General features: G+C 67.7%; 99 protein-coding genes, 1 tRNA gene, 1 pseudogene and 4 riboswitches (1 of these 105 only partly in view). Of the genes and pseudogenes, 44 read left to right on the top strand and 57 right to left on the bottom strand.

Translation table 11 applies throughout. The annotated features are described in order from the left end of the window. Positions 1-124: 124 nt before the first annotated feature. The 5 genes from ACFOPO_RS07935 to ACFOPO_RS07915 form a co-directional block, all read right to left on the bottom strand. Complete coding sequence (locus ACFOPO_RS07935) at positions 125-751, bottom strand: 2-hydroxychromene-2-carboxylate isomerase (RefSeq protein ID WP_386702615.1); 627 nt, start codon at positions 749-751, stop codon at positions 125-127. A gap of 19 nt (positions 752-770) precedes the next feature. After that, on the bottom strand, positions 771-1,892 hold the full coding sequence (gene gcvT, locus ACFOPO_RS07930; protein ID WP_386702613.1) for a glycine cleavage system aminomethyltransferase GcvT: 1,122 nt from the start codon (positions 1,890-1,892) through the stop codon (positions 771-773). A 127-nt stretch (positions 1,893-2,019) separates the two neighbouring features. Beyond that, positions 2,020-2,559, bottom strand: coding sequence for a hypothetical protein (locus ACFOPO_RS07925; protein ID WP_386702611.1), 540 nt, complete (start codon positions 2,557-2,559; stop codon positions 2,020-2,022). An 8-nt stretch (positions 2,560-2,567) separates the two neighbouring features. Further along, positions 2,568-3,020, bottom strand: coding sequence for an NfeD family protein (locus ACFOPO_RS07920; protein WP_386702609.1), 453 nt, complete (start codon positions 3,018-3,020; stop codon positions 2,568-2,570). Positions 3,021-3,025: 5 nt separating this feature from the next. Beyond that, positions 3,026-3,982 carry an SPFH domain-containing protein gene (locus ACFOPO_RS07915; RefSeq protein ID WP_241920279.1) on the bottom strand — a complete coding sequence of 319 codons (957 nt, stop codon included), beginning with the start codon at positions 3,980-3,982 and terminating at the stop codon, positions 3,026-3,028. 110 nt (positions 3,983-4,092) lie between these two features. Here ACFOPO_RS07915 and ACFOPO_RS07910 point away from each other — a divergent pair, with 110 nt between their 5' ends. Genes ACFOPO_RS07910 through ACFOPO_RS07900 form a run of 3 tightly spaced genes read left to right on the top strand, consistent with a single transcriptional unit; the run spans position 4,093 to position 6,887 of the window. After that, entirely contained in the window at positions 4,093-4,755 is a 663-nt protein-coding gene (locus ACFOPO_RS07910) for an RNA polymerase sigma factor (protein WP_386702607.1), read from the top strand. Then, positions 4,748-5,620: a hypothetical protein gene (locus ACFOPO_RS07905; protein ID WP_386702605.1), complete on the top strand. Its 873-nt coding sequence runs from the start codon at positions 4,748-4,750 to the stop codon at positions 5,618-5,620. Before ACFOPO_RS07910 ends, ACFOPO_RS07905 begins: the two co-directional genes overlap by 8 nt. Positions 5,621-5,648: 28 nt before the next feature. Continuing rightward, positions 5,649-6,887, top strand: a complete 1,239-nt coding sequence (locus tag ACFOPO_RS07900; RefSeq protein WP_386702603.1) for a PDZ domain-containing protein — start codon at positions 5,649-5,651, stop codon at positions 6,885-6,887. Between the two features lie 61 nt (positions 6,888-6,948). Here ACFOPO_RS07900 and ACFOPO_RS07895 read toward each other — a convergent pair whose 3' ends face one another. From ACFOPO_RS07895 to ACFOPO_RS07880, 4 genes and pseudogenes are all read right to left on the bottom strand, one after another. Next, positions 6,949-7,884, bottom strand: coding sequence for a DUF6607 family protein (locus ACFOPO_RS07895; RefSeq protein ID WP_386702689.1), 936 nt, complete (start codon positions 7,882-7,884; stop codon positions 6,949-6,951). 55 nt (positions 7,885-7,939) lie between these two features. After that, positions 7,940-10,234 carry a TonB-dependent hemoglobin/transferrin/lactoferrin family receptor gene (locus tag ACFOPO_RS07890; protein WP_386702601.1) on the bottom strand — a complete coding sequence of 765 codons (2,295 nt, stop codon included), beginning with the start codon at positions 10,232-10,234 and terminating at the stop codon, positions 7,940-7,942. 192 nt (positions 10,235-10,426) lie between these two features. Continuing rightward, positions 10,427-10,540 (bottom strand): annotated as a pseudogene (hemP, locus tag ACFOPO_RS07885) (hemin uptake protein HemP); the annotation flags it as partial. A gap of 204 nt (positions 10,541-10,744) precedes the next feature. After that, the gene (locus ACFOPO_RS07880; RefSeq protein WP_386702599.1) at positions 10,745-11,716 is read right to left on the bottom strand and encodes an aldo/keto reductase; all 972 of its coding nucleotides are present in this window, start codon (positions 11,714-11,716) and stop codon (positions 10,745-10,747) included. A 123-nt stretch (positions 11,717-11,839) separates the two neighbouring features. After that, a riboswitch (yybP-ykoY riboswitch) is annotated at positions 11,840-11,952 on the top strand. 119 nt (positions 11,953-12,071) lie between these two features. Between ACFOPO_RS07880 and ACFOPO_RS07875 the strand changes: the two genes are divergently transcribed. The 9 genes from ACFOPO_RS07875 to ACFOPO_RS07835 all read left to right on the top strand — a co-directional run bounded on the left by ACFOPO_RS07875 (position 12,072) and on the right by ACFOPO_RS07835 (position 22,155). Further along, complete coding sequence (locus tag ACFOPO_RS07875) at positions 12,072-12,665, top strand: TMEM165/GDT1 family protein (RefSeq protein ID WP_386702597.1); 594 nt, start codon at positions 12,072-12,074, stop codon at positions 12,663-12,665. 55 nt (positions 12,666-12,720) lie between these two features. After that, positions 12,721-13,857 carry a GGDEF domain-containing protein gene (locus tag ACFOPO_RS07870; RefSeq protein WP_386702595.1) on the top strand — a complete coding sequence of 379 codons (1,137 nt, stop codon included), beginning with the start codon at positions 12,721-12,723 and terminating at the stop codon, positions 13,855-13,857. Positions 13,858-14,069: 212 nt separating this feature from the next. Beyond that, entirely contained in the window at positions 14,070-15,365 is a 1,296-nt protein-coding gene (locus tag ACFOPO_RS07865) for a NupC/NupG family nucleoside CNT transporter (protein ID WP_386702593.1), read from the top strand. A gap of 14 nt (positions 15,366-15,379) precedes the next feature. Continuing rightward, complete coding sequence (locus tag ACFOPO_RS07860; protein ID WP_386702591.1) at positions 15,380-16,354, top strand: ribokinase; 975 nt, start codon at positions 15,380-15,382, stop codon at positions 16,352-16,354. A gap of 92 nt (positions 16,355-16,446) precedes the next feature. Then, the gene (locus ACFOPO_RS07855; RefSeq protein ID WP_386702588.1) at positions 16,447-18,597 is read left to right on the top strand and encodes a TonB-dependent receptor; all 2,151 of its coding nucleotides are present in this window, start codon (positions 16,447-16,449) and stop codon (positions 18,595-18,597) included. 13 nt (positions 18,598-18,610) lie between these two features. Next, entirely contained in the window at positions 18,611-19,684 is a 1,074-nt protein-coding gene (locus ACFOPO_RS07850) for a PepSY-associated TM helix domain-containing protein (protein WP_386702586.1), read from the top strand. A gap of 21 nt (positions 19,685-19,705) precedes the next feature. Continuing rightward, complete coding sequence (gene dusB / locus ACFOPO_RS07845) at positions 19,706-20,719, top strand: tRNA dihydrouridine synthase DusB (protein WP_386702584.1); 1,014 nt, start codon at positions 19,706-19,708, stop codon at positions 20,717-20,719. A 39-nt stretch (positions 20,720-20,758) separates the two neighbouring features. Then, positions 20,759-21,592 (top strand): class I SAM-dependent methyltransferase, encoded by an 834-nt coding sequence (locus ACFOPO_RS07840; protein WP_386702582.1) that lies wholly within the window; start codon positions 20,759-20,761, stop codon positions 21,590-21,592. A 245-nt stretch (positions 21,593-21,837) separates the two neighbouring features. Next, complete coding sequence (locus ACFOPO_RS07835) at positions 21,838-22,155, top strand: hypothetical protein (RefSeq protein ID WP_386702580.1); 318 nt, start codon at positions 21,838-21,840, stop codon at positions 22,153-22,155. An 81-nt stretch (positions 22,156-22,236) separates the two neighbouring features. Here the strand turns inward: ACFOPO_RS07835 and ACFOPO_RS07830 are convergent, their stop codons facing one another. The 3 genes from ACFOPO_RS07830 to ACFOPO_RS07820 all read right to left on the bottom strand — a co-directional run bounded on the left by ACFOPO_RS07830 (position 22,237) and on the right by ACFOPO_RS07820 (position 25,959). Further along, on the bottom strand, positions 22,237-23,325 hold the full coding sequence (locus ACFOPO_RS07830) for a metal-dependent hydrolase (RefSeq protein WP_386702578.1): 1,089 nt from the start codon (positions 23,323-23,325) through the stop codon (positions 22,237-22,239). 61 nt (positions 23,326-23,386) lie between these two features. Next, the gene (locus tag ACFOPO_RS07825) at positions 23,387-24,211 is read right to left on the bottom strand and encodes a UDP-2,3-diacylglucosamine diphosphatase (protein WP_386702576.1); all 825 of its coding nucleotides are present in this window, start codon (positions 24,209-24,211) and stop codon (positions 23,387-23,389) included. Then, a complete protein-coding gene (locus ACFOPO_RS07820) occupies positions 24,208-25,959 on the bottom strand; it encodes a lysophospholipid acyltransferase family protein (protein ID WP_386702574.1) in 1,752 nt (583 codons plus the stop codon). Before ACFOPO_RS07820 ends, ACFOPO_RS07825 begins: the two co-directional genes overlap by 4 nt. A 221-nt stretch (positions 25,960-26,180) precedes the next feature. On the opposite strand from ACFOPO_RS07820, the gene metK reads away from it, so the two are divergent. From metK to ACFOPO_RS07790, 6 genes are all read left to right on the top strand, one after another. Continuing rightward, positions 26,181-27,404: a methionine adenosyltransferase gene (metK, locus tag ACFOPO_RS07815; RefSeq protein WP_386702572.1), complete on the top strand. Its 1,224-nt coding sequence runs from the start codon at positions 26,181-26,183 to the stop codon at positions 27,402-27,404. 633 nt (positions 27,405-28,037) lie between these two features. Next, a riboswitch (S-adenosyl-L-homocysteine riboswitch) is annotated at positions 28,038-28,118 on the top strand. A gap of 45 nt (positions 28,119-28,163) precedes the next feature. Then, positions 28,164-29,609 carry an adenosylhomocysteinase gene (ahcY, locus tag ACFOPO_RS07810; RefSeq protein ID WP_386702570.1) on the top strand — a complete coding sequence of 482 codons (1,446 nt, stop codon included), beginning with the start codon at positions 28,164-28,166 and terminating at the stop codon, positions 29,607-29,609. A gap of 202 nt (positions 29,610-29,811) precedes the next feature. Then, positions 29,812-30,633, top strand: coding sequence for a methylenetetrahydrofolate reductase [NAD(P)H] (gene metF / locus ACFOPO_RS07805; RefSeq protein WP_386702568.1), 822 nt, complete (start codon positions 29,812-29,814; stop codon positions 30,631-30,633). A gap of 68 nt (positions 30,634-30,701) precedes the next feature. Beyond that, positions 30,702-31,280 carry a hypothetical protein gene (locus ACFOPO_RS07800; RefSeq protein ID WP_386702566.1) on the top strand — a complete coding sequence of 193 codons (579 nt, stop codon included), beginning with the start codon at positions 30,702-30,704 and terminating at the stop codon, positions 31,278-31,280. Positions 31,281-31,364: 84 nt separating this feature from the next. Beyond that, positions 31,365-31,949, top strand: coding sequence for a hypothetical protein (locus ACFOPO_RS07795; protein WP_386702564.1), 585 nt, complete (start codon positions 31,365-31,367; stop codon positions 31,947-31,949). 88 nt (positions 31,950-32,037) lie between these two features. Then, on the top strand, positions 32,038-32,949 hold the full coding sequence (locus ACFOPO_RS07790) for a branched-chain amino acid transaminase (RefSeq protein ID WP_386702562.1): 912 nt from the start codon (positions 32,038-32,040) through the stop codon (positions 32,947-32,949). 56 nt (positions 32,950-33,005) lie between these two features. On the opposite strand, the gene ACFOPO_RS07785 is transcribed toward ACFOPO_RS07790, so the two are convergent. The 6 genes from ACFOPO_RS07785 to ACFOPO_RS07760 all read right to left on the bottom strand — a co-directional run bounded on the left by ACFOPO_RS07785 (position 33,006) and on the right by ACFOPO_RS07760 (position 38,933). Beyond that, a complete protein-coding gene (locus ACFOPO_RS07785) occupies positions 33,006-34,361 on the bottom strand; it encodes a sensor histidine kinase (protein WP_386702560.1) in 1,356 nt (451 codons plus the stop codon). Positions 34,362-34,365: 4 nt separating this feature from the next. Further along, complete coding sequence (locus ACFOPO_RS07780; RefSeq protein WP_158733826.1) at positions 34,366-35,046, bottom strand: response regulator transcription factor; 681 nt, start codon at positions 35,044-35,046, stop codon at positions 34,366-34,368. A gap of 433 nt (positions 35,047-35,479) precedes the next feature. Continuing rightward, entirely contained in the window at positions 35,480-36,385 is a 906-nt protein-coding gene (rimK, locus tag ACFOPO_RS07775; RefSeq protein ID WP_386702557.1) for a 30S ribosomal protein S6--L-glutamate ligase, read from the bottom strand. Beyond that, positions 36,382-36,849 carry an ATP-dependent zinc protease gene (locus ACFOPO_RS07770; protein ID WP_386702555.1) on the bottom strand — a complete coding sequence of 156 codons (468 nt, stop codon included), beginning with the start codon at positions 36,847-36,849 and terminating at the stop codon, positions 36,382-36,384. Before ACFOPO_RS07770 ends, rimK begins: the two co-directional genes overlap by 4 nt. 84 nt (positions 36,850-36,933) lie before the next feature. Continuing rightward, positions 36,934-37,007: transfer RNA gene (locus ACFOPO_RS07765), tRNA-Gly, on the bottom strand. Between the two features lie 114 nt (positions 37,008-37,121). After that, positions 37,122-38,933, bottom strand: coding sequence for an autotransporter outer membrane beta-barrel domain-containing protein (locus ACFOPO_RS07760; protein WP_386702688.1), 1,812 nt, complete (start codon positions 38,931-38,933; stop codon positions 37,122-37,124). Positions 38,934-39,130: 197 nt separating this feature from the next. Here ACFOPO_RS07760 and thiS point away from each other — a divergent pair, with 197 nt between their 5' ends. From thiS to ACFOPO_RS07740, 4 genes are read left to right on the top strand one after another with little or no spacing between them, the layout of a single operon-like run. Further along, positions 39,131-39,334, top strand: a complete 204-nt coding sequence (gene thiS / locus ACFOPO_RS07755) for a sulfur carrier protein ThiS (protein WP_386702553.1) — start codon at positions 39,131-39,133, stop codon at positions 39,332-39,334. Positions 39,335-39,391: 57 nt separating this feature from the next. Further along, a complete protein-coding gene (locus tag ACFOPO_RS07750; protein ID WP_386702551.1) occupies positions 39,392-40,186 on the top strand; it encodes a thiazole synthase in 795 nt (264 codons plus the stop codon). Then, positions 40,186-40,926, top strand: a complete 741-nt coding sequence (gene trmB / locus ACFOPO_RS07745) for a tRNA (guanosine(46)-N7)-methyltransferase TrmB (RefSeq protein ID WP_386702549.1) — start codon at positions 40,186-40,188, stop codon at positions 40,924-40,926. Before ACFOPO_RS07750 ends, trmB begins: the two co-directional genes overlap by 1 nt. Positions 40,927-40,983: 57 nt before the next feature. After that, positions 40,984-42,822, top strand: a complete 1,839-nt coding sequence (locus ACFOPO_RS07740) for an SLC13 family permease (protein ID WP_386702547.1) — start codon at positions 40,984-40,986, stop codon at positions 42,820-42,822. A gap of 3 nt (positions 42,823-42,825) precedes the next feature. Here the strand turns inward: ACFOPO_RS07740 and ACFOPO_RS07735 are convergent, their stop codons facing one another. Continuing rightward, positions 42,826-43,155, bottom strand: a complete 330-nt coding sequence (locus tag ACFOPO_RS07735) for a Rieske (2Fe-2S) protein (RefSeq protein WP_386702545.1) — start codon at positions 43,153-43,155, stop codon at positions 42,826-42,828. Positions 43,156-43,266: 111 nt separating this feature from the next. Between ACFOPO_RS07735 and ACFOPO_RS07730 the strand changes: the two genes are divergently transcribed. The 4 genes from ACFOPO_RS07730 to ACFOPO_RS07715 all read left to right on the top strand — a co-directional run bounded on the left by ACFOPO_RS07730 (position 43,267) and on the right by ACFOPO_RS07715 (position 46,397). After that, positions 43,267-43,581: a hypothetical protein gene (locus tag ACFOPO_RS07730; RefSeq protein WP_386702543.1), complete on the top strand. Its 315-nt coding sequence runs from the start codon at positions 43,267-43,269 to the stop codon at positions 43,579-43,581. Positions 43,582-43,585: 4 nt separating this feature from the next. Next, the gene (locus tag ACFOPO_RS07725) at positions 43,586-44,320 is read left to right on the top strand and encodes a fumarylacetoacetate hydrolase family protein (protein WP_386702541.1); all 735 of its coding nucleotides are present in this window, start codon (positions 43,586-43,588) and stop codon (positions 44,318-44,320) included. A 57-nt stretch (positions 44,321-44,377) separates the two neighbouring features. Continuing rightward, positions 44,378-44,779 (top strand): large conductance mechanosensitive channel protein MscL, encoded by a 402-nt coding sequence (gene mscL / locus ACFOPO_RS07720; RefSeq protein WP_386702539.1) that lies wholly within the window; start codon positions 44,378-44,380, stop codon positions 44,777-44,779. A 193-nt stretch (positions 44,780-44,972) separates the two neighbouring features. Beyond that, a complete protein-coding gene (locus tag ACFOPO_RS07715; protein ID WP_386702537.1) occupies positions 44,973-46,397 on the top strand; it encodes a M28 family peptidase in 1,425 nt (474 codons plus the stop codon). A 59-nt stretch (positions 46,398-46,456) separates the two neighbouring features. Here ACFOPO_RS07715 and ACFOPO_RS07710 read toward each other — a convergent pair whose 3' ends face one another. The 4 genes from ACFOPO_RS07710 to ACFOPO_RS07695 are packed head-to-tail and all read right to left on the bottom strand — an operon-like array spanning position 46,457 to position 50,420. Further along, entirely contained in the window at positions 46,457-47,854 is a 1,398-nt protein-coding gene (locus ACFOPO_RS07710) for a hypothetical protein (protein WP_386702535.1), read from the bottom strand. A gap of 60 nt (positions 47,855-47,914) precedes the next feature. Then, complete coding sequence (locus tag ACFOPO_RS07705; RefSeq protein ID WP_386702533.1) at positions 47,915-48,487, bottom strand: OprD family outer membrane porin; 573 nt, start codon at positions 48,485-48,487, stop codon at positions 47,915-47,917. Further along, positions 48,487-49,257 carry an OprD family outer membrane porin gene (locus ACFOPO_RS07700; RefSeq protein WP_386702531.1) on the bottom strand — a complete coding sequence of 257 codons (771 nt, stop codon included), beginning with the start codon at positions 49,255-49,257 and terminating at the stop codon, positions 48,487-48,489. The genes ACFOPO_RS07705 and ACFOPO_RS07700 overlap by 1 nt, the downstream gene beginning before the upstream one ends. Further along, positions 49,257-50,420: an amidohydrolase family protein gene (locus ACFOPO_RS07695; RefSeq protein WP_386702529.1), complete on the bottom strand. Its 1,164-nt coding sequence runs from the start codon at positions 50,418-50,420 to the stop codon at positions 49,257-49,259. The genes ACFOPO_RS07700 and ACFOPO_RS07695 overlap by 1 nt, the downstream gene beginning before the upstream one ends. A gap of 322 nt (positions 50,421-50,742) precedes the next feature. Between ACFOPO_RS07695 and ACFOPO_RS07690 the strand changes: the two genes are divergently transcribed. Both ACFOPO_RS07690 and pip read left to right on the top strand, forming a co-directional pair. Continuing rightward, on the top strand, positions 50,743-51,219 hold the full coding sequence (locus ACFOPO_RS07690; protein WP_386702527.1) for a helix-turn-helix domain-containing protein: 477 nt from the start codon (positions 50,743-50,745) through the stop codon (positions 51,217-51,219). 51 nt (positions 51,220-51,270) lie between these two features. Further along, positions 51,271-52,230: a prolyl aminopeptidase gene (gene pip, locus ACFOPO_RS07685; RefSeq protein WP_386702525.1), complete on the top strand. Its 960-nt coding sequence runs from the start codon at positions 51,271-51,273 to the stop codon at positions 52,228-52,230. On the opposite strand, the gene ACFOPO_RS07680 is transcribed toward pip, so the two are convergent. Further along, positions 52,231-53,337 (bottom strand): NAD(P)-dependent alcohol dehydrogenase, encoded by a 1,107-nt coding sequence (locus ACFOPO_RS07680; protein ID WP_386702523.1) that lies wholly within the window; start codon positions 53,335-53,337, stop codon positions 52,231-52,233. A gap of 157 nt (positions 53,338-53,494) precedes the next feature. On the opposite strand from ACFOPO_RS07680, the gene ACFOPO_RS07675 reads away from it, so the two are divergent. Next, on the top strand, positions 53,495-54,706 hold the full coding sequence (locus ACFOPO_RS07675; protein WP_386702521.1) for a serine hydrolase domain-containing protein: 1,212 nt from the start codon (positions 53,495-53,497) through the stop codon (positions 54,704-54,706). Positions 54,707-54,715: 9 nt separating this feature from the next. Here the strand turns inward: ACFOPO_RS07675 and ACFOPO_RS07670 are convergent, their stop codons facing one another. From ACFOPO_RS07670 to ACFOPO_RS07650, 5 genes are all read right to left on the bottom strand, one after another. Further along, positions 54,716-55,831, bottom strand: coding sequence for an alpha/beta fold hydrolase (locus tag ACFOPO_RS07670; RefSeq protein WP_386702519.1), 1,116 nt, complete (start codon positions 55,829-55,831; stop codon positions 54,716-54,718). Positions 55,832-55,922: 91 nt separating this feature from the next. Further along, positions 55,923-56,855, bottom strand: a complete 933-nt coding sequence (locus ACFOPO_RS07665) for a TrmH family RNA methyltransferase (RefSeq protein ID WP_386702517.1) — start codon at positions 56,853-56,855, stop codon at positions 55,923-55,925. After that, positions 56,845-57,426 (bottom strand): GNAT family N-acetyltransferase, encoded by a 582-nt coding sequence (locus ACFOPO_RS07660; protein ID WP_386702515.1) that lies wholly within the window; start codon positions 57,424-57,426, stop codon positions 56,845-56,847. The genes ACFOPO_RS07665 and ACFOPO_RS07660 overlap by 11 nt, the downstream gene beginning before the upstream one ends. Before the next feature lie 45 nt (positions 57,427-57,471). Next, the gene (locus tag ACFOPO_RS07655) at positions 57,472-60,597 is read right to left on the bottom strand and encodes an efflux RND transporter permease subunit (RefSeq protein WP_386702513.1); all 3,126 of its coding nucleotides are present in this window, start codon (positions 60,595-60,597) and stop codon (positions 57,472-57,474) included. Between the two features lie 3 nt (positions 60,598-60,600). Beyond that, a complete protein-coding gene (locus ACFOPO_RS07650) occupies positions 60,601-61,698 on the bottom strand; it encodes an efflux RND transporter periplasmic adaptor subunit (protein ID WP_386702511.1) in 1,098 nt (365 codons plus the stop codon). 276 nt (positions 61,699-61,974) lie between these two features. On the opposite strand from ACFOPO_RS07650, the gene cysK reads away from it, so the two are divergent. Both cysK and ACFOPO_RS07640 read left to right on the top strand, forming a co-directional pair. Then, positions 61,975-62,928: a cysteine synthase A gene (gene cysK / locus ACFOPO_RS07645; protein ID WP_386702509.1), complete on the top strand. Its 954-nt coding sequence runs from the start codon at positions 61,975-61,977 to the stop codon at positions 62,926-62,928. A 15-nt stretch (positions 62,929-62,943) separates the two neighbouring features. Continuing rightward, complete coding sequence (locus ACFOPO_RS07640) at positions 62,944-63,468, top strand: O-acetyl-ADP-ribose deacetylase (protein ID WP_386702507.1); 525 nt, start codon at positions 62,944-62,946, stop codon at positions 63,466-63,468. A gap of 87 nt (positions 63,469-63,555) precedes the next feature. Here the strand turns inward: ACFOPO_RS07640 and ACFOPO_RS07635 are convergent, their stop codons facing one another. The 6 genes from ACFOPO_RS07635 to napE are packed head-to-tail and all read right to left on the bottom strand — an operon-like array spanning position 63,556 to position 68,200. After that, entirely contained in the window at positions 63,556-64,155 is a 600-nt protein-coding gene (locus ACFOPO_RS07635) for a NapC/NirT family cytochrome c (RefSeq protein WP_386702505.1), read from the bottom strand. Continuing rightward, a complete protein-coding gene (locus ACFOPO_RS07630) occupies positions 64,155-64,733 on the bottom strand; it encodes a nitrate reductase cytochrome c-type subunit (protein WP_386702503.1) in 579 nt (192 codons plus the stop codon). Before ACFOPO_RS07630 ends, ACFOPO_RS07635 begins: the two co-directional genes overlap by 1 nt. Before the next feature lie 12 nt (positions 64,734-64,745). Further along, positions 64,746-67,238, bottom strand: a complete 2,493-nt coding sequence (napA, locus tag ACFOPO_RS07625) for a periplasmic nitrate reductase subunit alpha (protein WP_386702501.1) — start codon at positions 67,236-67,238, stop codon at positions 64,746-64,748. After that, on the bottom strand, positions 67,235-67,543 hold the full coding sequence (locus ACFOPO_RS07620) for a chaperone NapD (protein WP_386702499.1): 309 nt from the start codon (positions 67,541-67,543) through the stop codon (positions 67,235-67,237). The genes napA and ACFOPO_RS07620 overlap by 4 nt, the downstream gene beginning before the upstream one ends. After that, positions 67,540-68,037, bottom strand: coding sequence for a ferredoxin-type protein NapF (gene napF, locus ACFOPO_RS07615; RefSeq protein WP_386702497.1), 498 nt, complete (start codon positions 68,035-68,037; stop codon positions 67,540-67,542). The genes ACFOPO_RS07620 and napF overlap by 4 nt, the downstream gene beginning before the upstream one ends. A gap of 1 nt (position 68,038) precedes the next feature. Continuing rightward, a complete protein-coding gene (napE, locus tag ACFOPO_RS07610) occupies positions 68,039-68,200 on the bottom strand; it encodes a periplasmic nitrate reductase, NapE protein (protein ID WP_386702495.1) in 162 nt (53 codons plus the stop codon). Positions 68,201-68,369: 169 nt separating this feature from the next. On the opposite strand from napE, the gene ACFOPO_RS07605 reads away from it, so the two are divergent. Next, a complete protein-coding gene (locus ACFOPO_RS07605) occupies positions 68,370-70,055 on the top strand; it encodes a M14 family zinc carboxypeptidase (RefSeq protein WP_386702493.1) in 1,686 nt (561 codons plus the stop codon). Between the two features lie 541 nt (positions 70,056-70,596). Here the strand turns inward: ACFOPO_RS07605 and ACFOPO_RS07600 are convergent. The 7 genes from ACFOPO_RS07600 to ACFOPO_RS07570 all read right to left on the bottom strand — a co-directional run bounded on the left by ACFOPO_RS07600 (position 70,597) and on the right by ACFOPO_RS07570 (position 80,508). After that, positions 70,597-71,607: a class I fructose-bisphosphate aldolase gene (locus ACFOPO_RS07600; protein WP_386702491.1), complete on the bottom strand. Its 1,011-nt coding sequence runs from the start codon at positions 71,605-71,607 to the stop codon at positions 70,597-70,599. Between the two features lie 141 nt (positions 71,608-71,748). After that, positions 71,749-72,456, bottom strand: coding sequence for a hypothetical protein (locus tag ACFOPO_RS07595; RefSeq protein WP_386702489.1), 708 nt, complete (start codon positions 72,454-72,456; stop codon positions 71,749-71,751). A gap of 140 nt (positions 72,457-72,596) precedes the next feature. Beyond that, a complete protein-coding gene (gene pyk / locus ACFOPO_RS07590) occupies positions 72,597-74,063 on the bottom strand; it encodes a pyruvate kinase (RefSeq protein ID WP_386702487.1) in 1,467 nt (488 codons plus the stop codon). Between the two features lie 175 nt (positions 74,064-74,238). Then, a complete protein-coding gene (locus tag ACFOPO_RS07585; RefSeq protein WP_386702485.1) occupies positions 74,239-74,895 on the bottom strand; it encodes an HAD hydrolase-like protein in 657 nt (218 codons plus the stop codon). Positions 74,896-74,977: 82 nt separating this feature from the next. Further along, complete coding sequence (locus tag ACFOPO_RS07580) at positions 74,978-77,239, bottom strand: tetratricopeptide repeat protein (RefSeq protein ID WP_386702483.1); 2,262 nt, start codon at positions 77,237-77,239, stop codon at positions 74,978-74,980. Beyond that, positions 77,236-79,272 (bottom strand): DUF3857 domain-containing transglutaminase family protein, encoded by a 2,037-nt coding sequence (locus ACFOPO_RS07575; RefSeq protein WP_386702481.1) that lies wholly within the window; start codon positions 79,270-79,272, stop codon positions 77,236-77,238. Before ACFOPO_RS07575 ends, ACFOPO_RS07580 begins: the two co-directional genes overlap by 4 nt. 63 nt (positions 79,273-79,335) lie before the next feature. Then, positions 79,336-80,508, bottom strand: coding sequence for a phosphoglycerate kinase (locus tag ACFOPO_RS07570; protein ID WP_386702479.1), 1,173 nt, complete (start codon positions 80,506-80,508; stop codon positions 79,336-79,338). A 163-nt stretch (positions 80,509-80,671) separates the two neighbouring features. Further along, positions 80,672-80,910, top strand: a riboswitch (cobalamin riboswitch). Positions 80,911-81,261: 351 nt separating this feature from the next. Here ACFOPO_RS07570 and ACFOPO_RS07565 point away from each other — a divergent pair. From ACFOPO_RS07565 to ACFOPO_RS07545, 5 genes are all read left to right on the top strand, one after another. Then, positions 81,262-83,622, top strand: coding sequence for a ribonucleoside-diphosphate reductase subunit alpha (locus tag ACFOPO_RS07565; protein WP_386702687.1), 2,361 nt, complete (start codon positions 81,262-81,264; stop codon positions 83,620-83,622). Positions 83,623-83,788: 166 nt separating this feature from the next. Continuing rightward, positions 83,789-84,802, top strand: coding sequence for a ribonucleotide-diphosphate reductase subunit beta (locus ACFOPO_RS07560; protein ID WP_386702477.1), 1,014 nt, complete (start codon positions 83,789-83,791; stop codon positions 84,800-84,802). After that, a complete protein-coding gene (locus ACFOPO_RS07555) occupies positions 84,789-85,196 on the top strand; it encodes an acyl-CoA thioesterase (RefSeq protein WP_386702475.1) in 408 nt (135 codons plus the stop codon). The genes ACFOPO_RS07560 and ACFOPO_RS07555 overlap by 14 nt, the downstream gene beginning before the upstream one ends. Before the next feature lie 66 nt (positions 85,197-85,262). Next, positions 85,263-85,470: riboswitch (cobalamin riboswitch) on the top strand. Between the two features lie 168 nt (positions 85,471-85,638). Beyond that, positions 85,639-87,915 carry a 5-methyltetrahydropteroyltriglutamate--homocysteine S-methyltransferase gene (gene metE / locus ACFOPO_RS07550; RefSeq protein ID WP_386702473.1) on the top strand — a complete coding sequence of 759 codons (2,277 nt, stop codon included), beginning with the start codon at positions 85,639-85,641 and terminating at the stop codon, positions 87,913-87,915. A 123-nt stretch (positions 87,916-88,038) separates the two neighbouring features. Then, positions 88,039-89,550: a glycosyltransferase family 39 protein gene (locus tag ACFOPO_RS07545; protein WP_386702471.1), complete on the top strand. Its 1,512-nt coding sequence runs from the start codon at positions 88,039-88,041 to the stop codon at positions 89,548-89,550. Between the two features lie 10 nt (positions 89,551-89,560). On the opposite strand, the gene ACFOPO_RS07540 is transcribed toward ACFOPO_RS07545, so the two are convergent. Together ACFOPO_RS07540 and gap are read right to left on the bottom strand one after the other, a co-directional pair. Continuing rightward, positions 89,561-89,971, bottom strand: a complete 411-nt coding sequence (locus ACFOPO_RS07540; RefSeq protein WP_386702469.1) for a group III truncated hemoglobin — start codon at positions 89,969-89,971, stop codon at positions 89,561-89,563. A gap of 309 nt (positions 89,972-90,280) precedes the next feature. Then, positions 90,281-91,285, bottom strand: coding sequence for a type I glyceraldehyde-3-phosphate dehydrogenase (gap, locus tag ACFOPO_RS07535; RefSeq protein WP_200604127.1), 1,005 nt, complete (start codon positions 91,283-91,285; stop codon positions 90,281-90,283). 209 nt (positions 91,286-91,494) lie between these two features. Between gap and ACFOPO_RS07530 the strand changes: the two genes are divergently transcribed. The 6 genes from ACFOPO_RS07530 to ACFOPO_RS07505 all read left to right on the top strand — a co-directional run bounded on the left by ACFOPO_RS07530 (position 91,495) and on the right by ACFOPO_RS07505 (position 96,756). Then, positions 91,495-92,118 (top strand): OmpW family protein, encoded by a 624-nt coding sequence (locus ACFOPO_RS07530; protein ID WP_386702467.1) that lies wholly within the window; start codon positions 91,495-91,497, stop codon positions 92,116-92,118. A gap of 75 nt (positions 92,119-92,193) precedes the next feature. Then, the gene (locus ACFOPO_RS07525; protein WP_386702465.1) at positions 92,194-92,997 is read left to right on the top strand and encodes a S1/P1 nuclease; all 804 of its coding nucleotides are present in this window, start codon (positions 92,194-92,196) and stop codon (positions 92,995-92,997) included. Positions 92,998-93,046: 49 nt separating this feature from the next. Beyond that, positions 93,047-93,913, top strand: a complete 867-nt coding sequence (locus tag ACFOPO_RS07520; RefSeq protein ID WP_386702463.1) for an MBL fold metallo-hydrolase — start codon at positions 93,047-93,049, stop codon at positions 93,911-93,913. A 13-nt stretch (positions 93,914-93,926) separates the two neighbouring features. After that, a complete protein-coding gene (locus ACFOPO_RS07515) occupies positions 93,927-94,352 on the top strand; it encodes a YeeE/YedE family protein (RefSeq protein ID WP_386702461.1) in 426 nt (141 codons plus the stop codon). Next, positions 94,349-94,762 (top strand): DUF6691 family protein, encoded by a 414-nt coding sequence (locus tag ACFOPO_RS07510; RefSeq protein ID WP_386702459.1) that lies wholly within the window; start codon positions 94,349-94,351, stop codon positions 94,760-94,762. The genes ACFOPO_RS07515 and ACFOPO_RS07510 overlap by 4 nt, the downstream gene beginning before the upstream one ends. A 47-nt stretch (positions 94,763-94,809) precedes the next feature. Next, positions 94,810-96,756, top strand: coding sequence for an acetyl-CoA hydrolase/transferase C-terminal domain-containing protein (locus ACFOPO_RS07505; protein WP_386702457.1), 1,947 nt, complete (start codon positions 94,810-94,812; stop codon positions 96,754-96,756). A 143-nt stretch (positions 96,757-96,899) separates the two neighbouring features. Here the strand turns inward: ACFOPO_RS07505 and tkt are convergent, their stop codons facing one another. The 13 genes from tkt to ACFOPO_RS07440 all read right to left on the bottom strand — a co-directional run bounded on the left by tkt (position 96,900) and on the right by ACFOPO_RS07440 (position 112,593). Then, a complete protein-coding gene (gene tkt, locus ACFOPO_RS07500; RefSeq protein WP_386702455.1) occupies positions 96,900-98,891 on the bottom strand; it encodes a transketolase in 1,992 nt (663 codons plus the stop codon). Positions 98,892-99,062: 171 nt separating this feature from the next. Further along, entirely contained in the window at positions 99,063-100,379 is a 1,317-nt protein-coding gene (locus tag ACFOPO_RS07495) for a dicarboxylate/amino acid:cation symporter (RefSeq protein ID WP_386702453.1), read from the bottom strand. 118 nt (positions 100,380-100,497) lie between these two features. Then, a complete protein-coding gene (locus ACFOPO_RS07490) occupies positions 100,498-102,228 on the bottom strand; it encodes a BatD family protein (protein WP_386702451.1) in 1,731 nt (576 codons plus the stop codon). 26 nt (positions 102,229-102,254) lie between these two features. After that, the gene (locus ACFOPO_RS07485) at positions 102,255-103,964 is read right to left on the bottom strand and encodes a tetratricopeptide repeat protein (protein ID WP_386702449.1); all 1,710 of its coding nucleotides are present in this window, start codon (positions 103,962-103,964) and stop codon (positions 102,255-102,257) included. Continuing rightward, the gene (locus ACFOPO_RS07480; RefSeq protein WP_386702447.1) at positions 103,961-104,980 is read right to left on the bottom strand and encodes a vWA domain-containing protein; all 1,020 of its coding nucleotides are present in this window, start codon (positions 104,978-104,980) and stop codon (positions 103,961-103,963) included. The genes ACFOPO_RS07485 and ACFOPO_RS07480 overlap by 4 nt, the downstream gene beginning before the upstream one ends. Further along, the gene (locus ACFOPO_RS07475) at positions 104,977-105,453 is read right to left on the bottom strand and encodes a DUF4381 family protein (RefSeq protein ID WP_386702445.1); all 477 of its coding nucleotides are present in this window, start codon (positions 105,451-105,453) and stop codon (positions 104,977-104,979) included. Before ACFOPO_RS07475 ends, ACFOPO_RS07480 begins: the two co-directional genes overlap by 4 nt. Next, a complete protein-coding gene (locus tag ACFOPO_RS07470) occupies positions 105,453-106,385 on the bottom strand; it encodes a DUF58 domain-containing protein (protein WP_386702443.1) in 933 nt (310 codons plus the stop codon). Before ACFOPO_RS07470 ends, ACFOPO_RS07475 begins: the two co-directional genes overlap by 1 nt. Positions 106,386-106,408: 23 nt before the next feature. Then, positions 106,409-107,401 carry an AAA family ATPase gene (locus tag ACFOPO_RS07465; protein WP_386702441.1) on the bottom strand — a complete coding sequence of 331 codons (993 nt, stop codon included), beginning with the start codon at positions 107,399-107,401 and terminating at the stop codon, positions 106,409-106,411. A 176-nt stretch (positions 107,402-107,577) separates the two neighbouring features. Continuing rightward, entirely contained in the window at positions 107,578-109,515 is a 1,938-nt protein-coding gene (locus ACFOPO_RS07460) for a type IV pilus secretin PilQ (RefSeq protein ID WP_386702439.1), read from the bottom strand. 19 nt (positions 109,516-109,534) lie between these two features. Continuing rightward, a complete protein-coding gene (locus ACFOPO_RS07455) occupies positions 109,535-110,083 on the bottom strand; it encodes a pilus assembly protein PilP (RefSeq protein ID WP_386702437.1) in 549 nt (182 codons plus the stop codon). Position 110,084: 1 nt separating this feature from the next. Further along, complete coding sequence (locus tag ACFOPO_RS07450; protein WP_386702435.1) at positions 110,085-110,759, bottom strand: type 4a pilus biogenesis protein PilO; 675 nt, start codon at positions 110,757-110,759, stop codon at positions 110,085-110,087. Continuing rightward, complete coding sequence (locus ACFOPO_RS07445) at positions 110,756-111,535, bottom strand: PilN domain-containing protein (RefSeq protein ID WP_386702433.1); 780 nt, start codon at positions 111,533-111,535, stop codon at positions 110,756-110,758. Before ACFOPO_RS07445 ends, ACFOPO_RS07450 begins: the two co-directional genes overlap by 4 nt. Beyond that, the gene (locus ACFOPO_RS07440; RefSeq protein ID WP_386702431.1) at positions 111,535-112,593 is read right to left on the bottom strand and encodes a pilus assembly protein PilM; all 1,059 of its coding nucleotides are present in this window, start codon (positions 112,591-112,593) and stop codon (positions 111,535-111,537) included. Before ACFOPO_RS07440 ends, ACFOPO_RS07445 begins: the two co-directional genes overlap by 1 nt. Before the next feature lie 245 nt (positions 112,594-112,838). Between ACFOPO_RS07440 and ACFOPO_RS07435 the strand changes: the two genes are divergently transcribed. Further along, positions 112,839-113,472 carry the 5' end (the start) of a penicillin-binding protein 1A gene (locus ACFOPO_RS07435; RefSeq protein WP_386702429.1) on the top strand. It continues 1,886 nt past the right edge of the window, so the window shows 634 of its 2,520 coding nt (coding positions 1-634); it begins with the start codon at positions 112,839-112,841; its stop codon lies beyond the right edge, outside the window.

Raw genomic sequence — 113,472 nt, 5'->3', positions numbered from 1 at the left:
GAACTCTACGGGGGCTACTGGGGACGGCGCCTAGTTTACCGACGCGGAAGGAACATGCGAGAGGTGGGAGACAAACGGATCGGCCCGGCCAGAATCGTGCCCGAACCAATCGTGCCCGGGACGGTCATGCTTGATCGACCCGGTAAGGCGGCCGCCCGCTGAGCAGCGCATCACGCAGCTCGTCGATGCGGTCCTGACCCCAGAACGGCTCGCCATCGAGCACGTACCCGGGCAGGCCCGGCAGGTCGGCGGCAATCGCATCGGCGGTGTTGCGCGCGTAGATCGCCTCGACGGCGTCTTCCGCCGCCTGCGCCATCACCTGCTGCGCATCGACGCCCTGCGCGGCGAGCAGCCCGGCGATCACGTCGGGATCGGCCAGGTCCTGGTCGTGCGCCCACAACGCGCGGAAGGCGGCGTCGGCGTAGTCGGAAGGATCGAGGCCCGCCTCGACCATCGCGATCAGGCAGCGGTCTGCCAGGGCGATGTCGACCGGCCAGAACTTCGGCTTGAGGTTCAGCGGCAAGCCGCGACGCGCACGCCAGCGCTGCAGCTCCACCAGGCGGTAGCGCTGCCGCGCCGGTGCGCGCTTGCCCAGCGGCAGGCCGCCGTTGGCGTCGAACAACTCGAAGATGCGGACCGGCCGGTGCACCAGCGTGGCGCCGCATTCGCGCGCCACCTGGCGAAGCGCCGCATGCCCGAGCCAGGCATACGGCGAGATCAGGCTGTAATAACAGGTGACGGTCGCGGTCATCACAGCCCCCTTCGTCGACTCAGCCGAGCACGCCGTCCTGCGCCTTGCCATCGCGCACGAACGGGAACTTGACCACGCGCACCGGCACTTCCTTGCCGCGGATGTCGACGCGGACGTTGCCGGCGGTGCCCAGCGGGATCTCGCCGGCCGGCACGCGCGCGAATGCGATCGCCTTGCCCAGGGTCGGCGAGAACGTGCCCGAGAGGATCTCGCCTTCGCCGTGCGCGGTCAGCACCTTCTGGCCGTGGCGCAGCACGCCCTTCTCGTCCATCACCAGGCCGATCATCTGGCGCGGTGCGCCGGCGGCCTTCTGTGCTTCGAGCACGTTGCGGCCGATGAAGTCGCGACCCTCGTCGAGGGCGACGGTCCAGGCCAGCGCGGCTTCATACGGCGAAACGCCGTCGTCCATGTCCTGGCCGTACAGGTTCATGCCCGCTTCCAGGCGCAGCGTGTCGCGCGCGCCCAGGCCAGCCGGCTTCACGCCTGCGGCGAGCAGTTCGTTCCAGAAGGCGACGGTCTGGTCTTCCGGCACGATGACTTCGAAGCCGTCTTCGCCGGTGTAGCCGGTGCGGGCGACGAACACGTCGGTGCCACCCACCGTGCTCGCCTGCGCCGCGGCGAACTTGCCCAGCTTGGCCACGGCGGCGCGGTCTTCCTCGCGCAGCAGGCCGAGCACCTTCTCGCGCGCGGTCGGGCCCTGCACCGCGATCATGCCGAACTCGGGACGCTCGCTGACCGTCACGTCGAACGCCCTGGCCTGCTCGCTGATCCACGCCAGGTCCTTGTCGCGCGTGGCGGCGTTGACCACCAGGCGGAAGAAGTCTTCGCTTCGGTAATAGATGATGAGGTCGTCGATGACGCCGCCGTCCGGGTTGAGCATGCAGGTGTACAGCGCCTTGCCCGGCACCTTGAGCTTGTCGACCGAGTTGGCGACCAGGCGGCGCAGGAACTCGCGCACGCGCGCACCGTTGAGGTCGACCACGGTCATGTGGCTGACGTCGAACATGCCGGCGTCGCTGCGCACCAGGTGGTGTTCCTCGATCTGCGACCCGTAATGGATCGGCATGTCCCAGCCGCCGAAGTCGACCATCTTGGCGCCGAGGGCGCGGTGGGTGTCGTTGAGGATCGTCTTCTGGGTCATGGCTCGGGGGATCTGTCAGGGGCGAGCCGACAATTATCTCACCTGCGGCCGTGACACTGCAGACCATGCTGTGGAGCATGGTCGCGCGGGCCTGCGGGCGGGCCGTGGAGGGGCTGGAGCAGGAACCCTATTCGTTCGCGCCTTCGTTGTAGCAGCGCACGTGGCCCGGGGCGACGCGGATGAACTTGCCGCTGGCCCGGTCCAGGCGCATGGCCCAGCGCGTGGCCGGAAGCATCTCCAGCTCCGCCGCGTGCGCGGTGCCGGTGTCGATGATCGCGATCAGGCCGGCATCGTCGATGCCGTCGCGCTGGCAGGTGGCGATCACCACCAGCTCGTCACGGCGCAAGAGGGGATACGGCACGGCGTCGGTGATCCGCCAGCGCGGCTCGTCGCCGAGCCGGTCGACGAACTCGGCGGCCAGCAGCTTCAGCGTGCGGTCTTCGGCATCGTCCAGGGTGGCGATGCTGCGCGCGCAGACCTGGCCGGGTTCGCTGCCGGAACCGACGCAGCTGCCGGTGTTGGACTTCAGTCCGTCCGGATACGGCGGCACGATCATGCCGATCAGCCCGGGCTCGGCCGCCGACGCCGATGCCGATGCCGCGACCACTGCCGCGGCAACGGCGACTGCAATGAAACGCGACATCGCGAGCAGGTGCGATCGGCGCATGTCGGTGCTCAGCCTGCGGGCTCGACCTGCAGGCTCATGCCGCGGCTGGCGACGATGCGGACGGCAGCGCCTGCCGGCAGGTCCGGGCCGGTCACTTCCCAATAGGCATCGGCGATCTGCACGCGGCCACGACCGTTGACGATGCCCTGCTCGAGCGGCACCACGCGACCGACCAGCGTCTCGGCACGGCGGTTGAGGTTGGGCTGGTCACTGCCGCGCTCGCGACCGCGGAACCAGGCACGGTAGACCTGGATGGAGGCGAAGCTGAGCACGACGAACGCCGCGACCTGCGCCAGCACCGGCATCTCCGGCACGACCAGCACGACCGCGAACACGACCGCGGCGGCCAGGCCCAGCCACAGCATGAATGCTCCCGGCGCCAGCGCTTCGGCGGCGAACAGCAGCAATGCCACGACGGCCCAGGTGAACACATGCCAGTTCAAGGACAGTCCCCACTGCATGGTGCTCAGCCTCCCACGCGCGGCGGCAGCGGCGCGGCAGGCGCACGCACCTGCTGGCGATCGAGCGCCTCCTTGGCCAGTTCGGCGATGCCGGCCAGCGAGCCGATCACGCCGGCCGACTCCATCGGCATCATCACGAACTTCTGGTTCGGCGCTTCGGCCAGCGCCTTGAACGCCTCGATGTACTTCTGCGCGACGAAGTAGTTGATCGCCTGCACGTTGCCCTGTGCGATCGCGGTGGAGACCATCTCGGTCGCCTTGGCTTCGGCCTGGGCCAGGCGCTCGCGCGCCTCGGCTTCGCGGAAGGCCGCTTCCTTGTTGCCCTCGGCCTCCAGGATCACCGACTGCTTCTCGCCCTCGGCCTTGAGGATCGCGGCCTGGCGGAAACCTTCCGCCTCGAGGATGTTGGCGCGCTTCTCGCGCTCGGCCTTCATCTGCCGCGCCATCGAATCGACCAGGTCGCGCGGCGGCTGGATGTCCTTGAGCTCGATGCGGTTGACCTTCAGGCCCCACGGATGGGTTGCCGCGTCGACGGCGACCAGCACCTTGGTGTTGATCTCGTCGCGCTTGGACAGCGACTCGTCGAGGTCCATCGAACCGATCGCGGTGCGGATGTTGGTCATCACCAGGTTGAGGATGGCGATCTCCAGGGTCGCCACTTCATACGCGGCCTTGGCGGCATCGAGCACCTGGAAATAGACCACGCCGTCGACCTTCACCACGGCGTTGTCCTTGGTGATCACGTCCTGGCTGGGGACGTCCATCACCTGTTCCATCATGTTTATCTTGCGGCCGACGCCGTAGACGATCGGGATGAGGAAGTGCAGCCCGGGGTCCATGGTGTGGGTGTACTTGCCGAACCGTTCGACGGTCCATTCATACCCCTGCGGCACCATGCGCACGGTCTTGAACAGCACCACCACGCCTGCCAGCAACAGAACCACGGCCAGAATCGAGCCCATGCTTTCCCCTCCCTGTCGATGGGCCGAGTATAGGCCCACAGCCCCGGGCCAAGCGGCCGTCGCCAGCCGGCTGCGACGGTTTGGCCGGTAGCCGCATCCAGACCAGTGACATGCCACTGAACCCAGTTCCCACCAGCGCTGCCGCCACCGCCCCTGCGCCCCCGGCGACGGCTGGCCCGCGCAGCAGTTTCGCCATCGAAGTGCCCGACGCGCTGCTGGCGCGGGCGCGGGCCGGCGACCGCCCGGCGTTCGAGCAGATCTACCGCTGGTTCGAGCGCCCGGTGTTCAACCTGGCGCTGCGGATCCTCGGCGGCGGGCACGCGGGCGATCGCGACGAGGCGTCGGAAGTGCTGCAGGAAACCATGCTCAAGGTCTACGGCAAGCTCGGTGAGTTCCGCGGCAATGGCAGCCCGTTCTGGGGCTGGCTGCGGCAGATCGCGGTCAACGAGGCACTGATGCGGCTGCGCAGCCAGCGCCGGCACCTGCATGACGTGCCGCTGGAAGGCGATGACCTGGTGATGGATCCCGGCCCCCTGCCGAGCGCGGCCGCCGATGCGGCGGCACTGGGCCGTGCCCTCGCCCGCTTGCCCACCACCACCCGCAGCGTGCTCTGGCTTTACCACGCCGAGGGCTACACACACGAGGAGATCGCAGCGTTGATGCAACGCACGCCGAGCTTCTCCAAATCGCAGCTTGCGCGCGGCGGACGCCGCCTGCGTGAACTGCTCGAACCCGATCAAAGTGGAATGAACCAGGAGAAGGCACATGCCTGACCGCCCCCGGATTCCGGAGCCTCGCGATTGGGGCGAAGCCTTTGCCGCGCTGCCGCTGGAGTCGCCCGGCAATGACGGCTGGCAGCGATTGACGCGTGCGCTCGATGGCGCCGCCAACGTGCACCCGGCCTCGCGCTCGCACACTGCTGCACGCCAACGTGCCCGTTGGCCGCTGTGGCTGGCTGCTGCGGCGGCGGTGTCGGCCGTTGCCGTGATCCCGCTGTTGCGCCAGGGCGAAGCACCCGTGCAGCCCGACGCGACCCGCGTCGCCGACGTCACCACGCAGGCACCGACGCGTGCACCGTCAGCATCGACCGTCGAAGCGACGCCGGCAGCAACCGATGCATCGCCAACGGTCACGCCGGCACCTGCGCCGACAACGGTCGCAACGACGGCGCCCGCCGAGCGCACCGCCGCGCGACGCAAACCGGTCGGCGTGCCCACGCGCAAGCCGGCACCGGTGGTATCGCCGCTGCCTGCCCGCAACGACAACGGCACCCGCGTCGCCGACGCCGGCTCCACGCCGCCCTCGCCCTCGGCCGCTTCGGCCGCTTCGATCGCAGACAGTGCGGTGGCGTTGCAGGCGCTGCAGACCGAGTCGGCGCAGCTGGAGGCGCTGGTTGCCCTCGCCCGCGACGAACGTGTCTCGTCGGCCAGCGGCGCCGCCCTGGGCGTCGAACTGGACGAGCGCATCGGCCGCATCGATGCCGCGTTGTCGCAGCCGGGCCTGCCCGACAGCGAACGCACCGGCTTGTGGCAGCAACGCGTCGAGGCCATGCGCGAGCTGGCCGGTATCGAAACCACCCAGCGCTGGCTGGTCACCCGTGGCGAACGCTACGACGGTGCCCTGGTCAACGTCGACTGATCTTCACCTCTTTGCAGGAACCATGGCCATGACCTCGCACCATTCCGCGACACCCCGCTCCAGCAAACGCGCGAGTGCCTCCGCGAAGCGGTTGCCCAGGGCGACCTTGCTGGCGACATCGATCGGCCTGCTGTTCGCCTTCGTCGCGACCGCCCAGACCGCGACCACCACCACCACCGCCGACGCCGACGCCAGCAAGGCGCGCGAGCTGGCGACGGCGCGCGAGGATCTGCGCAAGGCCGCCAAGCGCGTGGCCGAACTGTCCGGCGAGTTCGACGTGGCCAGGCAGATGACGTACGAGCGCCGCTTCGAGCAACGTCCCGTGATCGGCGTGGTGCTGGCGCCGGAGACGAAGTCCGGCGTTCGCATCGCCGCCGTCACGCCCGACAGTGCGGCATCCAAGGCCGGGCTGCGCAGCGGCGACCTGCTGACCAGCATCAATGGCAAGTCGCTAGCCGGCAAGGACAGCGAGCAGCGCCTGGCGTTCGCGCGCGAGCAGCTGGGCGACCTGGAGACGACGTCGGCGGTGACGATCGGCTACGAGCGCGACGGCAAGGCCGCGTCGGCGAAAGTCACGCCGCAGATCGGCGAGCGCGTGTGGATCATGCGCGACGGCGCCGGTGCCGAATTCGCCGGCCGCGGCGAAGGCATGGAGGACATGGAGCGCTCGATCGTCTGGTCGGCGGCGCGCGACAGCGCCCGGCCGCGGCCCTTGCCGATCGTTTCGCCGGAAGTGCGCAACGAGATCGTCCGCCTCGGCCCGATGGGCGACTGCAAGGGCGAGGACTGCCGCCTGCCGATGCTGTCCGAAGCATTCCGCTGGAGCGGCCTGAACCTGGCCACGGTCGACGGCCAGCTGGGCCGTTACTTCGGCACGGACCACGGCGTGCTGGTCGTCAGCGCCGGGCCGGAGCTGGCCGGCCTGCAGGCCGGCGACGTGATCCAGCGCATCGACGGCAAGGACGTCAAGTCGCCGCGCGAAGCCATGATGGCGCTGCGCGACAAGCCGGCCGACAGCAAGGTCGGCGTGACCTACCTGCGCGACCGCAAGACGGCGTCGGCGCAGATCACCGTGCCCAAGAGCGCGATGCTGCGCCTGCCGGTTCCGCCGGTGCCGCCGAAGCCCCCGGTGCCGCCGAAGCCGCCGACCCCACCGACGCCGCCCGTCCCGCCGGTGCCGCCGCAAGCCCTGGAGATGCCGGCACCACCGGCACCGCCAACGGCACCCGAGCCGCCGACACCGCCCAGGTTCTCCATCCTCCTGTGACAACGAAAGACGGCGCCTCGAGGGCGCCGTCTTTTTTCGTGCAGTGGCGCCGATCAGCACATCACAGCTGTGCCGGCTCGACCCACTTCCTGAACACCTCATCGATCTTCGCGTCGCTGACCTTCCTGCCTTCCTCCAGCTGCGAGGCCTGTTCGAACAGCGGCATGATCATCGCCATGCCGTCGATCTTCGTCTTCAGGTGCGCACCGGGTGCCTTGCCGAGGAAGCCGTCCCAGCGCGCGCGCACCCGCGCCCAGTAGCCCCGGGTCGCGTCCCAGTACTTGTAGGCCGGGGCGAAGTCGACCTCGGTGGTCTTCTGGTAGTCGTTGAAGCCGAACTCGCGCGCCAGTTCGACCTGGGTGCCGTCGGGCTTGCGCAGCACCTTGGTGTTGAACTGTTCGTGGGTCCAGCCCATCGGCGTGAGGGTGTGGCGGTTGACTGCGCTGATGGCGTTGTAGTCGCTGCGCTTCGTGTACTCGCGACGCGGCAGCGGACGCCAGCTCAGGTCGCTCGTCCACGTCGCCACGCCGTTGTCGTAGGTCCATGCGCCGGTGCCGCAGTAACGCGGCGCGTCGCTGACTTCGTACACGCACTGGGTCCAGGCGCCGCGGGTCAGCTCGACCGGAACCGGGCGCACCTGCCAGGTCTGGTCGGCGGTGAACTCGAAGCGGGTAGCCGCTTCGTAGGTCCAGTCCTGGCGCCAGTGCTTGGTGACGTGACCGCTCTTCTCGTCGACCAGGATGTGCTGTAGCACCACCTTGGTCGGCGTGTCCTCGACCACGATCACCACCTCGTTGCCGCCGCTGCGCATCGCCGGATGACGCTCGTAGCCAGGTTGCAGCAGCACGGTTTCGTCGAAGGCGAAGTCGACGATGTACTCGCCCTTCATCGCCAGGATCGAGGCGCGGTCGCGGGCGATGTCGGTTGCTTCCGGTGCGGCGATCGCATGCACCGGAACGACACAGAGAAGGGAAAGCAGGAGCAGGTGCGGGCGCATGTTCATGGCTGACTCTGGGTGACAATGAAGGGAATGACTGCGATCACGGCTTGCATCACCAGCTCACGCTGAGGCTGACGCCGACATTGCGGCCGGGGCTGGTGTAGCGGTCGATAACATTGCTGTTTGCGGGTTGCAGGCTGGCAAGCGTTCCGGCGTCCCAGTACTTGCGATCGGCCAGGTTGAACACGCCGGCGTTGAATTCGGCGCCGGGCGCGAAGGCCCAGTGGCCCAGCAGGTCGAACACGCCGTAACCCGGCGTCTCGAAGCGACCGGGCGCCGGCAGCTCGTCGTCGCGGCCCGCAAAGCGGCCGGCCAGTTCGACGCCCCAGGTGTCGCGGTCGTAGGCGATGCCGAGCGATGCGCGCAGCGGATCGATGGTTTCCAGCGGCGTACCCGTGTCGCGATCTTCGCCCTTCGACCAGGCCACCGATCCGCGCAGTGACCACCCGGTCCAGGCCTCGGCCAGCTCGCCGAGGTCGACACCGGCGCGTGCTTCGGCACCATGGATTTCGGCGTTGGCGATGTTCTGCGACTGGAAGACGGTGAGTCCCTGCGCGTTGGTGCCGGTGTCGCGCAGCGACTCGATGAAGTCGTCGTAACGGTTGTAGTACGTGGAGACCTCGGCAAACACCGCCTGGTTGGAGAAGCGCATGCCGAACTCGACGCCGTTGCTGGTTTCCGGCTTGAGGTCCGGATTGGGGATGGCGGTGTAGCCGAACTGCAGGTTGGTGAAGCCCAGGTTGACGTCGTTGTATGGCGGAGCACGGAAGCCATGCTGGTAGCCACCGAACAGCGACCAGCCCTGGGTGAAGTGCCAGACTGCACCGAGCTTGGGCGACACGCTGGTTTCAGTCATGTCGACAATCGGCAGGCCCGGGTTGTCGGCGGCGTAGATCGGATCGATCTTCGAGTCGAGGTCGAAGTGGTCCACGCGCAACGCAGGAACCAGGCGGAAGTCGCCGTCGGCGAACGAGATCTCGTCCTGCACGTAGAGCGCGGCCAACGTGGTGGTGCTGGTCGGGAAATCGCGCACCGGGAATACGTCCGGCAGGATCGCGTTGCTGACCACGCCGGTCACCAGGTTGATCGAGCGGCCGTCGCGCTTCTGCTTGAACTCCGTGTCGGTGTACTCCAGGCCATAGGTCAGGCTGTGCTCGACGCCGCCCGTGCTGAAGTCCTTGTGCAGCACCGCCTCGAGGCCCATCAGGCGCTGGTCGAAGTTGAACTCGCGTTCGCGGCGCGTCGGGTTGGTGATGCGGCCGGTGCTGCTGACGGTCTCGCGCAGCTCGGTGGTGTCCTGGGTGGTCTCGCTGTCCTGGCGATAGACCTGCCACTGCAGCGAGTCGACCAGGGCCGAATCGATCGCGTCGACTTCATGCGCGAACGAAACACGGGCGCGCGTCTGTTTGTCGTCGCCGAGCAGCGAGGTCGTGCGCGTGCGCGGCGTCGTCGACGGCGAGCCCGGCGGCAGCGCCGACAGCACGCGGGCGCTCAGCACATCGGTGTCGACCTGGTCCTCGTTGCCTTCGACGGTGAGCCTGAAGCGCTGGTTTTCGCTCGGCGCGTACACCAGCTTGGCCAGCAGGCTGCGGCCGTCGTAATCCTGCGGGTTGGCAGCGGTGCGGTTGCCGCCCTCGCTGCGGTCCTCACCCATGTTTTCGGTTTCCTGGCCCTGGTGGTGGTTGACCACGACCAGACCCGACCAGCGATCACCGCCGAACGCCGCGGTCGCTGCACCGAACAGGCCGTCGTCCGCACCCTCATGGCCGAGCTTGAAACCAAAGTAGGCGTCCTTGCCTGCCTCCAGGTAATCGGAGGGATCCTTGGTTGCGAAGGCGACCACGCCGCCCAGTGCATCGGAGCCGTACAGCGCGCTGCCCGGGCCGCGCACGACTTCGACGCGCTTGAGCGTGTCGAGGTCGACGAAGTTGCGGTTGCCGTTGGAGAAGCTGCCGATCGAGAACGCATCCGGCACGGCGATGCCGTCGGTCTCGATGCGCACGCGATTGCCGCCGAGGCCGCGGATGCGGATGTCGCCCAGGCCGAAGCGGCCGGTGCCGGTGGTGACGCTGATGCCCGGCTCGTAGCGGAACAAATCCTTGAGGTTGCGCACCAGTTCGCGGTCCATCTGCTCGCGGTCGATGGCGGTGACCACCGACGGCACATCGTCCAGCGCGCGCTCGGTGCGCGTGGCGGTCACGACGATGCGGTCGAACTCATTGGTGGCGCCGGCCGCGGCAGCGCCGGCCAGTGTCGTGGACGGCCCGGCGGCGCTTTCGGCGGCACGGGCGTGGGCTGGCAACGCCAGCATCAGGGCAACGGCGAGGGTGCTGGGAACGGGATGCATGGACGGACTCGAGTGGAGGTCGAGGCGTGCTGGCAGCCGTTCTTGCGGCGAGCTTGCGGGCCCTGGAGAGAGACATTGGATGGAGAGCGGCCGCCGTCCTGGCAGTCCGCCTTCGCGTGCCGCCCTCCCCAGGGCGGCACGCGGGTTGTCGGCGCGCCCGGGTGCCGGAAGCGCCGATGAGGGGTCGCTGGATTACTTGGTCAGGATCAGCTTGTCGTTGCGCGTGTGGCGCAGTCGATAGACCTCGTCGCCGTGGCGGATCAGCACTTCACGGCCGCCGCGCAGGAGGTCGTCGCTCTCGACCAGCGAGCCGGACAGGCCCAGGCCCGAAGCGGCCAGGGCAAACGGTCCGTCAAACGGCGCGGCAATCGGCGACGGGGGTAGTTCGGAACGTGGCTTGAGCTGCAGCAGCGGTTGGCGCAGAGACATGTTCGTGGCTCGGTCGGGGACTCGTCCGTAATGATAATGATTCTCATTACCGCGTCAACACCCGCCACGACCGTGCGTCGATCAGCGCACCGCAGCCTCCACCCGCTGCCAGTCGGTTTCCTTGAGGCGCTGCGCCAGCTCCAGCGCCTCCAGGTTCTGCACCAGCTGCTCCGGACGGCTCGCGCCGAGGATCACGCTGGACACGTGCGGATTGCGCAGGCACCAGGCGATCGCCAGCGGCGCCGGCGCCACGCCCAGCTCGCCGGCGAGGTCGACGAAGCGGCGCGCGCGTTCCATGCGTCCTTCGTTCTCGCTGCCCAGCACGGTGCGCTGCAGCCAGCCCAGGCCTTCGCGACCCAACCGTGCCTCGGTCGGGATGCCGGCGTTGTACTTGCCGGTCAGCACGCCCGACGCCAGCGGCGACCAGGTCGTCGTGCCGAGACCGACTTCGGCATACAGCGGCGCGTATTCGAGCTCGACCCGTTCGCGGTGCAGCAGGTTGTACTGCGGCTGCTCCATCGTCGGCGCGACCAGGTTGTGGGCACGGGCGACCTTGTGCGCCTCGCGGATCTGCGCCGCGGTCCATTCCGAGGTCCCCCAGTAGAGGATCTTGCCCTGGCCGACCAGTGCGTCCATCGCTCGCACGGTTTCCTCGATCGGCGTGTCCAGGTCGGGGCGATGGCAGTAATAGAGGTCGAGGTAGTCCACGCGCAGCCGCTTGAGCGCGGCATGGCAGGCATCGGTGACGTGCTTGCGCGACAGGCCCTTCTGGGTGGGCCGCGGCTCGGCGACGGCGCCGAAGAAGACCTTGCTGGATACGCAGAAACCGTCGCGCGGCAGGCGCAGGTCGGCGATCACGTCGCCCATCACCTTCTCCGCCTCGCCGTTGGCATAGGTCTCGGCGTTGTCGAAGAAATTGATGCCGTTGTCCCAGGCTGCGGCGACCAGGTCGCGCGCGGTCGAACGACCGATCTGCGAACCGAACGTCAGCCAGGCACCGAAGGACAGGGCCGACAGCTGCAGGCCGGAGGAACCGAGGCGGCGGTATTGCATGGGAAAGGCTCCTGGGAGAGGCGTTCAGTTTAGCGGCGCGCAGTTGATCGGCGTGTCTGCAGGCGACACGCGATCCGGGCGCGCCATGCGTCGCGAGCCTCTGTACAATGCGCGCCATTCCCTCCTCCGGGGAGTAGCCCACCGGCGTCGTGATCAACGATTCGCCGGGACCTGCGTCAACACACTTGGCCCACAGGCCATGGCGCAGGAGCGGCAGCCAGCCGGCAACGATGCCGGCGAGCGACCACGGGCAAGACCGAAGGCAGGCGTCGCGCGAGCAACTGGCATATGCCGGGTCGGGCCGCGTGGCGTTTGCCTTTCGCGTCCACGCGGAAGCCCGACCTCCGGAGTCTCCATGGATCACTTCTCCCTGGGCAATGTCCCCTTGATGACGGCGGCCGTCTCGACCGGCACCGTTGCGCTGGCCGAAATCGGCGACAAGACCCAATTGCTGGCACTGCTGCTGGCGGCACGCTTCCGCAAGCCGTGGCCGATCATCGCCGGCATCCTGTTCGCGACCGTGCTCAACCACGCCCTCGCCGCCTGGTTCGGCACCCTGGTCGCGCAATGGCTCAATCCGGAGGTCCTGCGCTGGGTCGTGGCGATCAGCTTCCTCGCGGTCGCGGCATGGACGCTCAAGCCCGACAAGCTCGACGACGAAGACGGTGCGCTGCCTGCGCGCGGTGCGTTCATCGCCACCACCATCGCCTTCTTCCTCGCCGAGATCGGCGACAAGACCCAGGTCGCGACCGTGCTGCTCGCGGCCAAGTACCAGCCGTTCTGGGAAGTGGTCGCCGGCACGACGCTCGGCATGCTCCTGGCCAATGTGCCGGTGGTGCTGCTCGGCAGCCGCCTGGCCGACCGCCTGCCGCTGAAGACCGCCCGCACCGTCGCCGCGCTGGTGTTCCTGGCGCTGGGCGCCTGGGTGGCCGTGCGCGGGCTGGGGTAAGCCCCGCCAGGCCCGGGCCGCGCTATGCTCGGCCCGGGCATCAAGGGGGGCTGGGGTGCACATCACCGGCGGTAGGGTCCGCGAGGTCGTCACTTCGCTGCTGGCGCGACCCGACGAAATCATGCTCGAGATCGGCGCCGGCGGTGAACTGCTGGTGGCCCGCCTGCGCGCGGCCCTCGCGGCGATGCTGCTGCTGTTGCCGCTGGCCAACGCGCTGGGCGGCGGCAGCATCAACGAGACCATGATCGGCCTCGGCGGGGCCCTGTTCGTCAATATCTTCGCCCAGCTCTGGTTGTCGCTGGCGCGTCGGCGCCGCCTGTTCCGCTGGCTGCCCTTCGCCTCGTCCGCCTTCGACGTCACCGCCACCACGCTGGTGTTGGCGGCGCTGGCGTACAACCACCTGCCGGCCGGGCTCAACAGCCTGATCGTCTGGTGCGGCTACATCCTGGCGATCCTGCTGACGGCACTGCGCAGCGACGGCCGCATCGCCCTGTTCGCCGGCGCACTGGCGGTCGGCCAGTACGGCCTGCTGGTGCTGGCGGTGTTCGCCCTGGCCACATCCCCGGAGCAGCTGCTGTCCAGCGACTATGGCTCCGTGACCCTCGGCAGCCAGGCCCAGCGGCTGGTGCTGCTGATGATGTTCACATTGATCACGGCGATGGTGGTCTACCGGATGCAGCGCCTGGTCGAGCTGTCGGGCACCGACGGCCTGACCCGCCTGCCCAACCGCACCTGGCTGCTGCACCGGGTCCCGCGCTTGTTCGACAGCGTCCGCCACGACGGCGACAGCCTGACCCTGGCGCTGATCGACCTGGACCATTTCAAGCGCATCAACGACGCCCACGGCCACCACGCCGGCGACCGCGCCCTTCGCCACGTCGTGGCGGTGCTGCGCGAGCTGGCCGAACCGGGCGAATGGCTGGTGCGGATCGGCGGCGAGGAGTTCGTGCTGCTGCTGCGCAAGCCCATCGGCACGGCCTGGGAGCGCGTGGACGCGATCCGGCGGGCGCTGGGTGAGCGCCCGTTCGAGCCCGAACGCGGCGCCGACTCGATGCCGCTGAGCTTCAGTGCCGGCCTGGCGGGGTTCCCGCACGAGGGATCGGACCTGTCGCGGCTGCTGCGCCGCGCCGACAGCCGGCTGCAGCTGGCCAAGCTGCAGGGGCGCAACAAGGTGGTGGCGCGGGACGGCTGAGCCCCCTCTCCCTGGCCGCCTGCGGCGGCCTGTCCCTCTCCCGCGAGGGGAGAGGGAGCTGTCGCAATCCCGGCGTTGCCCTCTCCCCTTGTGGGAGAGGGACAGGCCGCAGGCCAGGGAGAGGGGGCCGGGGTAAACTACGCGCCGCCGCCGACTGCGGCGGCCTATAACAACAACGCGCTGCCGGCTGCCGGTTGCCTGGGGAGAACTGAGTGGAAGCAATTGCGCGGGTGGCATTTGGCCTGTTTGGCCTGTCGGTACTGATCGGCATCGCCTGGTTGTTCTCGATCAACAAGCGCCGGGTCGACTGGAAACTGGTCATCACCGGCGTGTCGCTGCAGATCGCCTTCGCCGCCGTCGTGCTGCTGATGCCCGGTGGCCGCGAGGCGTTCGACGCCATCGGCCACGGCTTCGTCAAAGTGCTCAGCTTCGTCGGCGAAGGTTCGAAGTTCATCTTCGGCAGCCTGATGGACACCTCCACCTACGGCTTCATCTTCGCCTTCCAGGTGCTGCCGACGATCATCTTCTTCGCCGCGCTGATGGGCGTGCTCTACCACCTGGGCGTGATGCAGGCGATCGTGCGGGCGATGGCCTGGGCGATCACCAAGGTCATGCGCGTGTCGGGCGCGGAAACCACCAGCGTGTGCGCCAGCGTCTTCATCGGCCAGACCGAGGCGCCGCTGACGGTGCGCCCGTACATTCCGAAGATGACCGAGTCCGAGCTGATCACGATGATGATCGGCGGCATGGCCCACATCGCCGGCGGCGTGCTGGCGGCCTATGTCGGCATGCTCGGCGGCGGCGACCCGGAACAACAGGCGTTCTACGCCAAGCACCTGCTCGCCGCCTCGATCATGGCTGCGCCTGCAACGCTGGTGATCGCCAAGATCCTGGTGCCCGAGACCGGTGAGCCGCTGACCCGCGGCACGGTCAAGATGGAAGTGGAAAAGAACACCGCCAACATCATCGATGCGGCCGCTGCCGGTGCCGGCGACGGCCTGCGCCTGGCGCTGAACATCGGCGCGATGCTGCTGGCCTTCATCGCGCTGATCGCGCTGATCAACTGGCCGCTGACCTGGCTGGGCGATGTCACCGGCATTGCCGCGGCAATCGGCAAGCCGACCGACCTGGCGACGATCTTCGGTTACGTGCTGGCGCCGCTGGCCTGGGTGATCGGCACGCCGTGGGCGGATGCGCCGGTGGTCGGCAGCCTGATCGGGCAGAAGGTGGTGATCAACGAATTCGTCGCGTACCTGCAGCTGGCCGACATCGTCAACGGCAAGGTCGCCGGCGTCACGCTCAGCGAGCAGGGCCGCCTGGTCGCGACCTACGCGCTGTGCGGCTTCGCCAACTTCAGCTCGATCGCGATCCAGATCGGCGGCATCGGCGGACTGGCACCGGAGCGTCGTCAGGACCTGGCCCGCTTCGGCCTGCGCGCCGTGCTCGGCGGTTCGATCGCGACGTTCATGACCGCGACCATCGCCGGCGTGCTCACCTACTTCAGCTGATCTGCGCAAACGGCATGAGCGACAGCGCGCGCGTGGTGGTGGTGGGATCGTTCAACGTCGACCACGTCTGGACGGTCGCCACGCTGCCGCGCCCCGGTGAGACCCTCAGCGGCCACTACCGCACCGGCCCCGGCGGCAAGGGCTTCAACCAGGCCACTGCCGCCGCACGCGCCGGCGCACGGACCAGTTTCGTCTGCGCGCTTGGCGACGACCTCGGTGGCCAGTTGGCGCATGCGCTGGCGGCGGCCGACGACATCGACCTGCATGACCTGCCCAGCCAGGCGCCCACCGGCACGGCCGGCATCTACGTCGACGAAGCCGGGCGCAATTCGATCGTCATAGGCCCCGGCGCCAACGCCGAGCTGTCGGCGGATTTCGTCGGCCAGCAGGCAAGCACGATTGCACTGGCGCGGGTCGTGCTGGCGCAGCTGGAATCGCCGGTGGCCTCCGTCGAGGCCGCATTCGCCGCGGCGCGCGCCGCCGGCGTGTTGACGGTGCTCAACCCGGCGCCGGCCGATGCCCATGCGCCGGCATCGCTGCTGGCCCTGGCCGATGTGGTGACGCCCAACGAAACCGAGTTCTGCGCGCAACTCGCCCGCCACGCGGCGCACCAGGTCGACGCCGCCACGCTGTCGACGCAGGACGATGAAACCCTGCATGCCCTTTGCCGTCGCCTGCTGCCGCACGGCACGGTGGTGATCACCCTCGGCGCGGCCGGCTGTTTCGTCTCGCATGCCGAAGCCGACCTGCGTAATGACGCGCGCAGGCACTACCGGGTGGCCGCGGCGGCGGTGCAGCCGGTCGATACCACCGGCGCCGGCGACGCCTTCAATGGGGCCCTCGCCGCCTCGCTGGCCCGGCGCGGCGATGCCGCGTTCGCCGACCACGTGCACTTCGCCAATCGTTATGCCGGCCTGTCGACCGAGCGCGCAGGCGCGGCGGTGGCGATGCCGCACGAGGCGGATCTCCGGGCGCGTTTCGGCTACTAGGCGGCCTTCCCGGGCAAAGCCGCCAGACTCGGCCTGTAAAACGAGAATGGTTCGCATTACCATACGCGCCTGACTCGCAGTCCGGACCCCCCATGCTCCGTCGCCACCTCCTCGCCAGCGCCCTGCTGGCTGCCCTTGCCGCGCCCGTTGCCCATGCCTCTGAGACGCACGCCGCCGACGAAGCGCCGGCCGACACGGCCACCGACATCGACCGCGTGACGGTCTCGGCCAGCACCAGCCGCATCCCCGATTCCGATGCCGCGCTGCCCAATACCATTACGGTGATCGACCAGAAGCAGCTGCAGCAGCAGCTCGCGCTGACCCAGGACATCTCGCAGGTGCTGGCGAACCTGATCCCGTCGTTCTCGCCTTCACGGCAGAAGCTGACCAACGGCGGCGAGACCCTGCGCGGCCGCAAGCCGCTGTACCTGGTCGACGGCGTGCCGCAATCGACGCCGCTGCGCGAAGGCGGCCGTGACGGCCACACCATCGACCCGGCGATGATCGAGCGCATCGAAGTCATCCACGGCGCCAACGCGCTGCAGGGACTGGGCGCATCGGGCGGCATCATCAACATCATCACCAAGCGCGCCCCGCGCCAGGACGGCGAGACGTTCCAGGACGTCAACGTCGCCGCCAGCAGCGCCCTCCCGCACGAGAGCGACAGCACCGGCTACCGCGCCTCGTACGTGTTCGGCACGCGCAGTGGCGCGTTCGATTTGGTCGGCGGTGCGTCGTACGCCAGTGAAGGGCTGTACTACGACGGCGATGGCAATGCGATCGCCGTCAACGACGTCCAGGGCGACCTGATGGACGCGCAGTCGTACAACCTGTTCGCCAAGGGCGGCTGGAACATCAACGACGAGCAGCGCCTGCAGCTCACCGTCAACCACTACGAGCTGCAGGGCAACAACGACTACGCCACCGTCAACGGCAACATCGCCACCGGTCAGCTGGCGACCTCGGTCCGCGGCGAGAAGGAAGGCGAAGGGGCGCGCAACCGCTCGACCTCGCTGAACCTCGATTACACCGACAAGGCGATGGCCGGCGGTTACTTCCAGGCGCAGCTGTACTGGGTCGATTTCGAGGCGCTGTACGGTGGCACCGACTGGGGCAACTTCTGGGGCGACGGCCGCGACCTGCACTGGTTCGACCAGTCGCAGAACGTCTCCGAGAAGCTCGGCGGCAAGTTCAGCTGGTCGCGTGGCGACCTGTTCGGGCTGCGACTTCGCGTGACCACCGGCCTCGACCTTGCGCGCGACACGACCCATCAGGAACTGGTCGTCAGCGGCCTGGACTGGGTGCCCGAGACCACTTACGAATCGGTGTCGCCGTTCGTGCAGGCCGAGTGGTGGGTGGCCGACCGCGTGATGCTCAGCGGCGGCCTGCGCTACGAGCGCGGCAAGCTCAAGGTCGACGACTTCACCACCATTCCGTCCAACAACGGCGGCCAGTTCGTCGAAGGCGGCTCGCCGACGACCAGCGAAGTGCTGCCCAACTTCGGCGCGGTCTGGGAAGTCACCGATGCACTCAAGCTCTATGCCTCGTATTCGGAAGGCTACAGCGTCGCCGACATCGGCCGCGTCCTGCGCGGCATCAGTACGCCGGGCCAGCGCGTGGACACGCTGGTCGACCTGTCGCCGGTGATTGCCGACAATCAGGAAATCGGCATCGACTACGACGACGGCCGCTGGCTCGCGCACCTGGCCGTCTACCAGTCCGACTCCGACCTGGGTTCGCGCCTGGCCTTCGACCCGGGCAGCCAGAGCTACAACGTCGTGCGCGAGCGCACCGAGATCGAAGGCATCGAGGCCAACGTCGCCTGGCAGTTCAGCGAGACGACCCGCATCGGCCTGGGCTACGCGCAGACCGACGGCCGCTACGACAGCAACGGCGACGACCGCGTCGACAGCGACCTGCCCGGCATCAACGTCAGCCCCGACCGCATCACCGCGTTCTGGGACCAGGATTGGACGCCAGGCATCTCCAGTCGCCTGCAGGCCAGCCAGTCGCTCGATCGCGAGTTCAACCTGCGTGGCGTCCAGGTCGCCGACTTCGATGGCTACACCACGGTCGACCTGCAGACGCGCTTCCGGCTGCCGCTGGGCCAGCTCAACGTCGGCATCGAGAACATCTTTGGAGAGCAGTACGTGACCTACTACTCGCAGAGCACGCCGCGCAACGACACCTACGTCGCCGGCCGCGGTCGCGTGCTGACCCTGAGCTGGGCCAACCGGTTCTGACCGGCACTCGCTGATGACCGCCTCCTCGCCACGACCGTTCTCGCGCCGCCTGCGGGCGGTGCTGTCGTGGCTGCACCTGTGGGTTGGCCTCAGCGTCGGCGTCGTGTTCGCGCTGGTCGCCATTACCGGCACCGTGCTGGTATTCCACAACGACCTGTTGCGCCTGCAGCACCCGCAGCTGGCGCAGCATGCCGCGATCGCCGATGGCCGCGTGCTGGCCGCGCTGATCGAGCGCTGGCAGCCCGAGGGGCTGCGCTCACTCGATCTGCCGCACGACGACCTGCCGGTCTGGCAGGGCTACTTCGAGGACGGCCACCGCGCCTACTTCGCACCCGAAGACGGCGCGCTGCTGCTCTACCGCAGCCACGACGACGATGTGCTGATGTGGTTGCACGACTGGCACACCCACCTGCTGGCCGGCGAGACCGGCGAGGAAGTGCTCGGCGTGTTCGGCTGCATTGCGCTGGGCCTGATCCTCACCGGCCTGTACCTGTGGTGGCCGCGGCGCGGGCACCTGCTGGCGCATCTGAAGATGCACTCGGGCCCACCCGTGCGGCGCTGGCTGAGCTGGCATCGCAGCAGCGGCGCGTTGCTGTTTCCGCTGCTGTTGCTGGCGACGTTGACCGGTGTCGGCATGGTGTATTCGAAGGAATTCCAGTCGGTGCTGGTGGCGGCGTTCGGCGGTGAGACGGTGAAGCCGCCGAAGATGGAAGCCGACGGCGCGGTCGACTGGCCGCGTGTCCTGCGCCAGGCCGACACGGCATTGCCGCGTGCGCGCCTGAGCCGGGTCTCGGTGCCGAAGGCCGGCGATGGCGTGGTGTCATTCCGAGCGCGTGCCGATGGCGAATGGCATCCGGTCGGGCGCAGCACCATTGCGATCGCGAAGGCCGGCGGCGGCGTCCTGCAGGTGAACGACGCCACGGCCAACCCGCTGGGCATGCGCATGAGCCAGGCGATCTTCCCGCTGCATGTCGGCGCGGTCGGCGGCAGCGTGATGAAGGTGACCACTGCGGTAGTGGGGCTGCTGCCGATGTTCCTGCTGGTGACCGGATTCCTGTTCTGGCGGCGTCGACGCGGGCGCCGCTGACACCCGGCTACAATGCCCGCCATGGCGGACACGTCCTTCCATATCGGCCCCTACCAGATCGCGCCCCGGGTCATCCTGGCGCCCATGGCCGGCGTTACCGACAAACCGTTCCGGGTGCTGAGCAAGCGCCTGGGCGCCGGCCTGTGCGTGTCGGAAATGACCACCTCCGACCCGCGCTTCTGGAACACCGCCAAATCGCGCCATCGCATGGACCACGACGGCGAGCCCGCGCCGATCAGCGTGCAGATCGCCGGCACCGTGCCGGAGGTGATGGCCGAGGCGGCGCGCTACAACGTCGACCACGGTGCGCAGATCATCGACATCAACATGGGCTGCCCGGCCAAGAAGGTCTGCAATGCCTGGGCCGGCTCGGCGCTGATGCGCGACGAGGCCCTGGTCGCGCGCATCCTCGATGCGGTGGTCAAGGCCGTCGACGTGCCGGTGACGCTGAAGATCCGCACCGGCTGGGCCGCCGACCAGCGCAACGCACTGGCGATCGCGAAGGTCGCGCAGAGCGCCGGCATCGCCGCGCTCGCGGTGCACGGTCGCACCCGTGACCAGCAGTACACCGGCACCGCCGAGTACGACACCATCGCCGAAGTGAAGGCGGCGCTGTCGATTCCGGTGTTCGCCAATGGCGATGTCGATTCGCCGCAGAAGGCCGCCGAGGTGCTCGCGCGAACCGGCTGCGACGCGGTGCTGATCGGCCGGGCCGCGCAGGGCCGGCCGTGGATCTTCCGCGAGATCGCCCATTACCTCGCCAGCGGCGAACTGCTGCCCGAGCCGACCGTGCAGGAAGTGCGCGAAGTGCTCATCGGCCACCTGCACCATCTGCACGAGTTCTACGGCGAGGTCTCCGGCGTGCGCATCGCCCGCAAGCATCTGGGCTGGTATGCCAAGGACCGTCCGGAGAACCAGGCATTCCGTGCCGTGGTCAACCGCGCTGAAACCGCCCAGGCGCAACTGCACCTGACCGGCGAGTACTTCGATGCCCTGATCGCGGGTGTCACCCCGGAGCTCCCGGCCGCCGCCTGAAGCAGTTCGTGGCGCGCAGGGCTCCGCATTGGAGGCCACATGAGCGAGTCATCCAGCGCCACCGAGTTCCCGTACCTGCACGGCTTCTCGCAGACCGAGCAGGCACGCCTGATGAAACAGGCGCGGTTGGCCGAGTCGACGATCTTCCACGACATCGACTACAGCGGCGCGCGTCGACTGCTAGAGATCGGCAGCGGCGTCGGCGCGCAGACGGAGATCCTGCTGCGTCGCTTCCCGGATCTGCACGCGACCTGCGTCGACCTCAACGAAGCGCAGCTCGGTGCGGCACGCGCCAACCTCGGCTCGATGGCCTGGCTCGACGGCCGCTACGACCTGCACCTGGCCGATGCCACCAACCTGCCGTTCGAGCCACGCAGCTTCGATGCCGCGTTCCTGTGCTGGGTGCTCGAGCACGTGCCCTCGCCTGCGCGCGTGCTCAACGAAGTGCGTCGCGTGCTGGCACCGGGCGCACCGGTCTACATCACCGAGGTGATGAATTCCTCGTTCCTGCTCGACCCGTACTCGCCGAACGTCTGGCGCTACTGGATGGCGTTCAACGATTTCCAGTACGAAAGCGGCGGCGATCCCTTCGTCGGCGCCAAGCTCGGCAACCTGCTGCTGGCCGGCGGATTCCGTGACGTCTCCACCGAGGTCAAGACGTTCTACTTCGACAACCGCGAACCGGCGCGACGCAAGACCATGATCGCGTTCTGGGAGGAGCTGCTGCTGTCGGCCGCGGACCAGCTGCTCGCCGCGCAGTGCGTGACGCAGGATGTCGTCGATGGCATGCGCCGCGAGATGCACCAGGTGCAGAACGATCCGAACGCGGTCTTCTTCTATGCCTTCGTGCAGGCGCGCGCGACAGTGTATTGAGCGCGCCTGTTGACGCGACATTCATCAATTACCGATGAAACCAATCCGCTGCACACATACGCGCGCGGTGTGACGAATGTGCTGCAGTTGTGATTGCGATGAGTGGTGCAGGTCGAAAGTCACAGTCCCCTATGGGCGATGCAATCGCCATGCCTTCTGATTGAACCTATGCCATGCCGGGGCGTCCCCTTACTGCGGACCCCGCCGCAACGCTCCGGTGGATCGATCCGATCAGGAGAGAACTCATGAAAGCGAAGATTGCGTTTATCGCGCTGGCGCTTGTGGCATCGATGCCGGCGTGGGCGGAGCAGAGCAAGGATCCCATCAACGACCTGTCACAGGTCACCGGGCTGAGCGAGCGCAAGATCCAGATGATCGTCGGCAACCGCACCGCATTCGCCGAGTACACCTACACCTACGATCGCGCGCTCAAGAAGTTCGTCAATGCCATCGGCGAGACCCGCTACGAGCAGTTGATGAATGGTGAATCGGTAGCGCTGACCGACAAGGACGGTCGCGAATACATCGTCCAGATCAAGCGGGAATTCAACGACGCTCTGTGATCCAAAGTCCCGAGGCGGACAACCATGAGGTTCACTTCCACTCAAGGGCCGTGTGCGTAACACGCGGCCCGGGTGGACGGTTCAGCGTCTGGCCGTGGTTCCCGCCGGCGACGCCGCCCTCACTGAGGGGCGCTCCATTGCCGCGCCGCTGACATCGGATTCGTTCGTCGGCGCAATCCATATCCGCTTCCACATCGCACCGAGCCTGCGACTGGCCTGCCATGGCCACTTCAGTTGCTCGGGAGGCATCTCCTGCCAGGCGTCGCCTTCGCGGCGGGCCACGGCGAAACGGAAGCTGTAATCGGGCTCGGCGCCCATGCGCAGGTCCGACAGCACCAGCTGGCCGTCGCGCTCCTCCGCCTTCATGAAGCCGCGATTGAACCAGTTCAGGCGTTGCACGCTGGGATAGTCGAAGACCTGGGCCAGCGCCTGCACGTCCGACGGGTACTCGCGCAGGCGCATTGGCCCACTGTCGGCCACCAGCGAACGCTCGCCCTCGACGAATCCCTCCGGCGTCATCGCCACCACCCGCCACAGCAGGATGTTGAACGGCATCGGCACCGAGAACCGCGGCGCGTTCTCGAGGTGGTGCGCGGCCAGCGCGCGCTCGGCCTCACGCTCGACCATCTGCTTGGCCACCAGGGAAGCGCCCAGGTAAAGCGTGCTCAACGCCAGTCCGGCCACCAGCGCCGGCTGCACGATCGGCCGCTCGCGCCAGAACCAGGCGATCACGCAGGCCAGCAGCAACCAGATCGTGTACAGCGGATCGATGATGAACACGCTCGACCACATCACCGGCCTGAACGGCAGCGGCCACAGCAGTTGCGTGCCGTAGACGGTGAACGCGTCCAGCAAAGGGTGGGTGACCAGGGCCAGCGCCAGCGCCCAGAACCAGCGCGTCGGTGCCTGCGCCACGCGCCCACCGCGTCCGCGGAACCACGCCCAGATCGCCCACGCGACAAACGGCAGCACCAGCAACGAATGGCTGAGGCTGCGGTGCCAGGTCATTCGTTCGACCGGGTCGCTGGTCAACAGGTTCACCGGCAGCACGTCGAGGTCGGGCAAGGCGCCCAGGGCGGCGCCGGCCAACAGGGCAGCGCGTCGATGTCCGGGCGGGGCGATGGCAGCGGCGACGGCGGCGCCGAGCACGATCTGGGTCAGGGAGTCCATTCAGCGATGCTAGCAGCGGTCCCCACCGCCCATGCGTGTCGACCGTCGCGCCGTTCGCAGTTCACGCGGCGCGTGGCTGGTCCGTTTGCCCCACCTCGCGCGGCAGCGGCGGGCACACCGCCAGCGATTCGCCGGTATGCGACAGCAGGCGCAGCGTACCGTCCGGATCTTCGACCAGCGCGGTCAGGCTCTCGACCCAATCGCCATCGTTGGCGTACAGGCGGCCATCCCGCTCGAACAGCGCCGCGCGGTGGATATGGCCGCAGATCACGCCATCAAGGCCGCGTCGCGCGGCGTCGTCGAGGCCGGCCTGCACGAAGCGTTCGATGTAGCGCTCGGCGGCGCCGCTCTGCCGCTTCAGGAACTCCGACAGCGACCAGTAGCGCCGGCCGAAGTGGCGACGCACGCGGTTGAGCCACTGGTTGCCGGTGAGGATGCGGTAGTAGAGCCAGTCACCGAACTTCTCCTGCAGGCCGCCGAAATGGGTCACGCCGTCGTAATCGTCGCCATGGGTGACCAGCAGCCGGCGGCCATCGGCGGTGACATGGATCGCCCGCCGGCGCACTGTCATGCGAGGCAGCGTCAGCCCGCAGAAGCGCCGGATCGGACGGTCGTGGTTGCCCGGCACGTACACCAGCTCGGTGCCGGCCCGGCGCAGGGCGTGCAGCGCTTCGATCACGCGGTTGTGGGCGTGGCCCCAGCTCGGCCGGCGCTGCGCCATCCACCACAGGTCGACGATGTCGCCGACCAGGTACAGGCGATCGCAGCGCAGCCCGCCGAGGAAGTCGGCGAACTCGGCGGCATGGCAGTGTTTGGAACCCAGGTGGACATCGGACACGAAGACCGCGCGACGGCGCAACGGCAACGTGGTCGGTGCCTGGGTCATCCGCTTGTCTCCGTTGCGGCCGCGGCGGCACAGTGACTGCCGAGATAACGTTCGCGCTTCTTTGGTCGCAGCAACTGCAGATCGACCTCGATCAGGCCATCGACCGCATCGCTGAACGCCGGATCGACGCCGAAGGCCAGGAAGCGCGCACCGCCGGGTTCGCACAGGTCGGTGTACTGCTTGTAGAGCATGGGCACGCTCGCACCGAGCGCCTCGAGGTTGTCGCGCAGCACGCGGAACGCCGTGGCCGCATCGACGGCACCGAACTGTGGCGGCGCGGCGCGATAGGCGAACGGCTGCTTCGACACTGCATCCGCTTGGCCGCAACCGTAGTAGCGCGCGTAGTAGGCGACGATCTGCTCGCGTGCCTGTTCGGGCAATGCCGCGCTGATCGACACCGGCCCGAACAGGTAGCGCACGTTGCGGTGGTCGGCGAGATAGGCGCCGATGCCCTGCCACAGGTAGTCGATGCTGCTACTGCCCCAATAGTCCGGGGTCACGAAACTGCGTCCGAGTTCCATGCCCTGGGCGATGCGCGGGATCGCATCGTCGGCGTAGCGGAACAGCGATGCGGTGTAGAGCCCGGCCAGGCCGCGTTCGGCCAGTACGCTGGCACCGCGGGCGACGCGGTAGGCACCGGCGATGCGCCCGGCTTGGTCGTCCCACAGCACGATGTGGTCGTACCAGCTGTCGAAAAGGTCGACATCCAGGCGCTGTCCGGTGCCCTCGCCGACGGCGCGGAACGTGAGCTCGCGCAGGCGGCCGATTTCCTGCAGCAGCGGCGAGCCGGCGGCCAGGCGCCCGCAACGAATCTGCTTGCCGTCCTGCGTGCGTCCCAGCAGTGCCATCGACTCGACGCCGGCAAGCACTCGTTGCGGCTCGATCGCCTCGATCAGCGGCTCCGGGCTGGCGGGTGCGGCGATCTCGCTTGCCAGCTCGACCGCGCTGCGCCGTTGGCCGTGGCCAAGCGCGAACAGCTCGCGCCGGACCTGCCGCAGCAGCCGCTCCGGGTCGCCATCGGGCGGCAGCAGCAGCGGCGTTCCGATGCGCATCGACACCCGGTGCGCGCGGCGCGCGAACATCTCGCGCGCCAGCAATGCCGTGCCGACCGGCTTGAACAGCGCCGAAGCGCCGTAGAAGAGCGCCGAGTTGCGGGCCTCGATGCGCACCGGCAGCACCGGCGCGGCGCTGGCGCGGGCGAAGCGCAGGAATCCACGACGCCAGCGGCCATCGGTTACGCCGTTCAGTCCCAGCCGCGCCACTTCGCCGGCGGGAAAGACGATCACGCACTGTTCGTCGCGGAGCGCGTCGTCGATGGCCTGGAGGCTGGCCGGACTCGGCCGGCCGCCGAGGATGCGCACCGGCAGCAGCAGGCCCGACAGCGGCTCCAGGGCCGACAGCAGGTCGTTGGCGACGATCTTCACGTCACTCCGGACGCGCCCGACGAGATCCAGCAGCGCCAGCGCGTCGATCGCCCCGGAGGGATGATTGGCGACGACCAGCAGACGGCCACGGGCGGGAATGCGCGTCACTTCCAGCGGATCGGCCAAGTAGCGCACCTGCAGGTGGTCGAGGCCGGCGCGGACGAAATCGAAATCGCGCAGGTGGCCGTTGGCCTGGAGGAAGGACTCGATCTGGTCGAACCGCGACCAGCGCCCGATCGTGCGCAGCAATGGGCGCGCGATCGACGCCCGGCGGCCATCGAACCAGTGTGGGAAGCGTTCCTGCAGGCGGCGCTCGAGCGGCATCGGAGGTCACGGCCCGCCCCGACGGGGCGTCTCGCCGCGCAGCCTGCTGCGGCGCGGCGACAGCGACGTGGCGGATTCGGGTCAATCCGGTGACAGCGCCCCGTTCCCAGGCCGGGAAATTAACTCTCAGCCAACACCTGAATGACGCACAATGCGCCGACCCGGCCAAGCCTGTATCATGCGCGGCCATCCTTTCATCCGAATACGGGGATAAAGCCTCGATGTCCAGCTACCTCTTCACCTCTGAGTCGGTCTCCGAAGGCCATCCGGACAAGATTGCCGACCAGATCTCCGATGCCGTCCTCGACGCCATCCTGGCCCAGGACAAGCGCGCACGCGTGGCGTGCGAGACGATGGTGAAGACCGGTGCGGCGATCGTCGCCGGCGAAGTCACCACCAATGCGTGGGTGGACATCGAGTCCCTCGCGCGCAAGGTCATCAACGACATCGGCTACAACAATTCCGATGTCGGCTTCGACGGCCACACCTGCGCGATCATCAACATGCTCGGCAAGCAGTCGCCCGACATCGCTGCCGGCGTTGACCGCAAGAAGCCGGAAGAACAGGGCGCTGGCGACCAGGGCCTGATGTTCGGCTACGCCTGCAACGAAGCCCCGGAGTTCATGCCGGCGCCGATCTACTACTCGCACCGCCTGGTCGAGCAGCAGGCCAAGATCCGCAAGAAGAAGAACTCGCCGCTGCCGTGGCTGCGCCCGGACGCGAAGTCGCAGGTGACCCTGCGCTACGACGCCAACCACAACGTGGCCGGCCTCGATGCGGTGGTCCTGTCGACCCAACACGACCCGGGCATCAAGCAGAAGGACCTGGTTGAAGGCGTGTACGAACACGTCCTCAAGCCGGTGCTGCCGAAGAAGTGGCTCGAGTCGCTGCCGAAGAACAAGATCCACATCAACCCGACCGGCATCTTCGTGATCGGCGGCCCGGTGGGCGACTGCGGCCTGACCGGCCGCAAGATCATCGTCGACAGCTACGGCGGCATGGCCCGCCACGGCGGTGGCGCGTTCTCGGGCAAGGATCCGTCGAAGGTCGATCGTTCGGCTGCGTACGCTGCGCGTTACGTCGCCAAGAACATCGTCGCGGCCGGCCTGGCCGACCGTTGCGAAGTGCAGGTCTCCTACGCCATCGGCGTGGCCGAGCCGACCTCGATCTCGGTCACCACCTTCGGCACCGGCAAGATTCCGGACGAGAAGATCGAGAAGCTGATCCGCAAGCACTTCGACCTGCGCCCGTACGGCATCGTCAAGATGCTCGACCTGATCCACCCGGTCTACCAGGAAACCGCTGCCTACGGCCACTTCGGCCGCAAGCCGCACGAGGTGACCTACGTCGACGGCGCCGGCAAGAAGCACACCGCCACCGCCTTCTCGTGGGAGAAGACGGACAAGGCCGACGACCTGCGCAAGGATTCGGGCCTGAAGAAGTAATCAGCGCCTGAGGCTTTTGGATTGGAGAGAACGGACCGCATTGCGGTCCGTTTTCTTTTGCGCGCTTGGTTTCGGTGGGTGGAGGAGGTGGGGTGTATTCCGCGAACCTCCGCTTCGCTCCGTTTATTGTTCGCGAAATACACCCCACCCCCTCCTTCCGTAAGCTGTCACTGTTTTATTGACTTGGGCTGTTAGCGAGAGCGCAGTGCGCGCGTGATGCAGCTGCGCCGGTCGGACTCGCGCTGTGCCGGCCCTGAGCGGTGTCCGTGCCCTCGCTCATTCGCACGTCTGCTCGGTGAGCTCGGTCCCGGACGCCCGCGAAAGGAATTGGTTGTTCCAGGACCACTCGCGCCCTTTGCCCCTCTCCCCTTGTGGGAGAGGGGTTGGGGAGAGGGGCAGCCGAAGACCACGCAATGAATTGCCGAAGCGTCGTCCGCCGGGTCGGGGATTGCGGAGCAGCGGGACATGGATGTCCCGCGCCCCGACTAAAGCCAGGATGGCGTCTGGAGGGGCGGAGCAATCCCCGGCCCGGCGGACGGCGCCTTCCCGAAGGCATCACGCATCACGCAGCTGCATCAAGCAAACGCTACCGGGTTCATCCATCCGCAACCGCAAACCGCTAAAATGGCCCGCCTCGCCGAGGGGCGCTGCAAGTCCGGGCAATCCGGAATCAGGCTCGGCGGGACGCAACACGCACAACGGCGCCCGGTTTGGCAGGACTCACCCCCTGCCCTCACCCAAAAACCGGAGCTTCACACCATGAATGCCGTAGCCAAGACCTTCTCGACCGAAGGCGATTACAAAGTTGCCGACATCTCCCTGGCCGACTGGGGCCGCAAGGAGATCGACATCGCCGAGCACGAAATGCCGGGCCTGATGTCCATCCGCAAGAAGTACGCCGCCACCGCAACGCTCAAGGGCGTGCGCGTGACCGGCTCGCTGCACATGACCATCCAGACCGCCGTGCTGATCGAGACCCTGCGTGACCTCGGCGCCGACGTGCGCTGGGCCTCGTGCAACATCTTCTCGACCCAGGACCACGCCGCCGCCGCGATCGCCGCCAGCGGCACCCCGGTGTTCGCCTGGAAGGGCGAATCGCTGGAAGAGTACTGGGACTGCACCCTGGCCGCCCTGACCTTCCCGGGCACCGGCGCCGACAAGTACCTCGGCCCGCAGCTCGTCGTCGACGACGGCGGCGACGTCACCCTGCTGATCCACAAGGGCTATGAGCTCGAGAACGGCAGCGACTGGGTCAACACCGCCTCGGGCAACCACGAAGAACAGGTCATCAAGGACCTGCTCAAGCGCGTCCACGCCGAGCGTCCGGGCTTCTGGCACACCGTTGTGCGCGACTGGAAGGGCGTCTCGGAAGAGACCACCACCGGCGTCCACCGCCTGTACCAGCTGGCCGAAGCCGGCTCGCTGCTGGTGCCGGCGATCAACGTCAACGACTCGGTCACCAAGTCCAAGTTCGACAACCTCTACGGCTGCCGCGAGTCGCTGGCCGACGGCCTCAAGCGCGCGATGGACGTGATGCTGGCCGGCAAGGTCGCCGTGGTCTGCGGTTACGGCGACGTCGGCAAGGGCTCGGCGCACTCGCTGCGTGCCTACGGCGCGCGCGTGGTCGTCACCGAAATCGATCCGATCAATGCCCTGCAGGCGGCGATGGAAGGCTTCGAGGTCAACACCGTCGAGAGCACGCTGGGCCGCGGCGACATCTACGTCACCACCACCGGCAACAAGGACGTGCTGACGCTCGAGCACATGTCGCAGATGAAGGACCAGGCGATCGTCTGCAACATCGGCCACTTCGACAACGAGATCCAGGTCGACAAGCTCAACGCTTCCGGCGCGGTTCGCCTAAACATCAAGCCGCAGGTCGACAAGTACACCTTCAAGGGTGGTAACTCGATCTTCCTGCTGGCCGAAGGCCGCCTGGTGAACCTCGGCTGCGCCACCGGCCACCCGAGCTTCGTCATGTCCAACTCGTTCTCGAACCAGACCCTGGCGCAGATCGACCTGTGGGCCAACAAGGACAGCTACGAGCCGAAGGTCTACATCCTGCCGAAGAAGCTCGACGAGGAAGTCGCGCGCCTGCACCTGGAGAAGATCGGCGTGAAGCTGACCCGCCTGACCGACGACCAGGCCGCCTACCTGGGCGTGTCGGCCGACGGTCCGTACAAGCCGGAGCACTACCGCTACTGATGCATCGCGGTGCGGGGAGAACGGGCGCTTCGGCGCCCGTTTTCTTTTGGCGTTGATGGTGCCCCGGGTGCGCTGCGCTTACCCGGGCTACCTTCGCGTAGCCCGGGTAAGGCCGCAGGCCGCACCCGGGGGCACAACACGGTCGATTTCCATCGCGATAGAGCGATAGACTACGCATTACCCATTGCAGCGGCGGCCACGCATGACCCCGATCAGCTTCGAGTTCTACCCGCCCAAGACCGACGAGCAGCGCGCGCAGCTGGACAAGACCGCGGCCAGGTTGAAGTCGCAGAACCCCGAGTACGTCTCGTGCACGTTCGGCGCCGGCGGCTCGACGCTGAGCTACACGCCCGAGACGGTCGAACGCCTGCACCAGACCCACGGCCTCGATGCCGCCCCGCACCTGTCCTGCGTCGGCGGTACGCGCGCCGAACTGGGCGAACTGCTCGAGCGCTACAAGGCCATGGGCTGCCACCGCATCGTCGCGCTGCGCGGCGACCTGCCCTCGGGCATGGGCCATACCGGCGACTTCCGCTACGCCACCGAGCTGGTCGAATTCATCCGTCGCGAACACGACGGCTACTTCCACATCGAAGTCGGTTGCTACCCCGAATGCCATCCGCAGGCCGATGACGCCGTCGCCGACCTGCACCACTTCAAGTCCAAGATCGACGCCGGCGCCAACGGCGCGATCAGCCAGTACTTCTACAACGCCGACGCGTATTTCCGCTTCGTCGACGACGCGCGCCGCCTTGGCGTCACCGTGCCGATCGTGCCGGGCATCATGCCGATCTCGAACTTCAGCCAGCTGCGCCGTTTCTCCGATGCCTGCGGCGCCGAGATCCCGCGCTGGATCAGCAAGCGCATGCACGCCTTCGGCGACGATGCCGAGTCGATCCGCGAGTTCGCCGCCGACGTGGTCGCGGCAATGTGCCAGCGTCTTGTCGAAGGTGGCGCACCGGCCCTGCACTTCTACACGCTGAACCTGTCCAAACCGACGCTGTCCGTGCTGTCGCGACTGTGAGCCTTTAACACGCGCCATTGACGCCCGGCGGGGGACGATGAAATTCCCCGTTCCCCCGCGGGCAAAACATGAACACGCAGCCACGTCGGGTGGCGGGATGGGCCTGGCTATTGGCGCTCGTCCTCTGCGCCCCGGCCCATGCCATCGGCGGCCTCAACCGCTGCCAGGCCCGCGACGGTCAGGCCGTCTACACCGACACCGCCTGTGCGGCGCTGGGCGCGATGCCTGCGCCGCTTTCGGCCGAACTGGTGAACCGCCTGACCTTCGATGCATCCGCGTCGGCCAGCGCGGGTTTGCTGGGCATGCGCCACCAGGGTGCCATCCCGTTGCGCCGGCCCGCTGCCAGTGGATGCGCGCGCAACGTCGGGCAGCTGTCGCTGGACCTGCTCGGCGCGTTCGCCGCCGGCGACGTCAACCGGATCGCCGAAAGCTTCCATTGGCCCGGCCTGCGGCACCAGCAGGCGCAGCTGGTGATGAATCGCCTCCAGAACCTGTCACGGCAGTCGCTGGTCGATGCCAGCTACTGGCCGTCGCTGGCCAGCGCCGGCGCTGGCGGCGGCGCGATGCAACTGGTCTTCTCCGAGCCCCAGCAAGTGCTGGAGCTCGATGTCGAACGCTATTCCGGCTGTTACTTCGTCCACTTCTGAACGAGCCCGCCGGGCGGCGGTCGTGTGGGCGGAATGAGATGGGCGTATCGTCGCGATCCCCCGTGCCGAAGCTAGTCTGCCCCGATGCCGCTGTCGAAATTCCTGCTCACGGTGCTGGTGATCGCGCTCCCCGCGATGGGGTGCTCGCCGCCGGTCGCCGCGCAGGTGCACCGCTGCACGATGCCGGACGGGATGGACGTGTACACCGATCGAGCCTGTCCGGACGTCGGTGCCGTGGAGCAACCGCCCAGGGTGGCGCCGGCCTCCGTCGCCAGGCCCAGCGCGGGCGGCTGCGCGCGCAACCTGCGCGACCTCGTCCAGGAGATCAACGGCGCCTTCGATGCGCGCGATGCCAACCGCCTTGCCGGCGTCTACTACTGGACCGGAATGTCGGGCGCCAGCGCCTACAACGTGCTGGCGCGGCTCGATGCGCTCGTGCAGCTGCCACTGGTCGGCATCGTCCCGGTGATGCCTGCCGAACCGGAGGACGAGGCAGCCGCCTCCGGGTTCGCGCCGCTCGCCGAAGGTGACCCGGCGGTTGCCCCTTCGCGGCCACGGCGCGCGCCGGTCGCATTGCGGGTCGAGCAGACTCAGGCCAACGGCGTCACGCCGTCGCGGACGGTCTTCGGCCTGCAGAAGTATTTCGGCTGCTGGTGGATCAAGGGCTGACCGCGACCGCGCTGGCGCCAGCTCCCGATTTGGGCCGGGACCTCCGCGCAGGGCACAATAGTCGTTTCCCCCTGACGGAAGACCGGCGATGCAATACCCCGAATGGATCTGGCAGAACGGCGCGATCAAGCGCTGGGCCGAGGCCACCACCCATGTCATGGCGCATGTGGTGCATTACGGTTCGTCGGTCTTCGAGGGCATCCGTTGCTACCAGACGCCGTCCGGGCCGGTGATCTTCCGCCTCACCGACCACAACACCCGCCTGTTCGCCTCGGCCAAGATCTACGACATGGCGATGCCGTACTCGCTGGAGCAGATCAACGCCGCCTGCCGCGACGTGCTCAAGGCCAACGACAACACCACCGACTACCTGCGTCCGGTGGCCTATCGCGGCCTGGGCGGTTTCGGCCTGTCGGCCGACACGCCGACCGATGTCGCCGTGGCGACCTGGAAGATGGGCCAGTACCTGGGCGCGAGCGTCGTCGACCAGGGCATCGATGCCTGCGTGTCGAGCTGGCAGCGCTTCGCACCGAACACCCTGCCGGCCGGCGCCAAGGCCGGTGGCAATTACCTGTCCGGCCAGCTGGTCGCGCGTGAAGCGCGTCGCCTGGGCTTTGGCGAAGGCATCGCGCTGGCCTCGACCGGCCTGCTGTCGGAAGGCGCGGGCGAGAACCTGTTCCTGGTGTTCGACGGCGCCCTGCACACCACGCCGATCAGCGCCGCGCTGCTCAATGGCATCACCCGCAACACCATCATCACCCTCGCCCGCGACAACGGCATCGAGGTGATCGAACGCGACCTGCCGCGCGAATACCTGTACCTGTGCGACGAGCTGTTCATGTGCGGCACCGCCGCCGAGATCACGCCGATCCGTCCGGTCGACGGTCGCCAGGTGGGCAGCGGCAAGCCGGGCGCGGTGACGCGCCGGATCCAGGAGCTGTTCTTCGGCCTGTTCGACGGCAAGACGCCGGACAAGTACGGCTGGCTCGAGCCGGTCTGAGCGGCCTGGTCCGAGAGCACGACACACGATGCGGGAGTCAGCTCCCGCATCGCCGCTCAGACGCGCGGAAAGACGTCTTCGGCGAAGGCCAGCGTGGCGACCACGCCGCGCTCCTCGCCCGGACGCACCTGCACTTCCCAGCCATACAGTGCGCACAGGCGGCGCACGATCGACAGGCCGATGCCGCCCCCCTGCGAGTGCGCGGCATGGGTGCCGCGGTAGCCGCGCTCGAACAGCTTGGCGGCATCCTCGGCGCTCAGGCCCGGGCCTGAATCGATCACCGCGACCGATTTCGAACCCAGTCGCACGACGACCTCGCCCTCGTTGCTGTACTTGACGGCATTGCCGATCAGGTTGCCCAGGGCGACCGAGACGGCCGCTTCCGGCGCATCGACCATCAGGCCCTGCTCGCCTTCCACGCGCAGTTCCAGCGGCTTGCCGCCGAGCTGGGCACGGTGGGCATCGAGCAGTTGTTCGGCGACCTTGGCGACATCGGTGGCGCCATGGCCGCGCTCGTTGCGCGACAGCAGCAGCAAGGCACTGATCAGGTCGGTGCACTGCTGCTCGGCGCGCTGGATGCGCAGCAGGCGGTTGCGGGTCTTGTCGTCGACGTCGGGGCGCGACAGCAGCAGTTCGACCGCGCCCTTCACCACCGCCAGCGGCGTGCGCAGCTCATGGCTGACGTCGGCATTGAATTCGCGATCGCGCTGGACCACTTCGGTCAGGCGCTCGGCGTAGTCGTCGAGTGCCTCGGCAAGCTGGCCGACCTCGTCGTCGGGGAAGTGCGACGCCAGGTTTTCCGGCTCGGAACTTCGTCCCGACAGCTTGAGCCGGTTGGCCAGTTCCGACACGGGGCTCATCACGCGCGAGGCCGACCACCAGCCGACCAGCAGCGACAACACCGTGAACAGGAACACCGACGCCCAGACGGCACGCTGGAACTGGGTTTCGCCGCGCGTCGCCTGCGACATGTCGTAGGCGAGGAAGAACCACGCCTTGGGCGTCTTGCGCACCGCCAGCTTGTAGGAGAACGAGTTGCCGTCGGGATCGACGCCGGTCATGCCGTAGATGCCGTCGGCCAGCTCGTACCATTCCGGCCAGTTGACCCGCACCGAGTCGAACTTGTCGGAGGTGTAGACGTAGGCGCGGATCTGGTCGACCGCGAACTGCGGGTTGTCCGGGTTCTGCTCGAACTGACGCGCCGCAACGTCGATGTTGCGGTTCATCACGTCTTCGATGATCTGGTTCTCGACCCGGTTGCGGGTCCAGTTCGTCGCCCAGGCGAACAGCGCCGTCAGGCCGAAGCCCAGCAGCACGAAGGCGAGGATGATGCGGCTGCGCAGCTGCCGCCGGAAGCGGGTCCTGCCTGGGGTCCTGTGCGTCGGGCGCTGGGGCTCTTCGGCGACCGCCATGGGCTCAGCCGTTGTCTGGTGCGGCGATGCGGTAACCGATGCCATGGCGGGTCTGGATCAGCGGGACCTCGAAGGGCTTGTCGACCACCGCGCGCAGGCCGTGGATGTGCACGCGCAGGCTGTCGGAGTCGGGCAGTTCCTCGCCCCACACGCGCGTTTCCAGTTCCTGTCGCGTAACCACCGCCGGCGAGGCCTCCATCAGCGCCTGCAGGATCTTCAGCGCGGTCGGGTTGAGCTGCAGCAGCTTGCCCTGGCGGCGCACTTCCAGGGTGTCGAGGTTGTATTCGAGGTCGGCGGTGTTGAGCACGCGCGTCTGCACGCCACGGCCGCGGCGCGACAGCGCATTCAGGCGCACCTCGACTTCCTGCAGCGCGAACGGCTTGATCAGGTAGTCGTCGGCACCGGAATCGAAACCGGCCAGCTTGTTCTCGAGGCTGTCGCGCGCGGTCAGCATCAGCACCGGGGTCTGCTTGCGCGCTTCGTTGCGCAGCTTGCGGCAGACCTCCAGGCCATCGAGGCCGGGCAGGTTCAGGTCGAGCACGATCGCGTCAAAGTCGTGGACCACCGCCAGGTGCAGGCCGGTGACGCCATCGGCGGCGAAATCCACGGTATGGCCGCGGTCTTCGAGAAAGTCGCCAAGGTTGGCGGCAATGTCCTGGTTGTCTTCGATGACGAGGATGCGCATGGCTGGGACCTTCCTGGGTAATGGGGCTTCGACCGTCGAACGTCGTCCAAGTTGCATCGGCGACTTAACGATCTTAACGATCTTAACGATTCTGCCAGAGCCGTCGTGTGCGCCAGTCACCTGTTGCACACGCGCGTTCGCGTCGCGCGGACGGTAGCGCAGACCGTGGCGCAGACAAACAAAGGCCCAAGCGCGGGGCCACCGCGCCTGGGCCAAAAGGGTATTGCCCCGATTACCGTAACCTGCATCGACCAGGTACTGACATTGGTAGAGCGGCAGTGCTGCGGTGGGGACAGGCTACGCCGAATTCGATTAAACCGCTGTTAAAAACGCTCGTTACGTTTTCGTTAAGAGCCGCGGCCGGTTCTGTTTGGCGTCGTCAACATCGGTTAATTTCGCTTAACAAGGCGTCAAATGCCGCCAATTGCCAAAATCACCGCGAGGCGGCCTTTTTCGCAATTCTGCGTTTGAGCCGATCGGCGACGTAGCTGATGATCTCGCCGGCCACGTCCACCCCGCTGGCATCCTCGATGCCTTCCAGGCCTGGCGACGAGTTGACCTCGAGCACCAGCGGACCACGCGCACTGCGAATGAGGTCGACACCCGCGACGCCAAGACCGAGCACGCGCGCGGCGCGAATCGCGACGTCCTGTTCGGCCGCGCTGGCACGCACGCCCTTGGCCGAGCCACCGCGATGCAGGTTGGAGCGGAAGTCGCCCTTGGGCGCCTGCCGCTTCATCGCCGCGACGACGCGGCCACCGACGACGAAACAGCGCACATCCGCGCCTCGTGCCTCCTCGATGAACTCCTGCACCAGGAAGTTGGCGTAGAGGCCGCGCAGGGCCTCGATGACGCCGCGCGAGGCCGACAGCTTCTCGGTCAGCATCACGCCGGCACCCTGGGTGCCCTCGTTGAGCTTGATCACGTGCGGCGGCGCGCCCAGCATCGACAGCAGGTCGCCGGTGTCGTCGGGGTTGTCGCCGAACACGGTGGTCGGCAGGCCGATGTGCTCGGCAGCCAGCAGCTGGTGGCAGCGCAGCTTGTCGCGCGCGCGCAGGATGGCGTCGGACGAGTTGGGGGTGACCGAGTTCATCAGCTCGAACTGGCGCAGCACCGCCGAGCCGTAGCGCGTGACCGAGGCGCCGATGCGCGGGATCACCGCCTGGTAGCCGGAGATCGGCCGGCCCTTGTAGTGCATGCTGAAGCCGTCGCTGGCGATGCGCATGTAGCAGCGTAGCGGGTCGAGCACACGCACGCTGTGGTTTTGCTCGCGCGCGGCCTCGACCAGGCGCCGGGTCGAGTAGAGCTTGCTGTTGCGCGACAGGATCGCCAGTTTCATTGCATTGATTTCACGATTGGCACGATCGTGCCCGAGACGGGCAAGCGGCCGTGGAGGAAAGAACGCGCGGGGTCGACGGTGAACACCCTCGCCAGCGCGGTACGGCCCAGCAGCATCGGAAACAGCATGCCGCGCCGATCCGACAGATTGATTTCAACCACCCGCTCCACGCCCGCCAGCGACAGCACGGTGCGCACGAACACCCGGCGGGTGCAGTGACCGCCCGAGTCGGTGACCTCGCGCTCGTCGTAGACCGGCGCCGCCGCTTCGATGATCCCGCCGCGCTGGCCGGGACTGATCCTGAAGCCGACCCACGGCGCGCCGCCGTCGAAAAAACGCCATTGCGTATCCACGTGCAGCGCCGAGCTGCGCGCGCCACTGTCGACCTTGGCGCGCAGGCGCGCGATGCCGAGCTCCGGCAAAGAAGCCCACTCACGCCAGCCCAGTACGATCTTCGTTGCCATCTTCGTTGCCATCGGGCCTCCAGTGCGGGCCGCTGAAAGGCAAAAGCGGCGGCCACTGTAAGGCAGGCCGCCGCTGGAGATGTTTGGAGCGGGTGATGGGAATCGAACCCACGCTAGCAGCTTGGGAAGCTGCAGTTCTACCATTGAACTACACCCGCGTACGCCGGGAAGTCTATGCCCCCGACGGAGCGGGAGTAAAGCTGCGGGAGCCGGGGCTGACCCAGGCTCCCGCACTTTCCTGCAACGCCGATCAGTCGATCAGAACGCGCTTTTCAGAACCCGCCGCCAAGGCTGACGAAAACGGTCGCGTCGTTGCCACCCTTCTGCCCGACCGTCACGCTGGTGCCGACGTTGGTGGCCAGGCCGAACAGCTGCGTGCGCGCGCCGAACACCAGCGTGCCGTAGTTCTGGTCGTACTGCGTGCCCGGAACGGCGAACGTGCCGGCGCCCGGCATCGAACGCAGGCGGGCGAACACTTCGTCGTCGTTCTCTTCGAACTCGTGGTCGTAGGTCAGCTGGGCGTACGGGCTCAGGTGCTCGTTGATGGTGTAGTCGACCTTCCAGCCGACGCTGCCAATCAGCGAGTCGTAGTCGCGGTCCATGAAGGTCAGGGCCGTGGCTTCGGTGCTGTTCTCGTCGTAACCGTCGACCTCGATCGTCTGCGACAGCACCTGCACGACCGGGCCGTGCTTGAGCGAGCCTTCGCCGAAGTTCCAGCCGGCGGAGAAGCCGGCGGTGAGGTTGGTGCCGTCCGGCGAGCCGGTGTGGGTGCGCGAGGTCGGGCCCAGCTTGACCCGGCGTTCGACGTCGTAGGACACCCAGCTGTAGCTCACCTGGCCGTTGATCCAGGCCGAACCGCTGGTCCAGCCCAGGTAGCCGCCGAGGGTGGCGTCGTCCTGGTCGAACTCGCCACGGTTGTTGCCCCAGTCCATCTTCTGCTGGCCGTAACCGGCGAAGCCGCCGTAGACGAGGCCGCCGCTGGCCCAGTCGAGGCCGAAGCTCGCGGTCGGGCCCATGCCGTCGTAGTTGTCGCCATCGCCATAGCGCTGGAAGTCACCGCGCACGTCACCCCACCAGCGCATGCCCTCGCCTTCCGGGCGCGAGCCGATCTGGGCGGCGACGCGATCGGCGCGGGCGCGACCGACCACGGCCTCCGAATGCGGCAGGACCGCCAGCTGGCGCGGGCCTTCCAGGATCGAGACGGCGTAGTCGCCGAGGATCAGGTGGGCCTTGGAGGACGGATGCACGCCATCGGCGAAGGCATAGGTGTCCGGGGCGTTCGCCGCGGCGTAGGACGCCGGGTTGCAGAACAGCGACGAGTCACCCGCCGGCGCCGGCTGGGTACGGCAGGCCGGGTTGGTGACGTTGCTGATGCCGAACGGCGTCGGGTTGTTGACGATTTCCTGCAGCAGATGGAACGTGTCGAGCGGAATCACGCGCAGGTTGGCCGTGGCCAGGCCGTTGAACAGCGCGGTGTTGTAGGCGGTTGCGAGCGCGGTGCCCTGCGCCATCGCGACGGCGCCGCCAGCGCGGGACTGCGGCGTCAGGCCGAGGTCGGGCACGGTCGGGACCATCACGTAACGGGCACCGGCGCTTTCCAGCGCGGCGACGTTGCCGACCTGGGCAGTGACTGCACCGCCGATGATCGCCTGCGCCTGTGCCGGCGCGGTGGCCGCTGCGAACAGGTCGTTGGCGCCGCCCCACACGGTGTAGAGGGCGTTTGCGTCGGCGCGGCCACCGTTGCGGCCGAGGTAGGTGGTGATCTGCTTGTTCAGCGAGTCGATCGGACCGAGGCCGCCGACGATGTTGGTGCCGTTGCGGGCGCCGCCGACGGCGTAGTTGCTGCCACCCTGGTTGTCGCTCACGGCATTGGTGCCGTAGTAGTCGGCGACGTACTCGGACCAGACCAGCCCCGGGTTGGTGGTGAAGCGGCCCAGCAGCGCGCCGGACGGGCCGACCAGCTGCGTCAGCGCAGGACGGAAGTGACCGGAGTCGGTCAGGCTGTCACCGAAGAAGACGGTCTGCGAGTACGGCTGGCTCTGGGCGAAGGCCGGTGCGGCTGCCAGCGCCAGTGCGGCGGCCAGCACGGAGCGAACGGGTGTCATCATTGAATCCCCTGGAATGGCATGGAATGGCAGTGGATGGACAAGAGGCTCCGCGGGGCCCACATACGCCCGCGGATGGACGCATCCAAGCATGCGCGGTTGGCACACTCACGCCGCAGTGCGTCAAAAAGCGTGCCGGTCTGGCCTGGTGCCGTGTCCGCGGCGACAATAGCAGGATGGCAATCATCATCTTGAACGGCGAGCCGCGCGCGATCACCGCGGACACCACCGTGCTGCAGCTGCTGCAACTCGAAGGGCTCGGCGAGCGCCGCGTCGCGGTGGAGATCAACAACGAGATCGTGCCGCGCAGCCGCCACGGCGAACGCGCACTGGCCGACGGCGACCGGGTCGAGATCGTCCACGCCCTCGGCGGCGGCTGAACCGCCGCGTGCCCGGGGCGCGGCCGTCAGGCAAACCGCGGCTGCTAAACTAGCGCGATGACCGCTCCGCTCCTCAACGACCCCCTCGTCATCGCCGGCAAGCCCTACGCCTCGCGCCTGCTTACCGGTACCGGCAAGTTCACCGACCTGGAACAGACCCGCCTGGCCACCCAGGCCGCCGGCGCCCAGATCGTCACCGTCGCGATCCGTCGCAGCAATATCGGCCAGAACCCGGGCGAGCCCAACCTGCTCGACGTGCTGCCGCCGGACCGCTACACGATCCTGCCCAACACCGCCGGCTGCTACACCGCCGACGACGCCGTGCGCACCTGTCGCCTCGCGCGCGAACTGCTCGATGGCCACAACCTGGTCAAGCTTGAAGTCCTCGGCGACCAGAAGACGCTGTACCCCGACGTGGTGCAGACGCTCGCCGCCGCCGAGATCCTCGTCAAGGACGGCTTCGAGGTCATGGTCTACACCTCCGACGACCCGATCCTGGCCAAGCGCCTGGAGGAAATCGGCTGCGTCGCGGTCATGCCGCTGGCCGCACCGATCGGCTCGGGCCTCGGCGTGCAGAACAAGTACAACCTGCTCGAGATCGTCGAGAACGCGAAGGTGCCGATCATCGTCGACGCCGGCGTCGGCACCGCGTCGGACGCGGCCATCGCGATGGAGCTTGGCTGCGACGGCGTGCTGATGAACACCGCCATCGCCGGCGCCAAAGACCCGGTGCTGATGGCCCACGCCATGAAGCTGGCGGTCGAAGCCGGCCGCGCCGCCTTCAAGGCCGGGCGCATCCCGCGCAAGCGCTTCGCCAGTGCGTCCAGCCCGGTCGACGGATTGATCGGCTGATGTCGGACCCCAGCACTCCTGCGCCGAAGGGCAAGACGCCACCCAAGCCGTTCACCGTCGAGGAAGGCCATCGCAAGGTGCGCAGCTTCGTGCTGCGGCAGGGGCGCTTCACCGAGGCGCAGCAGCGCGCGTTCGACCAGCTGTGGCCGCGTTTCGGTCTCGACTACGCAGGCACTCCGCGCGACTTCGACGCCACCTTCGGGCGCCAAGCCAGGCGCGTGCTGGAGATCGGCTTCGGCAACGGCGAGGCGCTGCGCTTCGCCGCCCAGAACGACCACGAGCGCGACCTGATCGGCATCGAGGTACATGCCCCCGGGGTCGGCCGCCTGCTCAATGCGCTGGCCGAGGACGGCAGCGACCACGTCCGCCTCTACCACCACGACGCGGTCGAAGTGCTGCACAACGAGATCGCCGACGGCTCGCTCGACGAGATCCGCATCTACTTCCCCGACCCGTGGCACAAGAAGCGCCACAACAAGCGCCGACTGGTCCAGCCGGAGTTCGCCCGCCTGCTGGTGTCCAAGCTCGCGATCGGCGGACGCTTGCACCTTGCCACCGATTGGCAGGACTATGCCGAGCAGATGTGGGATGTGCTCGATGCGACGCCCGGCCTGAGCAACCGCGCCGGTCCGCGCGGCAGCGTGGACCGTCCGCATTGGCGCCCCCAGACCCACTTCGAGACCCGCGGCCAGAAGCTTGGCCACGGCGTGTGGGATCTCCTGTACGACCGCGGTCCATAACAGCGCGCGCCTGACAACGCGCACCACGACAACAAGAAGAGTCGCTACCGCCCCGGCATGGATACCGCGCTGACGCTCACCACCGACATGAAGCTCGTGCTCGGGCTGGTGGGCTTCACGATGGTGATGTTCCTGTTCGAGCGCATCCGCGCCGACGTCGTGGCCCTGGTCGTGCTGGTGCTGCTGGGCCTGTCGGGCCTGGTCGAGCCGGAGGAGCTGTTCAACGGCTTCTCCGGTAACGCGGTGATCAGCATCATCGCGACCATGATCCTCGGTGCCGGCCTGGACCGCACCGGTGCCCTCAACCGCCTGGCCGGCTGGCTGCTGCGGCGCGCGCACGGCGTCGAACAGCGATTGCTGCTGCTGACCAGCGCGGTCGCCGGCATCAACTCCTCGATCATGCAGAACCCGTCGGTGATGGCGCTGTACATGCCCGTCGCCGCGCGGCTGTCGTCGCGCACCGGGCTGACCCTGCCGCGCCTGCTGCTGCCGATCGCCTGCGCGATCGTGATGGGCGGCGGCCTGACCATGGTCGGCAACTCGCCGCTGATCCTGCTCAACGACCTGTTGATCGCCGCCAACAGCAACCTGCCCTCGGGCGCGGCGACCATCGAACCGCTGAAGATGTTCGCGCCGCTGCCGATCGGCCTGGCATTGCTGGCCGCATCGCTCGCCTACTTCCATTTCTTCGGCGACAAGCGCCTGCGCGACGAGGACGGCAAGGGCGCCACGCCGGCGCGCACGCAGAGCTACTTCGCCAAGGCCTATGGCATCGACGGCGACGTTTACGAACTCACCGTCACCGCCGACAGCCCGCTGGTCGGCATGTCGCTGGGCGAGGCCGAGGCACTGCACAACGCGCCGCTGCTGCTGGCCCTCAAGAGCGACAACGAATCGCGCCTGGCGCCGCCGGCGGACACGCGCATCTGGGTCGGCAGCGTGCTTGGCGCGATGGGCCCGCGCCAGCAGGTCAGCGACTTCGCCCAGAACCATTTCCTGCGCCTGTCCTCGCGCCTGAGGAATTTCGGCGACCTGTTCAACCCGAGCCGCGCCGGCATTTCCGAAGCCGTGGTGCCGGCAACCTCGAAGTTCATCGGCAAGAACGGTCGCGACCTGCAGCTGCGCAAGCAGATGGGCCTGAGCCTGCTGGCGATCAACCGCGACAAGGCGGTGCTGCGCGAGAACGTGCGCGACGTGGCGCTGCGCGCCGGCGACATGCTGGTCTTCCACAGCATCTGGACCGACCTGGCGGTGGCGGCCGAGAGCAAGGACCTGGTGGTGGTCACCGACTACCCCAAGGGCGAACAGCGCCCGCACAAGTTCAAGATCGCGATGACGATCTTCGCCATCTCGATGCTGCTGGCGCTGTCGTCGCGGCTGCCGGTGTCGATTGCGCTGATGACCGGCGTGGCCGGCATGCTCATCGCCGGCGTGCTCAACATCGACGAGGCCTACGCGGCGATCAACTGGAAGACCGTGTTCCTGATGGCCTGCCTGATCCCGCTGGGCTGGGCGATGGACTCCAGCGGCGCGGCGGCATGGGTGGCCGGGCACACCATCGAGCGCTTGCCCACGGGCACGCCGGTATGGCTGCTGGAAATCCTGGTCGGCATCTTCACGACCGCGTTCTCGCTGGTGATCAGCCACGTCGGCGCGACGATCGTGACCGTGCCGTTGGCGATCAACCTGGCGCTGGCCGCGGGCGGCAACCCGGTTGCGTTCGCGCTGATCGTGGCGCTGTCGGCGTCGAACAACTTCATGACCGCGTCCAACCCCGTGATCTCGATGATCACCGGACCGGCGGGTTACACCAGCAAGGAGCTGTGGAAGATCGGCGGACCGTTGTCGCTGATCTACACGGTGGTGATCGTGGCGATGATCAACCTGCTGTACTGATCGTCATCCCTCGAGCCACACCGCGCCATCGCGCACCGACACCGGCACCGCGCGCAGCGCCTCGCCGCGGCACGGACCTGCCACGCACTCGCCGCCGCGCAGCTCGAAGCTCGCGCCGTGCGCGGCGCAGACCAGCAGCCCGTCCTTGCTTTTGAGGAATTGACCGGGCGCCCAGTCCAGCCGCCGGCCCGCATGCGGGCAGATGTTCAGCCACGCACGCACGTGATCGCCGTCACGGTACAGGATCAGCGACTCCGCATCGCTGTCGATTACCGCCTCGACTTCGGCGAAAGCCCCGTCCGGCAAGCGTTCCAGTGGCAGCAGGGGTGACATCGGAACGGTTGCCTCGTGCGGAATGCTTAACGAAGTTCTCACACCTTGACCCAACCGTGGCCCGATACTCGCTTGCCCGGCGTATTGCCGCATTGTGTCACGACGTCCCCGATGTTCGCCCAGACCTTCCGTTTCGACTCCGCCCAGTTCCAGCGCGTGCGCTCCGCTTTCGAGCCGCGCAAGCCGCGCCATCGCCTGCTGCGCTTCGCCGTCGGGGTGGTCGGGTTGGGCCTGCTGCTGGTGCTGGTGATGTTCAGCGTGGTCCTGGGTGCGGCCATGATCGCCGCCGGCATCGTCTACAAGCTGTGGAAGGGTCGTGGCCAGGCCGTCGCCCGCGATCCGCGCATCGTCGAAGCCGAGTACCGCGTGGTCGATGCCCAGGTGCTGGAGGCCGACCGCTCCCGCTCCCAGCGCAACGCGCTGTAAGCCGATGAGCGACGTCATCGCGGCCCTGCCGCAGCCCCGCGTTCCGGTGCACGGCAGCGCTGGCCAGTTCTTCCCGGTCCACCGCATCTATTGCGTCGGCCGCAACTTCGCCGACCACGCCCGCGAGATGGGCGCCGCCGTGCCCGCCTCTGCGGCCGAGCGCGGCAATCCGGTGTTCTTCCTCAAGCCCGCCGACGCCATCGCGCTCGACGCGGACGTGCCCTACCCGCCCGGCACCAGCGACCTGCACCACGAGGTCGAACTGGTGGTGGCCCTCGGCCGCGACGCGCCTGCCGGCGTGCTCGATCCGGCCGATGCCGGCGCCCTCGTCTACGGCTACGCCGTCGGCCTGGACCTGACCCGGCGCGACCTGCAGGGCGCGGCCAAGGCCAAGGGCCTGCCGTGGGACACCGGCAAGGCCTTCGACCATGCCGCCCCGATCAGCGCGATCGTCCCGGCCGCGCAGGTCGGCGAGCTGGGTCCGCGCAAGCTCACGCTGCAGATCAACGGCGAAACCCGCCAAGCCGGATCGCTGGCCGACCTGATCTGGACGGTGCCGGAGATCCTGCACGAACTGTCCAGGCTCTATGCGCTGCGCGCAGGCGACCTGGTCTTCATGGGCACGCCGGCCGGCGTTGGCCCGCTGCAGCCGGGCGATCGATTCCACGCCGTGCTGGAAGGCGTGATCGAGCATTCCGGCCGCATCGTTGCACGGAGCGCTGACAGCGCGGCGGTATAGTCGGCCGCTACGGCTTCGGTCGAATCACCCTCGGGCAACCACGGAGACAGTGCAGCCATGGGAATGATCAGCGAGTTCAAGGAATTCATTTCGCGCGGCAACGTCATCGACCTCGCGGTCGCCGTGGTGATCGGCGGGGCGTTCGGCAAGATGGTGACCGCGCTGGTCGACGGCATCGTCATGCCGGCGATCGGGGCCGTCACCAAGGGCGCCAGCGTCACCGACTGGAAGTACGTGCTCAAGCCTGCGCAGCTGGATTCGGCCGGCAAGGAAGTCGCCGCCGAACTGGCCATCAAGTACGGCTTGTTCATCCAGACCATCATCGACTTCCTGCTGATCGCGCTGGTGATCTTCCTGGTGCTCAAGGCCTACAACCGCCTGCGTGCGCCGGCCGCGACGCCGGCGGTGCCGGAAGACGTGCTGCTGCTGCGCGAGATCCGGGATTCGCTGAAGAAGTAGTCCCCGGCGGTCCCGGGTGCGCTTCGCTTACCCGGGCTACGCATCCCGGGTGTAGCCCGGGTAAGCGAAGCGCACCCGGGGAACGGCCGACCCGTTCCGCCAAACCGCGCACACCCCGCGTGACCATCGACACCCGCACCGCAAACCGGCGAATTGATACGCTCGCGGTTTCGACTTCGGGGAGTCCTTGCTGATGCGTGCAACGTTGTCGGTGGCCATCGCCACCCTGCTTTCGGCCGCCGTGCTTTCCACCAGCGGCACTGCCTTGGCCGCACAGCCGACCACGCGCATTCCCGACAAGGCCATCGCCACCGCCGCGCAGCTGCGCGAGACCGCGCTGGCCAGCGACCTGGGCTACCGCATCACCGAATCGCTGACCACCGAAGTCGGCCCGCGCCTGGCCGGCAGCGAAGCCGATGCCCGCGCCGTCGCCTGGGCCGTGGCCAAGTTCAAGGAGCTGGGCTTCGACAAGGTCTGGACCGAGCCGGTCACCTTCCCGAAGTGGGAGCGCCGCAGCGAAAGCGCGCGCGTGCTCGGCGCCAATGCGCAGCCGCTGCACCTGACCGCACTCGGCGGCAGCCCGGCCGGCACGGTCGAAGGCGAAGTCGTGCGCTTTGCCGACCTGGCCGCGCTGGAAGCTGCGCCTGCCGGCTCGCTCAGCGGCAAGATCGCCTTCATCGACTACAAGATGGAACGCGCCCGCGACGGTGCCGGCTACGGTCCCGGTTCGCGCGTGCGCAGCAAGGGCCCGTCGGCGGCGATCCGCGCCGGCGCATCGGCTTACCTGATGCGTTCGGCCGGTACTGATTCGCATCGCAACCCGCACACCGGCATCACCCGCTTCGATGACGGCCTGACGCCGATTCCGTCGGCCGCGCTCGCCGTGCCCGACGCCGACCAGCTCGCACGCCTGCTCGCACGTGGCGCGGTCAAGGTTAGCGTTGCCCTCGATTGCGGCTGGGATGGGCAGTACACCTCGGCCAACGTCATCGGCGAAATCCGTGGCAGCAGCAAGCCGAACGAAGTGGTCGTGATCGGCGGCCACCTGGATTCGTGGGACCTCGGCACCGGCGCGATCGACGACGGCGCCGGCGTCGGCCTGACCATGGCCGCCGGCAAGCTCATCGGCAACCTCAAGCAGCGTCCGGCGCGCACCATCCGCGTGGTCGCCTTCGCCAACGAGGAACAGGGCCTCCACGGTGGCAAGGCGTATGCGAACGCGCACCTCGCCGACCTCGGCAAGCACCAGATCGGCGCCGAGAGCGACTTCGGCGCCGGCCGCATCTACGAGTACTCGAGCTCGGCACCGGACTACGCCAAGCAGGCCGACGAACAGATCGCGCAGGCGCTGGCGCCGCTCGGCATCGCGCATGTGCCCGGCAAGGGCGGCCCCGGCCCCGACATCGGTCCGTTCGCGGAGAAGGGCCTTGCCTGGGCGCGCCTGGCGCAGGACGGCACGGACTACTTCGACCTGCACCACACGCCGGACGACACCTTCGACAAGATCGACCCGAAGGCGCTGGCGCAGAACGTCGCCGCATACGCGGTGTTCGCGTACCTCGCCGCGTCGGCCGAAGGCAACTTCGGCAGTGCACCGAAGGCCGAGCCGGCCAAGTAAGACTTCAGGCCGGGGGCCAGGCAACTGGCCCCCGACCGGTTCCGCAACGCCAGCGCGTATCAGAACGCCAGCACGAAGTCGGTCGTGAACACCCAGCCGTTGCCGCCGACCAGGTAGGGAACGGCCGCATAGCCAATCGCAGAACGGTCCATGTACAGCGCCTGCGTGTTGAGCCTGAACTCCTTGCGCTTGAACGGATACCAGTTCACACCGATTGCGGCATCCCAGGGATCGCCGTACTCGCCGTTGATCTTCGAGCCCGACAGATAGGCCTGCAGCGTGTCGGGCTTGAGCATGGCCGACGCCTGCAACTGGAAACCGTGGTCATTGAGCGCGTCCACCGGCACGGACCCGACCGTGTGGAAGTCGTCGACGCGGCGCCAGTAATACTCGCCTTCCAGTGACAACCCCTGGAACTTCACGCCGGCATTGACCGCCGCCATCTCATAGGTGGCCTTGCGCACCGAGCCGCCGCTGTCGAACGGGTCGGCGGAGAACAGCAGCGTGCCGTCGGACAGGCGGATCTGCGAATTCTCGAAGCCGTCCGTGTCCGGCTGGCCCTGTGCATCCTCGCGGCTGTGGGTGAAGTTCGCGCCGAACATCGTCGCCGCTTCGTCGTGCCATTCGTAGTCACCGAAGCCTTCACCCGGCCCGTACTCACCCGTGGTCGGCATCCACCACACGGCACCGGAGTAGGTGTTGAACTGGTTGTCGAGCTGCGCCGAGTCGACGCCGAGCTGGCTGAGGTTGTTGCCGACCATGACGCGATACTTCAGGTTGTCGCCCAGGTTGCCCCAGGCCCACAGGCCGCTGGTGTACGAACCGCGGAAGAACTCGTCGGCCATGGTGCGGTTGTCGACCCGGAGCCAGTTCGGGAACGTCCAGTTGGTCGAGCGCGTGCTCGGCAGCGAGCCAATGCCGGCGCCGAGGTTGAAGCTGTCGTCGAACAGGTAGCTCAGGTTGCCGCCGAGCACGACCTGGGCGCCCAGGCCCTGGTTGGTATTGCTGGTCCAGGCGTAGAACAGGTAGCGGAACTTCGGGTCGAACAACCAGCCCTTGAAGTTCATCGTGAGCTTCTGCAGCTGCATGTCGTTGCGCAGGTCCAGCGCGCGGGTGCGTCCGAACGCATCGGTGTAGGTGTCGTCGAGCCCGCCCTGGTTGAGGTAGCGCGCGTACGAGAACACGCTCCAGTCGAGCTCGCCCAGGTCTGTCCGCGCGAGTACGAGGCCCTTGCCGCCTTCGTAGGTGCCCCACCGGGCTTGCCCTTGCGTGGCCGGAGCAGCCTGCAGTTGCTGGATGCGCGCGTCGCGCTCGCGCAGTGCCTGCTCCAGTTCCGTTTGTCGTTGTTCCAGCGCGCGCAGGCGCGCTTCGACCGGTGCGCCCTGTGCCTGGACCAGCATCGGCGCGAGCGCCATTGCCAGCCCCGTCAACCGGGCCGTGTGGTTTTCCCGCTTCATGCCTTGGCTCCTTGCCAAAAGAAAATCTGGTTCCAACCGCTATCGGGAAAATGTCAGCCCTCAGAAGAGGTCGAATGCATAGTTCACGATGATCCGGAAATCGAAGTAGTCGTCGCCGTTGTTGTCGTTCTCGTCCTGGTCGATGTACGCACCGCGCACACGCACCCACAGGCCATCGAGGACGCTGGCCTTGCCGAAGCGGTAGTCGACGGTGAGGTCGTACTCGGTCTCGTCCGGTGAAGCGTTGGGTCCGGTGTCGGGCGTGTGGCCGGTGGAGATGTTGGTGAACGCGCTGAGCCCTTCGACACCGACAGCCTTGAAGTCGTACGTGGCACCGACCATGTAGGCCTCCTCGCCGGCACGGTCGAAGTTGTCGACGATGATCGACAGGTAGTTGGGCGGGCCACCGAACGGACTCTGCAGGCCCTTGCCGCTGCCGGCCCGGCTGGCGGCCAGGCGGAAACTCGAGTTCGGATGGAACAGCTCGCCCTTGACCGACACCAGGTGTGTCGCGAAGTCGCCGATCAGCGCGTCGCCTTCGCTGCGCTGGTCGGTGTACTGCGCGTAGCCGCGGATCGAGACATCGTCACTGATGGCGAACGACTTCTCGGCCTTGGCGAAGAAGGTGTTCATCACGTCGAACGACGTCTGGTTGGTGACGTCTGGTTGGTGAAGCCGACCAGGCTGCCGTCCTGGAAGGTGTACTGCGCCCCCAGCAAGCCCAGGCCCTCGTCGCTGCCGGCCGCGCCGGCAGCCACCGACATCGGGATGAACTCGTCGTCGTTCTTGCGTTTGATGCTGTCGACGTAGCCGGCGATGTAGGCGAGTCCTGTCTTGGCCTGGCGTCCCACCGCAATCGCTTCGAAGGTGTTGGGCGCCATGCGGATGTCATGGCGCGCTAGCCACGGCAGATCGAACGACTGGCGGCCGATGCGCAGGCCGTTGCCGGCGCCGAACCGCGCGGTGAGGTAAGCCTCGCCCAGCACGGTGAACGGCTCTGGCCCCGGCTTGAACAGCAGCGTGCCGTCCTTGTCCGACGGTGCGTACAGTTCCTGCGAGGTGTAGACGGTAGCGGCCACCTGGAAGGCGTCGGCCGCCCAGCCCGACTTGAACTCCAGCGCACCGCCGAGCGCCCAGCCTTCGTTGTCCGGGTTCCTGTCACGATCTCGGGAGAGGAAGTAGCTGCGTGGCTTGAGCATCAGCGTGCTCGATTTCCAGAACCCTTCCTGCTCCTGCGCCACTCCTTCCAGACCCTGCACCGCATCGTGCTGGTTCGGTTCTTCGTCGCGCGCTTCTTCCAGCTCCGCGACCGCGCCCTGCGCTGCCTGCTGCGCGTGCGCGGGCATCACCAGCGCCGCCGAGAGGGCAACGAGCGCCAACGCGCTGGCTTGGTGGATCGCCATCACTTGCACACTGCCGGCGCGTGATAGCGCAGGTTGAGCAGGCGGAAGTAGTTCTCGCCCAGCGCGATCCTGCGGAACGCTTCGTCGTCGAGGGCGCGATTGACTCGGCTGGTGACCTCCAGCTCCCGGGCGTACTGCTCGTCGGTCTTGTTGGCGGCGGCGACGAAGTCCGACCCCGGCAGGATCCGGTCGGGATAGGCATTGAAGAACGCGACGAAGTCGGGACCGTATTCGTGGTAGGCGTTGTAGAGCACGTCCCAGGAGATGTCGAGGTACAGGTTCGGGCTTGAATCGATCGCCTTCTTCATGATCGCGATGTGCTGCCGCGGATCCATCCTGGTCAGCTCTTTCGACAGGCCCATGTGCGCCCAGACGATCTTGTTGTCCGGGTACTTCTTCAGCACGTGCTGCATCAGCGGCAGGAACTGCGTCGGGTTGGCGTCGTTGCCCAGGTCGGCATGCAGCGTCACCGGGATGTTGCGGTCACGCAGAACCTTCATGAAGGGTGCCCACTGGTCGATGCTGCCGATCGTCGCCGGCTCGTGCATGTTCTTCAGCAGTGCCTGCTTCTCGACATTGAGCTCGCCGGCCCACTTGAACATGCCCGGGAACTCCTTGTCGTAGAGCGCGATCGTCTTGACCACGTCCTGCGGATGGGCGAGGTCGATGAAGGTCATCGACAAGGTGATGTCGAGGTTGTCGTGCGGGAACACCTTCGTCTCCTGGCCGTTGACGAAGTCGTTCTTGATGCTCGGCAATGCCGTCGTGCCCGGGCAGTCCAGGTAGTAGGTGCACGCCGAACGCATGTCCAGAGACTGGCCGATGCCGAAGTAGTTCACGAAGCGCACGCCGTTCTGGTCGAGGATCCTGAAAAGGCGCTCCGGCGCCATCGCCTGCCCACCGAACGGGCGCGGGTGGAAATGCGCATCGACCACGGCGGTGTACGGCTCGGTCTTGCGGTCGTAGCAGGCCTGCTCACTGACAGGCCTGGCGAATGAGGCCAGGCTGCGCCGGGCGTGAGGCATTGCCGGTGCATCGGCGCTGGCGGAACCAGTGGCCGGGTTCGTCGCGGCCCTGGCCGCGCCCGACGGATCGCTTGCGCAACCGCCCAACATGAAAAAGGCCATCGTGCCGATGGCGATCGGTGCAAACTTGCTGATCATTCCAACTCCTTTTGGCTGTTCCACCTGTCACGGCAGGACAGTGATGAGAAAACTCCGCGCATGGGGCTTGGCGAGCGCTCGCGACGCTCGTCCTGCACAAACGAGCGGCGAATCTTGCGTGCGACTTGTGTGAAGAGTACGTATGCCTGGCGTCAATCCGTAACGGCCGATCGTCGACTGACTCGCGAAAAATGAGCATCCGCCTCGTTTTGTAATAGTGTTCGACACGAACTACTAAACGCTCCGCCCGCCATCGGTAGCACACTCTTTTGGCGATTCGCGTTTTGCAGCAGGCACTGGCGCAGCAACAGGAGGCATCTCGATGAGAACTCCGCTTGAACACGCAAGCCCATCGGTCCATCCCGCCCGTGGCAGGCCCCGCGCATCCCGCAACGACGTCGTTGCGCGCGTGCTGCTCGTGATCGACCAGCAGCAATGGCCGCTGCGCCTTGCCGACCTTTGCCGGGTAACCGGCATCAGCGAGCGCACCCTGCGCACGATCATCAAGGAACAGTTCGACCTCGGTCCCAGCCGCTACCTGCGCCTGCGGCGATTGCAGATGCTGCACGACGCACTCGCCCAGGCCAGTCCTTACGGCACCACGGTGGCCGCCGTGGCGGCACGCTTCGGATACACACACGGCGGCCGCATGGCGTCGGAGTACCACGACCTGTTTGGCGAGTACCCGAGCCAGACGCTGGGCAGCCCATTCGCCGAGGGTGACGTCGCGGGTGACGTCGAGGCCGACGGCGACAGCGCGGCCGAAACCGGGCCGGAGCCCTCGCGCGATCACCACTGAGTCCTGCCCGCGTGCAAGACTCCGGGGGTGCGAGCAACCAGGACCCCGACCGTGCGAGACCTGTACCCGGAGATCGAGCCCTACCGCAGCTTCCGCCTGGCCGTGGATGCGATCCACGAGCTGCACGTCGAAGAGTGTGGCAACCGCGATGGCATTCCGGTGCTGTTCCTGCACGGCGGGCCGGGCGCGGGCGTATCGCCCTACCACCGCCGCTTCTTCGACCCGGACACGTACCGGATCGTGCTGTTCGACCAGCGCGGGGCGGGCAAATCGACACCGCACGCGGAACTGCGCGACAACACCACCTGGCACCTGGTCGCCGACATCGAGGCGATCCGCGAGCACCTCGGCATCGATCGTTGGGCCGTGTTCGGCGGCTCGTGGGGTTCAACGCTGGCGCTGGCCTATGCGCAATCACACCCCGAGCGCGTCACCGGCCTGGTGCTGCGCGGCATCTTCCTCGGCCGCAACTACGAGCTGCGCTGGTTCAACGAAGTCGACGGCGGCGCGCCACTGATCTTTCCGGAGCGCTGGGCGCACTATCTGACGCACATTCCCGAGAACGAACGCAGCGACATGATCGAGGCCTACTGGCGCCGCCTCGACAGCGACGACGAGGCCACGCGCCTCGCCGCCGCGCAGGCATGGGGGCACTGGGAAGGCGGCAGCACCACGCTGCTGCACGATCCCGACGAGCCGGGCAACTTCGCCGATCCGCAGGTGGCATTGGCGGTGGCGCGCGCCGAAGCGCACTACTTCCGCCACGGCATGTTCCTCGAGCACGACCAGCTGCTGCGCGACATCGACCTCATCACCCACATCCCCGCCACCATCGTGCACGGTCGCTACGACATCATCTGCCCGGTGCGTGCCGCATGCGACCTGGCGGCGGCGTGGCCGCAGGCACGGTTGCGGATCGTGCTGGCGGGGCACAGCGCGGCCGACCCGGCGATCGTCGATGCACTGGTCGAGGCCACCGACGCGCTGGCGTTGCAGCTCAGGGCAACTTGATCACGGCACGGTGATCACGACCTTGCCGCGGGCGCGACCGGATTCGAGGTAGCGGATCGCATCGGGCAATTCGGCCAGCGGGTAGATGCGATCGATGACCGGCGTGACCTTGCCGGCGGCCATCAGGTCGGCAAGCACGGTCAGGTCCTTCTGGTTGAGATCGGCCAGCACCATGCCCATGTGCTGCGGCACGAACCATGAGGTCACTGCGGCGCCGACCGGCTTGATCATCGGTCCGATCCAGCGGCCGTCATCGGGCCCGCCGCCGCCGATCAGGACGTAGTGGCCGTCGGGTTTGAGCACGCGGCGATTCTCGGACAGCGACCGGTTGCCGACGTTATCGAGGATCACGTCGTACTCCTGGTCGCCTTGCGTGTAGTCGCTGGTCTTGTAGTCGATCACCTGGTCGGCGCCGAGCGACCGCACCAGTTCGACATTGCGCGTGCTGCACACGCCGGTGACGTTGGCCCCCATCGTCTTGGCGATCTGCACGGCAAACGTGCCGACGCCGCCGGAAGCACCATTGATCAACACCGTCTGCCCGGCCTTGAGCTTGCCGCCGTCGCGAAGGCCCTGCAGTGCGGTGATCGCGGCCACGCCGACGCCGGCCGCCTGCTCGAAGCTCAGGTTGGCGGGCTTGGCGACAATTGCGCGATCCTGCTTGACCACGACGTACTCGGCGAATGCCCCGGTGCGACCACCGAACACTTCTTCCCCCGGCTTGAAGCGCGTGACGCCCTTGCCGACCGCCTCGACCGTTCCGGCGAAATCGACGCCCAGCCGGATCGTTTCCGGCCGCCGCAGGCCGGTGCCCATGCGCATGAGGTAGGGCGTGCCGCGCATGTAATGCCAGTCGAGCGGATTGGCCGCGGCATTGCGCACATGCACCAGCACCTCGTCGTCGGCCGGCACCGGCTTCTCGACGTCGCCGTAGCGCAGCGTCTCGGCGGTGCCGTAGTCGCAGTAGGTCACTGCCTTCATCGGACGCGCCAGCGCCGCCGCCGGCTCGCTGCAGGCGTTGTCCGAGCGCCAGTACGCGACCAGGAAAGCCGCCATTGCGAGCACCACCACGACCGCGCCAAAACCAGCCACGCGCTTGAGTTTCATCCCGCCCCTCCGCACTGGCTGACGCGCCGGGACCCGGCGCACTCCGGTGTCGGCCGACGATTGCACTGGAAAAGTTAAGTCGACGTGACCGCCACCGGTTTGCGGCAGCGCCGCGTCCGCTATCCTGCGGCGACTTCCCGCGCAGCCCGCCGGCACCATGTCGATCCAGTCCAAGCACTTCCCGCAGCTGCGCCAGGGCGCACTGGCCCTTTTGCTGCTGGTGTCATTCGTCGCCGCGGCTGCCGACGGCGCGACGACCTACTACCCGCCGCGCGGCGACTGGGAACGGGCGACACCGGCACAGTCCGGCTTTGATCCGCAGCGACTGCAGCAGGCCATTGCCTTCGCCCAGGCCCACGAGGCGCCCGAGCCGCGCGACCAGGCGCAAGCGCTGGCGCAGAGTTTCGGTGCCAGGGAACCGGACTTCGGCGGCCAGATCGGGCCTACAGCGGTGCGCGCCGGCATCAACGGCCTGATCGTCCACCGCGGTCGCGTGATCGCCGAGTTCGGCGACACCGGCAGCGTCGACATGAGCCACAGCGTCACCAAGACCTTCCTGAGCACCGTGGTCGGGCTGGCCTGGCAGGACGGACGCATCCGCGACACCGATGACCGCGTCGCGCCGTACATGCCGCGCGACGTCGATCTGTTCGCGTCGGAACACAACGCGCCGATCACCTGGGAGCACCTGCTGCGCCAGACCAGCGACTGGGAAGGCACGCTATGGGGCAAGCCGGACTGGGCCGATCGTCCCTCCGGTCCGCCGGAACAGTGGCCGCAGCGCGCGCGCCACGCGCCAGGCAGCCACTACATGTACAACGACGTGCGCGTGAACGTGCTCGCGCTGGCGGCGTTGCAGGTGTGGCGGCAGCCATTGCCGCAGGTGCTGCGCGAGCGCGTGATGGATCCGATCGGGGCCAGCAGCCGCTGGCGCTGGCACGGCTACCGCAACTCATGGGTCGAGCTCGACGGCCAGAAGATGCAGTCGGTCTCCGGTGGCGGCCACTGGGGCGGCGGAATGTTCATCGACAGCTGGGACCTGGCCCGCTTCGGCTATCTGTTCCTTCGCGAGGGACGCTGGCAGGACCGGCAGATCATCTCGCCGCAATGGATCGCCAAGGCACGCACGCCCGGCGCCGACAATGCCGACTACGGCTACTGCAACTGGTTCCTCAACACCGGTCGCAAGGCACTGCCGTCGGCGCCGGCCAGCAGTGTCACCTTCCGTGGCAACGGCCAGAACATCGTCTACATCGACTGGGACAACGACCTGCTGGTCGTGGTGCGCTGGATCGACCGCGGCGACGCGCTCGACCGCTTCATCGGCATGGTGCTTGCGGCGCGGAAGGCCCCGCCGCAAGCACGTTGACGGCAACCGCTACGGCGTCTTCGCCGCTTCGCCGGTCGCCAGCGGCCGCACGTACTGCAGCAGGCTGGTCAGCGTCTTGCCGGGCTCTTCCCACGGCATCATGTGGGCCGAGCGCTCGAACCAGACGCCCTGCTTGTACGGCGCCTTCACCTGACGCAGCCACGCTTCGGTGGGCTGCGACGGCGTGGTGTAGTCGTGGCGGCCCATGAACATCACCACCGGGATCGGGAATTCGTGCACGCCCTTGAAGTCGACGTCGACGAACTCCGGCAGGATCCGGCCGAGGCTGAAGAGGTTGCCCTCGTCGATGGCGCAGCGGTCGAGGTCGTTGTAGTCCGGTGACAGTCGCGGGCCGCGATAGAAGTACGTCGAATCATCGCGGTAGGCGGTGAGGCCGCCATAGAACTGCGGCCACTTGCGGGCGATGATGATGCGCTCACGGGTGATCGGCTGGTTGCCGGGGTATGGCGCGATGGAGGCAAGCTCGCGCAGCGCCTCTTCGTTCTTGTGCGCCTTTGCCTGCTCGACGCCGTAGTCGTAGCTGATGCGCTCGTTGTCGCGGATGTTGATGGCCTGGCCGATGCCGACGTAAGCATGAAACAGGTCCGGACGCTGCAGCGCGGCGTTCATGCCGACGATCGTGCCCCAGCTGTGGCCGACCAGGATCAGCTTCTTCTTGTGATAGCGCTGGCGCAGGTACTGCGCCACTTCGATGGCATCGTCGACGTAGCGCTGGATGTGGATGGTGTCGCTGATCGATTCCGGCGGCGTGGTTTCGTTGAAGGTCTTGCCGGCACCGCGCTGGTCCCAGTTGACCACCGTGAAGTACTCCTCCATCGGTCGCTGGAACTCCCACATCGTCGGCGTGATGGGCGACGCGGGACCGCCGTGGACGAACAGGATCATCGGGTTGTCGCGGTCCTGGCCGCGCACGTTGAGCCACTGGTCGATGCCGCCGATGCGGGTCTTGTAGGACTCCTGCACGCCGGTCGGCGCAACGATGCGCTGCATGTCGGCGATGATTTCGCGCGATGGCTCGTAGGACGAACGGTCGGGACATCCCTGCGCGGCTGCGGCGAGGGACGCGGCCATCAGGGCCGCAACAGCAAACGATCGCTTGATCATGAACTCTCCTTGGAAAGACCGGCGGAACAGCGCCGGCCTTGGGCCAAGGGATACGATCAGCGCCGCGAGGGTTGCAATGGTACGGCGCGTGTCAGCTGCGCGCGCGCCAACTCGCCAGCAAAACCGCCGCGGCGGAAGCGACATTGAGGCTCTCGACCGCGCCCGTCCCGGGAATCGACAGGCGCAGGTCGCATGCCGCCGCCAGTTCGCGGTCCATGCCCTCGCCTTCCGCGCCTAGCACGTAGATCACGCGCTGCGGCAGCGGCGCCGAGAACAGGTCGCTGCCACCCTGCACGACCGTGGCGGCCAGGGTGAATCCCGTGCTGCGCAGTTGCGCGATCGAGTTGTCCGTGCGCCCCAGTCGCACCATCGGCACGACCTCGGCGCCGCCTTCGGCGACGCGCGCCGCCGCGCCCGACAGCGACAGCGTCGAATGCTTCGGCAACAGGATCGCACCGACGCCGAAATGCGCGGCCGAGCGCAGGATCGCGCCGAAGTTGTGCGGGTTGCCGACACCGTCGAGCCAGATCGCGCATTGCGGACCCGCCGGCAAATCGCGCAGCCAGTTCGACAGCGCCAGCGGTTCCTCGCGCAGCACCTCGGCGACGACGCCCTCGTGGTGGGTACTGGCAGCCAGCTTGTGCAGGTCTTCCTCGTCGACCACGCGATAGCCGACGCGGTTGGCGACGCACCATTTCAGGATCGGCTGCAGCGCCGGGATGCGCGCTTCGGCCAGGTACAGCTTGCGGATCGCCTGCGGCCGCCGGGCGAAGACGGCGCGCACGGCATTGAGGCCGTACAGGCGCAGCTCGGCGCTGCGACGCTCGCGAGCCGAGGGGCCGTGCTCGTGGTCGCTTTCATGCATGGGTTCGGCAGGACGTGGCGCATGGGACGCTCGTGGTGCCCGGGCCTCACGTTCGGCCGGTTCGCTGCGGTCGCGCGCAGGGCGGCCCCACGGGCCTCCGCTGCCGGCAGGGGGTTGGCGCGGGCCGCGAGGCGGCTTGCCGGGGGGATCATGTCGCATCGTTCTGGTTCCTTCTCATGGGCGGGCACACCTTCGCGAACACGCGCAGGTCATGCACTTCGCCGAACTTCACCACGGCGCAGCGTTGTGCGCCTTCTTCTTCGAATCCGTTCTTCTGCAGCACGCGCGCCGACGCCGGGTTGCTGTCGAGCACGGTGGCCTGCAAGCGATACAGCGCCATGGCCTCGATCAACCACGGCGCGTAGACGGTCACCGCTTTCGTCATCAACCCGCGTCCCCAGAGGGCGTGTCCGAGCCAGTAACCCATCTGCGCCGAGTGCCTGCGATCGGCCTGACCAACGACGGCGCCGATACCGCCGCAGGCCCGGCCGTCGACTTCGATGGCGAAGACGGGGTCGTTCAGATCCACCACTTCACCGGCGAGGAAACGCTCACCATCCAGGCGCGTGTAGGGATGCGGGAACCGGTCGCTGAGGCCGCGCACGACACGCGCGTCGTCAGCGTGCGCCAGCAGGTCCGGAAGATCGCTGGCATGCCAGGGCCGCAGCACGAAGCCGTCGCCGGCCAGGCGCACGCCACGGTGGTCGTGCTGGCGTAGGGGTTGTGGCATGGGGGCAAGGGTAACCGATCGCTGCGTTGCCCCCTCGCCCTGGCCTCAGGCGTGGCCGCCGACCGACGGCGTTTCCGCCTCCAGCTTCTCCAGCTCCTGCGACACCGCTTCCGGCGACTTCGTGTACTTGGCCAGCAGCACGTAGAACGCCGGCACCACGAACAGCGACAGCAGCGTCGAGAACGACACGCCGAAGATCACCACGATGCCGATCGTCGCGCGGCTGGCCGAGCCCGGGCCGCCAGCCAGCACCAGCGGCACCGCACCGACCACCGTGGCAATCGACGTCATCAGGATCGGACGCAAACGCACCGCCGAGGCCTCGACGATCGCCTGGTGGATGCTGCGGCCTTCATCACGCAGCTGGTTGGCGAACTCGACGATCAGGATGCCGTTCTTCGCCGCCAGGCCCACCAGCATGACGATGCCGATCTGGCTGAACAGATTGAGCGTGCCGCCGGTCAAGGCCAAGCCGATCAGCGCACCGAGCACGCCCAGCGGCACCGTCAGCATGATCACGAACGGGTGGATGAAGCTTTCGAACTGCGCCGCCAGCACCAGGTACACGATCAGCAGCGCCAAGGTGAAGGTCAGCAGCACCGCGCCGCCGGCCTTCAGGTATTCGCGCGATTCGCCCTTCCAGTCGATCTGGGCGTGGTCGGGCAGTTCTTCCTGCACCGTCTTTTCCAGCCACTGCATCGCTTCGCCCATGCGATAGCCCGGCGACAGGCCTGCACTGATCGTGATCGCGCGCAGGCGGTTGAAGCGGTTGAGGCTGCCCGGCTCGGCCAGCTCGCGCAGCGTCACCAGGTTCGACAGCGGGATCAGCGCACCGTCGCGTGCACGCACCTGGATCGCTTCCAGGTCGGCCGGCGACGCGCGCAGCTCGCGGTCGGACTGGACGATGACGTCGTACTCCTCGCCGTTCTGCACGAACGTGGTGACGCGGCGGCTGCCCATCATCGTTTCCAGGGCGTGGCCGATGTCGGTCACCGGCACGCCCAGGTCAGCGGCGCGCTGGCGGTCGATCTCCACGCGCATCTGCGGACGGGTTTCCTTGTAGTCCGAGTCGGTCGAGAAGAAGCCCGGGTTCTGCTCCATCTTCGCCAGCAGCTTGTCGCGCCACTGCGCCAGCTCGGCGTACTCGGGGCCGCCGAGCACGATGTTGATCGGCTGGCCGCGACCGCGCACCAGGCCGCCGCTGACCTGCGGCATCGCGCGCACGCCCGGCAGGCTGGCCAGTTCGCCCTGCAACTGCTTGGCGACGTCGGCGGTGCTGATGTCGCGTTCCTTCCAGTCCTTCAGGAACACCGCGATGCGGCCGGTGTGCATTTCCTCACTGGCACCGAAGCCGCCGGGCACGCGCGGGTTGTAGCGCTGGATCACGCCATCGTTGCCGGTGTGCGCGGCGACGATCTTCTCGACCTGCTGCACCTGCCCGACCGTGTAGTCGAAACCGGCGCCTTCCGGGCCGAGGATGCTGATCTGGAACGAGCCGCGGTCCTCCGGCGGCGCCAGCTCCGACGGCACCACCTTGAACAGCACGACGCTCACCGCGATGGCCGCGAGCATGATGCCGGCAAAGATCCACGGGCGGTCGACGCTGCCATCGAGGAAGCGGCGATAGCGCTTGCCGATGCCGTCCAAACGCGCATTGACCCAGCGGTTGACCGGGTTGGATTTTTCCTCGCTGTGCGCACGCACCAGCTTGGACGACATCATCGGGGTCAGCGTCAGCGCGACGAAGGCCGACAGCGCCACGGCGCCGGCCAGGGCCACCGACAGCTCGCGGAACAGGCGGCCGGTGTTGCCCTCCATGAAGCCCACCGGCAGGAACACCGCCACCAGCACCGCGGTGGTGGCGATCACCGCGAAGGCCACCTGCTTGGTGCCGCGCTTGGCCGCGACCAGGCGCGGCTCGCCCAGGTCGATGCGGCGCTGGATGTTCTCCAGCACCACGATCGCGTCGTCGACCACCAGGCCAATGCACAGCACCAGCGCCAGCAGCGTCAGCAGGTTGATCGAGAAGCCGAACAGGTACAGCGGAATGAACGCGGCGATCAGGCACACCGGCACGGTCACGGCCGGGATGAGCGCGGCGCGGAAACTGCCGAGGAACAGCCAGATCACCAGCAGCACCAGCACGATGGCCTCGACCAGCGTGTGGTAGACGCGCTCGACCGCCGATTCGATGAACACCGTGGTGTCGAAGGCGACGAAGATCCTGGTGCCCTGCGGCAACGTCTTCTGCACCTGCTCGGCCTCGGCGCGGACGGCGCGGGCGACATCGAGGCTGTTGGCGGTGGAGGTCTTGACGATGCCCAGGCCGATGTTCGGCTCGCCATTGCTGCGGTAGTAGGCGCGGCGCTCGGCCGAGGCCAGCTCGATCCTCGCCACGTCGCCCAGGCGGACGACATAACCGTCAGTGCCCTTGGCCAGCGGGATCTGGGCGAAGTCCTCGGGCTTCTGGTAGCTGCGCGCCACGCGCAGGGTGAAGTCGCGGGCGTTGGATTCGATGCGGCCGGCGGGCAGCTCGACGTTCTCGGCTTCCAGTGCGTTCTCGACGTCGTTGACGGTGATGCCGCGCGCGGCCAGCGCGTCGCGGTCGATCCACACGCGCATCGCGTAGCGCTGCTGGCCGCCGATGCGGACCTGGGCGACGCCGTCGACGGACGAGAGCCGGTCGACCACGTAGCGCTCGGCGTAGTCGGACAGCTGCAGCGTGTCCATCTTCGTCGAGCTCATGTTGAGCCAGAGGATCGGGTCGGCGTCGGCCTCGACCTTCTCGATCTGCGGCGGGTCGGCCTCGTCGGGCATGCGGTTGCTGACGCGGCTGACGGCATCGCGGACGTCGTTGGCGGCGGCCTCGATCTCGCGCGACAGGTTGAACTCGATGCTGATCGACGCGCGGCCGTTGATGCTGCGCGACTCGATGGTCTCGATGCCCTCGATGCCGGCCAGCGCATCCTCGAGGATCTGGGTGATGCGGGTTTCAACCACCGCCGCCGAGGCGCCGGGGTAATTCACGTCCACTGACACGATCGGCGGATCGATCGCCGGCAGTTCGCGCAGGGTCAGGCGCGAGAACGCCATCACGCCGAGCACGATGAGCAGCAGGCTCATCACCGTGGCGAACACGGGGCGGCGGATCGACAGATCGGACAGGTTCATGGCTCAGCCCCGGTTGGCCGTCGCGGCCCCGTCGACATGCGCGCCTGCTTTCTGGTCGGCCTTCAGGTCAGTGATGCGGCTGCCCACGCGCAGCTTGCCGGTGCCGTCGACGACGATGCGGTCGCCGACCGTCAAGCCCTGCGTGACTTCGGCCTTGCCATCGCGGCGGCTGCCGACCTTGACGTCGGCGCGCTCGACCGAGGAATCGGGCTTGACCCGGTAGACGAAGCTGTCGGTGCCGACCTGCACGATCGAGATCTCCGGCACCACCAGTGCCTCGCGCTCCGGCCGCACCAGCGTCACCTGCAGCAGCATGCCGGGCCGCAGCTCGCGCCCGTCGTTGGCGAAGTCGCCGCGAACAGTGATGGCGCGGGTGGCCTCGTCGACGCGCGCGTCGATGGTGCTGACGACGCCCTCGAAGCGGCGGCCCGGGTAGGCCGTGCTGGTGCCGCTGACCTTCTGGCCTACGGCGAGGCTGGCCAGCATCGCTTCCTGCACCGGGAAGTCGACGTAGACGCGGGCGGTGTCGTCGAGGGTGGCGATCGGGGTGCCGGGCGTGACCAGCGCGCCGGGGCTGACCTGGCGGATGCCGAGCACGCCGCTGAATGGCGCGCGGATCACGCGATCGCCGATGTCGGCACGCATCTGCGCGACGCGGGCGCGGGCGACGTCGCGCGCGGCGCGCTGGGTATCGAGCGTGGAGCGGGCGATCAATTGCTGGCCGGCCAGCTCGGTCTGGCGCTGGTAGAGCTGTTCGGACTCGTTCGCCGCCGCTTCGGCCTGGGCCAGGGCGGCCTGCTGCTGGCGGCCGGTCAGCGTGATCAGCGGCGCGCCGGCAGCGACGAGGTCGCCGCTGTTGAAATGCACCTGATCGACCGTCTCGCTGACCTTGGCGGTGACGGTGATCGACTCGCGCGCCTTGACATTGCCCAGCGCCAGCACCGTGTCGCTCCAGGGCTGCATCGTCACCTGCTGCGTGGTCACCGGAATCGGGCGATCGCCGCCGCCGTCGCGCGGCTTGGCATCATTGCTGCCGCACGCGGAGAGCGCGAAGGCGAAAACCAGCAGGCAGCTGGCTTGGAATCCCGGGGTAAGTCGCATGCGGCTCTCTGAACATGGGGCATCGGCGTGCCCAAACCATTGGATTCTAGCTGTCCCGGGTTAACGCCCGCGTAGGCCATTGGTTGACAACACACTGCGCACAGCCGGTCCGGGCGCCCCCGCTGGCCGGTGCGGACCCGCTGGCAACGTCTCCCAGTAGGGCCGGACTGTGGCAATCTGCGGCCGCGATCACCCTACCGGCGCCCCCCGCGGCGCCAGGCCCTCGCCACGCGACGGCCGGCACGACTTCCCTTTCCCTGCCTGGAGTCGAAAGAAATGATCCACGACAGCATCCTCGACACGATTGGCCGCACGCCGGTCGTGCGCCTGAATCGCATCGCCCCCGACCACGTCACCGTCTACGCCAAGGTCGAGGCCTTCAATCCGGGCGGCTCGGTCAAGGACCGACTGGCCCTGGCGATCATCCTCGACGCCGAAGCACGCGGCCAGCTCAAGCCCGGCGACACCGTGGTGGAGGCGACGTCCGGCAACACCGGCGTGGCGCTGGCCATGGTCTGCGCCGCGCGCGGCTACAAGTTCGTCGCGACGATGTCGGAAACGTTCTCGATGGAGCGCCGCAAGCTGATGCGCGCCTTCGGCGCCAAGGTCATCCTGACCCCGGCCGCCGAGCGCGGCAGCGGCATGGTGCGTCGCGCCGAAGAGCTGGCGAAGAAGCACGGCTGGTTCCTCGCCCGCCAGTTCGAAAACGAGGCCAATCCGGCTTACCACCGCCAGACCACGGCGGCCGAGATCCTGCGCGATTTCGCCGGTCGCCGGCTCGATCATTTCGTCACCGGCTGGGGCACGGGCGGCACGCTCACCGGCGTCGGCGAGGTGCTGAAGGTCGCTCGCCCGGAAGTACGCGTGACCACCTGCGAACCGGCCGGTGCGGCGTTGCTGTCGGGCAAGGAATGGCAGCCGCACAAGATCCAGGGCTGGACCCCGGACTTCGTGCCGGCGGTGCTCAACCGCGACGTCGCCGACGCGATCCTGCCGATCGATGATGTGCTCGCGCGCGATACCGCACGTCGGCTGGCCAGCGAGGAAGGCATCTTCGTCGGCATCTCCGCCGGTGCCACCGCGGCGGCTGCGCTGGAAGTGGCGCGCAACGCCGACAAGGGTTCGGTGATCCTGGCGATGCTGCCCGACACCGGCGAGCGCTACCTCAGCACGTTCCTGTTCGAGGGCGTCAACGAGGGCTCGGACGACGAGTGGCTGGCGGGGTTGTAGGCAACCGGCACCGCCATGGCCATGCACGTGTTCGAAGGCGACATCACGATCCTGGCGGTCGATGCGATCGTCAATGCCGCCAATGAATCGCTGCTCGGTGGCGGCGGCGTCGACGGTGCGATCCACCGCGGCGCCGGTCCCGGCCTGCTCGAGGAGTGCCGCAAGCTGCCGCAGGTGCGGCCCGGTGTGCGCTGCCCGACGGGCGAGGCGCGCATCACGCGTGCCCATCGCCTGCCGGCGCGCCACGTGATCCACACCGTCGGACCGGTCTGGCACGGTGGCAACGCCGGTGAGCCCGCGTTGCTTGCGGCGTGCTATCGCAACAGCCTGGAGCTGGCGTTGCAGCACGGTGTCGAGTCGATCACCTTCCCCGCGATCAGCTGCGGGGTGTATGGCTACCCGCCGGAGCTGGCGGTGCCGTTGGCGGTGGCGACGGTGGACCAGTGGCAGGCGGCGCACCGGCAGCCGATTGCGGTCACCTTCGTGTGTTTCGGCAACGAGATGGCGCAGCGGTATCGGGTGTTGCTGGATTCGATCTGACGCCGGATGGCCCCGGGTGCGCTTCGCTTACCCGGGCTACACGTCGGGCGTAGCCCGGGTAAGCGCAGCGCACCCGGGGACGCAACATCACCCCTGCGGCACCCCCGCCATGTCCGGCAACCGATGCGCCACGCCCTTGTGGCAATCGATGCAGGTCTTCTCGCCCGTGCCCAGCCAGCGCTTGTGGATCTGCGATGCGCGCGATCCCTGGCGGGTCAGGTCCATCGAGTCGTAGTCGTGGCAGTTGCGGCACTCCAGCGAGTCGTTGGCCTTCAACCGCGACCACTCATGCATCGCCAGTTCCAGGCGATGGTCGAGGAACTTCTCGCGCGTATCGATGGTGCCGAACAGCTTGCCCCACACTTCCTTCGACGCCTGCATCTTGCGCGCGATCTTGTCGGTCCACTGGTGCGGCACGTGGCAGTCCGGGCAGGTCGCGCGCACGCCGGAGCGGTTGCTGTAGTGGATGGTCGACTTGAGTTCCTGGAACACGTTGTCGTGCATCTCGTGGCAACCGGTGCAGAACTTCTCGGTGTTGGTCGCCTCCAGCGCGGTGTTGAACCCGCCCCAGAACAGGATGCCGGCGACGAACCCCGCCGCCACCAGGAAGCCCAGGCTGTAATGCACGCTGGGCGAGCGCAGGGTTCGCCAGTGAGGCCGGAGAGGCTCGAGCCAGCGCGGGAGCATCACGGGCTCCCCTTTGCTTCAGCGGCGGCCAGGACCCTGTCGATGTCCTCGAAGTTGTTGGCGACCAGCACCGGTGCATCGGTCTGCACCACATGGCACTGGTTGCAGAAGTAGCGGCGCGACGAGATCGACGCCAGGAACTGGTCGTCGCGGTCCATGTAATGGGTCACGCTGACCGGCGGGGCCTGGAACTTCTCTGCGTTGGCGCGAGCGTGGCAGAGCATGCAGCGGTTGCTGTTCTTGTCGACCTGGTAGCCGTCGATGGCGTGCGGGATGGTCGGCGGCTGCATCGGGTACGCACGCTCGCGCTTGCGGTCGACGTTCTCGACGCGCGCCATCGGCAACGGCGCCGCCTCCTGGTCGACCGGCACGCCGCGCCGCAGCCCATCGAGCTGGCGCGCCCCGGTGCGGCCGATCGCCGACTCCGCGGGCACCGCAGGTGCTGCCGCCGCGGTGCGCGCCTCGGTGGCGCGCTCATGCTTGCCGACCATCCGGCCAAACAGCCAGCCGGCGAAGAAGATCAGGGCCATCAGCCCGACGGTCATGCCGACGGCAATCCACAACGGCTTGTTGCGCATGGCGATGCCCTCCTAGGCGCCCAGTACCTTGACTGCGCACTTCTTGAAGTCGGTCTGCTTGGAGATCGGGTCGGTGGCGTCGAGCGTGACCTTGTTGATCAGCTGCCCGGCATCGAACCACGGCACGAACACCACGCCCGGCGGCATGCGGTTGCGCCCGCGCGTCTCCACCCGCGTGCGCATCTCGCCGCGGCGCGACACCACCCGAACGTCGTCGCCGCGCTTGAGGCCGCGCGCCTTGGCATCGTCGGGATTCATGAAGATCACCGCGGTCGGGAAGCTGCGGTACAGCTCCGGCACGCGCATCGTCATCGAGCCCGAGTGCCAGTGCTCGAGCACGCGCCCGGTCACCAGCCACATGTCGTATTCCTTGTCCGGCGACTCGGCGGGCGGCTCGTAGGGCAGCGCCCAGATCACCGCGCGGTTGTCCTTGTTGCCATAGAACTGGTAGCCGGTGCCGGCCTTGACGTAAGGGTCAGCGCCCTCGCGGTAGCGCCAGCGCGTTTCCTTGCCATTGACCACCGGCCAGCGCAGACCGCGCGTGCGGTGGTAGTCGTCGAAGGGTGCCAGATCATGGCCGTGGCCACGGCCGAACGCCGCGTATTCCTCGAACAGGCCCTTCTGCACGTAGAAGCCGAAGTGATGCGACTCGTCGTTGGCGTAGCCTTTCTCGATGTCGGCCACCGGGAACTTGTCGACATTGCCGTTGCGGAACAGCACGTCGTACAGGGTCTTGCCCTTGAAGCCCGGATTGGCGGCGAGGATGTCCTCCGGCCAGCATTCGTCGGTGGTGAAGCGCTTGGAGAATTCCATCAGCTGCCAGAGGTCCGAGCGCGCCTGCGCCGGCGCACTGACCAGCTGGTGCCAGAACTGCGTGCGGCGCTCGGCGTTGCCGTAGGCGCCCTCCTTCTCGACCCACATCGCCGCCGGCAGCACCAGGTCGGCGGCCTGCGCGGTCACGGTCGGATAGGCATCGGAAACGACGATGAAGTTGTCCGGATTGCGGTAGCCCGGCCAGCCCTCCTCGCGCAGGTTGGCCGCGGCCTGCATGTTGTTGTTGACCTGCACCCAGTAGGCATTGAGCTTGCCGTCCTTGAGCGCGCGGTTCTGTTCGACCGCGTGGTAGCCGGGCTTTTCCTTGATGATGCCGTGCGGGATCTTCCAGATCTCCTCGGCATGCTTGCGATGCTCGGGATTGGCCACCAGCATGTCCGCCGGCAGGCGATGGCTGAAGGTGCCGACTTCGCGCGCGGTCCCGCAGGCGGACGGTTGCCCGGTCAGCGAGAACGGGCTGTTGCCGGGCGTGGCGATCTTGCCGGTCAGCAGGTGCAGGTTGTAGACCATGTTGTTGGCCCACACGCCGCGCGTGTGCTGGTTGAAGCCCATGGTCCAGAACGAGGTGACCTTGATCTTCGGGTCGGCGTAGAGCTCGGCCAACTTCTGCAGCCAGCCGGCTTCCACGCCGGTCATCTCGACCGTCTTCTCGAGCGTGTACGGCGCCACGAACGCGGCGAACTGGTCGAAGTCGATGACCTTGCCGCCGTTGGCATCCTTGGCGTTCTTGGCCTTGACCTCCAGCGGGTGCTCCGGGCGCAGGCCATAGCCGATGTCGTCATTGCCCTGCTTGAAGCTGGTGTGCTTGTCGACGAAGTCCTTGTTGACCTTGCCGCTCTTGATGATGTGGTTGGCGATGTAGTTGAGAATCACCAGGTCGGTCTGCGGCTTGAACACGATCGGGATGTCGGCCAGCTCGAAGCTGCGATGTTCGAACGTGGACAGCACGGCGACCTTGACGTTGGGGTTGGTCAGGCGGCGATCGGTCACCCGCGTCCACAGGATCGGGTGCATCTCGGCCATGTTCGAACCCCACAGCACGAACGCGTCGGCCTGCTCGAAGTCGTCGTAGCAGCCCATCGGTTCGTCCATGCCGAAGGTGCGCATGAAGCCCATCACCGCCGAGGCCATGCAGTGGCGCGCGTTGGGATCGATGTGGTTGCTGCGGAAGCCGGCCTTCATCAGCTTGTTGGCGGCGTATCCCTCGAAGATGGTCCACTGACCGGAGCCGAACATGCCGATGCCGTCGCCGCCCTTGTTCTTGAGCACGCGCTTGAACTGCGCGGCCATGACGTCGAAGGCCTCGTCCCACTCGACCTCGACGAAGTCGCCTTCCTTCGCGTATACGCCGTTGGTCTTGCGCAGCAGCGGCTTGGTCAGGCGGTCGCTGCCGTACATGATCTTCGACAGGAAGTAACCCTTGATGCAGTTGATGCCGCGGTTGACCTCGGCATGGACATCGCCGTGCGTGGCGACGACGCGGCCGCCCTTGACCGCGACGTTGACGCCGCATCCCGTACCGCAGAACCGGCACGGTGCCTTGTCCCACTTCAGCGCGGTCAGGTCGCCTTCGGTGACGATGTTGGCGGCGCCGCCCGGCAGCGACATGCCAGCGGCGGCCGCGGCGGTGGTGACGGCGGTATTGCGGATGAACTCGCGACGGGTGGTCATGGCGCGACTCCGGTGGCGGCAGGTGTGGGCATGGGCGCGTCGAGCGCGTCGCCCGGTTCGGCGTGGTGGTAGACCAGCAGCACGTTGAGCACGCCCGGCACGGCACGCAGCGCCTCGATGCGATCGAGCAGCGCGTACTGGTCCGCGCATTCGCACAACACTATGCTGCGGGTGCCTTCGCTGCGTGCCAGTTCCATGTCGTCGCTGGCGGCAATCCACGCCGCCAGCGCAGGGGCGGCCTCGCCACGGTGCTGGACGACGAAACTGGCGATGTGGACTTCGGTGTTGCGCGGGTCGCTGCTCATGCCGGCTCCAGCTGCATCAGTGTCACTGCGTCGACCGGGCAGACGCCCACGCAGGCGCCGCAACCGTTGCAGCGCTCCGGGTCGATGACGGGCGTCGGTACTGCGGTCGACAGGGGAAAAGTGATCGCCCTTTCCGGGCAGGCATCGCGGCAGCTCGAGCAGACCACGCCATGGCGCGGCAGGCAGGCCTGGCCGGCGCTGGCCAGCGTGTGCCAGGGCGCTTCGGCGACGTTGCGGTCGATTGCGCGCGGCGTGCAGGCATCGGCGCAGTCGCCGCAGAACGTGCATTCACCCAGATGCGGATCGAACACCGCATAGCCTGCCTCGCCACGCACGAGCACCCGTTCGGGGCAACGCTCGATGCAGGCGCCACAGCCGGTGCAGGCGTCGAGGAAGGACGATTCGTCCAGCGCCCAGGGCGGACGCAATGGCGCCCGGGCGGCCTGCCGTCCCAGCAGCAATGCGCGGCGCGAACGGTCGGGCGCGGCCGCCACTTCAGTGCCCCGTCGGCGGGCCGGCGAACATCTGGTAGATCCACACCAGGAAGCCATACCCGGCGACGAACATCACCGTCAGCAGTGGGAACACGACCGCGGTCAGCAGCAGGAAAGCGATGCGTTCGCGCCGCTTGATGACCGCGTGGTCTGGCTGGCCCATGGCTGGCTCCGTCACGAAGATCCATTCCGTTCGCAGCGACGCGCCATTGGTAACCCACGACGTGTTAAGGCCTCGTGTTAACGCAACGTAAATCATCGCGACCGCGGGGTTCAGCGGCATTTACGCCCGCGGGGCGCACGATCCGGAGGTCCGATGACGGAGCTGGTGGATGCGCCCGGGACTCGCTGCGCTGTTGCTTTGGTTGGCCGCCGCAGGTGGTTCGGCCGGCGGCCAGGATGACGGGCTGCTCTTCGTCAGCGTCCAGTACCGGGACCGCGCGCAGTTGCAGTCCCTGGCCGGCCGCTTCCAGCACGTGAGCGTGGACGAGCGCGGCCGGTCCGCCGCGTTCGAGGCCACCTACGACGAGTACCTCGCGCTGCGTAGGGCCGGCATCGATGCGCGCGTCGACGAAGTCGCGACGGCGCGAATGCATGAGGCCGAACAGGCGCTGTTGCAGTCCGGGGAGCTGCGTCCAGAGGCCATCCCCGGATTCGCCTGCTACCGCACCGTCGAGGAAACCTACGCCACGATGGAGCAGCTGGCGCGCGATCGCCCCGACCTGGCGCGGGTGGTGGACATCGGCCCGAGCTGGCTGCGAAGCCGCGATGCCACGCTGGGTTATCCGATGAAGGTGCTGGTGCTCGGCAACAGCGCCACCGACGGCGAGATCGCCAACAAGCCGAGCATGGTGCTGCTGGGCTCGATACACGCACGCGAGTACACACCGGCGGAAGTCCTGGCCCGCTTCGCGCAATGGCTGGTCGACGGCTACGGCAGCAACGCCGAGGCGACCTGGCTGCTGGACAGCTATCGCTTCCACTTCGTGCTGCAGGGCAATCCTGACGGGCGCAAGCGCGCCGAGGCCGGGGCCTCATGGCGGAAGAACGTCAACACCAGCAATGGCTCGTGCACGGCCAGCAATTACGGCATCGACCTCAACCGCAATTTCCCGTTCCGCTGGAATGGCGCCGCCGGCGGATCGAGTGGCAACCCGTGCGCGGGCACATACCGGGGCCCGCAACAGGGTTCGGAGCCGGAAACGCAGAACCTGCTGCGCTACGTCGCCGGTGTCGCAGATGCAAGCGGCACCTGGCGCGGCGGCGTGTTCCCGGATCGCCGCGGCGATGCGGCCACTGCTGCGGCACCCCAGGACTACCGCGGTCTGTTCGTCGACCTGCACAGTTATTCGCGGCTGGTGCTGTGGCCATGGGCCTATTCGGACGCGGCGACGGCGAACGCGACGGCGCTGCGCACGCTCGGCCGCCGGATCGCGTGGCACAACGGCTATGCGCCGAAGCAATGGGTGGGGTTGTACGTTGCCGACGGCACCAACACCGACACGATGTACGGCCTGCTCGGTGTGCCCAGTTACACGATCGAGATGGGCGTGGCGTTCTTCGAGAGCTGCGCGACGTTCGAGTCGACCACGTTGCCGAAGAACCTGGCGGCATTGCGCTATGCCGCACGCAACCTGACTGCGCCCTATGCCTATCCGTCCGGGCCCGACACGCTGACGGTGTCGGTGTCACCGGCGAGTGTCAGGGCCGGCCAGGCGGTGACCGTGACCGCGACGCTGGACGACAGCCGCAGCAACCAGAGCAACGGCGCCGAGCCGGTGCATGTGATCCGTGCCGCTTCGGCCTACCTGGACCAGCGGCCCTGGACCGCCGGCGCCACACGGATCGCGATGCAGGTGGTCGACGGTGCCTGGGACAGCAGCCGCGAGGGCGTGCGTGCAGTGGTGAACACGCAGGGCCTCGCGCCGGGCCGCCACGTCGTGTTCGTTCGCGGCAGCGATGCCAGCGGCAGCGTGGGAACGCCGGATGCGGTTTATTTCACGGTCGTCGGCAACTGACTGGCTGCTAGTTGCGCTTGCGTCTGCGGTGCGGCGCCGTCCGCCGAGTCTTCGTTTTTCGCCCGTCATTCCCGCGAAGGCGGGAATCCATGGACGTTGCTCTTGCCGGCAAAAGCAAATGGATCCCGGCGTTCGCCGGGATGACGTTGAGTTGGCTGGAGGCGTGATGGCCTGGATCCCGGCGTTCGCCGGGATGACGGTGAGTTGGCTGGAGGCGTGATGGCCGCGATCCCGGCGTTCGCCGGGATGACGGTGAGTTGGCTGGAGGCGTGATGGCCGCGATCCCGGCGTTCGCCGGGATGACGGTGAGTTGGCTTGAGGAACGAAGACCAGGCATCGACGGACTGGAGCGTCGTTCGACGGCCCTGGGATTGCGGAGCAGTGGGCCATGGATGGCCCACGCCCCGCGTAAAGACAGGATGTCGTCCGCGGGGCGGAGCAATCCCAGGGTCGGCGGACGACGCCTTTCCGCAGCCAGTTACCTACGCAACAAAAAAGCCGGCACCAGGCCGGCTTTTCTGTAGCTCGCAAGCAGCGAAACTTACGCAGCCTGCTTCCACTGGCCAAGCGCAGCCAGGCCATTGTCACGAGCGCGCTCGTACACCGTCTGCTGGGCCTTGGCGAAGTTGTTGATCAGGTCCTGCGACCACAGCTTCAGCGCAGCCTGCTGCATCGCGCGGCCGTAAGAGAACGACAGCGGCCACGGGTTCGGGCCCATCTGGTTCATCGCATTGAGGTGCGCCGTGGCGTCCTCGTCGGCCTGGCCACCGGACAGGAACACGATGCCCGGCAGCGTCGCCGGCACGGTCGACTTCAGGCACTGCAGCGTGGCCGCAGCAACGTCCTCGACACTGGCCTTCTCGCCGCTGGTGGTGCCCGGCAGGACCATCGAGGCCTTCAGGATGGTGCCTTCCAGCATCACGTTGTGCTCGTACAGCGACGCGAACAGCGAACGCAGCGTGACCTCGGTGACCTCGTAGCAGGTCTCGATGTCGTGCGAACCGTCCATGATCACTTCCGGCTCCACCATCGGCACCAGGCCCTGCTCCTGGCACAGCGCCGCATAGCGGGCCAGCGCATGCGCGTTGGAGTCGATGCAGGTGCCCGACGGAATGTCGTCACCGATGTTGATCACCGCGCGCCACTTGGCGAAACGCGCGCCGAGCTTGTAGTACTCCTCCAGGCGCGCACGCAGACCGTCCAGGCCCTCGGTGATCACCTCGCCCGGGAAGCCGGCCAGGGCATGCGTGCCCTTGTCGACCTTGATGCCCGGGATCATGCCGTTGTCGGACATGTACTTGGCGAACGGGACGCCGCTCTTGGTCGACTGGCGGATGGTCTCGTCGAACAGGATCGCGCCGGAGATGTAGTCGCTCAGCTTGGGCGTGGCCAGCAGCAGCTCGCGGTAGGCGCGGCGGTTTTCTTCGGTGTTCTCGATGCCGACGCCCGCGAAGCGCTTGGCAATGGTGCTGGTGGACTCATCGATGGCGATGATGCCCTTGCCCGGGGCCACCATGGCCTGGGCGGTTTCGGCAAGCTGTTCGATGCTCATTGGACGTCCTGCAGGGAGCGGTGGGAAGCCCGGCATTATAGCGGCAGCGCAGCATTACCGCCCGCGGTCGGCCACGGTGAATCAATCACTTAGGCGACAGACACCCCGGATTTCAATACCAGTTTCAGGCGCCGTTGCCGGTCACTGCCCGGCGATGGCCTGGCGCAGCGTGTGGTTGGCGGCGTCCCGCGACTTCAGTGGCTGGCCGTATTCGTCCACGCCCGGGAAGAAGTCCGCGGCCGGATCGATGCTGCGCTTGAGGGACGCGATCCGCGCGTAGCACTCCGTCAGCTCGCCGGCATGCGGGCACCCGAGCAGGTGGTAGAACTCGTGCACCGTCGCCTTGCCCGGCGGCGTGAACATCTGGTTGATCGACACCTGCGTGGCGACCACATAGCCGCGGGTGTGCGTGGGATCGTCGACGCTGCCGAGCACTTCCGGCATCAGCAGGCCCCACAGGAAGTCACCGGCGTTGCGGTCGACGAACGCGACCAGGCGATCGCACGGCGCCTCCAGTTCGTGCGCGATGACGTCGTCGAACAGGCTGCGATGGGCGAAGCCGGCGCGCGTCCACGGACGCACCCAGGGCACGACCACTTCAATGCCGTAGGGCTTGAACTCCTGGTTGACCAGGCCGATCAGTTTTTCGATGCGCTGCTCGCTGACGTCGCCGGTGCGCAGTACGCACACGCGCATCTGCACCGGCGGCCCGTACTGCGTCGCGAAGCGCTGCTGCGTGTGCATTCCCACCGTCGTGCAGGCGCACAACGCGACGCTGGCGACGATTGTCAGGACGCCGCGCAGCAGGCGCGACGAGCGGCTGTGACGATCGATGCTGACGGTTGCCACGGCAATGCCCCTGGGGGAGGGATTGCTATCGCCAACGCGGCCACCACGAAGCGGCGGCCATCACGCCGCCTTCGCAAGAATCCATGCATGTATGGGAGCCAGCACGTGCTGGCTCCGCAGACACTGGCTCCGCGAGCAGGTTAAAGCTCGCCCAGCCCTTCCGCCGTGCCGTCGGCACCGACCTGCAGCAGCCGCAGCGTGTTGGTCGCGCCGTGACGCTCCATGTGGTCGCCGCTGGTGAACATCACGCGGTCGCCCACGCTGAGCCGGTCCTGGTCGAACAACTGCTTGATGGCGCTGCGCGCGGCATCGCGCGAGGTCAGGCCACGGCTGTCGAAGTCATAGGCAACCACGTCGCGCATCATCGTCATGCGCCTTCGGGCACCGTCGTGTCGCGACATCGCGAAGATCGGCACCTGCGAGCGGAAGCGCGACAGGAAGCGCGCGGTGCCACCGGATTCGGTCATCGCAACGATCGCGCGCACGCCAATGTGCTCGGAGAGGAACATCGCGGCCATCGCGATGGCCTGGTCGGCACGCTCGAGGTTGCGCGGGGCCGCTTCGAAATCGGTGTCGCGGTTGAACTGGCGTTCGGCGCCCAGGCAGATGCGCGCCATCGCCTCGACCGCCTTCACCGGGTAACGGCCGGCGGCCGATTCCTGCGACAGCATGACCGCGTCGGTGCCGTCGATCACGGCGTTGGCGACGTCGAGCACTTCGGCGCGGGTCGGGATCGGGCTGTCGACCATCGACTGCAGCATCTGCGTGGCGGTGATCACCACGCGGTTGCGCTCGAGCGCCTCGCGGATGATCTTCTTCTGCAGGCCGGGCAGCTCGGCGTCGCCGATCTCCACGCCCAGGTCACCGCGCGCGACCATGACCACGTCGCTGGCGTCGACGATTTCCGAGAGGTTCTCGATCGCCTCGGCGCGTTCGATCTTCGACACCAGCGCGGCATCGCTGCCGGCAGCGCGGGCAATGCGACGCGCTTCATTCATGTCTTCGGCGTTGCGGCAGAACGACACCGCGATGAAATCGGCGCCGAGTTCGGCGGCAACCAGGATGAGTTCCTTGTCGCGCTCGGTCAGCGCGCCCAGCGAGAGGCCGCCGCCCTGCTTGTTGAGGCCCTTGCGGTCCGACAGCGCGCCGTCGTTGAGGACGGTGGTGATGATGCGCTCGCCTTCGATCGCGCCCACGCGCAGCTGCAGCAGGCCATCGTCGAGCAGCAGCACGTCGCCGGGACGCACGTCGTCGGGCAGGCCGAGGTAGCTCACGCCGACCTCGCGCAGGCTGCCGGGAGGTGCGTCCTTGCTGGCGACCAGGTCGAAGCGGTCGCCGGCCTTGAGCAGGACCTTGCCTTCGGCGAAGCGCTCGATGCGGATCTTCGGACCGGGCAGGTCGGCGAGGATGCCGACTTCCACGCCGACACGCTTGGCGGCTTCGCGCACGGCTTCGGCGCGGGCGACCTGCGACGACGGGTCGCCGTGGGAGAAGTTGAGTCGGACTACGTCGACACCGGCGGTGAGCAGTGCGTCGAGGACGCCCGGCGGATCAGTGGCCGGGCCGAGGGTGGCGAGGATCTTGGTGCGGCGCTGGGTGGTCGTCATCGAATGCTGCTTCGCCTGTTGCGTGTCGATTGATTCAGGCGACGCTAGCACAGCTGTGCGGTCATTCGAATTGAATACGCATGCAATCCGGGACGCCGGGCATCCATACCGCGGGGCATGTGCGGAAGTGGTCTGGAATCACCCGGTCAAAAGCAGACCACCTCCGGCGAGCCGCTCAGGCCGCCAGTAGCGCCTGCAACTCGCCCGGCGCAGCCGCCAGGTGCAGCGCCCCCGCCTCGCGCAGTTCCGCCTCGCCGCCGAAGCCCCACAGCACGCCGACGTTGCGCATGCCGTGATGGCGAGCGCCTTCGATGTCCATGCGCCGGTCGCCGATCATCCAGCACTCGCCGGCATCGACCTCGAAGCGGCGCAATGCTTCGGCGATGAGCTGGTCCTTGTGGCTGATGCGACCGTCCAGGGTCGCGCCGACGATGTCGTCGAAGCGATGGCCGAACGGCAGGTGCGCGGCGATCTTGCGCGCGTGCGGTTCGTTCTTGGCGGTGACCACCGCCAGGCGGTGCCCGGCCGCGTGCAGCGCCTCGATCGTCTCGCCGATGCCGGCGTAGACCTCGTGCTCGGCCCAGCCATGGCTCTCGAAACGGTCGCGGTAGTGCAGCACCGCCTGCTCGACGTCCTGCGGATCGTCGAGCAGCGGGCCGAAGCTGGTGCGCAGGGCCGGACCGATCCAGCGTCGCAGTTCCGACTGCGGCGGCACCGGCAGGCCCATCCTGACCAGTGCGTACTCGACGCAACGGGTGATGCCGACGGCCGAGTCGATCAGGGTGCCGTCCATGTCGAAAAACACGGTGGACCGGGTGCGGGGCGTTGCCATGATGCGCGTGGATTCCGATCGGGGAGGTCAGGCCACCATTGGACCCGACGCCCCCTGCCCGGACAAGGCCGCTTTCTGGCGGCTACAGCGATTTCCTGTCTTCTTCGTCGACGTAATGGCGATCGGCCCGGTACAGCGCCAGGCGCTCGCGGACGCGCGCGGCCATTTCCTTGTAGTCAGGCTGCTTGACGGCAAGCGCATCGACGCGCTCCAGCGCCAGCGCCTGCAGCTCCACGGCGCGCTTGAAGTCACCGGCGGCGGCGTAGCAGGCCGCGACCGTGTCCAGCTCGGGCAAGTCCAGGAGCGTCGGTTCGTCCATCTTCGCCACCGTCTGTATCCCGCGCTTGGGGTCGAAGGCGTCCGGATACGGCGAAGTGCACGATGCCCACGCGATCTCGTTGTATGCATCGCTCGTGCCGGCGTCGGCACTTTGCTGCCACAGCGCGAACGCCTGAGCGCGCGCCTTGGGCGTCTGGCCGTGGTGGTACAGCCAACTGCCATAAGCGCTGCTCGCCCAGCCGTGCTTGGCCGCCAGCGGCGGCTGCAGCCAGCGCATGGCCTTGGCTTCGTCGACCTTGCCGAAGTCGCCATACAGGTAACCCAGGCCAAGCCGCGTCTGCGCGTCGAGATCGCCCTTCTCGGCCACTGGCAGCAACCACTGGATCGCCTGCTGCGGGTTCTTCTTCATGCCCAGGCCCTGCGTCGCCATATCGGCCAGGCTGACGCGTGCGCGCGATGCATAGTCGCCATCGGCCAGCGACTTGAAGATATCCACGGCGTTGCTGGCCTTGCCCTCCACGCCGGGACGCCCGGCGGCGTAGAGCTCGCCGAGATCGAACAGCGCATCGACGTCACCGCCGTAGACCGCCGGCAGCAGCCACTTCTCCGCCAACGGCCACTGCCCTTCGCGGCTGCTGTCGTCAGCCAGGTGTCGCAACGCCCAGGGATGGCCGCCCTGCGCAGCCTCGAAGACATAGCGCTTGCCAAGTTCGGCGTCGCGGGCACCGCTGCCGTACAGCAGCTCCCATGCGTACGTTGCCTGCGATTTGACGTGGCCGGCTTCGGCGGCCTTGCCGAGCACCTGCAGGCGCAACTGCGGTTCTGCCTGGAGGTCGTGGTAATCGGCGAGCAGGGCGAAACCGGTGCCGTTGCCGTTCATCGCCGTGCTTGAGAGAAAGGCGATATCGGCGGCTTCCAGCTTCGGCTTGGCCGGCGACAACACCTTGCGCCGCAGTGCTTCATAGCGGGCAAAGCGATTGCCATCGGCGACGGCACGATCCAGGCGCTTCTGCAGCGCGACAGGCACGTCGGCATTGGCGATCGGATCGTCGTGCAGGCTCAGCCACAGGCGGGTGAACTCGGCGGTGGCACCTTGGTTCGGCCAGCGACGATCGGCGGCGTCGAGCAGCGTCCACGCCGCGGCCTCGTCTCGCTCCACGCCCAGTCCCTGCAGATAGGCATAGGCCAGCAGCAGCATCGGCAGTGCCTGCTGCTGCTCGGCACGCGGCAGCACCGCATCGACGAACCCGTCACCGCAGGTCGCGGTCGGTTTTGCGCCGCACAGCTGCACCCATTCCAACGCGGAGCGCAGGCCGCCTTCGCGCGCGGCCGGACGCAGTATCTCCAGTCGCTGCGCGACGCCGTCCGTGTCGCGCGAGTCGCGCACGGCCTTGATGTCGCGCGCGGAAAGCTCGGCATCGACGCTCGACACCACGCTGACGACCAGGCCGTTGCGCAGCAGCGTCAGGCCCTTGTTGGGCTCCTCGCGGGCGATCTGGTACATGGTGTCGATGTAATCGAACGTAAGGTGGTGTTCGACTTTGGCGTCGCTGTCCCAGCCGACCACGACCAGCGGGAAGTAACGCTCCGGGCGCGGCCACTGGTACGTCACCGACAGCACCTGCAGGCCGCTGGCGGCGACCAGGGCGGTGGCGTCGGCGGCACCGATCACGCGGATCGGCTTGTTGAAGTCGCCGGCCTGGCCCAGGGCATAGCGTGACAGCGCCGCCAGCACCGTCATCTCCCGCTCGGCCGCGGCGTCATCGGCCACGGCCTCGGCACACAGGTAGGCAATGCGCCGGACCAGGATGCTGACGGGCGCGGCAGCAACCGACCTGGCAATGTCGTCGCGGTGCTGCGCACACGCTTCGGCATTGACCTGGCTGCCGTCGTAACCGACGGTGTCCATCACGTCGAACGCGCCAATGGCCGTGCCCAGCTCGCCCTTGGCGAGGAACTGCTGCCAGGCACTGGCAGCGTCGAAGGCCGGCGCGGCAGGCGTGGCAGCGGTCGCGGGCAGGCACAACGCCAGCAGCAGGGACGTGCAAAGCAGGCGACGGGTCATGGCGTCTGCGTCTCCGCGATCACCGACTTGAGCAGCGACTTCAGGCGCTGGTCGCGATCCTCGCGCTGCTGCGCCACCGGCAACTGGAAGCGCAGGCGCGCCGACAGGCTCTCGCGCAGCTTGCGCAACTCGGCGACATGCGCAGGCACCTGCTCGGCGCTGATGTCGTTGGTGAGCACCTTCATGTCGTACACCAGGTTGATCCTGCCGGGTTCGACCTTGACGTCGCGGTGGTAGGCGAAGCCCGGCGAGGCGAAGCTGGACGACTCGTCCTGGAAGGACGGTTTCCATCCCTTCGGCACCTCGACGTGCATCTCGTGGCGCAGGCGCACCGGGCGGCCGAAGAACAGCGGCCCGTTGCGCGACATCGACGGCGGCAGTGCGCTTGGCCGGTCCAGCGCCTCGGCGTAGACATCCAGCGCCTTGCCACCGGCGTCGTTGTCGAACGGCGCGAGCAGGCGGTAGCGCTCGACCAGGGTGAAGCGGTTGCGGTCGAGGTCGTCCTGGACCGCGGCCGGCGCGGCCACCGCGACCTCGCCGAAGCGCTGGCGGTAGTAGTCGGCGTAGCGCCGCGTCACTTCCTCGATGCGCTGGCCGGCGAAGGACCGGCGCACGTCGTCGGCGGTGCGGCCCTGGTAGGTCGTGGTCACGTCGAGCGTCACCTCGCGGCCGTCGGCGGCGGGAACGAAATGCTCGTTGACGGTCACCTGCACGTCGGCATTCTTCGGTTCGGCGATCACTTCCGGCGCGGTGACGCCGGCGGCGACGGCAAGCGCCACGCCATACAGGCTCTGGTCGCTGTCGCGCGGATCGCCGCCCTGGGCGGTCAGCGTCGGATCGACCCACATCACGTTGTCGCCGACCTGCGCGCGCACGATCACGTGGTTGAACACCGACGCGGCGGCCGGGAAGTTGGCGATGCCGCGCCCGCGCGTGGTCGACACCAGCGCCGGTGCGGCGCGGATGCCCATGCGCTCGAGCACCGTCACCAGCAGGTAGGCCTTGTCCTTGCAGTCGCCGTAACGGCGCGTCCAGGTGTCGGCAGGCGGCGTCGGACGGTGCGAGTTCTCGCCCATCTCGACGCCGAAGTAGCGCACCTGCTCCTGCACGGTGCGCAGTGCCGCCTTCACCTGCGCATACGGATCGCCGAGCTTGCGCCACTGGCCGATCTTCGCTTCCAGGTCGGCCGGCAAGGCGCCTGCCTTGGGATACAGCGGCAGCGCCCAGTTCACCACGTCGCCCCAGCTGCGCTTGCGCGCCACCCAGGCGACCGGGAACGGCTGGTACCAGATCGGATAGTTGTCTTCGTCGACGTGGGCCGGGACGCCGTGGCCGACAAACAATGCTTCGGTGCGCCCATCGACCTGGGCGATCCGCGGCGCCGGCGCATCGTTCTCGCGGTACACGTTGAGCTCGCTGCCGCCGTCGTAGACCGCGCGCAGGCGCGCGTCGAGCACCGGGCTGCGCCAGCCGAACGTCAGCGCGTCGACCGTGTTGCCGGCGAGCACCGGGTTGCTGCCGGTGATGGTGTAGTTGATGCGCACGACGTCATCGACACGGACGTCGTCGAGGACGATCAGCGCGGTGACCTCACCGTCGGCCAGGTCCTGCTCGAACTCGCTCTCGCGCCGCGCCAGCGAGATGCGCTCCGGCGCCAGCCGCGTCTGCCATTTGCCGGCGCGACGCAACTCGACGCGATGGATCGTCAGTTGCTGGTAACCGGGGTTGAACTCGATCTGGAAGCGGCCGGCGTCGCCCAGCAACGAGGCGGCCTTGGCCTCGTAGACATAATCGACGTAGAAGTCGTCGTGGCCCTGGCGATGGTCGACCTGCACGTCGTACAGCCAGAAGCGCCACGGTGCGCCACTGGCCCCGGGCGCATTGGCGTCCCACCGCGCAGGCACCTCGTGGCGCTGCACGAACGCCGGCACGTCGGCGACCTTGAAGCGGTATTCACCGCGCTGGTATTCGACCTCGCCCGCGCACACCGAACCGGCCAGCAGCCATGCCAGCAACCCCCATGCAATACGCATCCACCGCCCCCTGTGTTCCCTGCATCGAATACTAATGGAACAGGGGGGCGGCAGAAGGGGGAATCAGCCCCGCGTCTTCAGGGCGGTGACGGCCGGCAGCTCCTTGCCCTCGAGGAACTCGAGGAAGGCGCCGCCACCGGTGGAGATGTAGGACACGTCCTGCTCGATGCCGTACTTGTCGACCGCGGCCAAGGTGTCGCCGCCGCCGGCGATCGAGAACGCCTTGCTGGAAGCGATCGCACGGGCCAGGGTTTCGGTGCCCTTGCCGAATGCATCGAACTCGAACACGCCGACCGGGCCGTTCCAGACCACGGTGCCGGCGGCCTTGATCAGCTCGGCGTAGCGCGCGGCGGTGTCCGGACCGATGTCGAGGATCATGTCGTCGGCGCCGACGGCATCGACGGCCTTGACCGTGGCCGGGGCATCGGCGGCGAAAGCGGGGGCGACGACGACGTCGGTCGGCACCGGGATGTCGGCGCCGCGCGCCTTTGCGTCGGCCATGATCTTCTTCGCGGTGTCGATCAGGTCGTTCTCGACCAGCGACTTGCCGACGCCGTGGCCCATCGCGGCGATGAAGGTGTTGGCGATGCCGCCACCGACGATCAGCTGGTCGACCTTGCTCACCAGCGACGACAGCAGTTCGAGCTTGGTCGAGACCTTGGAGCCGGCGACGATCGCCAGCAGCGGACGCGCCGGGTTGTCGAGCGCCTTCGCCAGCGCGTCGAGCTCAGCCATCAGCAGCGGGCCGCCGGCGGCGACCTTGGCGAAACGGATCGCGCCGTGGGTCGACGCCTGCGCGCGATGTGCAGTGCCGAAGGCGTCCATGACGTAGACGTCGCACAGCGCCGCGTACTTCTTCGACAGCGCCTCGTCGTCCTTGCCCTCGCCGACGTTCATGCGGCAGTTCTCGAGCAGCACCAGCTGGCCCGGCGCGACGTCGACGCCGTCGACCCAGTCCTTCACCAGCGGCACGTCGATGCCGAGCAGCTCCGACAAGCGCTTCGCGACCGGCGCCAGCGAATCGGCCTCGCTCCACACACCTTCCTTCGGCCGGCCCAGGTGCGAGGTGACCATGACCGCCGCGCCTTTCTCCAGCGCCAGCTTCATCGTCGGCACGGCCGCGGTGATGCGCTGCTCGGAGGTGATGCGACCGCCGTCGATGGGCACGTTGAGATCTTCGCGGATCAGCACGCGCTTGCCGGCGAGGTCGAGGTCGGACATGCGGAGGATGGACATGGGCAGTGGCCTTTTAAGCCCTCCCCTTCAAGGGGAGGGTTGGGAGGGGATGGGTTCAAGCGAGACGCGCATTCTCCCTTCGATACCCCCGCACGGCAAATCCGCACCACCACTCACTCACAAGTTATCCACAACATTTAGCGTTGACGGATCACCCAACCCCCACTATGTTGTGGCCGTCGGTGCCGACCTCGCGGTCGGCTTAAAAGGGAAGTCCGGTGCGGCCACGCTCACGAGCGAGCGGCCAACTCCGGCGCTGCCCCGCAGCGGTAGTGGAAACGAACGCCGTCATGGCACTGGGCATGGGCCTGGGAAGCGACGGTCAGTAGGTGAGGAACCAGCGGCACACGCCCGGTCCTCGCGTCCAGAGCCCGAAGACCTGCCGACAACCGCGCGTTGCACACCGCGCGGTGACCGGCCAGCGAGTCTTCGGAGGGAAGACGGTCGGTGTCGCAGGATGGCGTCCGTTGCTTTCGATGCATTGTTCGAAGCACGTGACCGCCACCACAGGCCCGTCTCGGCCTGCGCGACGCCGCAACCGCACGCTTCGGAACCGCGCCAGGTCGCCCTTCGAGGGAAGGTCGACCAGCCGTGCGCCCACGCACCGGAGCCATTGCCATGACCACCACCACCGACGCGCCTGCCGCGAGCAAGCCTGCCGTCAGTCCCCCTGCAGCCGCCACTGCACAGACCGGCTCTGGGCAGACAGAGTCCGCCGGCTTCACCCTGACCCCGCCGGCCGCCAACCTCACCATGACGGTGACCAAGCGCAGCGGCCGCCGCGACCCGGTCGACCTCAACAAGATCGTGCGCGCGGTGACGCGCAACTGCGAAGGCCTGTTCGCCGTCGACCCGATGCGCGTGGCCACCCGCACCATCTCCGGCCTGTACGACGGCGCGACCACGCGCGAGCTCGACGAACTGTCGATCCGCACCGCCGCCCTGCTGACCGCCGAGGAACCCGAATACGGCCGCCTCGCCGCGCGCCTGCTCGCCGGCGTGATCGAGAAGGAAGTCGCCGGCATCGAGATCCACGCGTTCTCGCAGTCGGTGCAGCGCGGCTTCGACCTGGGCCTGATCAACGAGCGCCTGCTGACCTTCGTCCAGGCCAACGCGCGCAAGCTCAACGATGCGATCGACCCGACGCTGAACCAGCGCTTCGACTACTTCGGCCTGCGCACGCTTTACGACCGCTACCTGCTGCGCCACCCGACCGCGCGCACGGTGATCGAGACGCCGCAGCAGTTCTTCCTGCGCATCGCCTGCGCATTGAGCGAGGACGTCAGCGACGCGCTGGCGCTGTACCGGCGCATGGCGCAGCTGGATTACATCCCCAGCTCGCCGACGCTGTTCAACTCCGGCACCACGCACGAGCAGCTGTCGAGCTGCTTCCTGCTCGACTCGCCTGAAGATTCGCTGGAAAGCATCTACAAGCGCTACATGGACGTGGCCAAGCTGAGCAAGTTCAGCGGCGGCATCGGCCTGAGTTACACCCGCATCCGCTCGCGCGGTTCGCTGATCCGTTCGACCAACGGCCTGAGCAACGGCATCGTGCCATGGCTGAAGACGCTCGATGCCTCGGTCGCCGCGGTGAACCAGGGTGGCAAGCGCAAGGGCGCGGCCTGCGTGTACCTGGAGCCGTGGCACGCCGACGTCGAGGAGTTCCTCGAACTGCGCGACAACACCGGCGACGAGGCGCGCCGCACGCACAACCTAAACCTGGCCAACTGGATCCCCGACGAGTTCATGCGCCGGGTCGAGGCTGACGGCGACTGGTCGCTGTTCGACCCGGCCAAGGTGCCGCAGCTGACCGATCTGTGGGGCGAAGCCTTCGATCGCGCCTACCACGCCGCCGAGGTGGCCGGCCTGGCGTCGCGTACCGTCAAGGCACGCGAGCTGTACAGCCGCATGGTGCGCACGCTGGCACAGACCGGCAACGGCTGGATGAACTTCAAGGACAAGTCCAACCGCGCCTGCAACCAGACCCTGCGCGAAGGCAACGTGGTGCACCTGTCGAACCTGTGCACCGAGATCCTGGAAGTCACCTCGCAGGACGAGACGGCGGTATGCAACCTGGGGTCGATCAACCTGTCGCACCACGTCGAGCTCTTCGCCGAGGGCCCGGTGCACGGCGAAGACGGACGCTTCGATTTCGAGAAGCTTGCCGAGACCGTGCGCCTGGCCGTGCGCCAGCTCGATCGCGTGATCGACCTCAACTTCTATCCGATCGAGACCGCGCGCCGCGCCAACCTCAAGTGGCGCCCGGTCGGCCTGGGCGTGATGGGCCTGCAGGACGTGTTCTTCAAGCTGCGCATGCCGTTCGACTCCGACCAGGCGCGTGCGCTGTCGAAGCAGATCGCCGAGGCGGTGTACTTCCATGCGCTGACTGCGTCGAACGAGCTGGCGATGGAACGCGGCCGCCATCCGTCGTTCGCCGACACGCGTGCCTCGCAGGGCGAGCTGCAGTTCGAAGCCTGGGGCGTGGCGCCGTCCGATGCCCACGGCTGGGACAGCCTGCGTGCGCGCATCGCCGAGCACGGCCTGCGCAACTCGCTGCTGATCGCGATCGCACCGACGGCCACCATCGCCTCGATCGCCGGCTGCTACGAGTGCATCGAGCCGCAGGTGTCGAACCTGTTCAAGCGCGAGACGCTGTCGGGTGACTTCCTCGTCGTCAACCGCTACCTCGCCGAGGAACTCAAGACGCTGGGCCTGTGGACGCCGGAACTGCGCGACCGCATCAAGATGGCCGAAGGTTCGATCCAGGGCATCACCCAGATTCCCGAGTCGCTGCGCGCGGTCTACCGCACCGCATGGGAACTGCCGATGCGCTCGCTGATCGACATGGCCGCCGACCGCGGCGCCTTCATCGACCAGAGCCAGTCGCTGAACCTGTTCATCGAGAGCCCGAACATCGGCCAGCTGTCGTCGATGTACATGTACGCGTGGAAGAAGGGTCTCAAGACCACCTACTACCTGCGCTCGCGCCCGGCGACGAAGATCGCCAAGGCCACCGTCAGCGGTGTCGCCGAAGCGTCCAAGCCCGAGTACACGGCGGTTGAGGCAGTCGCCTGCTCGCTGGAAAACCCGGAAAGCTGCGAGGCCTGCCAGTAGCTGTAGTCCAACCTCCCTCTCCCCTTGCGGGAGAGGGACAGGCGCCAACGGCGCCAGGGAGAGGGGACGCGCCCTCCCCCCAGGAAGAACACCAGCGTCCCCCTCTCCCGGCGCTTCGCGCCACCCTCTCCCGCCAGGGGAGAGGGTTTTCCTTCAAAGGATTTCCATGACCACCGACATCCGCCTGCTCGACCCCGGCTTCGACCTCACATTGCGGCCGATGCGCTACCCGCAGTTCTACGAGATGTACCGCGACGCGATCCGAAACACCTGGACCGTGGAAGAGGTCGACTTCTCGCTCGACGTCAACGACCTCAAGCACAAGCTCGGGCCGGCCGAGCGTCACCTGATCGAGCGCCTGGTGGCCTTCTTCGCCACCGGCGACAGCATCGTCGCCAACAACCTGGTGCTGAACCTGTACCAGCACATCAACGCGCCCGAGGCGCGCATGTACCTGTCGCGGCAGTTGTACGAGGAAGCACTGCACGTGCAGTTCTACCTGACCCTGCTCGACACCTACCTGCCCGACCCGGTCGCGCGCGCCAAGGCGTTCGATGCGGTGCAGAACATTTCGTCGATCCGCGCCAAGGCCGAGTTCTGCTTCAAGTGGATCGACTCGATCCAGGACATCCGTCGCATCGAGACGACGGAGCAGCGCCGCCAGTTCCTGCTCAACCTGATCTGCTTCGCCTGCTGCATCGAGGGCCTGTTCTTCTTCGCCGCCTTCGCCTACGTCTACTACCTGCGTTCGCGCGGCCTGCTGCACGGCCTGGCCTCGGGCACCAACTGGGTGTTCCGCGACGAGAGCTGCCACATGGCCTTCGCCTTCGAGGTGATCCGCACCGCGCGCAGCGAGCAGCCGGAACTGTTCGACGACGAACTGCAGCGCCAGGTCGTGCAGATGCTGGAGGAAGCGGTGGAGTGCGAGATGCAGTTCGCCCAGGACGTGTTGTCGGGCGGTGTCGCCGGCCTGTCGCCGAAGGACATGCGCCAGTACCTGCAGTACTGCGCCGACCAGCGCCTGGCGCAGCTGGGCATGCCACGCCATTTCGGCGCGACCAACCCGTTCGCCTTCATGGACCTGCAGGACGTGCAGGAAGTGACCAACTTCTTCGAGCGTCGCGTCTCGGCGTACCAGGTGGGCGTGCAGGGCGAGGTCGCATTCGATGCCGCGTTCTGAGGCGGCGGCGCCTCCCACCGAAGCGCGCATGACGGAGATCGTGTTCCCCGACCACACCAACCACCTGGGCACGCTGTTCGGTGGCCAGGCGCTGGCATGGATGGACAAGGCCGCCTTCGTCGCCGCCTCGCGCTATGCGCGCAGCACCGTGGTCACGGCGCGGTCGGAGCAGATCGACTTCCATGTCGCCGTGCCCAAGGGCGCGCTGGTCGAGCTGGTCGCGCGCGTGGTCGCCACCGGCCGCAGCTCGCTGCAGGTGGAAGTCGACATGCACCGCGAGGACCTGATGACCGGCGACACGCAACTGGCCACGCGCGGTCGCTTCACCATGGTCGCGCTGGACATGCACGGCCAGCCGACGCCGGTCCCTGCCCTGGTGCCATCTGCCGATTGACGCCTCCCGCCGGCGGGGCTAACGTTAGCGCCGTCGTGGTGATCATCGCTTCATAAAGATGGAGCGATGTGACAAGCACCGCCGGGCAACCGGTGGCGCCAGAGGGAATCCGGTACGGACACCCGTCCAATTCCGGAGCTGCCCCGCAGCGGTATATGGGAACGACCGCCATCCATGCACTGGGACCTTTGGCCCGGGAAGCGATGGCCAGTAGGTGAGGACGAACTCCTCGCGCCCACGAGCCCGAAGACCTGCCCCGACCGGAGAGTCCGCTCTCCGTCCGACCCCCGACCGCATGGCTCGCGCCTTGCGGCCGGTTCGCCCGCGGGGGCGAAGGTCGAAGGCTGGTCTTCTTCCGGCGCCGTTCGCGGCGTCGGTGCGTGGCCGTGCCCTCCTTCGTTGCCCTGCGTCATGCATAACGCATCGCAGGTACATCATCACCATGACCCAGGTAACCCATCTCGGCTTCCCGCGCATCGGCGCGCGACGCGAGCTCAAGCAAGCCCTCGAATCGTTCTGGAAAGGCCAGGCGACATCGGCGGAACTCCACGCAACCGCACGCGAACTGCGTGCGCGGCACTGGCAGCTGGCAAACGAGGCCGGCGTCGACACAGTGCCGTGCAACGACTTCTCCCTGTACGACCACGTGCTCGACACCGCCGTGCTGTTCGACGCCATCCCGCCCACGCACCGCGAGCTGTTCGAGGCAGACCCGCTGGCCGGCTACTTCGCCCTCGCCCGCGGCCTGCAGGACGGCCGCCACGACCTGCACGCGCTGGAGATGACCAAGTGGTTCGACAGCAACTACCACTACCTCGTGCCGCAGTTCCAGGCCGACCAGCGGTTCCGCCTGCGCGGTGACAAGCCACTGGCCGAGCTGCACGAAGCCCGTGCGCTCGGGCTGGAGGCACGCCCGGTGCTGCTCGGCCCGGTGTCGTTCCTCAAGCTGGGCAAGCGCGAGGATGGCGGCTGCCCGCTCGAACTGCTTGATGCGCTGCTGCCGGCGTATGTGCAACTGCTGCAGCAGCTGAAGACCGCCGGGGCGTCGTGGGTGCAGATCGACGAACCCTGCCTGGTGCTCGACCTGGGCGATGCCGATCGCGACGCCTATCGCCGCTCGTTCGCCGCCCTGTCCGCGGCCGACGTGCCGCAGATCCTGCTTGCAAGCTACTTCGGCGACCTGGGCGACAACGTGGACCTGGTCGCCAGCCTGCCGGTGGATGCATTGCACATTGACCTGGCACGTGCGCCGCAGCAGCTCGAACGCGTCCTGGCGGCGTGGCCCGCCGAGCGCGCCCTGAGCCTGGGCATCGTCGACGGTCGCAACGTATGGCGCACCGACCTGGATGCCGCACTGGCGCTGGTACGCACGGCCGGGTCGCGCGTGCGCTGGCTGGCGCCGTCGTGCTCGCTGCTGCACGTGCCGATTGACCTCGAGCTGGAGCGCAAGCTGCCACAGCCGCTGCGCGGCGGTATGGCGTTCGCGCGACAGAAGCTCGAAGAGCTGCGGTTGCTGGCCGATGCAAACGCAGGGGATGCTGCCGCCGCAACGGCAATCTCCAGCGCACAGGCGGCGCGCGCCGCGCATCGCAGTGCACCGGAGCTGGCCAATGGCAGCGTCCGCACGCGACTGGCTTCACTCTCTCCAGCGATGAGCCGGCGCAACACGCCCTATGCACAGCGCGCTCGACTGCAGCACGAGCGCCTGGCATTGCCACCGCTCCCAACCACCACGATCGGCTCGTTTCCGCAGCTGTCGCTGGTACGCAAGGCACGCGCCGACTACAAGGCGGGCAAGCTGGACGACGCCGGTTACCGGCAGTTCCTCGAGCGCGAGATCGACAACTGCCTGCGCGAACAGGAAGCCATCGGCCTGGACGTGCTGGTGCACGGCGAGTTCGAGCGCAACGACATGGTCGAGTACTTCGGCGAGCAGCTCGACGGTTTCGCCTTCACCTCCCACGGCTGGGTGCAAAGCTACGGCTCGCGCTGCGTGAAGCCGCCGGTGCTGTACGGCGATGTCAGCCGGCCGCGCGCGATGACCGTCGAATGGACCCGCTACGCGCAGTCGCGCACGCACTACCCGGTGAAGGGCATGCTGACCGGGCCGGTGACCATCCTGCAGTGGTCGTTCGTGCGCGACGACCAGCCACGCGCCGACACCTGCCGGCAGATCGCGCTGGCCCTGCGCGATGAAGTGCTCGAACTGGAAGCAGCCGGCATCGCCATCATCCAGATCGACGAACCGGCCTTGCGCGAAGGCCTGCCGTTGCGGCGCGAGGACTGGCCGCACTACCTGGCCTGGGCGGTGGAAGCGTTCGGCCTCGCCGCCGGCGCGGTGGCGGACACTACCCAGATCCACACCCACATGTGCTACGCCGAGTTCAACGACATCATCGACGCGGTCGCCGCGCTCGATGCCGACGTGATCTCGATCGAGACCTCGCGCTCGCGGATGGAGCTGCTTGATGCCTTCGCCAGGTTCCGCTACCCCAACGGCATCGGCCCCGGCGTGTACGACATCCACGCTCCCCGCGTGCCGTCGCCCGAGGAGATCGGCGAGCTGCTGGACAGGGCGTTGCAGGTGATCCCGGCGGCGCAGCTGTGGGTCAACCCGGACTGCGGCCTCAAGACCCGCGGCTGGCCGGAGGTACGCAAGGCGTTGAGCGCGATGGTCCAGGCCACGCGCGAGCTGCGCCTCGGGCTGACCACGGCCTGACGCCGACGGAGCCGCCCGCCCCCACGGGCGGGCGGCCTCCATTGCCGCATGCTCCATTGCATCCGGGCCGGGCGCAGGACTAAATAGCCGACATCCTGAACAGGAATCGCCGCTGCCATGCCCATGCGCCTACCCCGCAGCCATGTCGTCTGGCCCGCCGTGATCGCGATCGCGCTGTTCGTCCTGCGGCTCTTCAGCAACCAGCACTACGGATTCCACCGCGACGAACTGGCGCTGCTCGATGATGCGCGCAGCCTGGCCTGGGGCTACGTCGCCTACCCGCCACTGACGCCGGCGCTGGCGCGGACCTCCCTGGAACTGTTCGGTGACTCGCTCAGCGGCTTCCGTGTTTTCGCGGCGCTGGCACAGAGCATTGCCGCCGTGCTCGCCGGCCTGATCGCACGCGAGATGGGCGGCACGCGCGCCACGCAGATCGTCGCTGCACTGTTCACTGCACTGGCACCGTTCTCGATGGTGTCCGGCGGGCTGATGCAGTACGTCAGTTTCGACTACCTGTGGTGGGTGCTGCTGGCCTGGCTGATGCTGCGGCTGGTCAACAGCGGCGACGCGCGCTGGTGGCTGGCGATCGGCGCCGTCATCGGCGTGGGCATGCTGACCAAATACACGATCGTGTTCTGCGTCGCCGGCATAGTGATCGCGACCGTGGCGACGCCACTGCGCGCGCACCTGCGCAGCCGCTGGCTGTGGCTCGGCGTGGCGCTGTCACTGCTGCTGTTCCTGCCCAATGCGCTGTGGCAATGGCGGCACGACTTCATCTCGCTGGATTTCCTGCAATTCATCCACGCGCGTGACGTGCGCATCGGCCGCACGCGCGACTTTCTGGTGGAGCAGCTGTACGGCAACGCCGGCCTGATGGCGTTGCCGGTCTGGTTTGCCGGCCTGGTGTGGCTGACGCTGTCCAAGGCGGGCCGACGCTACGCGGTAGTCGCATGGATGTACCTGATACCGCTGCTGCTGTTCGTGATCGCCCAGGGCCGCTCCTACTACCTGGCCGGGGCCTATCCGATGCTGCTCGCAGCCGGTTGCGTCGCGATCGAACAGTTCCTGCACCGGCAAGGACCGCTGCGCGCCGGTTACGCACTCACCGGCACGGGCCTGCTGACCGTATGGGTGACGGTGATGGCGATTGGTAGCGGACTGATCGGCCTGCAGTTTGCCGAAGTCAATTCGACCGGCTGGCGCATCAGCCGCGCCGCACACGACAACTTCGCCGAGCAGATCGGCTGGCCGGAGCTGGTGGAGGAAGTCGCCCGCATCTACCACGCACTGCCGCCCGCCGAGCGCGAGCACACCGCGGTGTTCACGAACAACTACGGCGAGGCCGGCGCGATCAACCTCTACGGTCCGAAACTCGGTCTGCCGACGGCGATCAGCCCGGTCAATTCGTACTGGTACAAGGGCTATGGTGCGACCCCGCCAAAGACGGTGATCGTGCTGGGTGATTCACCCGAGGACATCGCCGATGCCCCGGCCCACTGCGAGTTCGCCGGTCGCATCCGCAATCGCTACAACGTGCCCAACGAAGAATCGGAAGACCACCCTGACATCTTCATCTGCCGCGACCTGCGCATCCCGTGGCCGCAGGCGTGGCCGAAGATGCAGAAGTTCGGCTGACGCGATCGACTCAGCCGTTGCCGGCGAGCGGCACGCCTAGCGGGATGGCGCCCTTGCGTTCCTGCAGGCCGAGACCGTAGCGCAGGCTGTAGCCGATCTTCTCGGCGTGTTCGCGTGCGAGCGCGGCGTGCTCGGGTGCAAGCAGTGAGTCCGCGGTCGCCTGCCACAGCGCCAGCCACTGGTCGAAATGCTCGGGACGGATCGGGTGCGGCCGGTGCGCGGCCATGGGCTGGCCGCGATAGCTGCGCGTGCCCAGCAACACCGACGACCAGAACGACGTGAGCAATCGCTTGTGCTCGGGCCAGTCATCGATGGCGGCGTTGAAGACCGGGCCCAGCTCCGGATGGACGCGTACCTGCTCGTAGAAGCGGTCCACGAGGGTTGCAAGCTGCTGCTCGTCGAGCGGTGTGGAGTGGCTCATGGCCTTCAACTGGGGGTTTGCAGTATGGAAATCAAGGTCCATGGATTCCCGCCTTCGCGGGAATGACGGGCCAAAAACGCAGACGTGGCAACGAAATGCCGAAGCGTCGTTCGACGGGTCGGGGATTGATCCGCAGCGGGACATGGATGTCCCGCGCCCCGCATCAGACAGGATGTCTGACTAAGGGGCGGAGCAATCCCCGGCCCGGCGGACGACGCCGCTCCGCAGACGAAGACCCAAAAGACGAAGGCCCAAAAGACAAAGGCCGGCAAAATGCCGGCCTCGTCTGTAACGCAGAAGCAGCGTGCCTTACTTGGCAGCGACAACCTTGACCATCTCGAGGCACTTGTTCGAGTAGCCCCACTCGTTGTCGTACCAGCTGACCAGCTTCACGAACGTGCCGTCGAGCGCGATGCCAGCCTCGGCGTCGAAGATCGACGTGCGCACGTCGCCGCGGAAATCGGTCGCCACGACCTTGTCCTCGGTATAGCCCAGGATGCCCTTGAGCGCGCCTTCCGACTGCGCCTTCATCTCCGCGCAGATCTCCGCGTAGGTCGCCGGCTTCTCCAGCTCGACGGTCAGGTCGACCACCGACACGTCCGAGGTCGGCACGCGGAACGCCATGCCGGTGAGCTTCTTGTTGAGCTCCGGAATGACCACGCCGACAGCCTTGGCTGCACCCGTGCTGGACGGAATGATGTTTTCCAGGATGCCGCGACCACCGCGCCAATCCTTGTTGGACGGACCATCGACAGTCTTCTGCGTCGCCGTGGCAGCGTGCACCGTGGTCATCAGGCCGCGCTTGATGCCCCACTTGTCGTTGACCACCTTCGCGATCGGCGCCAGGCAGTTGGTGGTGCACGAAGCGTTGGAAACGATCGCCTCGCCGTTGTACTTGGTGTGGTTCACGCCGTAGACGAACATCGGCGTGTCGTCCTTCGACGGCGCCGACAACACGACCTTCTTCGCGCCGGCATCGAGATGCTTCTGCGCGGTGGCCTTGTCGAGGAACAGACCGGTCGACTCGATGACGACGTCGGCGCCGACCTCGTCCCACTTCAGGTTGGCCGGATCGCGCTCCTGGGTCAGGCGGATCTTCTTGCCGTTGACCAGCAGCGTGTTGCCCTCGACCTTCACGTCGCCCTTGAAGCGGCCGTGGACGGAGTCGTAGCTGAGCATGTAGGCCAGGTAGTCCGGCTCCAGCAGGTCGTTGATGGCGACGATCTCGATCTCGCCATTGAAGTTCTGCACGGCCGAGCGCAGCACGTTGCGCCCGATGCGGCCGAAGCCGTTGATACCAACCTTGATGGTCATAGCTGGAAAACTCCTGCAGCCGCGCCCGGCGCGGCGGATGGACGGGGAACGCCCATTCTAACAGGCCCATCCGCGGGCCCGGGGTCAGAGGGCGCGCAGGATTCAGGAGCACCCCGGGCGACTCGAAAAACGGCCGCTTTGATCCGAATCAAGCGCGTCCGCGGCCCCCTGCAGACACTGGAGCCCTCCCGCAACGAGGCTCCTCAACCATGCAAAAGCTGCTTCTTTCCTGCGCCGCCGCGCTGATCCTGGGCACCGCCACGCTGCCCGCCCTGGCCCAGACCGCCGGCGACTGGTCCCTGGGCATCGGCATTCACACGGTAGACCCCAAGTCCGACAACGGCCGCCTGGCCGGCGGAACCCTCGACGTCGACGTCGACCGCGACATCAAGCCAAGCCTGACCTTCGAATACTTCGTGCGCGACAACCTCGGCGTGGAAGTACTCGCGGCCTGGCCGTTCGACCACGACATCAACATCTCCGGCCTGGGCCGCGTCGGCAGCACCAGACAGCTGCCGCCAACCGTCTCGCTGCAGTACCACTTCAACGGCCAGGGCCGGATCGCGCCGTTCGTGGGCGCGGGCATCAACTACACCGCGTTCTTCAGCGAGGACACCACCGGCGCGCTGGCCGGCAGCAAGCTCAAGCTTGATGACTCCTGGGGCCTGGCGGCGCATGCCGGCGTCGACTTCGCGGTCGGGCAACGCGGCGCGATCCGCATCGATGCGCGCTGGATCGACATCGACAGCGACGTCGCGCTCGATGGCGCCAGGCTGGGCACGGTCGCGATCGACCCGATCGTCTATGGCGCGGCGTACGTCATGAAGTTCTGATCGCGGGGCCCAGTTCCGCAGGGAACACCGCGAGACGCAAAGGCCTGACATCGAAGGTCGGCTAAAGTGCGCGCCATGATCAGAGCCCTTACCGCCTTCCTGCTTGTCCTCAGCCTCCTGCCCGCCCCCGCTGCCGCGTGGGGCCGGCTCGGCCATCGCCTCGTGGCGTCGCTGGCCTGGGACGGAATGACCCCGGCGGCCCGCGCGGCCGCCCTGCAACTGCTCGAAGGCGAGCCCGAGCCGACCCTGGCCGGCATCGCCAGCTGGGCCGACGACCTGCGCGAGAACGATCCCGACCTGGGCAAGCGCACCAGCAAGTGGCACTACGTGAACATCGCCGAGGACGGCTGCGTTTACGAGCAGACGCGCCATTGCCGCAATGGCGACTGCGTGGTCGAGGCAATCCGCGTGCAGACCGCGATCCTCGCCGACACCAGGCGACCGAAGGCCGAGCGACTGCAGGCGCTGAAGTTCGTCGTCCACTTCATCGGCGACGTCCATCAGCCGCTGCATGCCGGCTATGGGCACGACAAGGGCGGAAACGATTTCCAGGTGAACCTCGACGGCGGCGGCAGCAACCTGCATTCGCTCTGGGACAGCGGCATGCTCAAGAACACCGGCCTCGACGAACCCGCGTATCTGGCGCGACTGCGTGCCCTGCCGGCACCGGCGCTGACACCCGGCAAGCCCTTGCCGCCGCAGGCCGTGGCCTGGGCCGAGGCGTCCTGCGCGATCGTCCGGCGTCCGGGCCTGTATCCGGCCAAGGCCAAGATCGGCCCGGATTACCTGCAGGCATGGCGCCCCGTGGCCGAGGCGCAGCTGCGCCTTGCCGGCGCCGAACTCGCCGCGACCCTCAACGCGGCGCTGGTCCGGCGCTGACGGTCGGACCGGCCTAGACTGCCGGCACGGATCCGCCACGGGCACGACGATGAACCCCCACGTCCAGCCGTTCTTCCACGCCGACAGCAACACCTGGAGTTACGTCGTGCACGAACCCGCCGGGCACGGCGCGGCGGTGATCGACGCAGTCCTGGATTTCGACGCCAAGGCCGGGCGCACCTCGACGGTGTCGGCACGGAAGCTGCTCGACTACGTGCGCGACCACGACCTGCAGGTGCAGTGGATCCTGGAAACGCACGCGCACGCCGACCACCTCAGCGGCGGCCATTGGCTCAAGTCGCAGTGGCCGCAGGCCAGGCTGGCGATCGGCCAGGGCATCCGCACGGTGCAGAAGACCTTTCGCCCGATCTTCAACCTCGGCGAACACTTCCCGGTCGATGGTTCGCAGTTCGACCACCTGTTCGAGGACGGCGAAGTGTTCCGCATCGGCACGCTGGAAGCGCGCGTCACCGCGGTGCCCGGGCATACCTGCGACAGCAGCGCCTATCTCATCGGCGATGCACTCTTCACCGGCGACTCGCTGTTCATGCCGGATGCCGGCACGGCGCGCTGCGATTTCCCCGGCGGCGATGCGCGCACACTGTTTCGCTCGATACGTCACCTGTTCCATACCCTGCCCGACGACACGCGCGTGTTCGTCTGCCACGACTATGGCCCCGGCGGCCGCGAAGTGGCGTGCGAGACCACGATCGGTGCGCAGAAGCGCGACAACATCCATGTCCGCGACGGCACCGAGGAAGACGCGTTCGTCGCGCTGCGCGAAGCGCGCGATGCAACGCTGGCGATGCCTGCACTGATCCTGCCCGCGGTGCAGGCCAACATCCGCGCCGGCGCATTGCCGCCGCCGGAAGACAACGGCGTGCGCTACCTCAAGATTCCACTGGACCTGATCTGATGGACATGCCCTGATGCCCACCGCGTTCACTCCCGTTTCGTCCCTCATCGGCGGTGCGCTGATCGGACTGGCCGCCACCTGGCTGCTGCTGTCGCTTGGCCGCATTGCCGGCATCAGCGGGATCGTCAACAGCGCGGTCGCTGGCGAACCCGGACGCGGCTGGCGGTGGTCGTTCCTGATTGCGCTGGTCGTCGCCGCCGGCATCTGGTTCGCATGGTCGGGCACGCCTGGCCGCCAAGACTTCCCGCTGCCATGGCTGATTGCCGGCGGCCTGCTGGTGGGGTTCGGCACGCGCCTTGGCAACGGCTGCACCAGCGGACATGGCATCTGCGGGCTGGCGCGGCTGTCGAAACGCTCGCTGCTGGCGGTGCTGGTGTTCATGGCGACCGCGTTCGCCACGGTGTATGTCGTGCGCCACGTGCTCGGAGGTGTTGCATGAAGCCGATCGTCCACGGCGCCATTGCCGGGGCGCTGTTCGGACTGGGCCTGGCGGTATCGGGCATGACCAACCCGGACAAAGTGCTCAACTTCCTCGACCTCGCTGGGCATTGGGACCCGTCGCTGGCGCTGGTGATGGGCGGTGCGCTCGCTGTTGCCCTGCCGGGTTTCGCCTTGACGCGACGCCGCGGCTGCACGTTGTCGGGCGAACCCATGCCAGCGCCGCCGACCACGACTATCGACCGTCGCCTGCTGCTCGGCAGCGCGCTGTTCGGCATCGGCTGGGGCATCGCGGGCTACTGCCCCGGCCCGGCCCTTGCCAACCTCGCACACGGCACGGTGGAGGCGGTTGTATTCGTCGTCGCGCTGCTGGCAGGCTCGCAGCTTGCCCGCCTGGTTGCGCGCACGTGAGGGCGACTCTTGGCGACGCCTACACACGCAGCGCATAGGCTGTCGCCATGAACGAACGCCCCGCCCCCACGCTGCTCGACTCGCTCGACGACGCCGTCGAGTTCCTGCTCGCTGCCCGCCATGGCCCGCTGCATGTCGGCGCGCCGCTGGGACTGGGCAAACCGCATCGCCTGCTCAACGCGCTGTACGCGCGCATCGAGAACGATCCGTCGCGTCCCCTGCACCTGTACACCGCGCTGTCTCTGGACCCGCCCGGCGGCGGCAAGGGCCTGGAAGCCCGCTTCATCAAGCCTTTCGCACAGCGCCATTTCGGCGACGACTTCCCGCGCCTGGCCTACGTGCAGGCCGCCAAACGCGATGCGCTGCCGGCGCACATCGAAGTGGAGGAGTTCTACCTGCAGTCCGGTGCGATGCTTGGCTCGACCCAGGTGCAGCGGCGCTACGCCAGCCTCAACTACACCCACGTCGCGCGCGCCCTCGCCGACCGCGGCGTCAACGCCATCGTGCAGAAGGTGGCGCGTTCGGCGGACGGCACCAGGGTGTCGCTGTCGTGCAACACCGACCTCACCTTCGACGCGGTCGACGCGATCGCGGCACGCGGCCTGCCGCGACCGCTGCTGATCGCCGAAGTCGACCCGGAGCTGCCCTGGCTCGGTGGCAGCGCGGAAGTCGATGCCAGCTACTTCGACGCCATCGTGCAACCACCCGGTCCCTACCCGAAACTGTTCGGGCTGCCACGGCAACCGGTCAGCGACGTCGACTACGCGATCGGCTTCCACGCCAGCACGCTGGTGGTCGACGGCGGCACCCTGCAGATCGGCATCGGCGCACTGGCCGATGCGTTATGCCACGCCCTCGTCCTCCGCCATACCGACAACGCGGCCTACCGCTCGGTGCTGCGCGCACTCGGATCGACGCAGGCCGAAGACCCCGCGCTGGCGCCATTTGCGCAAGGCCTGTACGGCTGCAGCGAAATGATCAACGAAGGCTTCCGCCGCCTGGTGGAAGTCGGTGTGCTGTCGCGCAAGGTCATCGACGATCGCGCCTTGATGCAACGCATTGCCGACGGCCACGCCAGCGCGGATGACCTGGCACGTCTGCAACACGAAGGCGAGTTCCTGCACGGCGCCTTCTACCTTGGCTCACCGGACTTCTACCAGTGGCTGCGCGATCTCGGCGACGACGAGCGTCGCGGAATCGGCATGAAGCGCGTCGGCGAGGTCAATGAACTCTACGGCGGCGACGAGGCCCTGGAACGACTGCAACGCCGCGACGCGCGCTTCTTCAACACCTGCATGATGGCAACCGCATTGGGCTCGGCCGTGTCGGATGCGCTCGAGGACGGCCGCGTCGTCTCCGGCGTCGGCGGCCAGTACAACTTCGTGGCGATGGCGCACGCACTGCCCGACGCACGCTCGGTGCTGCTGCTGCGCGCCAGCCGCGAGGCCCACGGCGAGACGACGTCCAACATCGTCTGGAACTACGGCCACACCACCATCCCGCGGCACCTGCGCGACATCTACATCACTGAGTACGGCATCGCCGACGTGCGCGGGCGCAGCGACGAGGACTGCGTCATGGCGATGGCGGCCATCTGCGACGCGCGCTTCCAGCAGACGTTGCTGGACACCGCCCGCGGCGCCGGCAAGTTGCGCCGTGATTTCGCCTTGCCTGCAGCCGCCGCTGGCAACACCGCACTGTCGTTGCAGACCGCGCTGCAACCGCATCGCCGCAACGGCACCCTGCCCGACTACCCGCTTGGCAGCGACTTCTCCGAAGTCGAACAGCGGCTGGTGAAGGCACTGGGATGGCTGAAGACGAATACCGCGACGCGATCCGGAAAACTGCGCACGCTCTGGCGCGCACTGTCGGCGAGCGAAACCGACCGCGAGGCGCTGCAGCGCATGGGGTTGGACGCGCCTTCAAACCTGGGCGAACGGATCGAAGCGCGCCTGATGAATCTCGCGCTGGCGCAGGCGGCGAGCGAGTGTTGAGGGTCGAGCAGAGCCACGTCCATGGATCCCCGCTTTCGCGGGGATGACGGGCCAGGGGCGACGCCGCCCCGCAGCCAGCAACCCCTCAACGAAAGAAGCGGCCGAAGCCGCTTCTTTCAACAAACGCTACACGCAGCGAAAGATCAACCCAGCGCGCGCGCCGCCTCGACCACCTTCTCCACCGTGAAGCCGAACTCCGGGAACAGCTTCTCCGCCGGCGCCGACGCACCGAAATCGTCGATGCCGATCACCGCACCGTCCAGGCCCACGTACTTGTGCCAGAAACCGGTAACGCCCGCCTCGATCGCCACACGCTTGCGGCAATCGCGCGGCAGCACCGACTCACGGTACTCCGCATCCTGGCGATCGAACACATTGGTCGACGGCATCGACACCACGCGCACCTTGTCACCGAGCTGCGCCGCCGCATCCATTGCCAGGCCCACTTCCGAACCCGTCGCGATCAGGATCACCTCCGGCGCACCGTTGGAATCCTTCAGCACATAACCACCGCGCGCGATGTCGGCCACCTGCTGCTCGTTGCGCTGCTGGTGGGCCAGGTTCTGGCGCGAGAACACCAGGCAGCTCGGACCATCACTGCGCAGGATCGCCGCCTTCCAGCAGGCCGCCGACTCGACCGCATCGCACGGACGCCACAGATCGTTGTTCGGAATGTAGCGCAGCGACGCCATGTGCTCGATCGGCTGATGGGTCGGACCGTCCTCGCCCAGGCCAATGGAGTCATGCGTATAGACATGGATCGCATGCGCACCCATCAGCGCACTCATGCGCACCGCGTTGCGCGCGTAATCGCTGAACACCAGGAACGTCGCATCGTACGGAATGAAGCACTCGTGCAGGCCCAGGCCATTGCTGATCGCGGTCATCGCGAACTCGCGCACGCCGTAATAGATGTAGTTGGCGTTGGGATCGTTCGTGGCAACCGACTTGCTGCCCTTCCACAACGTCAGGTTGGAATGCGCCAGGTCGGCCGAACCGCCGATCAGCTCCGGCAGCAACGGCGCATACGTCTCGATCGCCAGCTGCGACGCCTTGCGCGAAGCGATCACCGGGCCTTCGGCCTGGAGCTTGGCGATGTAGGCGTCCGCGGCCTCGACGAAGCCCTCCGGCAGATCGCCGCTGATGCGACGGGTCAGCTCGGCGGCAAGGTCCGGGTACTGGCTCTTGTAGGCGTCGAACAACTGGTTCCAGTCCGCTTCGCGCTGCACGCCGGTGCTGCGCACGCGCCAGCCGTCGTAGATCGCCTCGGGAATTTCGAACGGGCCGTACTCCCAGCCCAGCGCCTGGCGCGTGGCGGCGACTTCGTCCTTGCCCAGCGGAGCGCCGTGCGAGGATTCTTTGCCGGCCTTCGCAGGTGAACCGTAACCAATGGTGGTGCGGCAGCAGATCAGGGTCGGCTTGTCGGTCGACTTCAGCGCGGTCTCGATCGCGGTCTTGATCTCCGCGGCGTCCTGTCCGTTGACGCCACGCACCACATTCCAGCCGTATGCCTCGAAGCGCGCCGGCGTGTTGTCGGTGAACCAGCCATCGGTGTTGCCGTCGATCGAGATCTTGTTGTCGTCCCAGAACGCGACCAGCTTGTGCAGGCCCCAGGTGCCGGCCAGCGACGCGGCCTCGTGCGAGATGCCTTCCATCAGGCAGCCGTCACCCATGAACACCCAGGTGCGGTTGTCGACGATGGTGTGCTCTGGCTTGTTGAAGCGCTGCGCCAGCAGCTTCTCGGCGAGCGCCATGCCGACGGCATTGGCGAAGCCCTGGCCGAGCGGACCGGTGGTGGTCTCGATGCCCGGCGTCATGAAGTTTTCCGGATGGCCCGGCGTCTTCGAATTGAGCTGGCGGAAATTCTTCAGCTCGTCGATCGACAGGTCATAACCGGACAGGTGCAGCAGCGCGTACTGCAGCATCGAACCGTGGCCGTTGGACAGCACGAAGCGGTCGCGGTTGAACCAGTTCGGGTTGTTGGGGTTATGGCTGAGGTAGTCGTTCCACAGCACCTCGGCGATGTCGGCCATGCCCATCGGCATGCCCGGATGGCCCGAGTTGGCGGCCTGGACGGCGTCGATGGCAAGGAAGCGGATGGCGTTGGCTAGTTCGCGGCGGCTGGGCGTCGTCATGGCGTCGGGGCGGGTCTTCGGCTGCGGGGAGGGGCCCTTGCGCGAGACCTGGCGATCGAAGCCGGGCCGGGCGGGCCAGCCATTGTCCCATTGACACGCCGCCCTGTCGCCCCGGCGCGCGGCCGGGGGCAGGAATGGCAAGCGGGGCAGCGGACCGCCCCCGCCGGCGGCCTAGGCCGCGGCCGGTTCGGCCGGCACTTCCGCCGGCTCGCCGCGCGAGACGACGGTGGCGAGCATCAGGTCGCCGGTGACGTTCAGCGTGGTCCGGCACATGTCGAGGAAGCGGTCGACGCCCAGGATCAGGCCGATGCCCTCCGGCGGCACCCCGACCATGCCGCAGATCAGCGCCACCACCGGCAGCGAGCCGGCCGGCACGCCGGCGGTACCGATGCCGCCGAGGATGCAGACGAACATCACCGTGGCCTGCTGCACCAGGGTCAGCTCGACCCCGAAGAACTGCGCCAGGAACAGCACCGTGACGCCCTCGAACAGCGCCGTGCCGTTCTGGTTGGCGGTCGCGCCGACGGTCAGCACGAAGCGCGAGACCCGGCGCGGCAGGCCGAGCTGCTCGTCGGCCACGCGCAAGGCGGTCGGCAAGGTGGCGTTGGACGAGGCGGTGGAGAACGCCATCACCATCGCTTCCTGCACGCCCTTGAAGAACTTCCTGGGCGAGTAGCCGCCGGCGAACTTCAGCACCAGCGAATAGACCACGAACATGTGCAACGCCAGCGCGAGCACGACCACGCCGACATACGCGCCGAGGCTGCCGAGCAGCTCCCAGCCGAACAGCACCGCCAGGTTGAACATGAAGCAGAACACCGCGTACGGCGCCAGCTTGATGACCATGCCGATCAGCGTCATCGACACCTCGAACAGGCCTTCGATGGCGCGCTGCAGGGTTTCGGTGGCCTTGGTGCGGGTGAGCACGAGGCCGATGCCGAGCATCAGCGCGAAGAACATCACCGCCAGGATGGTGTTGTCGGCGGCCGCCTTGACGATGTTGTCGGGAACGATCGCCATCAGCATGTCCAGGCCCTTGGGCTGGACGTGGGTACTGCCGACGATGGCGCTGGCGCGCTCTGAGCCCTCGCTGAGCAGTTGCTGCGCGCGCACCGGGTCGACGCCCGCGCCGGGTTGCAGCCAGTTCACCAGCAGCAGGCCGAGGAGCACCGCGATGCCCGAGACGACCACGGTGTAGCCGAGCGTGCGCCAGCCGATGCGGCCCAGCGCGCGCACGTCGCCCATTTCGGCGACGCCAATGACCAGCGCCGAGAACAGCAGCGGGATCACCAGCATGAAGATCAGGCGCAGGAACAGCGTGCCGGCGGGCTGGGTGACGTAGGTCGTGAAGGTCTTGACCCAGGCCGTGTCGGCGCCGACGCCGTAATGCACGACCAGGCCCAGCAGCAGGCCAGCGACAAAGCCGATCGCCATCTTCCAGTGCAGCGGCAGCTTGCCCTTGCCGGCGCTGGTGTTCGAATCACTCATCCTGCAACTCCTCGGGGAACCGCGCGAGCTTAGCAAACCGGCCCGAGCCCCCCGGAGTCAGCGGGTGTCGGCAGCAAGTGCGGGCGATGGCCGAACGGCTGGCGCGGGCGGTCCGCGCTCAGGCGCCATGGCCTCCGGAAGGGCCGGACGGGCCAGTCGGGCCGGCCGGATAAAGCGGCGGCAGCGGCGAAGGACGGTCGGCAGTCCGTTCCCGCCAGCGCGGGCCGGACGCGAAGACGTTGCGCAGCGTCTGCCGTGCGGCCACGCCATCGCCCCCGCCCCATCGCGCCCGCTGCAACGCCTGCACGGCGTCGCGCTGATCGTCGTCGGCCAGTCGCGCGATAACGTCGTCCAGGTCACGCGCGCGTGGCTGCGCGGCCGCGCACAACGCATCGGCGACGTCGCCGAGCGCACCGCGATCGAGCGCCTGCTTGAGACCGGTCGTAGTCGAAGGAGACGACGGTGCGAGTGCGCCGGCAGGTGTTTCGGTCGCCGTCCGCGCATCGCCGCGATGCAGGCCCCACACCAGCGTGAAGAGCCACAAGGCCGCGAACAGCAGCGTCGCAAGCACCCAGCCACGGCTTGCGCCCTGGATCGCCTGCAGTGGCGAACCGGGGTCGGCGGACACGTCGGTTTGCGTCGGCGCGGCGGTCACCGGACCCGTGCCGGCCGTCGGCGCAGCGGCTGCTGCTGCCTGCGCAGTCCATGACAGTGCCGGCAGCGTCGCCGAGCGCACCATGCCGGCGCGCACGTCCCACCAGTCCAGGCGCATGCCGGCCAGTTCGACCTTGCCCGTGCGCGAAGGCACCAGCGAGAAGCGCCGGGTCAGTTTCGCCCGCGGCCTGCCATCGATGAAGCGTTCATCGGCCTGCACCGGCTCTGCGAATACTTCCACGCCCGCGATCGCCGGCAACTGCAGTTCGGGCATCTGCGCGGCGGTGGCGCCGTCGGCGACGGCTTCAACGACCAGCGTCGCCGCCGCGCCTGCGCGCAGGTCCTGCGGCGTGGACTGGTAACGAAGCTGGAGGTCCTGCAGCGGCAACCACGGCTGCGGTGCATTGGCCGGCACCGGGCGCACCTGCAGCAGGCGCGGTGCTGCCTGCGCCCGCAGTGCGCCACCGTTGCCACCGAACAGGTCGTCGAAGAAGCCGCCGGCACCGCGCCCTTCGAAGCTGGCCGGCGGGATCGTCAGCGCGCCGCTGCGCTCGGGCACCAGCAGGAAGCGGCGCTCGACCACGCTGTAACGACGCCCGCCGACGTCGCGCTGGTACTGGGCGTCGTCGCCGACTCGCTGCAGCGAGGCCCCTTCGGGTGCGGGCTGGTCGAGCTGTCCTGAAACCAGCGGCGCGGCCGAGTACAGCCTGACCACCCAGCCGACCGATTGCTGCACATACGGGTCGCTGTCGTCGGCTTCGCTTTCGATGAACACCTCGTCACCGGCGCGGGCCGGCGCGCGTCCGCCATCGGGCGTGACCACCAATGGCAGCGGTTGCGTCTGCTCGCTGCCCAGGCTCAGCACGGGCACGGTCAGGACGCCGTCGCGCCGCGGTCGCAACGCCACCGCGTAGAGCAGGCGGATGCTGTTGCGGCCGTTGGCCCTCACCAGTTCGCGCCTGCTGGTATGGCCGCTCACCGAAAAATCGGCCTGCAATGGCGTGTAGTCCGGTTCGGCGGCGTTGGGCGACGTCGTTTCGATATTGAGCGTGACCGTTTCACCCAGGGCGATGCGATCACGATCCAGCCAGGCACGAGTCTGCGCCGATGCCGCCATGCTCAATGTCGACAGCAGCAGCCAGATCGCCATGCGCACCAGGGTGCGCGGCGACCAGCGCCGATGCATTGCACTCATTGCTGCGGCATTCATGGCTGCGGCACTCATGGCTGTCCTTGACCCTCCGTCAATCTACGCTCCTGCTCGATCCTGAATTTCTCGCGCAGCAGGCTGCCCGGATCATCGGGCACGCGTCGCAACCATGCCTCGTTGGCCAGGCGTTGCTCGCGCTGCTGCGGGGTTTCGTTGGCCAGTTCGGCACGACGCTTCGCCTCTGCCTGGCCGTTGCGCTGTTGCTGCTGCAGGGCACGCTGCATGCGCTCGCGCTGGGCGGCATCGGCCTGGCGCTGGGCCTGCGCATCGGCGGGCTTCGCCGACTGCTGTGCCTGCGACTGTTGCGACTGTTGCGGCTTGCCCGGTTGCTGTTGCCCCTTGCCGGGCTGCTTCGAGGGACTGCCAGGAGAATTCTGCGACGGCTGTGGCTGCCCCGACTTCGAGTCGTTCTTCGATTGCGATGACTGCCGCTTCATCGCGGCCTCGACCGCGCGCTTGTTGGCCTGTGCATCGTCCATGCCCGGGTGCCGCTTCAATGCTTCGTCGTACGCTGCGATCGCCTCGGGGTACTGGCCGGTCTTGGCCAGCGCGTTGCCGCGGTTGTAGTGCGCGTCGGCGCTGTCCGCGTCGCCGAACAACTTCGCTGCCTCGTCGAAATCGCCGCGCCGGTATGCCTGGGAAGCCTCCTCCATGTGCGCATGATCGACCTGGTCGGCGCGCCGCCACAGGTTCGCCGCATGCGCCTGCGACATGGGCCATGCGAAGCAGAGCGCCAGCACGGTCAGTGCCGCGCGCCGACGGAACGCAAACAGCGCCAGCAACATCAGCGGCGGCAGCAGCCAGTAACCCTGGTCCTGCCATGCACGCCCCTTGCCCTTGGCGATGCCCGCCTCGTCCTGACCGGGATCCAGGATGCCGAGCTTGCTCAGGTCGTCGTCGCCGGCAGCAAGCGCGGCGTACCTGCCGTCGCCGGCGGCGGCCACCGCGCGCAGAGAAGCGGCATCCAGCCGCGCCTGGCCGAAGCTGCCGTCGGTACGACGGTATGGTGCGCCGGTTGCTGTACCTATGCCCAATGCGAAGACGCGATAGCCCTGTTTCGCCGCGCGCGCCGCGGCGTCGCGTGCAGCGGGATCCGCCTGCGCGGTGAGCAGGACGATGTCGCCACGGTCGAATCCGCCACGCTTCAGCAACTGCGCCGACCAGTCGATCGCGCGATCAGCGCGCTGGCCGTCGACCGGCATCACGTCAGGCGCCAGCGCATCGAGGAACAGCGCGACGTTGGCGACGTCCTCGGTCAAGGGCGCGACCGTGAACGCATCGCCGGCGTAAGCGACCAGCGCCACCTGCCCTGCCGCGCGCTCGCGCAGCAGCGTTGAGACCTTGGCCCGCGCCTGCGCCAGTCGTGACGGCGGCACGTCGGCTGCCGTCACCGCACTCGACAGATCGATCGCGATCACCAGTGGCGCGCGGCTTTGCCACAGCGGTTGCGGTGTCTGCCGCCAGCTCGGCCCGGCCAATGCCAGTATCGCAACGACATAGGCCAGCGCCGCCAACCCGCTCGCCCAGCGTGTCCGCATGTCGCTGCGCTGCGCCAGCAGGTGCGGCAACAGGTGCGCATCGACCGCGTCGTGCCAGGCACTGGCGCGACGACGGCGCAGTGTCCACAACCCTGCCAGCAACGGCAGCGCCAGCAGCGCCCACAACCAGTGCGGTCGCAGCAGGTGCAACGTTGCGATGTCGATCCCGGCAAGCGTGCTCATGCCAGCCTCCGTCGCGGCCAGGCGAACGCGAGCAGCGCGCAGGCCAGGGCCGCCGACAACGGCCAGTGATAGCGCTCGATGCGCGGCCGCAGCGCCTGGCCCGGTTGCCGGATGGGTTCGATGCGATCGATCTCGGCATAGATGTCGACCAGCTGCGACGTGTCGCGGGCGCGGAAGAAGCGGCCACCGGTGGTCTTGGCGATCGCGCGCAGGCCCGGCTCGTCGATCTCGTCGCCGGCGCCTGGCATCGGCATCGGCAGGCCGAAGAACGACAGCGACCCTTCGCCGCCGAAGGCGATGGTGTGCACGCGTACGCCTTCGGCGCGTGCGATCTGCGCGGCCTTGGCCGGCTCGAGCAGGCCGGCGGTGTTGACGCCGTCGGTCAGCAGCACCAGCACGCGCTGCTCCGCGGGTCGGGACTTCAGGCGCTTCACCGCGAGGGCGATGGCGTCGCCAATCGCGGTTTCCTGCCCGGCCAGGCCGATCACGCTGTCGTTGAGCTGCTCGCGCACGGAGTCGAGGTCGAGCGTGAGCGGCGTCAGCGCGTAGGCACGGCGACCGAACACGATCAGGCCGACGCGATCGCCGCCGCGGCGATCGAGGAAATCGGCGAGCACGGCCTTGGCGGCCGTCAGGCGATCGACACTTCGCCCGCCCAGGTCCATGTCCGGCTCGCGCATGCTCGCCGACAGATCCAGTGCCAGCATGAGGTCGCGTGCGACCTGCGGCGGCTGCACGGGTTCACCGAGCTGCTGCGGCCGCGCCGCGGCCACGCAAAGTAGGATCCAGCCCAGCCACAGCAGCAGACCGGTGCGACCGCCGACACTGCCGCGGCGGCCGGCTGCGGCAACCCGCTGCAGGCGCTCGCCGTACGGCACCTGCAAGGCCGCTCCGGTGCCGCGCGCGGCGGGCAGCAGCCATCGCGCCAGCAATGGCAATGGCAGCGCCAGCAACCACCAGGGCCAGGCGAATGCGTCGGCGAGTCGCGTCAACGTCGCGAGCAGTTCGTCGATCATGTCGCGCCCATCCACTGCAGGAAGCGCGAACGCGCCAACGGTCGCAACGATTGCACGTCCGCCATCGTGACGTCGCGCCGGTAACCGCCGTCGAGCAGGAGGCGACCGGCGCCGCGGGTGAAGTCGCTGTTCGCTTTCGCGCGTGGCTTTGTCTTGCCACCGGCATCGAGGAACGCAAGCCACGCCTCGCCCTGCAGGCGGTCGGCATCGGCTGCCTGCCGCCGCGCTGCGCGGCGGAGGAGTTCCGACATCGCGGCCACCTGCGCTGCCGGCGAACCGGCGGCATCGACGCTGCCATCGAACAGTTCGGTGATGGCGCGCAGGCGTCGGCGTCGGCGCAGCCGCACCCATGCCACCGCCGCGCATAGCAGCAACACCGCGGCGGCCAGCAGCCACCAGCCGGGCGCCGGCGGCCACCACGGCGGTGCCACGTGCGCATGGATGTCGCGCAGGACCAGTGCGTTCGCGCCCATCACGCCACCAGCGGCCGGTTGCGGCCGAGCAGCGGCAGCCAGGATTCGCTTGCCGCCTGCGTCGACAACGCCTGCACGCGCACGCCGGCGGCAGGCAGTAGTGCCAGTGCTTGCTCGACTGGCCTCGCGAACTCGTTGCGCCATGCCTGTCGTTGCGATGCCGAGGCCAGGTCGAGCTCGATCCGCGCCTGGCCGTCCTGGAATGGCAACGGCGACTTCGGTGGTGACTCTTCGAGCGGATCGGTCAGCAGCAGCACGATCACCTCATGGTGCTGCGAAAGGGCTGGCCAGCGCCGCGTCGCGATGGCGGCGACGCTCTGCGGATCGGCCAGCACCAGCAAGCGCGACCCGGGCCGCAACAGCCGCTGGGCATGGTCCAGTGCGACATCCAGGCCGGCGTCGTCCTGCGGCGGCCGCGTGTACCAGCGCACCAGCGCATCGAGCACGCGCAGCGCACCGCGGGGCCCCGCGGCGGGCGCCACCGGTGCCTCGACACGACTGCCGCGCAGGGCGGCGATGCGGTCGCCGTCGCGAACGCCCGCCCACGCTGCAATGGCGCCTGCACGTGCCGCCTGCACCGACTTGAAGCGCACGCGCGTGCCGAAGTAGAGCGCCGGCGCGGTGTCGGCGACGATCAGGCTGAGCCGTTCGCGCTCTGCCTGGAACAGCTTGGTGTGCGCGCGGCCGGTACGCGCCGTCAGGCGCCAGTCGATATGGCGGGCATCGTCGCCACTGGAGTATTCACGCGACTCGGCGTATTCCATGCCACGACCGCGCAGCGGCGACAAGGCATGTCCACTGACACCGAATCGCCCGCGACGCGCCTGGCCGTGCGCGGTGACGGCGGCGCGCAGCGCGACCAGCTCCGCCAGAGACGGCGTGATGCCGTTGCCCGGGGTCGCGTTGTCATCGCCTGCGCGCATCGAGGTCATCGCATCCACTCCGAGCCAGTGGCTCAGGGCAAGGGCACACGCTGCAGGAGTTCACCCACCAGGCGATCACCGTCCCAGCCTTCGGCCGTGGCCTCGTAACTGGGCAGGATGCGGTGCCGCAGTACATCCGGCGCAACCGCACGGACATCGTCCGGGGTGACGAAATCGCGGCCGGCCAGCCACGCGTGCGCGCGCGCGCATCGCTCCAGCGCGATTGATCCGCGTGGACTGGCGCCCCACGCAATGCGCCGGGCCAGCGCCGGGTCGTAGCGGCCGGCATCGCGCGAGGCCAGCACCAGTTCGACCAGGTAACGCTCGACCGGCGGCGCCAGGTGCAATTCCAGCACCGCAGCGCGCGCGGCGAACACGTCCGACAACGGCATGCGTTCGACCGGTGTCGCCGGCGCATGCAGGGCGACACGGGCGCGCTCTCGGGCCAGCCGCAGGATCTCGGTTTCCGCGGCGATCTCGGGGTAGCCGATGCGCACGTACATGAGGAAGCGATCGAGCTGCGCCTCCGGCAGCGGGAAGGTGCCTTCCTGTTCGATCGGGTTCTGCGTCGCCATCACCAGGAACAGCGCCGGCAATGCATAGGTCGCGCGGCCAACCGTGACCTGGCGCTCGCCCATCGCTTCGAGCAGGGCGGACTGGACCTTGGCGGGCGCGCGGTTGATCTCGTCGGCGAGCAGGATCGGATGGAAGATCGGCCCGGCCTGGAACTCGAAGCGTCCTTCCTGCGGTCGCCATACTTCGGTGCCGGTCAGGTCGGCCGGGAGCAGGTCCGGGGTGAACTGCACGCGCGCGAACTCGGCGTCCATGCGCGCCGCCAGTGCGCGGATCGCACTGGTCTTGGCCAGTCCCGGCGCGCCCTCGACCAGCAGGTGGCCGTCGGCCAGCAGCGCGATCAGCAGTCGCTCGATCAGCGCCGCCTGGCCGACGATCTCGGCCGAGAGCGCCTCGCGCAGGGCGCGGAAGGCATCGTGTACGCGGGGCAGATCGTCGCTGCGGCGGTCCATGGGGGTCTCGGATGCGGGGCTGGTCCAGTTTGACCGAAGTTCGGCGACGGGGTTCAGCAGCGCCGTCACCCATTCAGCGACAGGTTCCCCTGGCTCCATCCGGCCGCCTGGGGCCAGAAAGCAGAAAGCCCGGCTTTCGCCGGGCTTTCCGTCAAATCGCGAGAGAACCGCGAGGCTTACCGCTGTTCGACCCGGAGCACCTTCGGCGTGACCATGATCAGCAGCTCGGCCTTGTCCTTGTTGCGACCCTTGCGCTTGAACAGGTTGCCGAGGAACGGCACGTCGCCGAGGAACGGCACCTTGGAGATGTCGCTGCGGTCGCGGAACTCGTAGACACCGCCGACGACCACGGTCTGGCCATCCTGCACCAGCACGGCGGTGTTGACCTCGCGCTTGGCGATCTGCGGCACCTGGCCGATCGAGGTGTTGGTGAAGCCTTCGACCTCGTCCTTCTTGACGTTCATGTTCAGGAACACGCGGCCGTCGTGGGTGATGGTCGGGGTGACCTTCAGCTCCAGCAGCACGTCCTTGAACTGCACGTTCGGGATCGGAATCGAGTTACCGCCCTGCTGCGGCGAGATCGTCACGTAACCGACTTCCTGGCCCTGGCGGATCACCGCTTCGCGCTGGTTGCTGGTGACGATGCGCGGGTTGGAGATCACCTCGCCACGGCCTTCTTCCTGCATCGCCGACAGCTCGACATCGAGCAGGTAACCAGCGTTGAGGATCGACAGGGCCAGTGCGCTCGGGTTGGTGACCGACGCGGCAGGCAGGTTGCTCATCAGCGAGCGGGTGACGTCGAAGGCATTGCTACCGTTCTGCACCGCGTCGGCACGAGAAGCAGCATTGGCCGCCGAAGCGTCGGTGTTGCCGCCGAAGCCGACCGAGCTGCGGTCACCGGCCTTGCCGCTGGCACCGCTGATGCCGAACTTGGCACCGAGGTCACGGGCGAAGGTGTCGGTGGCGATCACGACGCGAGCCTCGATCAGCACCTGGTCGACCGGGCGGTCGATCACGTGGATCAGCTCCTTCATCTGCGTGATCTTCTTCGGAATGTCGCTGATCATCAGCGTGTTGGTGCGCTCGTCGGCGACGATGCGACCGCGCGCCGAAAGGAAGCCGCTGTCCTGGTTGGTGCCAGCCGAGCCACCACCGCTACCGCCGCCGATACCCTTGGCCTCGGTCAGCGCCTTGAAGATCTGCGCGGCGTTGTGGTAGTTGATCTGCACGTACTCGGTGACCAGGTCGACGCGGTTGTCGATCGCGATGCGCGCGTCTTCCTTGTCCTGCTCGTACTTGGCAATTTCGGGCTGCGGCGCGACCCACACCACGTTGCCGCTGCGACGCTTGTCCAGGCCCTTGGCCTGCAGGACGATGTCGAGCGCCTGGTCCCACGGCACGTTCATCAGGCGCAGGGTGACGTTGCCGGAAACCGTGTCGGCGGCGACCACGTTCAGGCCGGACTCCTCGGCGATCAGCTGCAGGACCGTGCGCACTGGCACGTCCTGGAAGTTGAACGTCACCGGGCGGCCGCTGTAGGCGCGACCCGAGGGAGCGGCTGGCTTGCCATCGACCGTGGCGCCGACGGCGCGACCTGTGGCCGCTCCGGTGCGCGGCACGATTTCGACGATGTACTCGCGGCCGGTCTGGTAGGCCATCGACTCGAAGTTGCCGCTGGTGTTGAGCACCAGTTGCATGCCCTTGCCGCTGGCGCGGGCGTCGATGCGCTGTACCGGCGTGGCGAAGTCGACCACGTTCAGCGGCTTCTGCAGCGAGGCAGGCAGCTGGGCGTTGCCGACGTCGATGACGACGCTGGATCCCTGGTTGCGCAGGTCCGGCGCGGCACCGTCGCCGCTGAACTTCACGACCAGCCGGCCGGAGCCGTCACTGCCGCGCTTGAAGTCGATGTTGGACACCGCGATGGTGCCAGGCAGTTGCTTGGCCGGATCGGCGCTCGCCGCCGGCGCAACCGTGGCAGGCGCCGTGGCAGGCGCCGGTGCGGCAGCGTGGACGGCGCTGAAGGCGGCAATTGCGCCGACCATCAGACCCACCGATCCGCTGCGCAAGAGCAGCGGGCGACGGGCCGGTCGCGTGCGTGTGTTGAAAACGGTCATCGTTGCTATCCCCCAATCCCTATTGATCTTCCAACGCGACCGTGGCCGGGCGTTCCAGCCATCCACCCGCGCCGTCCGGCACCAGTTCCACCAATTCGATGTGGTCTTCGAACACGCCGGTCACGCGACCGTCGCTCTGCCCCATGTACGCGCCGGCCTGGACCCGGTAGGTAACCTTGTCCGGCGCCATCACCAGCGCCACGACGCCACCACCCTTGCCCAGCGTACCGACCATGTCGAGGCTGTCGAGCGGGAACTGCTCCAGCGTCTGCTTGCGCCGTGCCGAATCCGGACGCGGTCCGTTGCCGCCATCCTCGTCGGTGAATGCCGTGCTGAACGGATCGCGCATGGCGTAAGCGTTGTATTCGAACGTTTCGAACTGCTGCATCACCGGCAGCGGGTCCAGCGGCGGCGCTGGGCGGGCCTTGACCTCGGCGATCCACTTTTCCAGGTTCGGCGACTCACCAGGGGTGCTGGTGATACCGCGCGAACAGCCGGCCAGGACAAGGGCGACTGCCAGCGTCGTCAGGAGACGGCGTGCCGCGCCGTCACTAATGTTTGCGCGCATCTCAGGTCCCCCCCTGCTTGCCGTCGGTCGCCGCGGCCGATTCCTGCTTGGCCACTTCATCCTCGTCGAGGTAGCGATAGGTCTTGACCGTACCGGCCAGTTCGAGCGGGCTGTTGGGCGTGATCGCTGCACCGGCTTCCTTGCTGCGCGGCTTCAGCGAGATGTCGTGCATGGTCATGATGACCACGCGCGGCAGCGAGGCCACGCCGCTGACGAAACCGCCGAACTGGTGGTAGCTGCCCACCATGCGCAGCGCGATCGGCTTCTCGGCGTAGAACTCCTTGGGCTGTTCGCCACCGGGCTGGAACAGCTCGTTGGTGATGCCGGTGGCGAGCGCGGTCTGCGAGATGTCGACGATCAGGTCGGGCATCTCGGTCTTGCTCGGCAACTGGCGCAGCATCTGCTGGAGCTGCTGCTCCATCTGTGCCAGCTGCTGCTTCAGCGGCTCCAGGTTGGCGGCGCGGCCCTGCTTGGTCTCGTACTCGGTGCGAAGCTGCGCTTCCTGGCCTTCCAGCCCTTCCAGTTCGGCGCGCTTGTCGCTGACGAACAGGTACCAGGCCAAGCCGACGATGAGCAGAGAGACCAGGACGCAGAAGCCCAGCTTGGCCTGCTGCGGCCAGGAGCCGATGTTGTTGAAATCGAGTTCGTTGAGCTTGATGGATTTCTTCTTGCTCATGACGCCGCTCCCTTGGTCGGCGCTGCAGCCGGCGCCGTCGGCGCGTTGGCGGGGGTTGCTACCGGCGCGGCGGCCGGGGTGCTTGCCGGTTGCGCGGGGGCCGCGCCCGGTGCCGTCGGTGCCGTGCCTGCCGGCGCGGCGCCTGCAGCCGTGGCGTCGGTCGCCTGCGCGATCTGCGAGGTCGATGCCGCCGGAGCGTCCGGCACGCCGTCACCGTCCTCGTCCTTGGGGGCGTTCGGGTTGGCCAGCTGGACCTGCAGCTTGAACACGTACGGCAGGCCCTTGTCGGTGCCCTGGGCTTCGATGATCGACAGGTCCGGCTTGGTCATCCAGCCAGAGCCTTCCAGGTTGCGCATGTAGGTACTGACGCGGGCGTTGGACTGCGCGCGGCCTTCAAGCGTCAACGTCTGGCTGTCCTGCTTGATCGAGGTCAGCACGGCGCCGTCGGGGATCGTGCGCACCAGCGAATCGAACAGGTGCACCATCTGCGAGCGGTTGGCCTGCAGTTCTTCGATCACTTCCTTGCGGGCGAGCAGCTTGGCCTTCTTCTTGTCGAGTTCCTCGATCTCCTTGATCGCCTGGTCGACCTGCGTGATCTGGTCACGCATGTAGGTGTTGCGCTCGTTCTGGCCGTCGATCTGGCCGTTGTAGTAAGTGATGATCACGAACGACAGCAGCACCGCGCCCAGAGCCGCCATCGCGAACATCACCGCGAATTCTTTCTGGCGCAGCTTGCGGCGTTCTTCGCGCCACGGGAGGAGGTTGATGCGTGCCATCAGTCGAAGCTCCTCAGGGCGAGGCCACAGGCGATCATCAGCGCCGGCGCATCCTGGGCGAGGGCGTGCGCCTGCACGCGCGGCCCCAGGGTCATGTGGGCGAGCGGGTTGGCGATGGTGGTCGGCACGCCGAGCTGCTCTTCGACCATCTCGGCGATGCCGGCGATCGAGGCGCAGCCGCCGGCCAGCACGATCTGGTCGACGCGGTTGAACTCGCTGCCGGCGTAGAAGAACTGCAGCAGGCGGCTGATCTGCTGGACCATCGCCTCCTTGAACGGCTCCAGCACTTCGGCGTCGTAGCTTTCCGGCAGGCCGCCCTGGCGCTTGGCCAGTCCGGCTTCCTCGTAGCTCAGGCCGTAGCGGCGCATCACTTCGTCGGTGAGCTGCTTGCCGCCGAACACCTGTTCGCGGGCGTACAGGCTGCGGCCCTGGCGAAGGACGTTGAGCGTGGTCATCGTTGCGCCGGAATCGACCAGGGCGACCAGGCCGTCGCGCGGCCCGCCGAGCTGGTCGGCGACCAGGGCGAAGGCGTTCTCGAGCGCGAAGGCTTCGACGTCCATCACCTTGGGCGTCAGGCCGCCGATCTCCAGCGCGGAGGCGCGGACCTCGACGTTCTCAGAGCGCGAAGCTGCCAGCAGCACCTGGAGCATGTCCGGGGCGCCCGGCATCGGACCCAGGACCTCGAAGTCATGGTTGACCTCTTCGATCGGGTACGGGACGTAGTTGACCGCCTCGAGCTCGACCTGCGACTCCAGGTCGTCGTCGTCCAGGTCGCCCGGCATCGAGATCACCTTGGTGATGACCGAGGAACCGGCGACCGCGGCGGCGGCGTGTTTGGCTCGTGTGCCCGAGCGGGCCACGGCGCGCTTGATCGCTTGTCCCACCGCCTCGACCTCGACGATGTTCTTCTCGACCACGGCATTGGGTGGCAGCGGTTCAACCGCGTAATGCTCGACGCGGTAGCGGTTGCCAGCCCGGGAGAGCTGCAACAGCTTTACGGCAGTCGAACTGATATCCACGCCGACGACTGCCGGCTGGCTTTTTGTGACGATCCCCACGGTATTCTCCCCTTGTCACAGGCGCTTACGTGCGCTTCGTGTGACCCCGCTTTAAATATCGAAGTTTGCGCGGCATGGCAACTGTTCCGTTCGGAATTGCCTTACTGCGTCACTTTCCGCCCCTTGCACGGCTGGCCAGCCCTGCCCCGTCTGGCCCGTCCGCCCCGCCCTTGCCCCGCTCAAGTGCCTTTCCCCGGCTCATCTATACTCCACGGCCACTACACCCGCAATCGGAACCTGCCTTGATGCCCCGTTTCCGCCGCCTGCTGCGCTGGGCGCTGATCGCGTCCGCCGGCCTGGCCCTGCTTGGCGCCATTGCCCTGGGCACCCTGTACTACCTCGTCGCCCCCAAGCTACCCGACGTCGAGACCCTGCGCACGGTCGAGATGCAGGAACCGATGTACGTCTATGCCCGCGACGGTCGCCTGATGGCCCTGTTCGGCGAGACCCGGCGATATCCGATCTCGATCCAGGACGTCCCCGACCGGCTCAAGCAGGCCTTCATCTCGATCGAGGATGCGCGCTTCTACAAGCATCACGGCGTCGACTTCAAGGGCATCGCGCGCGCCGTGTGGCTGCTCACGACGACCGATGCGCGTCGCGTTCCCGGCGGCTCGACGATCACCCAGCAGGTCGCGCGACAGTTCTTCCTCAGCAACGAATACAGCTACACGCGCAAGCTCGCCGAAATGCTGCTGGCGATGCGCATGGAGCGCGAGCTGAGCAAGGACGAGATCTTCGAGCTTTACCTCAACAAGAGCTTCTTCGGTAACCGTGCCTACGGTGTCGGTGCGGCCGCAGAGTTCTATTACGGCAAGAAGCTGGGCGAACTCACGCTTGACGAAATGGCATCGCTCGCCGGCATTCCGAAGTTCCCGT

Source organism: Lysobacter sp. GCM10012299 (assembly GCF_042649405.1).
Taxonomy (GTDB): Bacteria; Pseudomonadota; Gammaproteobacteria; order Xanthomonadales; family Xanthomonadaceae; genus Lysobacter_J.
The sequence above is the reverse complement of the archived record's forward strand: the minus strand, read 5'-3'. Positions and strand labels throughout refer to the sequence as shown.

Bases quoted from the DNA above. Each gene is read 5' to 3' on its own strand.
- ACFOPO_RS07935 (WP_386702615.1), bottom strand. From the start codon at position 751: ATGACCGCGACCGTCACCTGTTATTACAGCCTGATCTCGCCGTATGCC.
- gcvT (WP_386702613.1), bottom strand. From the start codon at position 1,892: ATGACCCAGAAGACGATCCTCAACGACACCCACCGCGCCCTCGGCGCC.
- ACFOPO_RS07925 (WP_386702611.1), bottom strand. From the start codon at position 2,559: ATGCGCCGATCGCACCTGCTCGCGATGTCGCGTTTCATTGCAGTCGCC.
- ACFOPO_RS07920 (WP_386702609.1), bottom strand. From the start codon at position 3,020: ATGCAGTGGGGACTGTCCTTGAACTGGCATGTGTTCACCTGGGCCGTC.
- ACFOPO_RS07915 (WP_241920279.1), bottom strand. From the start codon at position 3,982: ATGGGCTCGATTCTGGCCGTGGTTCTGTTGCTGGCAGGCGTGGTGGTG.
- ACFOPO_RS07910 (WP_386702607.1), top strand. From the start codon at position 4,093: ATGCCACTGAACCCAGTTCCCACCAGCGCTGCCGCCACCGCCCCTGCG.
- ACFOPO_RS07905 (WP_386702605.1), top strand. From the start codon at position 4,748: ATGCCTGACCGCCCCCGGATTCCGGAGCCTCGCGATTGGGGCGAAGCC.
- ACFOPO_RS07900 (WP_386702603.1), top strand. From the start codon at position 5,649: ATGACCTCGCACCATTCCGCGACACCCCGCTCCAGCAAACGCGCGAGT.
- ACFOPO_RS07895 (WP_386702689.1), bottom strand. From the start codon at position 7,884: ATGCGCCCGCACCTGCTCCTGCTTTCCCTTCTCTGTGTCGTTCCGGTG.
- ACFOPO_RS07890 (WP_386702601.1), bottom strand. From the start codon at position 10,234: ATGCATCCCGTTCCCAGCACCCTCGCCGTTGCCCTGATGCTGGCGTTG.
- ACFOPO_RS07880 (WP_386702599.1), bottom strand. From the start codon at position 11,716: ATGCAATACCGCCGCCTCGGTTCCTCCGGCCTGCAGCTGTCGGCCCTG.
- ACFOPO_RS07875 (WP_386702597.1), top strand. From the start codon at position 12,072: ATGGATCACTTCTCCCTGGGCAATGTCCCCTTGATGACGGCGGCCGTC.
- ACFOPO_RS07860 (WP_386702591.1), top strand. From the start codon at position 15,380: ATGAGCGACAGCGCGCGCGTGGTGGTGGTGGGATCGTTCAACGTCGAC.
- ACFOPO_RS07855 (WP_386702588.1), top strand. From the start codon at position 16,447: ATGCTCCGTCGCCACCTCCTCGCCAGCGCCCTGCTGGCTGCCCTTGCC.
- ACFOPO_RS07850 (WP_386702586.1), top strand. From the start codon at position 18,611: ATGACCGCCTCCTCGCCACGACCGTTCTCGCGCCGCCTGCGGGCGGTG.
- dusB (WP_386702584.1), top strand. From the start codon at position 19,706: ATGGCGGACACGTCCTTCCATATCGGCCCCTACCAGATCGCGCCCCGG.
- ACFOPO_RS07840 (WP_386702582.1), top strand. From the start codon at position 20,759: ATGAGCGAGTCATCCAGCGCCACCGAGTTCCCGTACCTGCACGGCTTC.
- ACFOPO_RS07835 (WP_386702580.1), top strand. From the start codon at position 21,838: ATGAAAGCGAAGATTGCGTTTATCGCGCTGGCGCTTGTGGCATCGATG.
- ACFOPO_RS07830 (WP_386702578.1), bottom strand. From the start codon at position 23,325: ATGGACTCCCTGACCCAGATCGTGCTCGGCGCCGCCGTCGCCGCTGCC.
- ACFOPO_RS07825 (WP_386702576.1), bottom strand. From the start codon at position 24,211: ATGACCCAGGCACCGACCACGTTGCCGTTGCGCCGTCGCGCGGTCTTC.
- ACFOPO_RS07820 (WP_386702574.1), bottom strand. From the start codon at position 25,959: ATGCCGCTCGAGCGCCGCCTGCAGGAACGCTTCCCACACTGGTTCGAT.
- metK (WP_386702572.1), top strand. From the start codon at position 26,181: ATGTCCAGCTACCTCTTCACCTCTGAGTCGGTCTCCGAAGGCCATCCG.
- ahcY (WP_386702570.1), top strand. From the start codon at position 28,164: ATGAATGCCGTAGCCAAGACCTTCTCGACCGAAGGCGATTACAAAGTT.
- metF (WP_386702568.1), top strand. From the start codon at position 29,812: ATGACCCCGATCAGCTTCGAGTTCTACCCGCCCAAGACCGACGAGCAG.
- ACFOPO_RS07800 (WP_386702566.1), top strand. From the start codon at position 30,702: ATGAACACGCAGCCACGTCGGGTGGCGGGATGGGCCTGGCTATTGGCG.
- ACFOPO_RS07795 (WP_386702564.1), top strand. From the start codon at position 31,365: ATGCCGCTGTCGAAATTCCTGCTCACGGTGCTGGTGATCGCGCTCCCC.
- ACFOPO_RS07790 (WP_386702562.1), top strand. From the start codon at position 32,038: ATGCAATACCCCGAATGGATCTGGCAGAACGGCGCGATCAAGCGCTGG.
- ACFOPO_RS07785 (WP_386702560.1), bottom strand. From the start codon at position 34,361: ATGGCGGTCGCCGAAGAGCCCCAGCGCCCGACGCACAGGACCCCAGGC.
- ACFOPO_RS07780 (WP_158733826.1), bottom strand. From the start codon at position 35,046: ATGCGCATCCTCGTCATCGAAGACAACCAGGACATTGCCGCCAACCTT.
- rimK (WP_386702557.1), bottom strand. From the start codon at position 36,385: ATGAAACTGGCGATCCTGTCGCGCAACAGCAAGCTCTACTCGACCCGG.
- ACFOPO_RS07770 (WP_386702555.1), bottom strand. From the start codon at position 36,849: ATGGCAACGAAGATCGTACTGGGCTGGCGTGAGTGGGCTTCTTTGCCG.
- thiS (WP_386702553.1), top strand. From the start codon at position 39,131: ATGGCAATCATCATCTTGAACGGCGAGCCGCGCGCGATCACCGCGGAC.
- ACFOPO_RS07750 (WP_386702551.1), top strand. From the start codon at position 39,392: ATGACCGCTCCGCTCCTCAACGACCCCCTCGTCATCGCCGGCAAGCCC.
- trmB (WP_386702549.1), top strand. From the start codon at position 40,186: ATGTCGGACCCCAGCACTCCTGCGCCGAAGGGCAAGACGCCACCCAAG.
- ACFOPO_RS07740 (WP_386702547.1), top strand. From the start codon at position 40,984: ATGGATACCGCGCTGACGCTCACCACCGACATGAAGCTCGTGCTCGGG.
- ACFOPO_RS07735 (WP_386702545.1), bottom strand. From the start codon at position 43,155: ATGTCACCCCTGCTGCCACTGGAACGCTTGCCGGACGGGGCTTTCGCC.
- ACFOPO_RS07730 (WP_386702543.1), top strand. From the start codon at position 43,267: ATGTTCGCCCAGACCTTCCGTTTCGACTCCGCCCAGTTCCAGCGCGTG.
- ACFOPO_RS07725 (WP_386702541.1), top strand. From the start codon at position 43,586: ATGAGCGACGTCATCGCGGCCCTGCCGCAGCCCCGCGTTCCGGTGCAC.
- mscL (WP_386702539.1), top strand. From the start codon at position 44,378: ATGGGAATGATCAGCGAGTTCAAGGAATTCATTTCGCGCGGCAACGTC.
- ACFOPO_RS07715 (WP_386702537.1), top strand. From the start codon at position 44,973: ATGCGTGCAACGTTGTCGGTGGCCATCGCCACCCTGCTTTCGGCCGCC.
- ACFOPO_RS07710 (WP_386702535.1), bottom strand. From the start codon at position 47,854: ATGAAGCGGGAAAACCACACGGCCCGGTTGACGGGGCTGGCAATGGCG.
- ACFOPO_RS07705 (WP_386702533.1), bottom strand. From the start codon at position 48,487: ATGAACACCTTCTTCGCCAAGGCCGAGAAGTCGTTCGCCATCAGTGAC.
- ACFOPO_RS07700 (WP_386702531.1), bottom strand. From the start codon at position 49,257: ATGGCGATCCACCAAGCCAGCGCGTTGGCGCTCGTTGCCCTCTCGGCG.
- ACFOPO_RS07695 (WP_386702529.1), bottom strand. From the start codon at position 50,420: ATGATCAGCAAGTTTGCACCGATCGCCATCGGCACGATGGCCTTTTTC.
- ACFOPO_RS07690 (WP_386702527.1), top strand. From the start codon at position 50,743: ATGAGAACTCCGCTTGAACACGCAAGCCCATCGGTCCATCCCGCCCGT.
- ACFOPO_RS07680 (WP_386702523.1), bottom strand. From the start codon at position 53,337: ATGAAACTCAAGCGCGTGGCTGGTTTTGGCGCGGTCGTGGTGGTGCTC.
- ACFOPO_RS07675 (WP_386702521.1), top strand. From the start codon at position 53,495: ATGTCGATCCAGTCCAAGCACTTCCCGCAGCTGCGCCAGGGCGCACTG.
- ACFOPO_RS07670 (WP_386702519.1), bottom strand. From the start codon at position 55,831: ATGATCAAGCGATCGTTTGCTGTTGCGGCCCTGATGGCCGCGTCCCTC.
- ACFOPO_RS07665 (WP_386702517.1), bottom strand. From the start codon at position 56,855: ATGCGACATGATCCCCCCGGCAAGCCGCCTCGCGGCCCGCGCCAACCC.
- ACFOPO_RS07660 (WP_386702515.1), bottom strand. From the start codon at position 57,426: ATGCCACAACCCCTACGCCAGCACGACCACCGTGGCGTGCGCCTGGCC.
- ACFOPO_RS07655 (WP_386702513.1), bottom strand. From the start codon at position 60,597: ATGAACCTGTCCGATCTGTCGATCCGCCGCCCCGTGTTCGCCACGGTG.
- ACFOPO_RS07650 (WP_386702511.1), bottom strand. From the start codon at position 61,698: ATGCGACTTACCCCGGGATTCCAAGCCAGCTGCCTGCTGGTTTTCGCC.
- cysK (WP_386702509.1), top strand. From the start codon at position 61,975: ATGATCCACGACAGCATCCTCGACACGATTGGCCGCACGCCGGTCGTG.
- ACFOPO_RS07640 (WP_386702507.1), top strand. From the start codon at position 62,944: ATGGCCATGCACGTGTTCGAAGGCGACATCACGATCCTGGCGGTCGAT.
- ACFOPO_RS07635 (WP_386702505.1), bottom strand. From the start codon at position 64,155: ATGCTCCCGCGCTGGCTCGAGCCTCTCCGGCCTCACTGGCGAACCCTG.
- ACFOPO_RS07630 (WP_386702503.1), bottom strand. From the start codon at position 64,733: ATGCGCAACAAGCCGTTGTGGATTGCCGTCGGCATGACCGTCGGGCTG.
- napA (WP_386702501.1), bottom strand. From the start codon at position 67,238: ATGACCACCCGTCGCGAGTTCATCCGCAATACCGCCGTCACCACCGCC.
- ACFOPO_RS07620 (WP_386702499.1), bottom strand. From the start codon at position 67,543: ATGAGCAGCGACCCGCGCAACACCGAAGTCCACATCGCCAGTTTCGTC.
- napE (WP_386702495.1), bottom strand. From the start codon at position 68,200: ATGGGCCAGCCAGACCACGCGGTCATCAAGCGGCGCGAACGCATCGCT.
- ACFOPO_RS07605 (WP_386702493.1), top strand. From the start codon at position 68,370: ATGCGCCCGGGACTCGCTGCGCTGTTGCTTTGGTTGGCCGCCGCAGGT.
- ACFOPO_RS07600 (WP_386702491.1), bottom strand. From the start codon at position 71,607: ATGAGCATCGAACAGCTTGCCGAAACCGCCCAGGCCATGGTGGCCCCG.
- pyk (WP_386702487.1), bottom strand. From the start codon at position 74,063: ATGACGACCACCCAGCGCCGCACCAAGATCCTCGCCACCCTCGGCCCG.
- ACFOPO_RS07585 (WP_386702485.1), bottom strand. From the start codon at position 74,895: ATGGCAACGCCCCGCACCCGGTCCACCGTGTTTTTCGACATGGACGGC.
- ACFOPO_RS07580 (WP_386702483.1), bottom strand. From the start codon at position 77,239: ATGACCCGTCGCCTGCTTTGCACGTCCCTGCTGCTGGCGTTGTGCCTG.
- ACFOPO_RS07575 (WP_386702481.1), bottom strand. From the start codon at position 79,272: ATGCGTATTGCATGGGGGTTGCTGGCATGGCTGCTGGCCGGTTCGGTG.
- ACFOPO_RS07570 (WP_386702479.1), bottom strand. From the start codon at position 80,508: ATGTCCATCCTCCGCATGTCCGACCTCGACCTCGCCGGCAAGCGCGTG.
- ACFOPO_RS07565 (WP_386702687.1), top strand. From the start codon at position 81,262: ATGACGGTGACCAAGCGCAGCGGCCGCCGCGACCCGGTCGACCTCAAC.
- ACFOPO_RS07560 (WP_386702477.1), top strand. From the start codon at position 83,789: ATGACCACCGACATCCGCCTGCTCGACCCCGGCTTCGACCTCACATTG.
- ACFOPO_RS07555 (WP_386702475.1), top strand. From the start codon at position 84,789: ATGCCGCGTTCTGAGGCGGCGGCGCCTCCCACCGAAGCGCGCATGACG.
- metE (WP_386702473.1), top strand. From the start codon at position 85,639: ATGACCCAGGTAACCCATCTCGGCTTCCCGCGCATCGGCGCGCGACGC.
- ACFOPO_RS07545 (WP_386702471.1), top strand. From the start codon at position 88,039: ATGCGCCTACCCCGCAGCCATGTCGTCTGGCCCGCCGTGATCGCGATC.
- ACFOPO_RS07540 (WP_386702469.1), bottom strand. From the start codon at position 89,971: ATGAGCCACTCCACACCGCTCGACGAGCAGCAGCTTGCAACCCTCGTG.
- gap (WP_200604127.1), bottom strand. From the start codon at position 91,285: ATGACCATCAAGGTTGGTATCAACGGCTTCGGCCGCATCGGGCGCAAC.
- ACFOPO_RS07530 (WP_386702467.1), top strand. From the start codon at position 91,495: ATGCAAAAGCTGCTTCTTTCCTGCGCCGCCGCGCTGATCCTGGGCACC.
- ACFOPO_RS07525 (WP_386702465.1), top strand. From the start codon at position 92,194: ATGATCAGAGCCCTTACCGCCTTCCTGCTTGTCCTCAGCCTCCTGCCC.
- ACFOPO_RS07520 (WP_386702463.1), top strand. From the start codon at position 93,047: ATGAACCCCCACGTCCAGCCGTTCTTCCACGCCGACAGCAACACCTGG.
- ACFOPO_RS07515 (WP_386702461.1), top strand. From the start codon at position 93,927: ATGCCCACCGCGTTCACTCCCGTTTCGTCCCTCATCGGCGGTGCGCTG.
- ACFOPO_RS07510 (WP_386702459.1), top strand. From the start codon at position 94,349: ATGAAGCCGATCGTCCACGGCGCCATTGCCGGGGCGCTGTTCGGACTG.
- ACFOPO_RS07505 (WP_386702457.1), top strand. From the start codon at position 94,810: ATGAACGAACGCCCCGCCCCCACGCTGCTCGACTCGCTCGACGACGCC.
- tkt (WP_386702455.1), bottom strand. From the start codon at position 98,891: ATGACGACGCCCAGCCGCCGCGAACTAGCCAACGCCATCCGCTTCCTT.
- ACFOPO_RS07495 (WP_386702453.1), bottom strand. From the start codon at position 100,379: ATGAGTGATTCGAACACCAGCGCCGGCAAGGGCAAGCTGCCGCTGCAC.
- ACFOPO_RS07490 (WP_386702451.1), bottom strand. From the start codon at position 102,228: ATGAGTGCAATGCATCGGCGCTGGTCGCCGCGCACCCTGGTGCGCATG.
- ACFOPO_RS07485 (WP_386702449.1), bottom strand. From the start codon at position 103,964: ATGAGCACGCTTGCCGGGATCGACATCGCAACGTTGCACCTGCTGCGA.
- ACFOPO_RS07480 (WP_386702447.1), bottom strand. From the start codon at position 104,980: ATGATCGACGAACTGCTCGCGACGTTGACGCGACTCGCCGACGCATTC.
- ACFOPO_RS07475 (WP_386702445.1), bottom strand. From the start codon at position 105,453: ATGGGCGCGAACGCACTGGTCCTGCGCGACATCCATGCGCACGTGGCA.
- ACFOPO_RS07470 (WP_386702443.1), bottom strand. From the start codon at position 106,385: ATGACCTCGATGCGCGCAGGCGATGACAACGCGACCCCGGGCAACGGC.
- ACFOPO_RS07465 (WP_386702441.1), bottom strand. From the start codon at position 107,401: ATGGACCGCCGCAGCGACGATCTGCCCCGCGTACACGATGCCTTCCGC.
- ACFOPO_RS07460 (WP_386702439.1), bottom strand. From the start codon at position 109,515: ATGACCGTTTTCAACACACGCACGCGACCGGCCCGTCGCCCGCTGCTC.
- ACFOPO_RS07455 (WP_386702437.1), bottom strand. From the start codon at position 110,083: ATGCGCGCAAACATTAGTGACGGCGCGGCACGCCGTCTCCTGACGACG.
- ACFOPO_RS07450 (WP_386702435.1), bottom strand. From the start codon at position 110,759: ATGAGCAAGAAGAAATCCATCAAGCTCAACGAACTCGATTTCAACAAC.
- ACFOPO_RS07445 (WP_386702433.1), bottom strand. From the start codon at position 111,535: ATGGCACGCATCAACCTCCTCCCGTGGCGCGAAGAACGCCGCAAGCTG.